A 104403-nucleotide genomic window follows, 5' to 3' on the forward strand; every position below is an offset into this window, starting at 1 on the left:
CGCCCGCAGAGGCTCCGAGTCAAGTGATGAACAGATACAGCTATTTTCATTAGAGAGTATTTTATTTAACGCGCATAAAAAGTTTATACTCCTTAAAAAAATTGTTTGGTTTAGTGTTGACATACCAATATGGTATACCTTGCTGTTTCAGGGTGCGAAGGTTGAGTAGTTAACAAATACTTATCTATTATCTAATTTAAGGAAGAAAGGGGTATTGACTTGGTATTTACTAAAGTTGTCTATGCTGAAGACACGTATACTTTTGAAGAGAAAATAAACGAGGTTATTTCCAATGAGTCCAAAACTGATGTTACGCTAAAAGACATTAAATTCAACTCTGTTTTTCAAGGCGGAGCCCTAGGATCGGATACAATAGCGAATACTGCTATATTAATTTTTGAAAAAGAATGATCACAGTATTTATTTACTAACCCGACGAAAAATCACGTCGGGTTATTTTTTTATAAAAAATCTGAAGTATATTCTATTCAGCCAAGCTTTATACCCGTTTTCTTCCGATTTATTTAAAAAATCGTTCGACATAAATTGACAATTCAAAAATTGGGGATAACCTTATTCACTAAAAAAATCCCTTTAATACAACATTTTTATCGGTAAACAGCGAATTATGCACAAGTTATCTACATTTACCTGTAGATAACTTGTGTCTTGTCCTCGTTTTGGAAACATGTTAAATTATTAATTGAACATTCTCATGACGATAATTTTGGGGGATTATAATATGGAAAATTTATCCGATGAACTGCTTGTAGAATCATATATAAAAGCACGTAAGTTAAATCTTAGTCAAGATTTTCTGTCACTGATCAAGAAGGAAATTGATAAGAGAAGTCTTAACAACAAGATAAAACAGTACCGTTAATAGAAAAAATCAGCTAACTCGCCCCTGTTTTTGTCGATTTTTTCCTAAATCAAGAAAACTTTAATGGACATACACTATTTACCCCCATAAATCATACAGTTTACTATAGGCTGTAGCCTAATTGAAAGTGAAGACTTTATTGTGGGGGTGTTTGTCCTTGTCTGGAATTTTATCTGTTCTTGCTGTCATCATGAAGGAAGCAATGTTTTTCGTTTCCTATATAAAGAATCACGCCTTTCCGCAACCGCTCTCTTCCAAGGAGGAGGCAAAATATATAAAAGCAATGCTTGAAGGGGATGGTGAAGCAAGGAACAAATTAATCGAACATAATTTGCGTTTAGTAGCTCATATTGTTAAAAAGTTCGATAATACCGGCGAAGACACGGAAGATTTGATCTCAATTGGAACGATCGGTCTCATTAAAGGAGTAGAAAGCTTTTCAGTAGATAAGGGAACAAAATTAGCCACGTATGCCGCACGTTGTATTGAAAATGAAATCCTCATGCATCTCCGCGCCTTAAAAAAGGTAAAGAAAGACGTCTCTCTCCACGACCCCATCGGTCAGGATAAAGAAGGCAATGAAATCAGTCTGATCGATATTTTAGAGGCTGAAAATGAAAACATCATCGAATATATCCAATTGAACATGGAGATCGATAAGATGCAACATTTCTTCAAAGTTCTCGATGAACGGGAAAAAGAAGTAATCATCTACCGATATGGACTTCACGATAAAAATGAAATGACCCAGCGAGAAATTGCAAAAAAGTTAAACATATCAAGAAGCTACGTTTCCCGCATTGAGAAACGTGCTTTAATGAAGGTTTTCCATGAGTATTACCGACAGGAAAGAAGTAAACAGAACGACTGAAATAAAGACAGAGGAATTCAAAGTGAATTCCTCTATCCGAGTTTGTATCTATACAGTTTTTACAACCTTCATAATTAATTCAGAAGCGTTTTTTGCCGCCGTTTTAAGGAATGCGTCAAAGGAAACAGACGAATCCTTTCCTGCGATATCAGAAAGCGCTCGGATAACGACAAATGGAGTCTCATATTGAGCACATACTTGAGCTATAGCAGCTGCTTCCATTTCAGCGGCAATCATTTCTGGAAACTTAAATCGCGCTGTATTTACTTTGACTTCATCTTCCATAAATGAATCACCAGTAGCTATTAGACCGATTTCAAAGTTTATTCCTAACCCTTTTACCGCATCTGCGGTCAACTGGACAAGACGTTCATCTGCTTTAAATGTAGCAGGTAGACCCGGTACTTGGCCATAAACATAATCAAACGCAGTAACATCTACGTCATGATGTACAACTTCATTAGAAATCACAAGATCCCCCACATTAAGATTATCTGAGAAACCTCCGGCAGAACCGGTATTAATAATGAACTGTGGGTGGAAGCGTTCCATCATAATTGTCGTTCCCATTGCTGCATTCACTTTACCGATTCCAGATTTTAATAACACAATCTCTTTTCCTGCTAATTCCCCTTGGATAAAATGGCAACCAGCAACTGTGATTTCTGTTCGGTTATCCATGTTCTCCAGTAAATAAGCTATTTCTTCATCCATTGCTCCGATGATTCCAATCATGTTGTTACCTCCAGCTTTTTAGTTCAACTTTTCATCATTTCAATGTTTCTAGTTTGGTTGGTTGCCAACCTTCTTCGTCAATCCAAGACATGAAAATACGATATTTTTCAGTTTGAGCACGGTTCGAAACAGTGGCGACCACTTTCTGATCTCCTCCATTTCCAATCCAAACTTCAATTAAATCATCTTCCGGGATGCCAGTTACCTTTGAAGCCGCCCGTTTAATCTCAATTCGGTCAGCTGAGCCATCTTCATAATTAGTTGTATGTGGACCAGTTTGCTCTGTACCAATTGGTGGCCAGTTACCCATAACCGCTTCTGCAACATCATCATCTGATGGCTCTGTTTCTACCGTCTCAATTTCGTCATAATCATCATTTTCCTCTGATTCATTTTCATCAACAGATTCATCTTCTTCATCTTTGTTGCGATCATCTTCATCTACTTCACTGTCGTCACTATCTTCTTTTCCATTCGCTTCTTCATCATCTGGTTTTTCATTTTCATCTTCGGTTTCCAGGAAAAATGAATCTTCTTCACTTGTCGAACCCTCGTTATCATCAGATGCTTTCTTATCATTGCCTCCGAAAATCCAAGCGCCGATTAAAAATAACACCAGGACGGCAGCTATTGTAAGAAAATAATTAATAAATTTGGTGTTTCTCCTACGTTTTTCAAACTTGTCCATACGCGAGTTATTTTTTGTCATCTTTATTTTACCTCCTCGTTCCCGTTTATCACGATGCGATCGTCAGTAAAACTCCCACCGAAAACTTGAGCGTGTACCTAAAAAGTTTCGAGGGATAACGGACGCTAACACCTGATTCGTTCAACTAACAATCATAAAGGATAAATGTCATCTAAGTACGAGACGCTTATCGCAACGTCAGACTCGTACATTCAGTACGTCGAACCCCCAATGATTGAAGTTTGACTTTATAGTATCATACCATAAGATTTATGGGGAGAAAATAAGCTGGACATATCAGAATTGTACCATGACGAAAGATTTAAAAAGCAGCAGAGTCTCCCCCGCTGCTCGTTCTTTAATATTTTATTATTCGACTTTTGTAATGCGAACTTGGAAGTCGCCTCCTGGAGTCGTAACAGTAACTTCCGTACCAACTTCTTGACCGAGCAAGCTTTTGGCAATTGGTGAATCATTAGAAATTTTACCTTCAAATGGGTCAGCTTCAGCGCTTCCCACGATTGTATAAGTTTCCTCATCACCGTCTGGAAGTTCTTGGAAAGTAACAGATTTCCCTAAGGACACGATGTTTGAGTTTGTATCTGTATTTTCAATGATCACTGCATTACGGATCATTTTTTCTAATTGGGTAATTCGTTGTTCAACAAAAGCTTGTTCCTCTTTGGCAGAATCATACTCGGAGTTCTCAGACAAGTCACCGAAATCACGGGCTATTTTAATCCTTTCAACGACTTCTTGTCTTCTATCCGTTTTTAAATAATGTAATTCTTTCTCTAATTTTTCTTTCCCCTCGGCTGTCATATAATAACTTTTCTCTGTAGACATGTAAAACACTCCTTTATATTTTTCCACTTTCATTAAGAATAAATCCTGCACTTGCATTAAATGTATGCGCTTTGACCGCATTTATGAGATGTATGAGAATATGCTATTCACCATCATGGCAGAGTTCTCCTAATTTATCAATATATTTTTACATTGAAATTAGTTTTTGTGTGACAACATTGTTTCTATTTTAGATGCCATGATATCAATTGCTACATGGTTCTGTCCACCTTCCGGGATGATAATATCTGCATAGCGCTTTGTCGGTTCGATAAACTGCTCATGGGATGGTCGTACGTTGCTCAAGTATTGATCGATAACTGAATCCAGACTCCGACCTCTTTCCTTGATATCCCGCATTAATCGGCGTATGATCCTTAAATCTGCATCCGTATCAACAAATACTTTAATATCCATCAATTCACGGAGCTCAGCATCTTCCAGGATAAGAATCCCTTCCACAATAATGACATCTTTTGGTTCTACATGAATCACTTTATCGGAGCGGGTATGCAATTTATAATCATAGACCGGCTTCTCAATCGTCTTTTTCTCCGTCAAGTCTTGAACATGTTGAATCAATAAATCATTATCAAACGCAAATGGATGATCGTAATTCGTATTTAATCTCTCTTCGAATGATAAATGTGCTTGATTTTTATAGTAATAATCTTGTTCAAGGACAAGAATTGATTTATCGGTAAAGCGATCATAGATTGCTCTTGTTACAGATGTTTTTCCGCTTCCACTTCCTCCTGCAACACCGATGACCATTGGTTTATCCAACATTCCATTTGGCCGCCTTTCAATCTTTTTTATAACTTATCATTACACCGTCTCCAATAGGCAAGATCGATGTTATATATTCCGGATGTGCACTTAAGAATTGATTATAAGCACGGATTTTCTTCACCATATTCCGGTACCTTTTTGGTGCTGTCTCCTCGTCTTTCACATAGCCTCGGAATAAGACATTATCCGTAACGAGCCAGCCCCCCTTTTGGAGGAGTGGGTGGGCTAAATCAAAGAAATCCCGATATTTCCCTTTAGCTGCATCAATAAAAATGAAATCAAATGATTCCTTATCCTGCTGTAATTCTTCTAACACCTCGAGCGCATCACCAAAGCGGACATCTACTTGTTCGCTTTTCTGCGATTCTTTTATAAATCGAACAGCTTCCTCGTAACGTTGTTTATCCCTTTCAATCGTTATGATTTCGGCTTCTGGACTTGCTTCAAGCATCCGGATAGCAGAATAACCGATTGCTGTTCCTATTTCTAGAATTCTTTTCGGTTGATGGATCATGATTTGTTTCAGTAAAAAATCAATTGCTGTGCTCTCCATAATCGGCACGTTGTGTAAGTGCGCATATTCTTCAAGCTCTCTCACCTGATCAGTAGCAGGATTGATTAGCTCTTGTAAATAACCCTGAATGTCCTCATTCATCATTTCTACCTCTTTTTTACTAAAAAGTTTTCTTTCGTGAAAAGTAGAAATGTGAATATAGTATTCACATTTCTACTCATCATTCATATTTTTTTTATTTTGATTATGCTCCTCTAACGTTTCTGCAAAGTGAATATTCCCCTCGTGGTCATGAAGGAAATAATAATAATCACTTTCTACCGGATTCAGGACTGCCTCTAACGAACTTTCGGCGAAATTACTGATTGGTCCGACCGGTAACCCTTCCACATAATACGTATTATACGGTGATTCAATTTCCAAATCCTCATATAATACACGGTCTTTATGCTCTCCCTGTGCATAGAGCACTGTCGGGTCAGTTTGAAGCGGCATATCTGCTTCTAAACGGTTATAGAAGACGCCAGCTATTTCATTACGCTGATCGATATGTCCGGTTTCTTTTTCAATAATGGAAGCAAATGTAATAACTTCATGCATCGTCAAATCAAGTTCTTCGATTTCCTCAAAGTGTTGGGATACGATCGCCTGCGTTTGATCCAGCATCATTTCGACAATCGTCTCAATCGAAGGATCTTCCTCATAGAAATCATACGTAATCGCAAATAAATAACCTTCCAGTGGATATCTAATCTCCTCATTTAATATATCGTCGGTAAGGAGAAGTGGATAATCCTTTATTAACTGTTTGATATATTTTTCATCATTCACTTTCTCCAAAAACTCTTCGCTTGTGAATGAGAATTGATCGGCATAGATTTCAGCAATCTGCTCGATGGTGAGCCCTTCAGGAATTGTGACCCGATGCGCTGTTTCCAGGACAATTTTCCCGCTTTTTAGGGATTCGATGATTTCATCCATCGACATCGCTGGGCTGAATGTATAGACACCAGCTTGGAAATCTGATTCATTTTTCAATTTTATGTAGAAACGAAAAATAAGGCCATTTTTTATAATACCATTTTCCTCTAATATCGTCGCTATTGTTGAACTGGTTGAACCAATCGGTATTTCAACTTCGACTTTTTCTTCACTATCTGCTTCTACCGGTTCCAGAGCCGATTTCACATAGAAATAACCAGCCAGTCCACTTATGACTAATATAATGATTAGTACTAGCAAGACGATGGATACTATCTTACGGACCGTGCGCGCTTCTTCCCCACGAGCATTACGGTTTTCTTTGAAGCGCTTGGTGAATTTACCTTTGCTCATGTATTCCTCTCCCTCTTATTCGATATATTATACTATATTATGTAAAATAATAAAGTATAAAGTGAATCCTAATTTCATCCATAACACTATAAAAATTCACTTCACAGGGAAAAGCTGATGTCTCTTGGAGACATCAGCTTTAATAAAAAATTTACTTTTCGTCTTCGTCTTCCTCCGCCAATGTTGCGAGCATCTCTTCAACAATTTCCCATTCCTCATCCGATTCAATCGGAAACAGGGAGAGATCTTCCTCATCATTTTCTTTTTCCTCATAACGGAAAGCATATACTTCGACTTCTTCGTCTTCCGCTTGTTCGACAGGTACAACGGCGATATAAGATTGGTCTGTATCATCGACATCGAATGTAAATAATACCTCGAATAAATGCTCTTCTCCGTTATCATCCGGGATGATAATTCTTTCTTTTTCTTCTAAACTCATGAGGTCACCTCTTTTTATTTTTGATCCAGATAGCCCTGTAATATAAACACTGCAGCCATCTTATCAATTACTTTTTTCCGTTTCTTTCTGCTCATATCTGCTTCCAATAAAACTCGTTCCGCAGCGGCAGTCGTTAAACGTTCGTCCCAAAGAACATAAGGCAATTGGAACGTTTCTCCAAAATGTTCGGCAAAACGCTGGGAAGCTTCTCCCCGCTCTCCGATTGTACCATTCATGTTCTTTGGTAAGCCAATGATAGCTTTCCCTATATCATGTTCGTCTATGATTTTTTTTAATTCATCGTCTGCAGAATGGAGATCAAGCTCATTCCAATGAATCGTTGTTAGCCCTTGTGCTGTCCAGCCCAATGCATCACTGACAGCAACTCCTATTGTTTTCGATCCGACATCTAGTCCAATAATTTTCATTTAGTTGTTTTGATTTTCCTTTAAATAATATTTTACTAATTCTTCAATTACCTCATCGCGTTCCACTTTACGAATTAGGTTTCTCGCATCTTTATGCCTTGGGATATAAGCAGGGTCACCGGATAATAAATAACCTACAATCTGATTAATTGGATTGTATCCTTTTTCCTTTAATGCTTCATGCACAGTAAAAAGGATTGTTTTTATATCGCGATCATACGGCTCCTCTGAAAAATTAAACTTCATTGTTTTATCAATTGAACTCATTGTGACACCTCATTCCAAGTATTCGCGCACGATCCATCTTTATAAAATTCATTATAACCTTTTCCATGGATTGTTACAAATTACTACTGATTGATTGTTTTCTTTACAAAGGCTTGTGCAGATGTGAGGGCGTCTTGAATTTTAGATGGATCACTTCCCCCTGCCTGGGCCATGTCCGGTCGCCCTCCGCCGCCACCACCGCAAATGGTAGCAGCTTCTTTTATTAATTTACCTGCATGTATACCTTTTTCGACAAAGTCTTTGGAAACTCCTGCCGCGAGCTGAACTTTTCCGTTATTTTCTGTTGCCAGTAAAATAACTGCGGAATCCAGCTTTTGTTTCAAATCATCGACCATATTCCGTAACTGGTTCATATCTTTTACATTGACGTGCTCTGCTAGCACCGGGACACCGGCGATATCTTCCACTTTTTCCAAGATAGAAGATGCTTCAATGTTTGCTATTTTTGTACTTAAAGATTCATTTTCCTTTTCCAGGTTACTTACTTCTTGTTGTAATGATTGTACTCTTTCTGTAATTTGCTGATCATCATTTGCCTTCACTAGATTAGATACCTGCTTTAGAATCTTCATTTTCCCGTTTAAAAACTCAAAAGCTTTCTTGCTTGTGACAGCTTCTATCCTTCTCGTTCCAGCGCCGATCCCGCCTTCAGATACGAGTTTAAACAGGCCGATTTCAGAAGTGTTACGTACATGACAGCCGCCACACAACTCGACACTGTAGTCACCGATTTGCACAACACGGACAATATCTCCATATTTTTCCCCGAATAACGCCATTGCTCCTGTTTCTTTCGCTTTTTCAAATTCCTGATAATCAATGGAAAGATCAATGGATTGCCAAATTTTTTCGTTCACAATCGCTTCGATTTTCCGAAGTTCGTCTTCACTGAGTGCGGAAAAATGAGTGAAATCAAAACGCAAACGATCTGGGGTGACGAGTGAACCTGCTTGATTGACATGATTACCTAGCACATCCTTTAATGCTTGGTGCAGTATGTGGGTTGCCGTATGGTTTTTAATAACTGCGTTACGGAAGGCATTTTCGACAATTGCCTGAACTTCATCCCCTTTACTAATTTCCCCGCTTTTCACTATCACTTTATGGATATGGAGTCCTTGTGGTGATTTTTGAACATCTTCTACATAAGCTGACGCATGCTCCGTATAAATCCATCCTTTGTCGCCAACTTGTCCACCACTCTCCGCGTAAAATGGCGTTTCTTTCAAGAAGAGGAATACTTCATCATTTGCTTTTGCCACTTGTGCTTCTTCACCGGCATGGATAATCGCTATAACGGTAGTCTTCGTTTCCAGTTTGTCATATCCGGTAAAGGTGTCTTCCAAATCCAGGCCACTTAATGTCGTGTCTTGTACTTGCATCGAATCGACCTTTTGTCTTGCGTTTCTTGCTCTTTCTTTCTGTTTTTCCATTTCGGTTTCAAAACCGTGCTCATCAATTGTAAATCCATGTTCTTCAACATACTCGGCTGTAAGTTCCTTTGGAAAACCATACGTATCATATAATTTAAATACTTCTTCTCCAGGAAATACTTTATTTCCAGCCTTTTCTTCCCTTTTAATGATTGAAGATAATATCTCTAATCCGTCGTTTAAGGTTTCATGGAATCGTTCTTCTTCAGAACGGATAATTTTTGCGATATGATCTTTCTGTTCGATTACTTGCGGATAAAAGTCCTGCATAATTTCACCGACAACATCGACCAATTCATATAAAAATGGTTTGTCCAAGCCAATATCTTTGGAAAAGCGAATCGCTCGACGAATCAGCCTTCTTAAGACGTAACCCCGCCCTTCATTAGATGGAAGCGCACCATCAGCTATCGCAAAGCTAACCGTACGAATATGGTCGGCGATGACTTTAAAAGCAATTGTTTGTTTATCATTTGCTCCATATTTGACTTGGGCGATTTGCTCTGTCTTTTCAATTATTGGCATAAATAGGTCCGTTTCAAAGTTTGTCGGCACGTCCTGAATAATTGATATGAGACGTTCTAGACCCATTCCAGTATCAATATTCTTCTTTGGTAGCGGAGTGTACGTATCGTCCGCATTATGGTTGAATTGGGAGAATACCAGGTTCCATATTTCAAGATAACGGCTGTTCTCTCCTCCTGGAAATAACTCTGGATCATTCGGATCATTGCCGTACTTCTCGCCACGGTCATAAAAGATTTCCGTATTCGGGCCACTTGGACCTTCCCCAATATCCCAGAAGTTCTCTTCCAGTCGAATGATTCGTTCTGGCGGCAATTTAATTTCGTTAAGCCAAATATCATAAGCCTCATCATCTTCCGGATGAACCGTAACCGATAAGACGTCTGGGTCGAATCCGAGCCATTTATCACTCGTTAAAAATTCCCATGCCCAGTGGATTGCTTCTTTTTTGAAATAATCACCGATGGAAAAATTACCGAGCATTTCAAAGAATGTGTGGTGTCTAGCAGTATAGCCGACATTCTCAATATCGTTCGTTCGGATTGATTTCTGTGCGTTTACGATTCGAGGATTATCCGGGATGACTCTTCCATCAAAGTATTTCTTTAATGTGGCAACCCCGCTGTTGATCCATAAAAGACTCGGATCGTCTTTCGGAACAAGCGGTGCGCTTGGCTCTACTGTATGACCTTTTTCTTTAAAGAAATCAAGAAACAGTTGTCTAACTTCAGCTGAATTAAATTTTTTCATCTTTTATTATCCTCCTTGTATTTGAAGTTGGGGCCATTTTTCAACATAAAAAAATCTCCTCTCTGCTTATGCAGGGACGAGATTGTTCGCGGTACCACCCTATTTGTGAATTGTTGCCTATTCACCTCTTATGCATGTTAACGGTTTGATACCGACGGGGATTAGCCGCACTCAAGTGTAGCATTCCATGATTCGATGTGAGGATTTTCTCAGCTTAAAAATCCCTTTCTGTCACACGAGCTTCATGTACTCGGCACTTTCATCATTTTTAAATCTTCATTTAGCGTTAGTATAGATAAATATTAACCGCTTGTCAATCAGTTATCACCAGGTAAAAGATACGGTAAGTGTTTAACAACGACTTTTAAAATAGCAACTAATGGCACAGCGATAATCATTCCAATAATTCCAAATAACTGTCCGCCTAACAATAATGCAAATATAATCATCACCGGGTGAATTCGAATATTCTTTCCCATAATAAATGGCGAAAGGAAATTCCCATCTATCATCTGGACAACAAATATTGCAATAATTACATAAAGAGCAAGAAGCGGTGAAGTAGTATAAGCAATCATTACGGCTGGTACCGCACCGATTATCGGACCGAAATAAGGGATAATATTGGTGAGTCCGATTACGATTGCAAGTAAAAGCGCATAAGGTACTTGTAAAAATTTAAAAGCAAGGAATGTAAGCAATGTCACAAACAAGCTGACAAAAAACAAGCCTCGCAAATACCCACCAAGACCTTCATCGATTTTCTCGACCATCAGTTGCATCCTTGAATGGAGCCGAGGCGGGATAAACCTCTTTAGAAATTGTTTCAGCAGATGGTAATCCTTTATATAATAAAAGACGAGGACGGGAATAACGGTGACCATTAGAATCATATCAATTAGATGAGTAAACCCGTCGACTAAGCGGGATACGAGATGATCCGACAGATTTTCCAGCCGAATAATGACTTCATCAATCTTGTCATGGAAGGTCTCCGGCAGGAAGGATGTAGAGGTGTAAAGATGATTAATCGATGATTCATACATATTCACAAACTGCGGAATATTTTCAATTAAATCGTTCATTTGCTGAATAACGATCGGATAAACGCGATAAAATAAAAAAGCAATCCCACCGAAAAACAGTATATAAATTATCATCACGGCTAGCCCCTTATGAATCTGTTGCCGGTCTAGAAATTCTATAATCGGATACAGTAAATAAGCGATAAATCCCGCAATGATAAACGGTAAAAAAAGTTTCCACAAAAAGGAAAAAACCTCCCTGAAATAGGGTAAGGTAATCCATAACAAAAATGAAAATATTAAAATCAGGATTCCTATTAAAAAGAAATATAATAGTTTTTTTCTATTCCACCATTCAAGCAACTGCAACACCTCGTGCTATGTTTGCTCTCGTCACGACAGTAACTTATCTTCCGTAATTGTTCTCTCTTCTTCTGAAAACAAATCATTAAGCGGGCTTACACTACCGTCGACTTCGATTTGGTGAATATGAAATTTATCCTTTTTGACTACTAGTTCCAAATAACAAGACCAGCAATAATATAATTGGATCCCTATTTTTCCAAGATTTTTCCCTTTACAATTTGGACATTGCATCATTTCATCATCTCCTAGCTATAATTTCTATTTATAGCCTAACCGAAAGAGAAAATGAATATACTTCTATTTACATAAAATCATAAGGATTCAGTTCTTTTTCTTCATCTGAGATAGAATTTGGCAGTTCTTGTTCTTCCTCTAGCCTGCTCTCTAGCCGTTCAATTAAGGATGTGTAGCGCTGATTCGTGTCCATCGTCGTAACTCCCCGCAAGAATGCTGACATATCCCCACAAATAATAAGGGATTCTTTACTTCTTGTTATCGCTGTATATAATAAATTTTTCCGAAGCATCCGATGGTACGATGAAATGACTGGTAAAATGATAATCGGAAACTCACTACCTTGAGATTTATGGATGGAGATACAATAAGCATGCATGAAATTCCCGAAATCCTGCCGCTCATAGACAATTTCTTTTTCTTCAAAAGCTATGACAATTTGTTCTTTCTTCTCTTTATTTTCTTTTGCGAAAAAGATCGCGACAATCTCTCCAATATCTCCGTTGAATACACCGTCTTCCGGTTGGTTGACTAATTGGATTACCCTATCCCCTACTCGGTAACTTACATCCATTACTTTCATTTCCCGTGTTTTATCTGTCTTCGGGTTTAGAAGTTGTTGGATTTCCTCATTGATGCGATTAATTCCAGCCTCCGTTTTATAAATAGGGGCAAGTACTTGAATAGCATTTGTATCGATTCCTTTTTCCAGCGCATGCTTGAAGATAATCGTAATTGCTTCTACAATTTGTCGATTACTTGCCGGGATGAAACTGAAATCATTCGCTTTTTGAAGCGATGCATCTGTTATCTCGTTATTTTTTATTTCATGGGCAAGTTCAATAATCTTAGAACCTTCTTTTTGCCGGTATACTTCATGCAGTCTCACAATCGGTATTTTACCACTGGAAAGCAAATCAGAAAGTACTTGGCCAGGACCGACAGATGGTAACTGATCTTCGTCCCCAACTAACAGCACTTGCATATCATCTGGAATTGCTTTAAACAAATGATTGGCAAGCCAAGTATCGACCATCGAAAATTCATCAACAATTAGAAATTTCCCTGATAGGCGTTCTTGTTCATTTTTTTCAAATCCATCTTTCCCGTCCCAACCAAGCAACCGGTGGATGGTCGAGGATGGTAGGCCAGTAGACTCTTTTAATCGTTTAGCAGCCCGGCCAGTCGGAGCTGTAAGCACAAATGGAAAATCTGATTTTTTCTCATAATCATCAATATTAAGGGAATGATCATGAATCGTTGCATAAGCCTTCACAATTCCTTTAATTACCGTTGTTTTCCCTGTGCCAGGCCCGCCAGTTAGAATCATTACCTTTGATTGTAATGCTTTTTCGATTGCATCAAATTGTTCCTTCCCGTAGCTTAGAATTTCTTCTTCTTCAATTTCCCCAGTTATCTTCATTAATTCAGCTAACGTTGTTTCACTTTCAATTTTTTTATTCATAATTCTACTAATATGGGCGGCAAAACCGTCTTCCGCATAGTATAAAGAAGGCAGATAAATATTTCCTTCACTAATAATAATTTTCTTCTCGGTATTCAATTGCTCCAACCGTTCCTGAATGATCTGTTCAGTCAGTTCGAAGCCTAGTACTTGAATCATTTCTCGCACACATTGGTCATATGGTAAGAAGACATGGCCATCTTGAATACTTTTTTGCAGTACAAAAATACAGCCCGCGCCAATCCGGTTCGGGTGGTCCATAGATAGTCCGTTCATTCGTGCAATCTGGTCAGCTGACTGGAAACCGAAGCCTTCAATGTCAAAAACAAATTGATATGGATCATCATATAACTTATGAATAGCTTCTTCCTTATATCGCTGATAAATTCGCTGGGCCATTTTAAGACTGATCTGGTAGCTCGAAAGCGTGATTGCAACCCGTTCAAAGCCTTGATGTTCTTCTAAACTTTTATGTAATTGTTCTCTTGTTTGTTTTTTAAGACCCGGAATTCCGTCCAAGCATTCCGGGTCTTCTAAAATATGGGAGATGGCATTCATTCCTAATTTATCAACAATCCGAGTAGCTGTTTTTTCACCAATTGCATAAAACAAGTCACTGGACAAATAAGAAATCAAGCCTTCCTTCGTATCAGGGATATAGGTTTGATAGGATTCGACGCGGTACTGGATACCGAACTTTTGATGATGTTCAAAGACACCGTGAAAATAATAAGAATGCTCTTCTGTCAAATGAGAGAAGTAACCTTTAGCAACAATCTCTTTCTCTTCATAATCTTCGTTCGTATCCTCTATTTTAACTTTTATGATTGCAAAATTCTCATCTTCATTGTGAAAAATTGTATAAAGAAGTCTGCCGCGAATATATCCTCTTTCATTTCGTTGCTTATCTTCCATACTTAAACACGCTCGTTTCGTTCTTTATTGACTCAACTTTCGCCGCCTGAAACAGTTAGCTAAACCTTAAAAATTCAAGAAAACCCGCAATCCACTCACCAAGAATCTGCATATTACTTTCATTCAGCGTAAGTACAGCTTTCTCCTGGAGGTCCGCAGTCCAGACACCTCTCGCTTTCCGCGGGCGGCTGGTAAGCCTCCTCGCAGGCAAGCCTGCTGCGGGGTCTCACCAAGCCTATCCTCCCGCAGGAGTCTCGAGGTGTCTGGACTGCTCCGAGGAAAGGCGTGATTTGGATTACCGTTTAATATTCCAGAAGTATAATCCTTATAACGGAATAATTTCTTTTTAAAATAATCCTTTAGACCAGTTCAGTTGCCCGGCGGACGGTGACTCCAACGGGAAAAGCACGAGTCCGAGGACCCCGCAGGAAGCGGTTTTCTTCCGAGGAGGCTGAGGCCGTGCCCGTGGAAAGCATCCGTCCGCCGGGCAACTGAACGGCGATTAGAGTTCTAAACTAAAGGTACGAACAAAGACACTTACGCTGAATGAATGCAGAAGTTCATCTATCTGTTAAAAATCATGTCTAGTCATATTCATCGCTGACTATCCGTGCTTGATAAGATTGAACTGCTTTGATTTTTTACGTGCTAATGTTGATTATTGATTTTCCAAAAACTGTTCCACTTGTTTCTTTCCGTTCGCAGCTAAATAATGGTCCGGTTGCTCTTCTAGCGCTTGATTGAAATGCTTGAGGGCTTGTTCGGCATCTTCGTTGAATACGGCGATGACACCTAAATTATAATGGGCATCGCTATGCGCCTCATCCATTTTAATCACTTCTTGGAAGACAGTCTTCGCCTCATCGACAAGTTCCGCTTGGGCGAGCGAAAGACCGTATTGGAAACGGTAATTAATTTCATCCTCAGCCAGCTCCGTCGCTCGTAATAAATAAGGTAATGCTAATTTAAATTGTTCCTGGTACTGTAAAGAAAGACCGATTAAATAATATAAATGAGCATCCTCGAGTCCTTTATCAAGTGCTTGCTGAAAATAGTTGTTCGCTTTCTCAAATTGTTCCTGTTCAAAATATAGATTGCCTAGTCCATAATAAGCAGTGGCAGCTGTGTCGTCCAAACGGATTGCTTTCAAAAAGAACCGCTCCGCCCGTTCCGCTTCCTGAAGTTCTACTAAGAGATTTCCAAAATTAATATAGCCCAATGGTTCATTTGGGTTCTCCTCAATCAATTCATTAAATAACTTTGCAGCTTCTTCATATTTCCCTTCCTGCATCATCTGGATTGCTTCTCTATTCTTATCCATGAATAATCCCCTAACTCAACCTACATAATCAAGATGTTGTTCATTTTTAATTACTTTATCAATCGTTCCTCCACCAAGACATACTTCACCGTCATAAAATACAACTGCCTGGCCTGGTGTAATTGCTCGCTGTGGTTCTGCAAATTCAACATGGACTTTTCCGTCCTCAAGTATGGTGACATTAACCTTGCTATCTTTTTGGCGATATCTAAACTTGGCAGTACAGGAAAACGAACTCTTAATTTCTTCCGGATTGATCCAATTCAGATCAGTTGCGATTAATGAATCCGAATATAAATATTCATTTCCATAGCTTTGTTCTACATATAAAACATTTTCTTCCAAGTTTTTGCCGACAACAAACCACGGCTCCCCTGGCCCACCGATTCCAAGTCCTTGCCGTTGTCCAATCGTATAGTACATCAATCCATCATGTATACCCATCACTTCACCAGTAAGAGTTTGCATTTCACCAGGTTGTGCCGGCAAATATTCACTTAAGAATTCTTTGAAGTTTCGCTCCCCAATAAAGCAAATTCCGGTAGAATCCTTCTTCGTAGCTGTTGCGAGATTATGCTGAAGAGCAATCTCGCGTACTTTTGACTTCTGTAAATGCCCTAATGGGAACATTACTTTCGCTAAAACGTCACTAGATAGCTGGTTCAGGAAATACGTCTGATCTTTATTCTCATCCACTCCACGTAGCAACTCAACTTTCCCATTATCGCGTCTTACTTGTGCGTAATGTCCAGTTGCAAGATAGTCTGCACCTAGGGACACTGCATGGTCGAGGAATGCTTTAAACTTAATTTCTTTGTTACACATGACATCAGGGTTCGGGGTACGTCCTGCTTTGTATTCATCAAGGAAATAGGTGAATACTTTATCCCAGTATTCCTTCTCAAAGTTGACAGAGTAGTAAGGAATATCTAACTGATTACATACGCGAACGACATCATCGAAATCTTCAGTTGCTGTGCAGACACCAAATTCATCGGTATCATCCCAATTTTTCATAAAAATCCCGACAACGTCATAGCCTTGCTCTTTCAGAAGCAGAGCAGCAACCGATGAATCAACACCACCGCTCATACCGATTACGACACGTGTGTTTTTATTTTCATTCATTTTAATCACTTTCCTTATTTTGTTAACCGTTTAATTATTTTCGCAACCCGCTTTGCTGCTTCGATTACATTTTCCTCTGTGTTCGCACTTCCGAAACTGAAACGGATCGAGTTTGTTGTGCATGGATTATCGTCTCCAAACATTGCACTCAATACGTGGGATGGTTCCACGCTTCCAGCTGTACAAGCACTTCCGCTTGAGGCAGCAATTCCTTCCAAATCTAAATTTGTCAGTACTTGTTCCACGTTTGTACCAGGGAAACTAATATTGACAATCGTGCTGATTGCATGTTCCTGATCCCCATTCAAGGAGAAATCAATTCCTTCAGATTTAAGCTGTTCAATAAATTGTGCTTTATACTGCTCGTAGGCAAGGTTCCTTGCTTCACGCTCATCAATGTTCAGTTGAACAGCTTCTTTAAAGCCGACGATGGCAGCAACGTTTTCTGTACCTGCCCGCCGTTTTCTCTCCTGTTCCCCGCCGAACATCAAGTTTTGCATCATAACCGAATCACGTGCATAGAGAAAACCAATTCCTTTTGGACCATTAATCTTATGAGCGGAAGTGGTTAGTAAATCGATACCTAACTCATTCACATCAAGTTCTAATAAGCCATACGCCTGAACAGCATCCGTATGGAAATAAGTGTGATGTTCTTTTAACACTGCACCAATTTCCTTAATCGGCTGAATCACTCCAGTTTCATTGTTCACAAACATAATGGAAACAAGTATTGTATCTTCTCGTAATGCTGCCTCCACTGCTTCAGGAGAAATACGGCCAGACTCATCTGTCGGTAGATAGGTTATCTCAAATCCGAGGGTTTCCAAATATTCTGCGGTATGAAGAACGGCATGATGTTCTTGCGCTGTTGTTATAATATGGTTGCCTTTTTCCCGGTTGGCAAGGGCTGTTCCAATCAACGCTAGATTATCCGCTTCCGTGCCACCACTTGTAAAGTAAATTTCCTTTTCGTTGGCACCGATACTAGAAGCTATGAGTCGTCTTGCTTCATCTAATTGTTTCCTTGCTTTTCTTCCTTGTGAGTGAACACTTGAAGGGTTCCCATAAGTTTCTTGATAGATTGCTGTCATTGCTTCTGCAACCTTCTTATCCATCGGTGTAGTTGCGGCATGGTCTAAATATATTGCTTCCATGGTGTGAATACCTTTCCTTCCTGTTAGATGTAAAACATATAGGCTTCTTCTTTATTATTATCACCAGCATCCGCTAAATCTTTTAGAGTTGTATGATCTAGCACTCCGCGGATGGCATCGCGGATTCTCAGCCATAATGCTTGTTGGGCAGGCTTCTCTTCTTCTATTCCTTCAACGAGTGTGATTGGACCTTCAAGCACCCGAATTACGTCTCCCGCAGTAATTTCTGTCGGTTCTTTTGCAAGTTTGTAGCCTCCGTAGGCTCCTCTTACACTTCTAACTAGTCCTGCATTCCGAAGAGGTGCTGCCAACTGCTCCAAATAATGCTCAGATAAATTATTTTCCTGAGCGATCGATTTCAATGATTTGGGACCTTGCCCATATTCCTTTGCAAGTTCTATCATAATTGTAAGTCCATATCTTCCTTTTGTTGTTACTTTCATTTTAACTTTGCACCTCTTTACATTAAATCATTACTATACGTAATAAATTTTCTATTGTCTATCAATTAGCTTTAATTCAGGTCATACATATTATACTATTTGCTATTATAACATGAACCGTCTCTCTCTTGCATTTCTCTAATTTCAAGTCTAAGCTTTATATATAGCGCAACTTCGATACTTAAAAACAGGAAACAAAATCATCCTCATCCGGCGCTCAGTGACTATAAAGTATATACCTAGACATCATCATTTTAATAAATTTTTCAAAATGAATTGGTAATCACCTTCATACAGCGTAAGTGCAACTTTTACCTGGAGGTCCGCAGTCCAGACACCTCTCGCTTTCCGCGGGCGGCTGGTGAGCCTCCTCGCAGGCAAGCCTGCTGCGGGGTCTCACCAAGCCTATCCTCCCGCAGGAGTCTCGAGGTGTCTGGACTGCTCCGAGGGAAAGCCCAATTTAGATCACTCTTTATTATTCCACAGATATTATTTCTATCGTGACATGGGGCTAGAATAAATGCTTTCAATAATAATCATCTTACCAGTTCAGTTGCCCGGTGGACGGTGACTCCTGCGGGAAAAGCACGAGTCTGGAGACCCCGCAGGGCGGTAGCCCGAGGAGGCTCCAGCTGTGCCCGCGGAAAGCATCCGTCCACCGGGCAACTGAACGGCGATTAGAGCGCCTTAATTAGTGAAAGAGCAGACACTTACGCTGTATGAAAGCAATCAGTAGTTTCTTTCGGTTACTTTTAAGGGAGAATTATTAGGATAGCTAACAAATTGATATATCATAAAAAGAATAACGACTAATAAAGGACGGTAGTTATGAAACAACAACCATTAGCACTACGAATGCGACCAACTCATATCAATGAAGTTATTGGCCAGGAACATCTAGTTGGAGAAGGGAAGTTAATCCAACGTATGGTAACAGCGAATATGCTTGCATCCATGATTCTGTTCGGCCCACCAGGTACTGGGAAAACTTCTACTGCGTTTGCCATCGCCAAAACAGCAGGCCTTCAAGTGAGATTATTGAATGCAGTGACACATAAAAAGAAAGATATGGAAATCGTTGTTGAAGAGGCAAAGTTAAGTGGAAATCTTGTACTTATTTTGGATGAAGTCCACCGTTTAGATAAAGCGAAACAGGACTTTCTCCTCCCTCACCTTGAAACAAATCTCATTACGATGATTGGTTGTACAACAAGCAATCCCTATCATTCCATCAACCCGGCTATCCGAAGTAGATGTCATTTATTCGAACTCGAATCCCTGGAACCTGAACATGTAAAAACAGCATTACTTCGGGCAATCGAGGACAAAGAACGTGGATTAGGTGAGATGGACATTGAAATGACTCCGGAAGCGCTCGATCATTTTGCTCAAAGCTCCAACGGGGATATGCGCGCAGCCTTGAATGGTCTAGAACTTGCGGCAATGTCAACTCCACCAAATGCGGATGATGTAATTGTCATTGAACTGGAAGCTGCGGAAGAATGTATGCAGAAGAAAAGTTTTTCCCATGATAAGGGAGGGGATGCGCATTATGATGTGCTCTCAGCATTCCAGAAATCGATCCGCGGGAGCGATGTGAACGCTTCTCTTCATTATTTAGCTAGATTAATTGAAGCAGGCGACTTGGATAGTATCACAAGAAGAATGCTTGTTATCGCGTATGAAGACATTGGGTTAGCTAATCCACAAGCAGGACCACGTGCACTTGCCGCTGTACAGACCGCGGAAAGAATCGGGTTTCCGGAAGCAAGGATTCCATTAGCTGTTGCAATTGTAGAACTTGCCCTCTCTCCTAAATCCAATACAGCCTACAAAGCTCTCGACGGCGCTCTCGCTGACGTGCGTAGTGGGAAAAGCGGTGACATTCCCTCACACCTAAAAGATAGTCATTATAAAGGTGCAAAAGATTTAGGCAGAGGAATCGAATATAAGTATCCGCATAATTATGACGGGGCATGGGTCGCGCAACAATATTTACCGGACCGGATTAAAAACAAGAGATATTATGAGCCTAAAGATACTGGTAAATTTGAGAAAGCAATGAAACATGTCTATGAAAAAATCGAACGTGAAATGAGTTTTCCAAAGAATGACGTATAAATCTTTTTTCTTGAGGCAATAATAACTAGCAACATGATAATCTATTGTTTTGCCTAGAAAAAGGAGTTGGATAAAATGGCCAAAGTGAGACAAGACGCCTGGTCCCATGAGGATGATCTATTGCTGGCAGAAACCGTGTTGCGGCATATTAGGGAAGGAAGTACACAACTGAATGCGTTTGAAGAAGTTGGGGATAAATTAAACCGGACTTCTGCTGCCTGTGGATTCAGATGGAATGCTGAAGTTCGTAATAAATATATCAATGCGATTGATTTAGCAAAACGGCAACGGAAAGAACTAAAACGAAAGCAAGCAAAACAAAATTTCTCACCTGCTCCGAAACAACCAAATCAAAGCAGGGAAATAGTAGCTGACAGAAAAGTTACGGAAGACATTACATTTGATATGGTTCTCACATTCTTGAATGAAGTAAAACAGGACTACTATGTTTCTAACCAGTCAAAAGCGACAACAGAAGCAGCATTAGCAGAAAACGAACAATTAAAAGATGAAATTACGAAGCTTGAGAAGCAATTGAAACAGACGGAAAAACAACTGGAAACAATCCAGGATGATTACCAGACGTTTATTCAGATCATGGACCGGGCGAGAAGAATGACCGTTTTAAAAGATGAACGATCCTTCACCTCCCCGAGTTTCCGAATGGATAAGAATGGAAACCTTGAACAACTAGCTAACCCTTCATCAAACTAAAACCAAAAGCGTAACGGCTATGACCGTTACGCTTTTTATTATGTACGAGATCCCGATCGTGCCGTCCATTTAAAAGTTTTGATCCCGCTTTTAGCAGGTGGGTGCCCTGTTCCAAACTGCTGATATTGTCTGCAGTAGACGGTATGGCAGGATGGAAACTTCCAGGCTCCCTATCAATTGGTGTTCGGTCAAAATACTTCGTATGGACGCACACATCAGGATTTTTTGATATTCTTTTGATTGTAAATTTATATTAACATAGCTTTTTAGAATTATCAAATGATAACCAAATCGTTTTGATTAATCTTTTTGTTTTCTAAGTTGAATCGATAATTCTTTCAGCTGTTCTTCCGCTACTCCGCCTGGTGCTTCCGTTAATAGATCTGAAGCCGAGGCCGTTTTAGGAAACAGGATTGTATCACGTAAGTTTGAACGGCCGGCAAGCAGCATGATAATCCGGTCAAGCCCTAAAGCAATACCCCCATGTGGAGGTGCACCGTATTCAAGAGCTTCCATTAAGAATCCGAATTGTTCTTGTGCTTCTTCTTCTGAAAAACCAAGAACTTGGAACATTTTTTCCTGAGTTTCTTTTTGATAAATACGGATGGAGCCTCCTCCTAATTCATATCCGTTCAAGACAAGGTCGTACGCGTTCGCACGCACATTCTCAGGTTCTGTCAATAATTTATCGAGCTCACCTTCTACCGGAGAAGTGAATGGGTGGTGTGCTGCGAAGAAACGGTCAAGTTCTTCGTCATACTCAAGCAATGGCCAGTCTGTTACCCATAGGAAATTGTAAATCGACTGATCGATTAAATCCAACTCTTTTCCAAGTTTTAGACGCAATGCACCCAAACTGTCAAAAACAACCTGGTTCTTGTCCGCAACGAATAATAATAAGTCTCCATCTGTAACTTCAACCTCTGTTATCAACTGTGCCTTTTCCTCTTCAGTTAGGAATTTGGCAATTGGTCCTTTTAGCTCTGCTCCTTCCGCTTTCAACCATGCAAGTCCTTTAGCACCGTATACATCAACATATTCAGCCAGCTTATCAATATCTTTTCTGGAGAAATTAGCTGCTTCACCTTTCACGTTCAACAGTCTCACACTTCCTCCATTTTCAATCGCCCCTTTAAACACTTTGAATTCGGATGTTTTGAAAATAGGTGAAGCATCGATAATTTCCATACCGAATCTCGTATCAGGTTTATCCGAACCAAAGCGATTCATCGCATCATCGTACGACATGCGCGGAAACGGTAACGTAATATCAATTCCTTTAACTTCTTTCATAACATATTGCATCATTTTTTCGGTCATCGCCATAATATCATCGCTTGTCTGGAAAGAAGTCTCAATATCAATCTGAGTGAATTCAGGCTGACGATCTGCACGTAAGTCCTCGTCACGGAAACAGCGGGCAATTTGGTAATACTTCTCAAAACCACTCATCATAATTAATTGTTTAAACAGCTGCGGAGATTGTGGCAAGGCGTAAAACTCCCCTGGATGGACCCTGCTTGGCACGAGATAGTCTCGAGCACCTTCTGGAGTACTTTTCGTTAAAATCGGTGTCTCCATTTCAAGGAATCCGTCATTGTTTAAAAAGTTCCGGATTGCCTGTGTTGTTTGGTGACGTAATTTAATCGTTTCCTGCAAGCCCGGACGTCTAAGATCAAGATAGCGATATTTCAACCGTAAATCCTCCGCAACGTCCGTATCATCTTTGATCATAAATGGTGGATTCTTGGATTTATTTAAAATTTCTACAGAAGAAGCAACGACTTCTATTTTCCCGGTTTTCATCAATGAATTGACGGTACTTGCTTCACGTGCGACAACTTTCCCTGAAATCTCCACCACATATTCTGAACGAATTGTATCAGCGATCTGGAGTGCTTCTGCTGATTCATCTGGATTGAATACTACTTGCACAACACCTGATCGGTCACGTAAATCAATAAAAATTAATCCACCAAGGTCGCGGCGCTTTTGCACCCAACCTTTGAGCAGAATTGTTTGACCGATATGCTCTTCATTTATTGTTCCGGCATAAATTCTTGTCATCTTACTTACTACCTCCTGTTAATTTCCCTGTCAGCGTATCAACTATATTTTCCATCGGTAGAACTTGTTGTTCACCCGTAGCCATTTCCTTTACTGTTACCGTATTGTTGCTTACCTCTTCTTCACCAAGGATTAGGACATATTTAGCTTCGTAACGGTCCGCTGCTTTCAATTGGCCTTTCATCTTCCGCATTTGATAGTCTTTATCAACTTGCACACCATTTGCACGCAGGTCATGAACTAGGCGAACAGCTGCTTGTTCCGCTTCCTTACCAACAGCAACGACGTAACAATCTAATTTGTCCGTGTCCGGTATTTCAACCCCTTCAGCTTCAAGGGCCATCAGAAGACGCTCCAAGCCCATTCCAAAACCGATAGCAGGTGTAGTTGGCCCACCGAACTCCTCGATCATTCCGTTGTACCTTCCACCACCAGCAAGTGTTGTTATCGCTCCAAATCCTTTTGCATCACTCATGATTTCAAAAGCCGTATGGTTATAATAATCCAGCCCGCGAACTAAGGTAGGATCTATGACATAGTCAATTCTCATCGCATCTAAGTACCCTTTTACTTCCTCAAAATACGTTTTCGATTCTTCGTTCAAAAAGTCAAGAATCGATGGTGCTGTTCCCATTGCCGGGTGGTCCCGGTCCTTTTTACAATCGAGGACACGTAACGGATTTTGCTCGAGGCGGACTTGACAGTCGGCACATAGCTCTTCTTTATGCGGAGTGAAGTGGTCGATCAATGCTTGACGGTGCTTCTCTCTGCTTTCTTTATCACCTAGGGAATTAATGACAAGCTTCAAGGAAGTTAATCCTAATGATTGATAAACCGTCATTGCTAAATCAATCACTTCCGCATCAATAGCGGGATCCGCACTGCCTAGCGCTTCGATACCGAACTGATTCAATTGACGCATTCTACCCTTTTGCGGGCGCTCATAACGGAACATTTCTGCAAAATAATAAAGTTTAACTGGCTGATTCACATCTCCATACAGCTTATTTTGCACATAGGCCCGGGCGACGCCAGCTGTTCCTTCAGGTCTTAGCGTTAAACTTCTCCCGCCGCGGTCCTCAAACGTGTACATTTCTTTCTGGACAATATCCGTCGTATCACCAACTCCGCGCTGGAACACTTCTGTATGCTCAAAGACAGGAGTACGGATTTCTTTATAATGATATCTCTTACAGATTTCCTTAATTTGTTCTTCAACATATTGCCAAGCTTTGACATCTTTCGGTAAAATATCAACCGTTCCTCGTGGTGCATTCATACTCAACACCATCTCCTCCTTTTCTTTCTACAAATTTATTTCCTCGAAAAAATATATAAAAATCCCGTCCCTTATAAAAATAAGGGACGGGATTTTTGCCCGCGTTGCCACCCTAGTTGATGTAAATACATCCGCTCTACACACAGTTAACGCCTGTCTACGTATATCCCTACTCTAATTTTCGGTCTATATCCTCTGGAATGTCTTTCATTGGACTATCGTATAGAAATGCTCTCAGCCAGTGACATCTCTTCTCTGCTTTACCTAGTTTCCAATTACTTTTTCCGTCAACGGTATTGTCTATTTATTCGTAGCTTATTTGAATGATTATAATCATAAGCTGTTCCAAGAAAATTGTCAAGAACGATTGTATAAGAACAACATCTTAATTTTTATTTACTGATGTTTTGATCCAGTCCTTCTTCGCGGCCCTCTATAATCGTGTTCCCAATTACGTAAGTCGTCTATTTATATAAGACACTTTCCTATTGTTCATGAAGGTTATTTATAGTACTCTGTAAGTGATTACACATTAAATAACCGGGGGTGGAGATTTAATGAAAAACAACAATGATACTATTTATGAAATTATCGTGCATGCTGTTAATTTGCTCTTGCTCGGATGTATCGGTATTCTCGCCTTTTTCTCTGTGGTAAACATTAGCCCAAACCAAAACCCCACCTCTGACATGATTGCATTTATCACCATTGCTTTCCTGACTGCAATGTGGGCATTCAATTATTGGCTCCAGTTAAAGAGAAAAAAATGGATTCTACCAATAGCCGGAACTGTCCTTTACGTCGCCATCTCTTCCTGGATGTAGGCATACCATTCATATACGACGTTTTTATTAGATAAGCCCGCAACCATCCAGAAAAGCTTTACCACGGATTCCATTACGGAGTGTATTGACACCAGGCCCTTTCACCCCTTCGAACAGGTCATAAAATGTATATTGAAAAGGATTACACTACAAATTACTAGGGTGGAGATTTAATGAGAACTAATGTTACTATTTATGAAATTGTCGTGCATGCTGTCAATTGGCTCTTACTCGGACTGGTTGGTTTTGTTGCATTTGGTCTCTTAATAAATATTAGCGAACCAGGACCAGTCCCCAACTTTGGAATTATCGATTTCCTATACCTTATTTTTCTCCTAGCAATGTGGGGTCTGAACTATCGGCTCCAACTCAAAATTAGAAAATGGTATCTACCGCTAGTCGGAACCATCCTTTTTATCACCATAGGTTTGGTTGTTCTAGGTGTGGTTGTTCCATTCCTAAATCATATGATTTACCTTTAAATAACACCGCAGCCATTTCTTAACGCCTCAAGACGGATACCAGTACGAATCGTTGTAGCGCCAGGTCCTGTTAAGTTTTTCATGCAACTTAGCATATTTTTGTGCGCAGGGCATCTTGCTGTGCCTGTCTTCCCATTGATTTCTCTGTTATGATGTCTGCAGCAAATTTCAATCGCATTGATTGCTGCACCGTTAGCTTTGCCACTAGCACAAAAATTTATTATACTTTAGAATACTACTATAGACTGTACTTATAGATTGGAGGAACAAATTTGTCTTTCAGAAAGATTATCATCCTCTCTTTCACATTTCTTTTATTACTTACTTCAACGGCTTTTGCAAAAAATGCAATGATCGAAGAAGATAAATTGAATGTCCGAACTGGACCTGGTACAGATTTCGATCGTATCGGACAAGTTAACAGCGGGGATGAATATGAAATCCTTGAAGAAACGGACGAGTGGATAAAAATTCAATATGCCGATTCGGAAGGTTGGATTACAAAAGAGTTTGTGACGATAAATGAAGAGGACGATCCAGTTAAGGAAACAAAAGAAGAGGAGGAAAAATTAGAAGAACCTTCCTTGTCTACTGTGACGATTCAGCAAGATGGAACCCATCTAAGAGAAGAAGCTTCTCCCGGTTCTGATATTGTTGCATTTACCGATAAGGAGGAAGAATTTGAAGTTGTCTCGGAAACGGAAAATTGGCTGGAGATTACAAATGATAAGGTATCAGGTTTTGTTCTACGAGATTATATTGAACAAACCGGTAACCGGAACACTAGTCTGCGGGGTAAAACCATTATAATTGATGCGGGACACGGCGGTAGAGATGTCGGAGCAATTGGTATTAGCGGATCCTACGAGAAGGACATTACCTACTTGACGGCTAGAGAGTTGGAAAGGGAATTGACGGCACTTGGAGCAGAAGTCGTTATGACTCGACAGAATGATGAATTCATCCCTCTAGAAAGCCGTTCCAGCTTAGCTAACGTTATCAATACGGATGCTTTCTTAAGTATCCATTACAATAGCTTCCCTGAAGTTCCAAGTGTTTCAGGTATTGAGTCTTTCTATTATCATGATCAATATGAATCGCTTGCAACTTATGTCCATGGTGAAATTATTAAGGAAACAAATGAAAAAGATAGAGGAATTTCTAACCAAGATTTATATGTCACCCGCCTAACGTTTAATCCTGGTATATTGCTTGAACTCGGGTTTATATCCAATGAAGAGAGCGATGAGCTATTACATAGCACGGGATATCAAAAGAAAATGGTGACCGGTATTATCAACGGTCTGCAGCGTTATTTCGCAGACACCGAATAACCAAAAAAAAGAAGCAGGGATGCAATTATTACATATCCCTGCTTCTTTTTTATTTATCTTTGCTGTCGATTAGGATAGTGACTGGACCGTTGTTGGTTAGGTTAACGTCCATCATAGCACCAAACTCACCGGTTTCTACATGGATACCTTCCTGCCGCAGTGCTTCATTAAAACTTTCGTATAGACGATTAGCCACGTCAGGCTTTGCCGCATGAACGAAACTTGGTCTTCTTCCCTTTCTCGTGTCCGCATATAACGTAAACTGCGAAATTGACAAAATGCTTCCTTCCGCATCTTTTAAAGACAAATTCATTTTTTCATTTTCATCTTCAAATATACGCAAATTGATGATTTTATTCACTAAATAATTAACATCTTGCTCGGTATCCTCATGTGTCACCCCAAGCAATACGACGAGACCGTGATCGATTTCACCTACGACGGAACCATCTATGGTTACGGATGCATTGGTTGTGCGTTGAATTACTGCTTTCATTTCACTATTTCTCCTTACTTTACAACTAGTTGATCGTTCTTGTTACAGAGTATACATCTGGGATTTTCTTTAATCTGCCAACAATTTTTCTTAAATGACCCGTATTTTGAATAAGAATTGTCAAATGAATGACAGCCATTTTATTCTTATCCGTTTGCCCATTCACATGGGTAATATTTGTCTTCATTTCACTTACAGCGTGAAGCACTTCATTAAGCATTCCTTGACGATCATACCCTGAAATTTGCAAATCGACATAGTAATGCTTCGTGTCTGTATAATCGTCTTCCCAAGATACGTCTATAAATCGTTCCTTCGCTTCTTCCGTATCGATATTCGGACAGTCGGCTCGGTGCACGGACACACCCCGTCCTTTCGTAATATAACCTCTGATTTCGTCACCTGGTACAGGGTTACAACATTTCGCTAAACGTACTAATAAGTTTTCTACTCCTTCTACCCGAACACCTGAATCTTTACGATGCGCTCTCTTTTTCGTCTTTTCAGCCGATTCCTCGGAAAGTATCTTTTTAACACTTTCTTCTTTTTCTCTATCTTTCCGTATCGTATCTGTTAACCTTGTAGCTACAAGTGCTGCTGTAATTCCTTGATAGCCGACCGCTGCATAAAGATCTTCTTCATTCGTAAAGCTGAATTTCTCACAAACTCGTTTCAAATTCTCTTCGGTTAATACTTCTTTTGGAAGAATGTCGAGCGCACGGATTTCCCGTTCGACAGCTTCCTTCCCTTTGATAATATTTTCTTCCCGGCGTTGTTTCTTGAAAAACTGTTTGATTCGGCTTTTCGCTTGTGAAGTTTTTGCGATTTTCAACCAATCCTGCGATGGACCATAAGAATGTTTCGAGGTCATCACTTCAACAATATCGCCATTTTTCAATTTATATTCAAGGGGTTCCATTTTTCCGTTAATTTTGGCCCCAATCGTTTTATTACCAATTTCCGTATGGATTTTATAGGCAAAGTCGATTGGCACAGACCCTGAAGGGAGTTCAACCACATCGCCTTTAGGTGTGAAAACATAGACCATATCAGAGAATAAGTCGATTTTTAATGACTCAATAAACTCTTCCGCATCATGGGTTTCGCTTTGCCAATCTAGTATTTCCCGAAACAGAGATAATTTCTCTTCAAATGAACTGCCTGAACCACTCTTCGCCTGTTTACCTTCTTTATATGCCCAATGTGCAGCAATCCCGTACTCTGCAATTTCATGCATTTCCTTTGTCCGGATCTGCACCTCAAGCGGATCACCCTTCGGACCGATAACAGTCGTATGCAAGGATTGATAAAGGTTCTGTTTTGGCATCGCAATATAATCTTTAAATCTTCCAGGCATCGGCTTCCAGTTTGTATGGATAATACCGAGCACAGCATAACAATCTTTAATACTGTCTACAATAATCCGCACAGCGAGCAGATCATAGATTTCATTAAATTGCTTGTTTTGCTTCACCATTTTTTGATAAATACTATATAGATGCTTCGGACGACCGGACATTTCCGCTTCAATATGGACTTCATCCAGTTGAATCGATAATTGCTTGATGACTTCCTCAATATATGTTTCACGCTGTTCTCGCTTCTGTTTCATTAATTGTACGATGCGGTAATATTGCTGCGGGTTTAGATACCGTAGCGCGGTGTCTTCCAATTCCCATTTAATCGTTGAAATTCCGAGACGGTGAGCAAGCGGGGCAAATATTTCGATTGTTTCATTCGCTTTTTGCCGTTGTTTATGTGGTGGTAAATGCTTCAATGTCCGCATATTATGCAGACGGTCCGCAAGCTTAATGAGAATGACCCGAATGTCTTTTGCCATTGCAACAAACATTTTGCGGTGGTTCTCCGCTTGTAATTCTTCTTTGGACTCGTACTTGATTTTCCCAAGTTTCGTTACACCATCGACAAGCAAAGCAACTTCCTCATTAAACTCTCCTTCAATTTCTTCCAGCGTCGTCTCAGTATCCTCAACGACATCATGTAAAAATCCACCTGCAATGGTCTCCGCATCCATTTGCAGATCAACAAGTATCCAAGCAACCTGGACAGGGTGGACGATATACGGTTCTCCTGACTTTCTAAATTGGCCTTCATGGGATTTTTTTGCATATTCATAGGCGCGTTTAATAAAGGTTAGATAGTCCGTTGATAAATATTCACTTGCCCTGTCCATTAATTGTTCAATTGTTATAACTTCATCTTTTGCCATTTAATCACCTTTATCAACTATCTGAAATTATTTGACTTATCTGTAGATAAGGAAGTTTCCTTAATAATTATCCTTTTAAATAACTTCCATTATATGCGTTTATTCGTCCACTGTCTATAATTACGGTGAAAAAACAAGAACAGAATCGAATTTGTGGATATATTAGAAGAGGTCTGACCAATATATAGCCAGACCTGATGTGCATATTAGTACGTCATCAAAGATAGAACTTCATATCCTTCTAATTTATCAATGCCATTCAAATAGCTCAACTCAATAAGGAATGCGCAGCCTGCTACTACTCCACCGAGCTCTTCAACAAGTTTAATTGTTGCTTCGATTGTTCCACCTGTCGCTAGTAAGTCATCTGTAATAAGAACCCGCTGGCCTGGTTTAATCGCATCTTTATGGATGCATAACACATTCTCACCATATTCCAGACCGTAGTTTACTTGAATCACTTCTCGAGGCAACTTGCCTTTTTTTCGAACAGGTACGAATCCGCGGCCTAACGCGTAAGATACAGGGCAACCTATAATAAATCCTCTTGCTTCCGGGCCTACGATAACGTCTACTTCTTTTTCTTTGGCAAACTCAACAATATCATCAACTGCTGCGCGGAATGCATCACCATCAGCCATAAGCGGGGTAATATCCTTAAAAGAAATCCCTTCTTTCGGCCAGTCATCTACAATTTCAATATATTTATTATAATCCATTTATCATTTCCTCCTTGGACTTTTCCGTTTCAAGGTAATTTATATATGGTGTAAACCAGTTTTTAAACTCCTCATAATTGGAGTAATACAATTGCTGTTCAATCTCTAACTGTCGTAACCTTTCCTGATACACATCAGCAGTTTCCAAATCCTTTTTCTCCGGTGTTGGATTGACATGAACTACTCCATTATCCATCCTAACAAATTCAAGCTCGGAAAAAACACGCAGCATGAAAACAACATGTTCTTTGGACCAAGATTTTACTTTCATGATGGACTGGATTTCCCGCTTCATGTCGATTGTTTTCCGCTTATGAAACAGTGCATATAACCAGACAAAGTCTTCTCTCGTTGGAAATGTCTTTAAATAGGCACTGTCATTTAATTGGAAACAAGCATAAATATTAACTGGTTGTATCTTCTGGATGAGTTGAATTAAGTCATTCAATCGAGCTGGCAGTGTACACAAAATCAGGTGAGGAACTTTCTGTAATTCCTGGCCTTTCGCTTCATAGCTGATTGTGGGAATAAAGCTATATTCTAGTGGATTTTCCGAGACAGCGATAACTTCTTCATTTGCCAAAAAGCTGAAATCAACATTTTTTCTGCCACGATAATCGAATAGCTGCCAATCCTCTATTCGCATATCCTGAATCATAATCTGGGGTTTGCGGTTGCCATTCCATTCATTGATTCCTAACTCCCCAACTACTTGTAGAGGGGTGTTCGGCGAAATTGCATAATAAAGATTTCCAAATCCAAAGCCGATTCCATCCAAAAGCTTTCCATCTTCGCGGAATTGCAATTTCAAATGGTTTTTCTTGCTTCCAATCTGCCTTCCCTCAGCAGGAATATGTTCGATCTTGAAAACAGGTTTCGGATTCCCCATTCCATATGGTGCCAAACGATTGATTTCATCGATTAACCCTTCGTTTATCTCAGCGATTTCCACTTCTCCACTAATTATAATTTCTTCTTTGCAGTCCTCTTCCGTCAGTTGCTCTTTCATATATCCGTCAAGTGCTTCCTGAATTTTTTCAACATTCTCAAGAGGGATCGTCATCCCCGCTGCCTGAGCATGCCCACCGAACTTTGAAAATAGATGGCGAACTTTCATGCAATTCGTGAATAGATCAAAAGCTGGAATACTTCTTGCGGAACCTTTTAATTCATTCGTTTCTGGATTAAAGTTCAATACAATTGCCGGGCGATCAAATTGCTTCACAAGTCTAGAAGCAACGATTCCCAGTACACCTTCATTCCAATTTTCCTTATATACAATCATAACACCGAACTTGCTTGGGTCTACCATTTTCTCTGCTTCTTTTCTTATCACTTCTACAATCCGCTGTCTTTCCTGATTCAACTGATCTATTTCTTCAGCAAGCTCTTGGGCTTCCTCTTGGAACTCGGTCAGTAGAAGTTCGACGGCAAGACCGGCATCCTGCAGCCTTCCAACTGCGTTCAAGCGTGGTCCCATTTTAAAACCAACATCTTCTTCTGTCACATTTCCTTCGATTTTGCAGATCTGTTTTAATGCTGAAATTCCCGGTGTATTGCTTATTGTTAATTCTTTCAGTCCGTAATAGGATAGTACTCGGTTTTCATCCGTTAACGAAACTAGATCGGCAATCGTTCCAATCGCTACAAACCCGAGCAGATGTTTCGGAAAAAACCCAAGTAAGTACTGAGCGAACTTGAATGCAACCCCTACTCCAGCCAATTCTTTAAATGGATAATCCTCAGAGAGAGCGGGATGAATAATTGCATAAGCATCAGGGAGTTCATTCTGTGCCTCGTGGTGATCGGTAATAATAAGGTCAACGCCAAGAGCTTTTGCCACATTCGCTTCGTGAACAGCTGTAATTCCATTATCCACCGTAATGATCACTGTAAACCCGTTAGCATAAGCTTGGCGGAAAGCTTCTTCATTCGGTCCATAGCCTTCTGTAAATCGATTTGGTATGTAATAGGAACAATTTGCTCCAAGCTCTTCCAAAGCCTTAATGAGAACAGCTGTAGAAGTGACACCATCTGCATCATAGTCACCGTAAACTAAAATCTTTTCATTTTGTTCAATTGCTTCTCTTACACGCGTGGCTGCCTTATCCATCCATTGGATCTTTTCAGGTGGATGAACATCGTCCAAAGATGGGAATAAAAACTTTTCCGCTTCCCTAGACGAGCGAATCCCCCGTTGCAGCAATAGTTTTTCAACAACAGGAGAAAGTTTAAAAGATATATCATTTATTAATTTTGCATCAGATTCAATTGTTAATGTTTTCCAGTTTGCCTTGCTATGTAACATAAATTCACCCCTGACCAATCTATTATACAAAAGACCGGCAGGGGTAGCAATTTAATTATTCTTTTTAGGAACGGTTTTAACGTTTTTCTCCTTTGTTTCTTCTTTAATTACAGGTGGTGTGATGCCCGCTTTCTCCAAACGTTCCCGGTAAAGCTTATGTTCCTTCTCAAGCTTCATCATTTGCTTCCGCATTTGAAAGATTTTAAACATGCCTGCACCAGCTGTAATGAGTCCTCCCATTAAAACGGAAAACAAAATAACGAGAATGAGAGGAGATGTCGCACTCCAAAAGAAATAGTTCACTTGGACAGGCTCAATATTGATAACGGCAAATATTGATATTAAAATCGTTAGTACAATTGCCAGAATAACGTAACCCTGACCTTTCATTTCCATCTCCTCCTAAGAGCTTATACTTGGGGTCCTTCCACTCGTTTTTTCTTTCTGAAATCGAGTGGTTTTTCTTTGAGATTTTTCCCTCGCCAGACGAGCCATACTTGAGCTGCAAGGAAGAGGGAAGAATACGTACCTGCAACTAACCCAATTACTAATGCAAGAGTAAACGTAAAGATGGACGACGTTCCGAGTACAAGAAATGCAAGAATCGCAATTAATGTTGATATTGTCGTATTCATTGTACGAGTAAACGACTGAATAATACTCTTATTAATAATCCTAGCAAGTACTTTATTAGACGTTACCCGTTTTTCAAATTGAATATTCTCCCGAACTCGGTCAAAGATTACAATCGTATTATTAATAGAGTAACCGATAATCGTCAGGATTGCCGAAACAATCGTTATATCAAACTCAATTTGCGTAATACTGAAAGCGAACAACATGATCAATACATCATGTAGAAGTGCAAGGACTGCTGTAACCCCGAATATCAATTCGAACCGGAATGCAACATAAATAATGATGAATACCGCTGCAATTGCAACCGCATAGACCGCATTCTTCACGAGTTCTTCTCCAACGATCGGGGAGACAATACTTATCCCTGGATCAAAGCCATATTTTTCATTAAAGGTTTGTTGGATTTCGGTAATTTCTGTATCGGAAAGTACCGTATCAAAGCGAGCAACAGCAAGTTCATTATTTTCTCCAGAAGGTACGAGACTGCTCGCTTCCACTCCAAGGTCTGAAAATGTCTGTTCTACCTCTTCGATATCAATCGGTTCATCTGCGATTACCTCTATTCGTGATCCACTTGTAAAATCAATGCCAGGATTAATCTTGAAGATTGCTAGCGCTGCAAACCCAGCCACTAAAAGAATCCCCGTAAATACAAAAAACTTTTTCCTGTGTTTTACAATATCAACTTCTCGGTTAAATAGTTTTGGTTCCCTCTCTGGTTCCGCAATATCTTTAATTTCTTTATTCTTAACGCCAAACCATGTCTTTCTATTTTTCAAGAATCCACTTTTCACCCAGAAGCTTAGGAATAGTCTCGTTCCAAATACTGCCGTGATGAAACTGACGAGAATACTGATAATTAACATCGTTGCAAATCCCTTGACGGAGCTTGTACCAAAAATGAATAGGACAACCGCTGCAATCATAGTCGTAATGTTCGCATCTAATATCGTACGGAAGGAGTTCTTGCTTCCTGCTTGGAAGGCAGCTTTCACCGATTTACCGGACCGGAGTTCTTCCTTATAGCGTTCAAACGTAATGACGTTCGCATCCACTGCCATACCTACACCAAGAATCAGTGCGGCAATACCTGAAAGTGTTAATACACCGTTCATCGCCATAAAGACAACAAGGACAAGATACGTATAAATAATCAAATTGATGGAAGCAATGAATCCAGTAAAGCGATAAACGGCAATTAGAAATAGAACGACAAGGCCTATTCCAATGATACCTGCAAAGACTGTATCATTCAGTGCCTGTTCTCCAAACTGGGCTCCAACAGAAGTAGAGAATATTTCGTTCATATGGACCGGTAAGGAACCAGAGTTGATAATATCAGCCAATGCTTTCGCTGACTCCACCGTGAAATCACCGGTTATCATGACATCTGTCGTATGTAATGTCTGATCAACACTTGGTGCGGACACGAATTTCGGCTCTTCTTTCAGTATTTCCTCTTTAAAGGAATCCCCTTCCTGGAAGTCCATCCAAATAACCAATAAATTATCAGGTGGTCCCATTTCTTTAATCTGTGTAGTGACTTCACCGAATTTATTCGCATCATTCAATTTGAGGGAAACAATCGGTTTGTTCGTGGTTTGGTCGAAGTCTTGTTTCGCACTTCCCGGCTTGACGTCGGAACCATCCAACAGCTCGACATCATTTACGTCACGGAAAGAGAGTTGCGCGGATGTTGCAAGCATATCCCTCGCTTCTTGCTGATTCTCTACACCGGCAAGCTGTACACGTATGCGGTTCTCTCCTTCAATGTTAATGACCGACTCACTAATTCCTAGACGGTTCACCCGGTCGTTCAGTGTTTGAACAGTACCCTCCATTAGGCCACGGGTAATCTCCTGTTCTTCGTCAATCGGTTCGACTTCGTACAAGACTTCGAAGCCACCTTGTAAATCCAATCCTAAACTTATGTTTTTTGTAACTCCAGTTGTCGTTGTTCCAATCAGTGTGCCAAAAATAAGCACGATTAGAAAAAAGGCAACGAGTCTGCCTCTCTTTTTCATGTTCCTTGTTCCTCCCTTAATCTCTCGGGTTAAAATTCCTTTATGTATCTAATAAAGCAGCAATGGAACCGGCAAGATCATCATCTTGAAACGAACTAACGGTAAGGTAGCTTAAGTAAATGGATGAGTTTAATTGCATAATATCAGCTACCGTCTCATAAATCCGCTTATCCGGATACCCTTTCCATACTTTATCTACAAGGCATTTCCAGACATCTTCGCTAGTCGCCTGTTCATAACCCATGAGATGCAGTTCTTCAGCTTTACTGTGTAAAAAAGGTGTAACGGTTATTTTCCATTTTTTAACGCTTTGAATTGTTTCCATAATCCACCCCTCCTAAATGGAGTATTTATAGAATCTTGTCATGCTTGGCCAACACATTTGCATATATATTATTGTATATGAATTTGTATTTTTTGAGAAGGCAGGACGATAAAATGACAAGGCAAACATTTTTACAAGGTGCTTTAATCCTTATGCTAGCTGGAATGATTACGCGTTTCCTCGGTTTCATCAACCGAATTGTAGTTGCGCGTTTAATTGGTGAAGAAGGTGTAGGCCTGTATATGCTCGCCCTTCCGACCTTGTTTTTAGTCATTACATTGACCCAAATTGGGCTGCCTGTTGCTATTGCTAAGCGTGTTGCCGAAGCCGATGCAGTAGGTAATCATGAGAAAATCAGAAGCATTCTTGTCGTCTCTCTGCTCATTACTTCAATCACAAGTATTATTTTAACAATCGCTATGATACTCGGTTCGCCCTATATCGCCTCGACGCTGCTAACAGATGAGCGCACGATTTATCCATTGCTCGCAATTAGTCCGATTGTTCCAATTGTCGCCATCTCATCCGTTCTTCGGGGATACTTCCAGGGCAAGCATAATATGAAGCCGCAAAGCTATGCACAAGTGTTCGAACAGATCGTCCGGATAGTGTTTGTTTATATTTTCATTAAGCTACTTCTTCCCTATGGTGTTGAGTTCGCTGCAGCAGGAGCAATGTTCAGTGTAATCCTGGGCGAGTTTGCCTCTCTTATGTACATGCTATATCAGTTTAAATTGCGAAAATCGGGTAAAAATCGAAGACCAATCCGTTCATATTTCAGGAATACACGGGAAACGATGCGTGAATTATTCTCAATAGCCTTGCCGAGCACTGGCAGCAGACTGATTGGATCTATCTCTAATTTCCTTGAGCCGATTCTCGTTTCTCAAGCTCTTGCTATTGCAGGAGTGACTGCAACACTAGTTACGAAGCAGTACGGTGAACTGACAGGCTACGTCATCCCATTACTATTCTTACCAACCTTTATTACACATTCTCTTGCAATCGCGCTGATTCCATCCATTTCCGAAGCAGGAGCAAAAAACAATCAAAAACTTATACATTATCGGATTCATCAAGCAATCCGGATTTCATTTGCCTCAGGAGCGATTGCGACTATTGTATTGTTACTCTTCTCTGAACAAATTTTATTATTCATGTACGGAAGTTCGAGTGCCAATCAGCTGCTCATCCTAATGGCCCCCTTTTATATTCTACTTTACATTCAAGCACCATTACAATCGGCACTTCAAGCACTTGATTATGCAAAGGAATCGATGTGGAATACATTGATTGGCACCTTCATGAAATTATTAATAATTTTTGTATTGGCACAGCAACCAGCATTCGGGATGAATGGTGTAGCCATTGCTCTTTCAACCTCCGTCATACTCGTTACTTTATTACACTTAACGGTGTTGAATAAAAAAATCAAATATCATATTCCCCTCAAAGATATGCTGAAAATGATCGCTCTTTTCCTCTTGCCTTTTTTCGTCGGTTGGATGTTAAGAGAAATTTATATCTTAAGTTCAGGGGGAATAATGATGCTTGGGTTGGTCTTCCTTCTATTGATTGCAATTTATCTCAGTGTATTGTTTCTACTCCAGTTTATTACAAAGGAAGAACTGCGAGCAATCCCTATTTTTGATAAATGGTTACGCTAAACGGGAAAATTGGAGATTCTGTGAAAATTCACTTCTATTAGGGCGCATGGTTGAATAAAGTAATAAAAAGGACGACCATAGGGGGAGATTACGTTGCAACGGCAATTGATCGCTTTATTATATGGCTGGATCTTCATTCTTTTGTTCATTGTAGTTTCTAGTTTTGTGTTGGCATTAGTTTTACAGTTTACGACAATTAGTCAATGGATGCTTTCTTGGGTAGCATTTTCAGTCGGGTTGGTCGGGTTGTTTATTGGTGGGATGATCACTGGAATTAAGGGGAAGTCAAAGGGATGGGTCGTTGGCGGGTTAACTGGACTCGGTTTTACGTTATTTATTTTCCTTGTTCAATATCTCGGCTATCAAAATGGCTTTTCCATACAGCAGATGCTTCACCACACAGGCTTCATACTAGCCGCAATCTTCGGTGGCATGATCGGCGTTAACCTCTTTCAAAAAGATGCAGAATGAGCTAAACAGGTCCTTTCTTCTCTACTTGAAGTCCGTAGTCCTGATACCTCGATACTGCTCCAGAAGATACTCTAACATGTAGGTCCTATTATATTATTTTGTATTATATCTTAACGAAAAAACACACGGAGACTCCTCATGGAAAGCGGAGTGCAGGAAGCTATATTCATGGTTTAAAAAGTTATCGAGATTACGTACATTAATAGACAATCACCTACTTGAAATTACAAAAATGGCCCTTTAATAGGACCATTTTTTGTTTGCAATTCTATGTAGTTGAATCACATTTGAGCTTACTCAGCAACCTTCTCGCGGATTGCGGATCGGTCGTACGTAAGTTTCGTACCGTCTCCTGCTTGAATAACTACTGTACCTTCATCAAGCGCATGGATAATTCCATGGAAACCGCCGATTGTAATAACCTTATCACCTTTTTGCAGATCATTTTGCATTTCTCTTACTTGTTTCTGCCTCTTTTGCTGTGGACGGATTAGCAAGAAGTAAAAAATTACAAACATTAAAATTATCGGTAACAATGCCATTAAATCCAACGTTCATCCTCCTTCCTTCTATCTCAATATGAGAACATTTTCAAGTTAAAAGTTTTTTGCGTCTGGTTTGTTAAACCCGTATTGTTCAAAAAACTCCTCTTTAAAATCACCAAGACGATCTTCGCGTATAGCAGCTCGTACTTGCTCCATTAATTTTAACAGAAAATGAAGATTATGATAAGTGGTAAGTCTAAATCCAAATGTTTCATTACTTTTAACAAGGTGACGAATATATGCACGAGAATAATTTCTACATGCATAGCAATCACAATTTTCATCAATTGGACGGAAATCGCGTGCGAATTTCGCATTTCTCACAACAAGTCTCCCTGTTGACGTCATACATGTCCCATTTCTCGCGATCCGGGTTGGCAAAACACAGTCAAACATATCAATTCCACGTATTGCACCATCGATAAGGGAGTCTGGTGAACCAACCCCCATTAAATATCTCGGTTTGTCTGTCGGTAATAATGGTGTTGTGAAATCAAGTACCCGGTTCATCACATCCTTCGGTTCCCCGACAGAAAGACCACCAATTGCGTATCCTGGGAAATCAAGCGAGATTAAATCATTGGCACTCTGCTTCCGTAGATCTTCATACTCCCCACCTTGGACAATTCCGAATAATCCTTGCTCATCCGGCCTGCCATGTGCCTCGAGGCATCTCTCTGCCCAACGCGCCGTCCGTTCTACGGAAGACTTCATGTACTCACGAGTAGCGGGATATGGCGGGCACTCATCAAAGGCCATCATAATATCGGCCCCTAGATCATTTTGAATCTGCATCGCTTTTTCAGGAGAAAGGAAAAGCTTGTCCCCGTTTAAATGGTTACGAAAATGGACACCCTCCTCCACAATTTCCCGCATATCGCTCAAACTGAACACTTGGAAACCTCCGGAATCGGTGAGGATTGCTCCGTCCCAATTCATGAACTTATGGAGCCCGCCTGCTTCACGGATAATATCTTCTCCTGGTCGTAGCCAAAGATGATACGTATTGGAGAGAATGATATTTGCGTTCATCTCTTGTAACTCTTCCGGACTCATTGTCTTCACAGTTGCAAGTGTTCCGACCGGCATGAATGTCGGTGTATCGAAGGAACCGTGAGGAGTATGAACTCTGCCCAACCTTGCACCTGTTTGCTTATCTGTTTTAATTAATTCATATGTTATAGGTACCATATTATTCTTCCTTTGTCTATATAATTAGCATTGCATCACCAAAACTGAAGAAACGATATTCTTTCTCAACCGCTTCTCTGTAAGCATCCAACACTTTATCTCTTCCGGCAAAAGCACTGATCAGCATGATAAGAGTTGATTTCGGTAAATGAAAGTTTGTAATCAGTCCATCGATCGCTCGGAAAGTGTAAGGCGGATAAATGAAAATATCCGTCCAACCGCTTGTTGCAATAAACTCCCCATTATTATCTCTTGCAATCGTTTCTAATGTACGTGTCGAGGTTGTACCAACGGAAATGATCCGTCCGTTTGATTGTTTAACTTCATTTAATGTAGCTGCCGTCTCCTCGGACATATGATAAAATTCCGCATGCATTTCATGTTCCTTAATATTATCAACACTGACTGGTCGGAAGGTGCCCAGTCCAACATGTAACGTAATGAAGGCAAGCTTTATTCCCAACTGCTTAAGTTCTTCCAACAATTCAGTTGTGAAATGTAACCCCGCCGTAGGGGCAGCAGCAGATCCTTCTTCTTTCGCATAAACAGTCTGGTAACGATCTTTTTCCGGTAACTGTTCCTTAATATATGGAGGTAAAGGCATTTCCCCTAACTTATCAAGCACTTCATAGAATATGCCCTTATAATGAAATTCAAAAGTTCTTCCACCATGATCTTTAATCCCTGTACAAACTGCACGTAACTCATTATTTCCAAATATCAATTCTGTACCGATTTTCACTTTTTTCGCAGGCTTCGTTAATACTTCCCACGTATCCTCACTGTCTTGATGAAGCAGCAATACTTCAATCTTTGCACCTGTATCTTTTTTTATACCGAACAATCTTGCTGGCAGAACTTTTGTATCATTTAATACAAGGCAGTCACCTGGCTTTAAATAATCCTTGATATCTTTAAAATTTCGATGTTCTGGATTATCCTTACCTCGATCTAAGACAAGCAACTTCGATTGGGTTCTATCTTTTAGCGGCGTTTGCGCAATAAGGCGCTCTGGTAAATGAAAATCAAAGTCTTCTATATTCATAGGTATCTCCTTCATTCTGTTTCGGTTTCAAATTATTCGAATTCGTTATCTGAACTTGCCGATAACATAAAAAATCAGCGTCAGAATAATACTGATTAAAATAGAAGTGACGATCGGAAAATAAACTGTCACATTTCCAGTCTTGAACTGAATATCACCAGGGAGTCTACCAATAAAACGCCAGATGAGTCCAAGTATGATTAAAACGATCCCCGCTATAATCAATAATTTACTTATATTCATCTCTTTTCCGGCCCTTCCATTCCAAAATGTACATAAGCTTGAGCAGTAGCCATTCTTCCACGAGGTGTCCGCTGGATAAAACCTTGCTGCATCAAATACGGTTCATATACATCCTCAATCGTTTGCGCCTCTTCTCCGATCGTAGCAGCTAGCGTATCCAGCCCCACTGGACCTCCATTAAACCGCTCGATGATCGTTGTTAGTAATTTATGATCAATATGATCAAGACCCGCGTCATCAACTTGCAGCATGGCAAGCGCCTGCTTCGTGATGTCTAAACTAATTGTTTTTTCCCCTTTTACTTGGGAAATATCGCGAATCCTTCTGAATAAACGATTGGCGATCCTTGGTGTTCCCCTGGCTCGCAAGGCGATTTCTGCTGCTGCTTCTTTCTTAATCGATGTTTCGAATATCTCAGCAGTCCGTTCAATAATCGATGTTAAATCTTTCTGTTCATAATATTCAAGCCGGCTCAAAACACCGAATCTGTCACGGAGCGGAGCAGTCAGCAATCCAGATCGTGTGGTGGCGCCAACTAAAGTAAATGGTGGTAGATCAATCCGAACGGAACGGGCACTTGGACCAGTGCCAATAACGATATCGAGGAAATAATCCTCCATTGCCGGATAGAGGACTTCTTCCACTACCCTTGGTAATCGGTGCACCTCATCTATAAATAAGACGTCACCTGTCTCAAGAGAGGAAAGAATTGCAGCCAAATCACCAGCACGTTCAATCGCTGGTCCTGAAGTAGTCCGGAAATCGACTCCCATTTCATTGGCGATAATAGCAGCAAGCGTTGTTTTCCCAAGACCAGGTGGTCCTGATAGTAAAACATGATCTAGCGGCTCATTCCGCATTTTAGCTGCTTGAATAAAGATTTGTAAGTTCTCCTTCACTTTATCTTGTCCAATATATTGCTTAAGGGTTTCTGGCCGTAAACTTTGTTCGAGTCCAAGATCTTCTTCCTGCACGTCCCCAGCTACCATTCTTTCTTCCATCAAACTCTTCCTCCTCTCTTAGCTTTGTAATAATAATGCTAACCCTTTGCGGACAATTTCATCCGAATTCGTTAAGTTTTCTTTTCTCAATGCAGGCATGATGCTTGTCAGTTCTTTTTCTGTATAGCCTAAAGCTCTCAGTGCTTCTTTCGCCTCTATTAAGGCAGCTTCATCTGTTCTATGTATATTTTCGGCTTCCGTTGGTGTAATACTGAACGAGGCAGTGAGCTTCCCTTTCAAGTCTAAAATAATTTGTCTGGCAGTTTTTTTACCTACCCCGGGGAACTGCGTCAGGAACTTCTCATCCTCATTTTCTACCGCAGCAACAAAGGAAGGGATATCAACCGCACTCATAATTCCAAGCGCACCTTTAGGTCCAATGCCTGAAACAGAAATCAGCTTAGTGAATAAATATTTCTCATCTTCATTCTTAAACCCATATAAAAGCTGCGCATCTTCCCGGACATGATGATATGTCTGGATCATTACTTCTTCTTCGAGTTGATGCTGGTAATAAAATGGATTCGGACAAAGCAGTTCATAACCAATTCCACCTGTTGTTTCAACAATGATAGCTTCATCTTGTATCGCCATCAACTTGCCTTTTATATAAGCAATCATCTAATGACCTTCTCCTTTTGTTTCCTCATAGATTTATACTAACATAAAATAAGACTTCATTCAGTTAGGGGTTCCCGCTGAAGGTTAGTCCGGTTAATCAAAGTGTCCACGTACGTCAGCCCGCTTAAATTAACTCGTCCACCAATTGACAACGGCAGATTTACGGACGGTTACACCATGATAAAGTGAAACTTCATTCAGTGGGGATTTACGGACTGTATATTCCCCACCTTCACATCTTGGGCTTCACTCCTGTTTAGGTGTGGGGGTATTACAGACCGTTAATGCCTGATAAAAGGATAGAAATGATGAAACTTCTATCCCAGTTTGGAATAGAAGTTTTAGAGATAATCATTCATTTGTTTCATCAATGTTATGGTAAACCTCTTGAACATCTTCATTATCTTCCAATGCATCGATCAGTTGCTGCAATTTCTCTGCATCTTCTCCCGATACTGTGGAATAATTTTGTGGAATTAACGTTAACTCGCTATCTGTTATGTCAAAGTCTTTTTCCATAAAATAAGCAACTACCTCAGAGAAATTTTCCGGGCTCGTAACAATTTCATATACGCCTTCGTGTGTAAGGATATCGTCAGCTCCAGCTTCTAGTGCTTCAAGTGTGATTTCATCTTCATCAATCTCACCTTGTTCATTATTGATGATAATAATACCTTTCCTGTCAAACATGAATGCGACACTTCCGCTTTCTCCAAGGTTTCCGCCGTTTTTACTAAAAGCGTGTCTTATTTCTCCCGCTGTTCTGTTTTTATTGTCGGTAAGCGCATGGACGATTATTGCTGTTCCAGCAGGACCGTAACCTTCATAAGTAATTTCCTCAAAGTTTCTCCCATCTAAAGTTCCTGTTGCTTTTTTAATGTTTCTTTCTATGTTATCATTCGGCATATTATCCGCTTTAGCTTTTTCGATTGCTAAACGGAGTGCCGGGTTCATTGCTTCGTCTCCGCCACCTTGTTTCGCTGCGGTATAAATATCTTTTGCATGGCGCATGAAGATTTTGCCCCGTTTTGCGTCTTGTGCACCTTTTCTTCTTTGTATATTCTTCCACTTGGAATGGCCAGCCATTGGACATTCTCCTCTCTAGCAATATCTTTAATAACTATACCAAAAAATGGCCCTAGTGAAAAGTATAGCCTCCACCGAGCAATTTCACAGGCGCCTTTAGTGTATGGGGACTGTTCCGCGAGAAACTGATTGCTAGGATTACTGAATATTATAATATTATCTAATAAAAATAACATGAATATGCATTAGAGGTACCCAGGGAACAGTCCCGATACCTAGGGATTTCTGAGGAAAGCGGGAGGTAGGGGACTGTGAACCTTCACTGGAAACGTTTTACACCACTTTAAAATTATTTCAACTTATTCTCTTTCAAAAAAATTGTTGAAGTTGTCCATGAAATCGAGCTCTGCTCCTTCGTTTTTGAATTGATTCCATTCGATATGGTCTGTCCATATAATAATCTGCTTTTCATCCGTTCCCATAACATCCCTCACCTGTTTTTCAATTTCAGGAATGACATTTTCTTCATGGGAAGTATCTGCAATATTTTCCCTAAGCCGAACCGCAACATAAATCTGATCATCCCTTTCGTGGACTTCAGCCATGACAATATCGCGGTTTTCCATTAATTTTTGTGAAATCTGTTCACTTCTATCCGTAATCGTTGGATCAGTGTAGGAATTGAAATCATTCGTTGAGAGCTCTTCTTTTTGTAACATTCTACCGTAATCATTGACATTACCCTCATCATGCCCGCTGCTCCTATAACTCGGTGCCCTTGGACTTCCATATCCCTCTTGTTCCGAATTATTTCCAGGTGACATTACACAGCCTGCGATAAACAAAAGCGAGAGAAAAAATATTGATTTTTTCAACATAATAAAACAACCTCCTTATCTATAGTTTGTATAAGAAAGGTTGTTTTACACATCTATTTTATTTTCTGTGAAACATTGGCAGACTTTCCCTTTTATGCTGCGTGCGTTCATGCATACTTTCAATCAACACTTGATCAGCCTCGGAGATTTGTTTCCCCTTCAAGTACGCATCGATTACAGCATATGAAATACCCATTTCCATTTCGTCTGTCTGCTCTTCCCATAAATCAGCGCTCGGAATTTTTTCAATCACAGCTTGCGGTACGTTTAAGGCTTGAGCCATTTCACGCACTTCGCCCTTTGTAAAATCAACGAGTGGGAGAATATCGACTCCTCCATCACCATACTTTGTAAAGTAGCCGGTATACCATTCTGACGCATTATCCGTCCCGACAACCAAATGATTACGATGCGCCGCGATTGTGTATAATGTGCTCATTCGTAAACGAGCACGTAAATTAGCATCGGCTAATTGATCCTGCGCTTGGGCAAAACTTTTATTTTCAATCATCTTTTCCGAAATGGCTTGATACATCATTTTATGTGTTTCTGTTAAGTCGATTGTCATTTCCTCTATCCCGCAAGCTGTCGTGACGTCACGTGCATCTTGAATATTCTTTTCACTTGTCTGGATAGGCAGGATAACCCCTAAAGAATTATCAGGATAGGCAAGTTTAATCAAATTAGCTACAACGGCAGAATCCAGTCCGCCACTTACACCAACAAGCAAACCGTCTGCTTTTGCGGCTTCTGTTCGTTCTCTTAACCATTTTACAATCGATTCAATATGTTGTTCCAAATTGGTACACTCCTTTATCACGTATTAACGGTCTGTAATATCCCCTCATCTAAACATAAGGGAAACCCAATATGTCAATGCTGGAATATAGTCCGTAAATTCCTAATTCTGTTCAACTAACATGCAGTGGGAGCGGAAGGATAACCCCATTGAATGAATTTCACTTTATGAACGCTGTCTTGTACGATTTTAGCATGAAAACCATTATTTTAAAATTAAACAAGTATCCATTTCTTCTATTTCTCTTTTACCCCAAAAAAAAGAGACGTAACGTCTCGTCTCTGAATGATTTATGATTATTCTTCTTTCTCATCATTTGAGGCATCTGCTTCATTCCCATCCGGTGTCGGGTATAACTCTAATTCTTCATTCCTTAACCCTGAAGCTGGTTCTGGAAACATCTGCATGTTATTTGTGTTTACTCCTTGATACATATCTTCTGATGGGAATTGCTGTTGATGCATCATACCAGGAAATACTTGAGGTTGGTGCTGCATCTGCATTTGCATCGGCATTTGCGTATGCATTTGCATAGGCATAAACATCGGGTCATGCCCGCCATGATGGAACGATTGATGTCCATATCCCCCACCATGATGGAACGACTGATGTCCAAGTCCCCCGCCACAGCCACAACCACAACTACTTGGTACATGCGGCATTGGCATATATCCTGAACAAGGATAAGTAAACATTGGCATCATTTGTGGTTGCACGAAACATGGTTGTTCCATCGGCGGCATTATTGGCTGGTGCATAGGCGGCTGCATTGGTGGGTGCGCGGGCTGTGTTTTTGGCATTACTTTTTTTTCTTGTTTTTCTTGTTTCGGTTTTACATGTTCTTTAGCTTTTGGTTTTTCTTTCTTTTTACTAGTTTTCGGAAGTTCTGGATGAATTTGTGCTGGATGCTCTTTGTGCTTTTTCTCAAGAGTTGGTAACATTTTCTCCGGTTCAAATGGAAATGTCGGCATTTTTGGTAGCTCTGTCATTGGTTTTTCTTTCTTAACTTCTTTTTTCGGAGCAGGAACATGTTTCTTTTCAGCTTTTGGTAACGTTTTTGTTTTATCTCCATGAGTCACCTTTTTGGAATGGGTCGGTATCCTTATTTTCATCCCGGGCATGATCATATCAGGGGTTGCTAAATGTGAATTCAGTTCTTTTAACTCTTCAAAATCCACATGATACTTCTTCGCAATCTCCCATAACGTGTCTCCTTTTTGGACAATGTGTATTTTCAAAAAGATCCTTCCTTTCTAGTTAACAATCTAGGCTAATTACTCTATATCAACATATGCAACGTAATCTCAAAAGTTAACCCGGAAGGAACACAAAAAAGAAGCTAAGAGAAAATTTATCTTCCTAGCCTCTGCGTTATTATAGATTCATGTGATATACCGGATAGGTACCTAATACATTCACCTCACAGCCAAGCGCTTCGAGTTCTCCTTTCACCCCAGGGAACAGTGCATCATCATAAGCTTGGTTGACGTCAATGATAAAGAAGTAATTTCCTAATCCTGTTTTTGTCGGACGGGATTCAATTTTTGACAAATTCATCTTCCTCCAAGCAAAAGCGGAGAGAATCTGATGTAGGGCACCTGGTTGATCACTAGGTAACGTAATCTTCAACGTCGTTTTCTCCAATTGAACCGGATGCTTCACATTTACTATTGCTTTATTTTTTGCCAATACGATAAATCGCGTATGATTATTGGCATAATCGTGAATATTTTCCGCGAAAATCTGTAAACCATATTCTTCAGCTGCCAAACTGTTTCCAATCGCAGCAATTGGTTCTGTACTTTCAGCGACAATTTCTGCCGCTCGACCGGTAGAGGTCGTATACGAAAACTTTGCTGTAGTTAAGTTTTTATGAAGATAACGATGGCACTGAGCGATCGCATGACTATGGGAATGAATTTCCGTAATTTGCGATACGTTTCCACCAAAATCCGGTCTTACGAGTAAATGTTGTTGAATTGGTACAACAACTTCTGCCACAACCGGTAAAGTGACTTCATGAATTAAATAATCTACAGTCAACTGCACAGTTCCCTCAATCGCATTCTCTATCGGTACTACCGCTATGTCAATCTCATCATTTGCTACTGCATCAATACATTCAGGGATCGTTGAATAACTGACTTTGTCCTCATTATTGAATGTTGTATCCACCGCTAATTTCGTAAATGTTCCCTTTGGTCCTAAATATCCAATCGTCGTCAAAATGGTCCCCCCCAAAACAAATCTATTCTATAAATTCAAATTCCAAATCAAGCAAATGGATCGTGTCTCCGTCCTTTGCTCCCCGTTCTCTAAGCGCATTATCTACACCCATTCCTCTTAACTGACGGGCGAAGCGCTGCTGCGATTCCTCGCGAGTAAAATCAGTCATTTTAAATAATCGTTCCAATTTTTCCCCGTGAAGAACGAAAGAACCATCCGGGTTACGTGTAATATGAAAATCATCCGCTTTTTTATGATGACGATAGACAACCGTTTCATCTCTCTCAGTCTTATCAGGTTCTCTCTTCGGAATTTTATCAAGTCCGTCAGCAATTTCATAAATTAGCTCTTTCAAACCTTGTTTTGTGATTGCTGAAACCTCGAAAATACGTATATCTTCCCCTAGCTTCTCCTTGAAGTCGACAAGATTTTCCTGTGCTTCCGGCATCTCCATTTTATTCGCTACAATTATCTGAGGCAAATTCTTAAGCCGTTCGTTATAAGACGCAAGCTCTTCATTAATCGTAACATAATCCTCATAGGGATCACGCCCGTCTAATGCAGCCATATCAATGACATGAACGATGAGCCTTGTCCGCTCGACATGACGGAGGAATTGAAAACCGAGACCTACTCCTTCGCTCGCTCCTTCAATTAAACCTGGCAAATCTGCCATAACAAAACTGCGACCATCTCCTGTATCGACTACTCCTAAATTCGGGGCCAAAGTTGTAAAATGGTAATCGGCAATTTTAGGTTTTGCTGCACTTACGACAGATAGCAGTGTTGATTTACCAACACTCGGGAAACCAACTAGTCCAACATCCGCAATTACTTTAAGTTCAATACGGATATTTTTCTCCTCACCAGGTTCCCCGTTTTCTGCAATTTCCGGTGCGGGGTTTTTGGGACTCGCAAAGCGAACATTCCCTCGTCCGCCTCTTCCACCCTTGACAATGACGGCCCGTTGTTTATGTTCGGTTAAATCTGCAATTACTTCTTCTGTTTCTTCATCAATAACAACCGTTCCAGGCGGCACACTTAAGACAAGGGCTTCAGCATTTTTTCCATGCATTGATTTACTCATTCCGTTTTCGCCGCGTTTTGCTTTAAAGTGACGATTATAACGGAAATCCATCAGTGTGTTCAAACCTTCATCAACTTCAAAAATTACATCTGCTCCATTACCGCCATCACCGCCGGCTGGTCCTCCCATTGGAACAAATTTTTCCCTGCGGAAGGCAACGAGACCATTTCCACCGTCTCCTGCTTTCACATATACTTTAGCCTGATCGACGAACATACTATCACCTCTTAACTTGCAAACACGTCAAAGCTATAGATCCGTTTTTCCGGTGTTTGTTTTATGTAAATATCTTCTGAAGGGGGAATATTATCTTCCGCACTTCTCTCTTTCAAATCGATGGAAACATTTATAGTACAGCCATTTTCATTTTCTGTAAAATCCACGTAAATGGTATAAACGTTTACGTCATCGGCTCTTTGTTCTATATCTTGAATAATTTGATCCAGTTTCTCTTTAATATACAGATCTGCATCTGTTAATTTTATATCATCAATTCGGATCGAATAATCAAGCTTAAATTGATTGTACTTCATCCTGAATTCCAAAAACCAGATAACAACATGAGGGATATTCAGATTCAGTAATGTCCTTTCCTTATGGAAAAATGCGAAGAGTTTATTCAGATTGTCGTCCACTTTTTCCATCTTACCTAATTTAACATATCCCTGAATAATCTGCAGATCGTTCAGCAAATCATGACGATACGATTGAATGATACTTACTACCTCTTTTGCTTCCATAAGTGTACCTCCCATTGATATAGAAAGTATAGCAGAAACGAATGAATACTTCATCAAATTTAATAAAGACGGGAAAGGATAAAAGCACGAGGTCTTTCTTGTTGCAACACTTGGAACTGGGATTACTCGCCCCACCGAAATGATCGCACTAGCACATTCAGTAGTGTCACAGCAACGTACTAACTGGAGGGCGCTTTATCTCGCATTAACGGTCTGTAATACCCCCTCCTCTAAACATGAGGGAAACCCAATATGTGGAGGTTGGAATTTTAATTTATAGGCTCCTATGTGAGTAGCAAAAAACTCCAGCCGAAATTTGGCTGGAGTTCGCTATTTATCTTTTATGCTTCTTGAGCTTCCGGATAAACACTTACTTTCTTACGGTCGCGACCATAGCGTTCGAACTTAACAACACCATCCACTTTTGCAAATAGTGTATCATCTGAACCAAGGCCAACGTTATCACCCGGGTAAACTTTTGTACCGCGTTGACGGTATAGAATGGAACCACCTGTTACAAACTGGCCATCCGCACGTTTTGCGCCTAGACGTTTTGAATGTGAATCACGTCCGTTACGAGTACTACCTGCACCTTTTTTCTGAGCAAAGAACTGTAAATCTAAACGTAGCATATCGTGCACCTCCTTATGTTTCCTGAATTTGTATAAATTCACCGTATTCCATTTCAATGGATTTTAAGGAAACAAGCATTCCTTCAAGAAGAAGTTGTGCTTTTTCCAATTCGTTTTCAATATAGAGGGAAGGGAAAGTGATTTTTAAATAACCACCTTCTCCTCCCTGCTTAACGTCAATATCCGTATCAGTTAATTCGAAGACTGCGTTTACTGCCCCAATCGACACTCCGGAAACAGCCGCGCAGACGAGGTCATAGCCATATGGTCCACTTTCAGCATGTCCAGAAAGTTCAATGGAGTGCAATAAATCTTTCTTACGTTCAACAGTTATTTGAATCACTTGAACCGACCTTTAAGCATTGATTTTTTCAATTACTACTTTTGTGTAAGGCTGTCTATGCCCTTGTGTACGATGGTAGTTCTTTCTACGTTTGTATTTGAATACTCTAATTTTCTTTTGACGGCCTTGCTTTTCAACTTTAGCTGTTACGTTCGCACCGTCAACATATGGAGCTCCGACCTTTACGTCATCTCCACCAACGAAGAGTACTTTGTCAAATGTTACCGTTTCGTTTGGCTCTGCAGAAATTTTTTCAACATAAATTTCTTGACCTTCTTGAACTTTAACTTGCTTACCACCTGTTTCGATAATTGCGTACATGAATCCGCACCTCCTTAATCACTAAGACTCGCCATACAGGTACTCTCACTCATAAAAGTTTAAAACCTGTTCTGAGCGGTTGTAGCACTGGTGCTACGTTGTATAACGTATTGATATTACCATATTTAAAGCAGTTGTGTCAAGTTTCCATTTAGAATAAATCTTTTATTCGTTTCGTATATTGTTTTTCACGGAAATAGGCATGTAAACAGTCTGTTTCATCGATTCGCTTAACGGATCTTTCATTAGCTGGAATAATGATCAAATGTCTTCTTTCTCTTTTGAAATGATTAAATACGTCCATCAATGTTAAATTACCCGGCAAATATAACGGTTCAATTTTTTTAACAGTCTCGTTCCCTCTGTATCTTACCATAAGAAAACGCATGAATACATAGAATCGGCGTTTCCATTCTAATCTGTTTTCAAGAAATAGAAAAATCATGATTGCGGTAAAGGTCAACGTAAATGGGTAAAAAATTATATAACCTATCGAAAGAAAAGCACACAAACTCAAAGATAATAAAAAAATGGCATCCAATGCTTTCCGAAAAGGAAGGATGACCGATAATAAATAAAAAAGAATTTTTCCGCCGTCAAGTGGCCAAATTGGCAATAAATTAAATAAAAGTATAACCGTATTATACCATATCGCTGTTTGGAATAGCGGTTCTGAAATCAACTCGAGATAAAACAGCGCATGAAGGACAAGGTAGATTGGAATATGCTGAATTGGTCCTGCCAACGTAACGATTAATTCTTCTTTCACCCGACGATTTCCATGTTCCTCCGTCTCCATTACTCCACCAAACACCCAGAGCATCACTCTTTTTACCCGCCATTTGAAAAATTTCGCCGCTAAATAATGCCCCATTTCATGAATAAACACAATTGCAAAGATAATCATCATTTCCATGAAAGTACCAGTCAGTAAAGAAATGCCGATAAATAATATTAGAACTGGATGAATGTGAAGGGGGGGAAGTAGGTTACGAGCCATCATCAACCACTATTACCTTGACCGGATCTAGAAATGTATTATCTTTTTCCAGAGAAAAATAAACTGCATCAGCACTTTCCGTAGGTGCGAATGTACCAATTCGCTCGTTTGCCGTTACGTATTGATATAGATGCACATCAATATCCGTTAAATTACCATAACTAGAATTCGTCCCATCAGCATGTTGGACGACAATTGTTCGACCTGTGTCCGGATATTTCCCTGCAAATACAACAACTCCTTCGTGATGAGCAACGATATCCGTTTCTTTACCTGGAGATATCTTTACACCTGTTCCATTCGTTTGGAAGGTTTCAATTATATCTCCTGTTACCGGCATAACCGCTTCCTGGTGTTCCTCTGGCAGATCCACAGATTGCGGGGAGAATGCTAATGGACTGCCGAATACATCCCGGTACCAACTGTTTACTTTAGCGAATGGGAAGTCATTACGTAATAATTGATTGGCCATTTCCTGAGGTTTTGTAAGTAAGGTGTGGTTGGTAGTCATTAAAAGAGCGACAGAAAAGAATAGAATTCCCGACAGAATACCTTTCATCATCAGGCCGGTTACAAGGTCTTTACCTGCTTTCTTTTTAAAAACATAGTTGTTAATTTCTGGTGGATATCCGTGTTTTTCTTCTGGTTGGTGAAAGATTCCACTGTCTTGTTCCATTCCTTTTTTTGGTACGCTCCGTTCTTTTTTACGTTGTTCTATTGCTTTTCGAACTTTTCTTATATCCCTACTCATTCCATTCACCGTCTTTCCTGCTATTTCCTTATCAATATATGAAAGCTCGTCCGGAGTTATGAATGATTTATAGTTGATGCCTATCGACGGACAGGAGGCTCTAATGCCGGCATTGGTCACACAGGACGTGATCGTACTTAGCCGGCCTCCCGCAGGAGTTTCTGTTCATTTTAATTTGTTTTGGATGAATAGCCCGCGGAAAGTGTACTGTATTTCTGGTGCGACGGGATTAACCTCCGATATATAGAAGTTGCAGATTCAAATAAGAAACCAAAAAGAGGCTGGGACATAACTATTCTAATATGAATTAAATCCGAACAAAACTGCTAACTAGCTCCGGGAATATACGGAGACTCCAGCAGGAGGAAAGGCATCGGTGAGACCCCGCAGGGCGGCAGCCCGAGGAGGCTCACCAGCCGCCTGCGGAAAGCGTAGTATATTCCCGGAGCGGTTGTTGATGCTCTTTCTTATCATTTGTTCGGATTTATAACCATACTAAGAAGTTATGTCCCAGCCTCTTTGATTAATATTATTATAGTTTTATGAGCGCATGCCGATGAATTTTTTGAAGCGTTGGAAGATGCCTTTATCTTCTTCTAAAGATTGTAGCGGAACATTTTCTCCAAGGATTCTTCTTGCAATATTTCGATAAGCAATGGAAGCTTTAGAGTTGGGGTTTAAAGCAACAGGCTCGCCATTATTAGAAGCTTTAATGACTTCCTCATCATCGATCACAATACCTATTAAATCAATCGCCAATAACTGGACGATCTCATCCACTTCCATAATGTCGCCACTTTGCATCATATGATTCCGGATCCGGTTGATAATAAGACGAGGAGATTCCGTCATTTCTTCCTGTTCCAAGAGGCCTATGATGCGATCAGCATCACGCACGCTTGATTTCTCGGGATTCGTTACGACAATAGCCCGATCCGCTCCCGCAATAGCATTTTGAAATCCCTGCTCAATTCCTGCAGGGCAATCAATAATTATATAATCATATTCTTGCTTCAATTCAGCAACGATTTTTTTCATACCTTCAACGGTAACCGCAGATTTATCACTGGTTTGTGCAGCTGGGAGAAGAACCAAAGAGTCGAAGCGTTTATCGCGAATCAATGCTTGATTTAACCGGCAGCGTTCCTCAACGACATCCACAATGTCATAGATAATCCGATTTTCAAGTCCCATAATCACATCAAGATTTCTTAAGCCTATATCTGTATCCACCAGACAGACTTTTTTCTCCATTAAAGCTAATGCTGTACCTATATTAGCGGTCGTTGTTGTTTTTCCTACGCCACCTTTACCAGAAGTAATTACAATAGCTTCACCCATTTTGCATTCTCCTTTCGAATCCGCTTATTTCATTTCGTTTCCGTGAAAGAAGCTTTAACGAATCAATGATGATTTTATCTTCATTTTCATCAATTATGCCACACTCCATATAGACACCATCTGCTTCATAGTCTGGTGCGCGGCTAATATAGTCAGCAATCCGCAACTGAGTCGGCTTCATATAAGATGCTGCAATAAATGCACTGCGATCACCTTTATAACCAGCATGGGCAATCCCGAATAAATTACCTAAAACATAAATATTACCAGTGGCCATAACCTTACCACCCGGATTTACATCACCAATAAGCAAGAGATCGCCAGTTACTTTTAAGACTTGTCCAGAACGAATAATCCGGTGGATCGTCTTAATTTCACTCTCCTCTTTCCAGCGCAGCGCTTCATCACGGTGAACAACATTTGTTTCAATTGCTGTTACTTTAAAATGATTTTCCCCTTCAATCATATCCCGTAACTTATACTGCTTTTCTTCGTCTACAAAACGATTGCCAGATTGTACTTTCACAGAAACAACCGGTTCATTTTTATTTTGTTGAGTCGATTGTAATTTATCTTTTAATTCGACAAGGGCTTCTTCAAAAGGCACTTCATCATCAATCATTAATGTAAGGCCTTCCCTGTTCCCTTTTATCGTGATTATTGGTTTCTTTTCATGCAAATTTCGTCACCTCTTCCAAAAAAGCCCTAAATATCCTCCACTTTTTAATTTCCGTGATCCAATTGTTCCTCACTCCAGCGAACAATTCGTTTTTTAAGTAAAGGAAAGAGAAGTAGTAAAAATAACAGATTAGCAAGTATTGTCGGCAGTAATCTTCTAAGTAAATAATCCGACCAAATCATATCTGTCACACCAATAACGGTATACATCAAGTAAATTAAGCCATCAGCAAGTGCAATTGCCGTAACACATAGTAGAAGCAAGACGTAAAAATTACGATGCAATATTTTCTGGAGACCGTGTACAGCGTAGATTGCGATCCCATAGGAAAACATATAAACACCAAGAACACCTGCATAGACAACATCAATTAATAGCCCAAACATAAAGGCATATACAATGGAATAATATGTATCTTCCACATCGTAGTAAACAGCAATGTAAACAAGAAAAGCTAGAACCCAGTGAGCGATAATTAAATAATCACTTAATGCTATTTCTTTTGGTAGAAGGTTGATTGCCAAACCCTCAATAATTACAAGAACAAGTAGAATGAGTGGTAAGTAGGCCTTTTTCATTCTTCATTGTCCTCCTCTTCTCCATCATCTGCCTCACTAGATTCATCAACTTGGTCAACTGCACGGTCAAGTACGATGACATGATTAATATCATACATATCGGAAGACGGCTCAACAAGAGCAATCTGGGTTAAACCGTATTGATCTGATGTCACTTCCTTTACTGTACCAATCGGAACTCCCGCTGGAAATACGCCCCCCATACCAGAAGATACGACAAGGTCATCTTCCTCTATGTCTTGCTCCGATTCTTCAATGATGCGGAAGAGTAATGAATTCGTCTCCTCATCAAACCCTTCGATCATACCGAATATATTGCGTCCCTTATCACGGGAAACCATTGCAGATATCCGATTAAATTGATCAAATCCGGTTAACAATTTTACTCTAGCAGTATGCTCATTGGCTGACTGAACCTTTCCAATCATCCCATCTGCCGTCATAACTAACATATTTGCTTTGACACCGTGATTTTTACCTTTATTGATTGTTACCTGTTCAAGCCATCTTTCGGGAGAGCGGGCAATAACGATTGCCTGAATTGCCTCATGACTGCGAATTGAATCAGATTCCATCAAATCGAGCACATCACGTAATTCTTCATTTTCTTTATTAACTTCCTGAACTTCGTAAATGAGTGAGCGGTACTGGCTAAGTTGTTCTTTCAGTACCTGATTTTCTTCATATGTGTTGCGGAAATCTTTAATATTTGTAAAGACATCTGTTGTAAAATTGACTGGTGTGTGGATCACATATTGCACCCAGCCAATCGCATCGTTTATAAATTCTTCTGCAAAGGTAACATTTATCCGGTCTTTGAAGGTGTAACCAACAAGCACGACGAGTAAGATAAAACCAATCAGAAAGATAAAAAGTCGTTTATTCCTAAAAAAACGCATGAAAACACCTACTTAATTATTTGAAGATAGAGTTGAAACATTTGTATTTCGGAAATGCTGGATATAGTCAATTGACTTCCCTGTTCCTACTGCCACGCTTTCTAGTGGCTCATCCGCAATGAAAACCGGTATTTTCGTTTCATCACTTATTACTTGGTCTATATTTTTGAGCATCGCGCCACCGCCTGTCAGTACAATACCGCGATCCATAATATCTGCAGCAAGTTCTGGCGGTGTTTTTTCAAGTGTGTTCTTCACTGCTTCAACAATTGCATCCACTGTTTCATTTAAAGCAGAAGATACTTCTTTCGCAGTTACTGAAATTGTTTTCGGCAGGCCAGTCAGCAAATCTCTTCCTCTAATATCCAATTCGCTGTCTTCGGTTACTTCTCCTGCCGTTCCAATATCTAATTTCATTGACTCCGCTGAACGTTCTCCAATTAACAAGCTATATTCTTTGCGGATATAATTAATAATCGCATCATCCATATTATCACCGGCTACACGGATTGAACGGCTTGTAACAACGCCGCCAAGGGAGATTACCGCAACTTCTGTTGTTCCCCCGCCAATATCGACTATCATACTGCCTGTAGGCTCCCAAACAGGAAGACCAGCACCGATAGCAGCAGCAAATGGTTCTGAGATCGCAAACGCCTCGCGGGCGCCAGCTTGTTTAGTCGCATCAATTACCGCACGTTCTTCCACCATCGTAATTCCAGAAGGAACACAAATCATCACATTCGGTTTCTTTGCAAAAATGGAACGACCACGCATTGCCTTCTTAATATAATAATTCATCATCGCTGCCGTCGTGTCATAATCCGCAATAACCCCATCTTTCATCGGCCGAATAACTGTTATGTTTCCTGGCGTACGACCAATCATATTTCTTGCATGACTTCCAACCGCTTCGATATTACCTGTTTCCAAATTTTTGGCAACAACGGACGGCTCCCGCACAACTACTCCTTTACCTTTAACGAACACCAATGTATTTGCAGTACCTAAATCGATACCAAAATCCTGCGAAAAACTAAACTTTGCCAATCCAATCTCCCTCTCCGTTCACGAATTTCTTATATGTAGTTAACTATATCTATTTCTTAAACCTGTTGCAAACATTCATTTTAGCCTTTTTCAAGATTAAGAAGCGCCACTTTCAATTGTTAGCAGAAAAATGGCGCTTGATAAAACAATTCCTATAATATTATACGAAATAAATGATAAAATAGATAGTCTTATATTGTTACAGATACCCTTTTTCCTTCAATGACACAAATTTACGATTTCCAATGATTAAATGATCGAGTACTTCTATTCCCATTATTTTCCCAGCCTCGACTAAGCGTCTCGTCACATGGATATCTTCTTGAGATGGTGAGGGATCCCCTGAAGGATGATTGTGTGTCAGAATTATCGAAGCAGCTGAACGCTTTGCGGCTTCACGGAAGACCTCGCGCGGGTGGACAATCGAAGCATTGAGGCTTCCGACAAAAATGGTTTGCCTGTGAATAACGTGGTTCTTGGTGTCCAGGAACAGAACGACGAAATGTTCCTGCTTCAATAAGCGCATCTCTTCCATGACATAATTTGCTCCGTCGTCGGGTGAACGGATCACGTATTTATCATCCGGATTATACTGACTCATTCTTTTTCCAAGTTCAATTGCAGCAAGGATCTGCACTCCTTTTGCATGACCGATTCCTTTAATCGCTGTCAATTCTTCAAATGTGGCATCGTGTAATAATTTTAACCCTTCAAAATGCATAAGGACCCGATTGGCGAGCATCGTGACAGACTCTAGTTTCGTGCCGCTACCGAGTAGGATTGCTAAGATTTCCTGATTGGTCAGATGACTTGCCCCAAGTCGAATAGCACGCTCCCTCGGTCTATCCTCTTTCGGTACATCTTTAATCATGATTTGCATTCCTACAACCTCCTTTCTTGCTCTCACTTTACGAACTTCGCAAGGAAAACTCAACTTCCCGTATCCCTTTTTTATAGACTGTTTTCCAAGTGAAAATGCAAAAACCACCCGAGGATATTCTCCTTATCAGGTGGTGTTATCTGTTGATAATTCTAAAACAGACAAGTTATAAATTATCATAAGCTTGCATGACTTGGAGAAGATAAACTTCAATATTTTCTGTCTGTTCACCCAAAATTTCAACGAGATTCCCTAATTCATCTTCTTTTGGTGCTTGTTCCAAATGGTTCACGAGGGGAGTGTTTTCTTTGGCAGTTAATGCTTCCTCCCATACTTGCCCTAGCTGATTGACCCATTCAGACGCACCTTCTGTTAGATTCAGCTCTTTTTCATTCGTTTGCCACTCTTTGACGAACACATCGAATCCTTCACCTTGTAACTCCACGGCTCTTTGTTTAGCTTGTTCCTCCGTATGGAAAATCCCAATCAATAAAAAGTATTGACCGTCTCGCTCCCAAATGAATGCTGGTTCCCCTGCTGACATATAGGATTGCTGCCATTCCTCTGCATTTGCTTTTTCCTCAAATAGACCAGCTTGGAGAACGTAAGCAGCAAGTGTCGGCAATTGTTGCTCCGCTTTTACTTGATTGTCCGTTTCTTGGGCGGTGACTGCTGTAGAGGGACTCGGATCCTCACCCGTCTGCTCATTTTCGATACCGGTAAATAAATTGATAATAAATATTCCTAACACTGTACCAATCACACCGGCTGATAGAATGGTCAGGAAAACAGGTGCAAGCCAACTCTTATCCTTTACTTTTTTTGGATGATAATGGACAGGTGTAAACTCATTTTCTACTTTCTTCTTTACTGCGCTGCCATCCTCAATAAACCGATCATCCGTATATTTATTATCTGACATCTCGTCACTCCCTGCTAGAATTCCTTTGCATCACTCTACCATATTCAGAATGAAAAACTAGAAGAAATTTGTCAGGTGAATTGTAAAAGTTTTCTACAACTTTTTACGTTGATTCAATAAATAGTGACGTATCTCTGTTATAAAATGAAGCGAGCCGGTAATAAAATATACGCTATCACTTTGTAAAGTACGTTTGAGAACTGCTTGATAGTCAGATTCTATTTGGTCGACCGAGGTACTTCCTTGTAATTCATCAAGGTTCCATGCCCGCGGATGATCGAAGGAAGTGAGGGTGACATGATCAAATTGTTCTGTTAGTAAGTGCAGCATCTCTTCCGTTGCCTTATCACGAAACATGGCAACAATCACATGCTTGTCCGCATCTGGGAATAATGCATTGGCAGTCTGAACAAAAGCCTTTATCCCGTCCGGGTTATGGGCGGCATCAAGGATAATCACTGGATTACTTTGAATCTGTTCAAACCGGCCGGGAAGCGTCGTCTTTTCCATCTGGTGAATCCCTTTTTCTACATCCATTTCAAAGCCATTTCCCTTTAAAATAAGGACCGCTTGAATCGCAAGACTGACATTATCAAGCTGGTGTTCACCTTTCATTTGCAGGTTAAGCTGGCTGCGATTAAAATCGATCCCAAGCCTATAATAGGGAGCGTGTTTTTGCCGGGCCTCTTCTTTAATTACAGCAAAAGCTTCCTCACTCACATTACCAATGATAACTGGTATCGCTTTTTTAATAATTCCAGCCTTGTGCCAAGCAATTTCCTCCTCACTTCCGCCTAAATAATCCGTGTGGTCAAGAGCAATCGATGTAATAATCGACAGAATCGGCTGCAAGACGTTCGTTGTGTCGAATCGCCCACCCATTCCCGTCTCAATCAGAACAATTTCTCCATTTTCCGCAAAAAAAGAAAACGCCAGAGCAGTAAGTATTTCAAACTCTGTCGGTGCAAGATCCGCCTTATCCATTTCCCTAATATGTGGGAAAAGGCGATTCATCCATTCAAGCAATGCTTGTTCAGATAGTTGTTGATCGTTTAGAAAAATGTGGCCTCCTAAGCCCGTGAAGCTCGGTGATGTAAAAACCCCAACCTCATAACCATTTGCCATCAGGGCGGCTTTAATAAAATGCAATGTTGATCCTTTACCGTTCGTACCAGCAATGTGAATCGCTTTGAAATGTTTTTCTGGATTATCTAAACGCTTGAGCAATCCAGTAATCCGTTCAAGACCTGGTTTCATCCCCAATTTTTTTCGTTCATTGAAAAACACTTCCACCTCTTGTATAGTAGAAAACATGATAACACCGCTTTCCTCGATTAATCGTAAGTTAATTATAGCAGAAAGGAAAATGAAAGTTGAAACGAACCGGATGGATCATCTATAACGGCAACTTGCCAGGAAATAAATTTCTTGATTTCGCGGAAATGATTCAAACAGCTGCAAGGGCATTAAATAGTAAGGCTGAAATCATTAAAAATAATGATTTACTAAGTCTGCTTACAACCTCTAGTCTTGGTTTATTACCAGAAATCCCCCTTCCTGATTATGTAGTGTTTACAGATAAGGATATTTATTTAGCGAAGCAATTGGAATACCTTGGTGTTCCTGTATTTAATCAGGCAAAAGCGATTGCTGTAAGTGATGATAAAATTGCAACGTATCAAAAACTCGCCAAATTACAGCTGCCAATTCCGAAAACAATTATCGCTCCAAAAATCTTCCACACAGGGAGTTTGGACGAAGGGATTATAAACAAGGCGATTAAAGAACTCGGATTTCCTCTCGTAATGAAAGAAGCATTCGGTTCCTTCGGTGAGCAAGTATATCTTGTTAAAAATAAACAGGAACTCGATAAAAAACTCCAGTTAATCGGCAATAAGCCATTTGTCTTCCAGGAATTTGTCCACACCAGTTATGGAGTGGATATTCGTTTGCAAGTTGTGGGTGACAAAGTCGTCGCTGGAATGAAAAGGAAGTCTGCAGGTGATTTCCGGGCTAATGTTACGGCAGGAGGTCGAATGGAAGCTTACACACCATCACAAGAAGAAGAGGAACTGGCAGTGAAGGCGGCGAAAGCAATCGACGCTGATTTTGCCGGAGTCGATTTACTGTATGGTGATGGGAATCAGCCAATCGTATGTGAAATAAACTCCAATGCACATATCCGGAATTTATATGAATGTACTGGCATCAATGCTGCAGATTATATGGTGGAATATATTTTAAATAAATTATAATGGGGAGCAAAAAACAGCTGGGGTTCAATGAGTTGAACTTCCAGCTGCTTCTTTTTTTCCTAGCCTTTTAATTCTTCCAGTCTTGCTTTTACTTTTGCTTGTTTTTCCAAGTAATCTCTTTCCTTCTGTCTTTCCGATTCAACTAGAGCTTCTGGAGCTTTGTTCACAAAGCCTTCATTAGATAATTTCTTCTTAACTCTATCTACTTCTTGAGTCCATTTATCCAATTCCTTTTCCAGACGTTCCAATTCTTTATCAATATCGATTAGACCTTCCAGCGGCAGGAAAATCTCTGCTCCTGTCACAACGGCTGTCATTGCTTTATCTGGAACTTGTAGCTTAGCGGCAATTTCTAATTTTTCCGTATTACAGAAACGCTCTACATATGGACGATTTCGCTCAAGTTCAGAGACAATTTGTTCGTTCTCCGCCTCAATTAGCATATTGATCTTCTTCGACATTGGTGTATCAACTTCAGCTCGGATATTACGAACTGACTTGATGATAGCCATGAGACGGGACATTTCTTTAACAGCCAGTTCATCATGGAATTCCTGTTTCACTTGTGGCCAGCTGGCAATTGTAATGGATTCTCCAGCATGTGGCAATTGCTGCCAAATTTCTTCTGTTATGAATGGCATAAACGGGTGCAACAAACGCATCGTCTGGTCAAGCACATAAGCTAATACAGATTGCGTCGTTTTCTTTTTGGCGGCATCATCACTATAAAGCGGCAGTTTCGCCATTTCAATATACCAGTCACAGAACTCATCCCAAATAAAGTTATATAACTGTCGACCCGCTTCCCCAAATTCATATTTATCCGTATTCTTCGTTACTTGATCAATCGTCTCGTTCAATCTTGTCAGGATCCATTTATCAGCAACTGAAAGATCTCCAGACAAATCAATATCTTCATAGTTGAAATCCTCTAAATTCATTAAGACAAATCGGGAAGCGTTCCAGATTTTATTCGCGAAATTCCAAGTCGATTCAACCTTTTCCCAGTGGAATCGTAAATCCTGTCCAGGCGTTGAGCCAGTTAACAAGAAGTAACGAAGGGAGTCTGCCCCGTATTTATCGATAACATCCATCGGGTCAACACCATTACCAAGAGATTTACTCATTTTCCTTCCTTCTGCATCACGGATTAATCCATGGATGAGCACATCTTCAAATGGCTTTTCCCCTGTAAATTCCTTCGACTGGAAAATCATCCGTGCTACCCAGAAAAAGATGATGTCGTAGCCAGTTACGAGTGCTTGAGTCGGGAAGTAACGTTTGTAATCAGCCGCTTCTGTATCCGGCCAGCCCATCGTAGAGAACGGCCAAAGGGCGGAGGAGAACCATGTATCAAGTACATCTTCATCCTGTTCCCAATTCTCATGATCACGAGGGGCTTCTCTTCCTACATAGATTTCTCCTGTTTCTTTATGGTACCAGGCCGGAATCCGGTGGCCCCACCACAACTGTCGCGAAATTACCCAATCACGAATGTTTTCCATCCAGTGGAGGTACGTCCGTTCGAATCTTTCTGGGAAGAAATTGACTTTATCGTCACTGTCTTGTAGCGCAACTGCAGCATCAGCAAGTGGCTTCATTTTTACGAACCATTGGGTCGATAGATACGGTTCAACAACTGCGCCGCTTCGTTCCGAGTGGCCAACCTGGTGGACCCTTTCCTCAATCTTCAGAAGGGCACCGATTTCTTCTAGATCTTTTACAATCTGTTCACGGCATTCAAACCGGTCCATACCTTCATATTTACCAGCGTTTTCATTCATCGTGCCGTCTTCATTCATAACAAGAACTCTTTCCAAGTTATGACGATTACCAATCTCAAAGTCATTCGGATCATGGGCCGGTGTTATTTTTACCGCACCAGAACCTAGTTCCATATCAACATAATCATCTGCAACGATTTCGATTTCTCTACCGACAAGTGGCAAAATTACCGTTTTCCCAATAAGATGTTGGTACCTTTCATCATCCGGATGAACAGCTACCGCCGTATCTCCAAGCATCGTTTCCGGACGTGTTGTAGCAATCTCGATAAACTCATCACTATCTTTGATTGGATATTTAAAGTGGTAAAATTTCCCTTCGACCTCTTCATGAATTACTTCAATATCGGAGAGAGCTGTTTTTGTTTGCGGATCCCAGTTGATAATGTATTCGCCACGGTAGATGAGTCCTTTCTCATAAAGCTTGACGAAAACCTCTTTAACCGCATCGGACAATCCTTCATCAAGCGTAAATCGTTCTCGCGAGTAATCAACACTTAAGCCAAGCTTTTCCCATTGTGAACGGATGAAAGAAGCATACTCTTCCTTCCATTCCCAAGATTTCTCAAGGAACTTTTCCCGTCCAAGCTCATAACGGTTCGTTCCCATCTTTTTCAATTCACCTTCAACTTTTGCCTGGGTTGCAATTCCTGCATGGTCCATCCCTGGAAGCCAGAGAACATCATATCCTTGCATTCGCTTCATACGGATAATCGTGTCTTGCATTGTCGTATCCCAAGCGTGCCCTAGGTGCAGCCTGCCCGTTACGTTTGGCGGCGGAATAACGATAGAATAAGGCTCCTTCTTCGGATCATTCGGGGCTTCAAAGAATTTCCCCTCCAGCCAAAATTGATAACGACCCGCTTCTACTTCATTTGGATTATATTTTGATGGCAATGTTACTTTTTTATCCGACATTACCGATCACCCTCCTTTAGTTTTAACAATTAAAAAACCCTTTCCATCCTTCAAAAAAGGACGAAAAGAGTTAACTTCCGTGGTACCACCTTTGTTTACAAATAAATATTTGTACACTCATCGACAGATATCGGCGCATAGCCGGCGTGCCTCTACTGTAATTCGAAGCAGCTGCATCAAGGGCGACCTTCCAGCACAACCTTCCTAGGAAATTCTCAGCAAATCATTTCCCTTCCTGTAGGCGTTCATCCTGTACTCTTCCCAATCATTTGCATCATTATATTTTAATTACCTTATATTGTATACACTTCACTTAAAAACGTCAACTCTAACCGGAACAAAAACGTGGCCACAACATACGATAAAGCATGGTACTTCATCATTTATAATGAGGTGAATGGTATGGGTCGGTATTATCGTTATCGCCTGCCTCCATGGGCGAGGCAATGCTTGTTCGTTTTAGAAAAAGCGATGGCGCCGTTATTAGTATATCAGCTTCTCCGTACGATTATACTTCCGACAACTTTAGATGTATTTTTACTAGGTGTTTTCGTATTTCTCTATATTGCTTTTTACTTGGAATGGTTTTAATCGTCTTTCCTTGCCCTTTGTTCAAGCATTTCTTGGAAACTCAACCCGAAGATTATTCGGCGATAAATCTGTTCAAGTTCAATAGACAACTGTATATGGGAAATGTTAGTTTCATTGGCTGTATGGTATTGCTCGACTAAGCGTAAATATGCTTCACTGTTCAGCAAATATAGGCAGAGTAAAGCTTGTTCCAGGGAAGTTAACGGATTCTCTTCCATATAGATGGAGAAGTTTTTCAGAAAGTGGCTCTTCAATTGTGACTCATGGATTGCTCCGTAACGGAACAAGTCCACTAAATCAAAGACCGCATGTTTATAACAGGCGCTTTCCCAATTAATAAAATAATGATCAAATATATGTCCGGCTTGTAAATTACCATGATTCAGACTGATTCCCCAACTCGACTCCTCCTCCGCGAGGGAAAGGATTTCATCTACTAGTTGACGGGAGCGGAAAAGGGAGAATCGTATATCACGATAATGGGTTAATACTTGCAGTTCAAAGGGAGATGGATAATGTTTTTGTTCTATGATTTCTATCCACGCAAGTAGCCGAGTTTCATCTTTCGTACAGTTTCCTTGATATGTCTGAAAACGATTCGCCAATTCATCCTTGTTTAATCGGTACAGATTTTTCGTTTGAACATGAATTCTACCGATTTGCCTATAGATGGACTGGATGCGATTTTCACCAATAAATCTAGTATTTGTCTCTATCCAAGGTGTCAGGTAATAAAACTCACCTGCAAACTCAACATACATTTTCCGATTCCGAGTTAAATAAACAGGGATGATTTCATGGAGGTTTTCCTGATTTGCGCGGGTGTAGACGGACACCCAATTTTCTATGGATTGTTTATCTAACCTGCTCCGTTTTAATGCATATTCTTTTCCGCCTGCCTTTACTTTATGCAGCCGGTCCGTAACAGCGACAATTGCCTGAGGATATATATTATAGGCTTTAAGAATTTCAGTTTGTTTCTCCATCCTGATAACCTCCGGAATGCTTAACATAGGAAAACCCCTTGCTTCCATTCACAAGGGGATTATTTCATTTCTTCGGGATATACAGTAACTGTCCCTCGCTAATATCAAAGTCTTCATCAAGTTTATTTTGTTTGATTAACTGTAGCGCACTAACTTGAAATCTTTCCGCGATTGATTCGATCGTATCGTCTTCTTGTGCAATGCAAATTCGCATTTTTACATAGCTTTCTTCCTCTTCATCGCGGAATATGTCTTTTAAATAACTAACATCATTTACAACTTCAGCCGTCTTTCCATCTTCTTCTACTTCCTCTTCTTCCTTCGCACGGATTATCAGTTCATTTTCTTGCACTTCTTCCCATTCCAGTTCCCGTACTTCATTTACATCTATTACCTCTTCCACTTCCGCTTCTTCCTCTTGCTCCAACTCCTCTACTACTTCCTTGATCCTTTCCTCTTCTGCAACAACCTCTTCTCTTTCCACTTCAAATGTGAATGAGTCTGGTTCTTCGTCCTCTTCCGACTCTACTTTCCTTTCCTCTGTTTCTCGTTCTTGCCATAAATCGACTTCCGCTTTAATTCCTTGAATTTCCGCTACTGCAGTAAGCTGTAATTTTGAATTTGCCGGTAATTCATAATCAAAGTTAATAATTTCTATTCTAATATCATCCATGTTCTCAATCCGGTATTCCGGAACGGAAATATCTACAGGAAAACGATGATAAAATTCAGCCATATTATCTTCTTTACACTCTACTTTTTCCACAAACCTTCTCGCATCCAAATCATCAAGCTCATTTAGTGCAGGGTGATCTGTTTCGTCTATCCGTTGTTCATCGCGCATATATTCTCCCCGCAGTTCAATCTCGCCCCGGATGGACACGTACGTATCATATGGTTGAATCGTTATTTCCGGATTAAGTGAAACGCCTATTAATTCGAGTACTTCATCGCCTCGGTCAAAATATAATGTTTCTTGTAATTCAAATTGAAAATTTTGATTAGCAGAAGACAAAATAACTCCTCCCTTCTCCATTGCCTATACAGTTAAACCCTGTGTATACACTATCTATATGAATGGGGAAAAGGAGATATGCATGAAAAAAACCTGATACAGCTGGAGGAGTAATCCTCGTGTATCAGGTCTTCAAAGGTTATGACTTAATTTTCGAACCAAAAAACCAAAGTGAGTTATTATTTAGCTAGATTTGCAAACACCTGGTTCACTGCTTGGATTGTTTTTTCAATGTGTTCCATCGTATGTGCGGTTGAAAGGAATAGCCCTTCAAATTGGGATGGTGGCAGGAAAATTCCTTCTTCAATCATGCCGCGATAATAAGCCGCGAAACGGTCTAAATCAGAAGTTTGTGCTGTTTCAAAGTTGATGACTTCTTCAGCTGTAAAGAATACACCGACCATAGAACCGACACGGTTAATTTGTAATGGAATACCATGTTGCTGGCTAGCTTCCTGGAAACCTGCCTCTAACCTGTCAGCTAATCTCCCGAGCTCTTCATACGCCGCTTCGTCCATCGCTTTTAATGTTTCGTAACCCGCTGTCATTGCTAGAGGGTTTCCGGATAATGTTCCCGCTTGATAGATCGAACCTTGAGGTGCGATTTGTTCCATAATCTCTCGTTTTCCACCGAATGCACCGACTGGAAGCCCTCCACCGATAACTTTCCCGAGACAAGTAAGGTCCGGTATTACATCATAATAACCTTGTGCACAATTATAACCAACACGAAAGCCTGTCATGACCTCATCAAAAATAAGTAATGCACCATGCTTTGTAGTAAGTTCACGCAAGTTTTGTAAGAAGTTATTTCTTGGTGGAACGACTCCCATGTTACCACAGACAGGCTCGGTAATGACCGCAGCAATCTGGTCGCCGTACTGTTCGAATGCAAGTTGAACACTTTCATAATCATTATATGGAACTGTAATTGTGTTACTTGCAGTCGAAGCCGGCACCCCTGGGCTATCCGGGAGACCGAGTGTTGCTACACCGGAACCAGCTTTAATTAATAAGGAATCACCATGGCCATGATAGCTTCCTACAAATTTCACAATAATATCTCTGCCGGTATATCCTCGGGCAAGCCTAATTGCACTCATCGTCGCTTCAGTACCCGAATTTACCATCCGAACCATTTCGATGGAAGGCACTCGTTCTTTTACTAGTGCAGCCAATTTATTTTCCATTTCAGTTGGTGCACCGAAACTCGTTCCTTTATCAACTACTTCTTTCAATTTAGTTGTTACCCGCTCATCGGCATGACCTAAAATAAGCGGTCCCCAACTTAACACATAATCAATATATTCATTTCCATCAATATCCATAATTGTCGCACCTTTTCCCTCTTCCATAAAGATTGGCGACATGCCGACTGATTTAAAAGCGCGAACGGGTGAGTTCACACCACCAGGCATTAAGTCAACTGCTTCTTTATATGCATCAATGGATTTTGAAAAGTCTTTCATCGTTCGTTCCTCCTTCATGAATTACGTAAAACTGCTGCAATATCTTTTGCAAAATAAGTTAATATAATTTCTGCTCCTGCACGTTTCATGGAAGTTAGCATTTCAATCACAAGTTGTTGCTCATCAATCCAGCCATTCTGTGCGGCAGCTTTTACCATTGCATATTCTCCGCTCACATTATAAGCAACAACGGGAAGGTCAAATTCATTTCTGATGTCACGGATGACGTCGAGATAGGATAACGCTGGTTTGACCATAAGAAAATCTGCCCCTTCTTCAACGTCTGACCGAGCTTCCCTGATTGCCTCCAGACGATTTGCCGAATCCATCTGGTATGTCTTCCGGTCACCGAACTGTGGAGCACTATCGGCCGCATCGCGGAAAGGTCCGTAGAAGGCTGAAGCATATTTAACTGCGTATGACATAATCGGAATGTGGGTAAACCCTGCCTCGTCCAGTGCTTTTCTTATAACTGCGACAAAGCCGTCCATCATATTAGATGGTGCAATAATATCCGCCCCTGCCTCAGCTTGAGATACAGCTGTTTTTGCAAGCAATTTTAATGACTCGTCATTATCTACATCATTGCCATGAATCACGCCGCAATGACCGTGGTCTGTATATTCACAGAGACATGTATCAGCAACAACGAGCAACTCAGGATACTTCTCTTTTACTAGCTTGGTAGCTTGCTGCACAATTCCGTCTTCTGCATACGCCCCGGAACCAACCTCGTCTTTACCTGTAACGACACCGAAGAACATAAGTGCACGTATACCTAATTCATACGCTTCTGTTACCTCTTCCATTAAGCGGTCCAGTGAGAATTGGTAAACAGAAGGCATCGATGGCACTTCATTCTTAATATTTTCCCCTTCGATGACAAATATCGGATAAATAAAATCTTCAACATGAAGATGTGTTTCACGCACCATCGCCCGCATGGATGCACTACTCCGTAAGCGACGATGTCTTTTAAATTGATTATTCATTCTCAAATCTAACATTCCTTCCATCAATTAATCTTGAATCATTGCTTCGAGCATTCCTTCAATCGTAAATGTTTTTGCAGTGATCAACTGGTTGAAACCTGCCGCACTTGCCGCCTTTTCCGTTGTTGTACCGATACAGACACAAGGAACCGAAACAGGTTCTCCATATAAGTCAATAAATGCGTTCACTGTTGAAGGGCTTGTAAAGGTGAGATAATCAAAGGCATTCTTCTGTATCACTTCATTCAATCGTTCTTTTATACCTTCATTTATCATTGTCTCATATACTTCTATCGAATCGAAAGTAATGCCTCTTTCCATAAACTTTTTCGGTAAAATATCCAAGGAACGACTACCTCGCACTAATAAAATCTGTTCTCTATTTTGGTAAATCGGCAAGAAAATCGCTGCCAAAGATTCTGCATCATATGTATCAGGCACGAGATCAGCTGTATAGCCGAATCGTTGTAGTGCCAAATCTGTTTTATGACCAACCGCAGCGATTTTTACTTGCTCCCCAAAATGGACACCATTTTTATCGTATGCAGCAAAAAAGCAATTCACGCCATTTGCACTCGTGAAAATAATCCAATCATAGCTTTTCAGACGATTGAAAACATCCTGCTCATTGCTTGCTGTTATACTATTTATCCGAAGAAGCGGGATTTCAATCGGTATGCCTCCGAGTTCTCGTATTTTTTCCGAGAAACTTTTCGCTTGACCGGCTTCCCTTGTCACGATAATACGTTTCCCCTTTAAGTCACCGGACATTACTCCTGCTCCTCTTTCGCATTTTGAACGATTTCTTTTGCTCCTTGATTAATAAGCAAGTCCGCAGCTTCTGTTCCAACTTCAACCGGGTTTTTTCCTTTTACTACTTCCTTCAAAATTGTTTTACCATCAGGGGTTCCGACCAACGCTGTCATTACAAGTTCATCCTCCTTGTAATAGGCATGACCGCCAATCGGCACTTGACAACCACCTTCAAGCAAGTCTAAAAATGTCCGTTCTGCTGTGACCGTTTCCGTTGTCTCCTCATCATTGATTAAGGAGAGGATTTCTCTTATTTCCTCATCGTCTTCCCGGCACTCAATCGCAAGAGCTCCTTGTCCGACTGCTGGTACACAAACTTCAGGATCAAGGTATTCTGTAACTATCGATAAGTCCATACCAACTCGTTTAATGCCAGAGACTGCAAGAATAATTGCATCATAATCTTCTTCTTTAAGCTTTCTAAGGCGGGTTTCAATATTGCCGCGAATCCATTTTATTTCAAGATCTGGGCGCGCGGCAAGGATTTGCGTGCTACGGCGTAAACTGCTGGTACCAACAATTGCTCCCGCTGGTAATTCGTTCAGTTTCAGATCATTTTTTGAAATGAAAGCATCTCGATAATCCTCCCGAACTGGAATCGAGCCAATTATTAAGCCTTCCGGAAGTACAGCAGGCATATCTTTCATACTATGAACTGCAAAGTCGATACGCTTATCATAAAGGGCTTGCTCAATTTCTTTTACAAATAAGCCTTTACCGCCTACTTTTGATAACATGACATCAAGGATCTGATCGCCTTTTGTAACAATTTCCTCGATGACAAATTCATTTTTCACCCCTGCTTTTTTTAATTGTTCAATAACCCATTTCGTCTGTGTCAAGGCAAGATTACTTCGCCTTGATCCAACAATAATTTTCCGCATGAAAAAACCTCCTAATTGCAAATCCGTTTCCTTGTCTCTATATACTGGAAATCTCTTTAATCCGAGGAAGCGGTGAGTTTTCCGGTCGATTCAATTCTTTCATACTTTCATTTTTTTCCGTTTGCTTTTCGAACTCCTCAACTACTTCTGCTTCAATGCCGAATATATCTACAAAAAGCTGCAGACTTTCTTCCGCATTCTCTGATCCAGCCAATTCTTTTGCCTGAGTAATCGGCTCCTTTAACAATTGATTAATAATACTTTTCGTATGCTTACTCAGAACCTTTTTCTCCCGCTCCGTTAAATCAGGCATTTTCCGTTCAATACTTTTCATCGTTTCCGCTTGAATGCCTAAAGCTTTTTTCCGAAGTGCGGAAATTACCGGGACAACACCTAGCGTGCGGAGCCACTCTTTAAATTCGATAATTTCTTCATGAAGTAACTGCTCCACTTCATTTGCAGCTTTTCTTCTTTCTTCTAAATTCTCATCGACAATATGCTGTAAATCATCAATATCAAATAAATATACTTTATCAAGTTCACCGATTGCAGGATCTATATCCCGAGGAACGGCGATATCAACTAAAAATAAAGCTCTGCCTTCTCTTCTAGAAAGAACTGGTTCGAGCATTTCCTTTGTTAGTACGATATTTTCAGCGGCAGTTGTCGTAAATAAGATGTCAGTCGATTGCAGAACTTCCAGTAGTTTCTCCATTGGTTCTGCTTCCACTTGAAATTTACTTGCCATTGTTTCTGCTTTCGAATACGTCCGGTTTACAATGGTAAGATTCGATGCGCTAGCACCTTGTAAATTTTTCACAGCAAGTTCGGCCATTTCTCCTGCACCGAGAATCGTTATATTTTTATCACGAATTTTTCCTAATTTATTTTTAATCAATTCGACAGCGGTATAACTTATTGATACGGCATGTTCACCGATCGCTGTTTCATGGTGTACCCTCTTTCCAAAGGTGATAACTTGTTTGAACAGTTCATTAAAGATCGTTCCGGTCGCTTTCACTTTCTGTGATGCAAAAAATGCATCCTTCATTTGACCAAGAATCTGTGTTTCCCCTAGCACCATCGAATCTAAACCAGTCGTCACCCGAAACAGATGTTCCAGTGCATCGTCATTTTCGTTAATCTGCAAGTACTCTTCAAATTCAGCTTTGTCAATCCCGAACCAATCAGCTAAAAATGTTTTTATATAGTATCTTCCGGTGTGTAACTGATCAACAACCGCATAAATTTCCGTACGATTACAAGTTGACAATATGACGTTTTCTAAGATGCTTTTTCTTGCTTTTAGCTCAACCATTGCTTCATGTAAAGACTCCTCGGAGAATGTCAGTTTCTCCCTAATTGCAACCGGAGCATTCTTGTAGTTAAATCCAACTTTTAAAATGTGCACGTGTCTTACCTCCAGAAGTAATCAATCATTTTTCCGTAATTGAATTTACATATTCCACTATAAGTATAGTATTATTATATCATAAGGCTTTATCCAGTAATTTTACAGCTTTAGCACAATTACAATTTTGTTACAGTTATAATGTAACAAAACTTTCACAGTCTAAGACCTCAATTTGCTTTCATTCAGCGTAAAAGTATTTTGTGCATTCAATTTTATTGGCGTTCTAATTATCGTTCAGTTGCCCGGCGGACGGATGCGCATCCTAAGGCACGGCCGAAGCCTCGACGCACAGGACGTTAATGTCAGACGTTGCCACAGGACGTGGCGATCTTAGTCTGCCTCGGAAGAAAACCGCTTCCTGCTCAGGTCTGGACTCGTGCTATTCCCGTAGGAGTCACCGTCCGCCGGGCAACTGAACTGGTCTAAAGGATTATTTTAAAAAGAAATTATTCCGTTATGATAAGGATTGTACTTTTGGAATATTAAACAGTAATCCAAATCACGCCTTTCCTCGGAGCAGTCCAGACACCTCGAGACTCCTGCAGGAGGCCGGCTAAGAACGGTCACGTCCTGTGACCAACGCCGGCATTAGAACTTCCTGTTCGTCGAAAGGCATAGGTGAGACCCCGCAGGGCGGTAGCCCGAGGAGGCTCACCAGCCGCTCAGCAGGTGCGAGAGGTGTCTGGACTGCGGACCTCTAGGAGAAGGTTACACTTACGCTGAATGAAACGAGCGGTAGTTCATTGAATTGAATTTTTTGTTGAGCTGGTCTATATTTCTTTAACCACGTTAGTTTTTTATAGATGCGAAAGTTGAGTATTTCAGATATGATAAGATAAAGTAAGGAAACAAATTAATCCAATTAAAGTAAGGAGAAATAGATATGATTACAATGAAGGATATTGTACGAGAAGGTCACCCTTCGTTAACGAAAGTTGCTGAAGCAGTAGAATTGCCATTAACCGAAGATGAAAAGCAGCTTTTAAAAGATATGGTAGCATTTCTTAAAAACAGTCAAGACGACGAAATGGCTGAAAAATATAAATTACGCGCAGGTGTAGGTTTAGCTGCACCACAACTCGGAATTGAAAAACGGATGTTTGCCGTCTATTACGTAGATGAGAAAGGCACAGTTCATGAATATGCGCTTGTTAATCCAAAGATTGTTTCTCATTCCGTTGAAAAAGCATTTCTACCAACAGGAGAAGGATGCTTATCCGTAGACCGGGAAGTAGAAGGGTACGTTCCGCGATATGCACGCATCACGGTCAAAGCATTTGACATGGACAATAATCCAATCAAAATACGGTTAAAAGGTTATCTCGCTATTGTCTTTCAGCACGAGATCGATCACTTAAATGGTATCATGTTTTACGATCATATCAATCAAGAAAACCCGTTCTATATCCCGGAAAATTCAAAACCAGTTGAATAATCGGAAGGTGCCCGGCACCTTCCCTTCCCCAAGAATGTACCTCCCTGGACAGACTCGCATAATATAAAGTATAAATTCCGATGAATGGCAAAAAATAGGATTACTCAAACGGAAGCAGCATAGCATCTTTAGGTAGATGGGGTACCCGTTCATCGTCCACCATTTTGAGGTAAGTTTTCCCACCTATTAAAAAGGGAAAATGTACCTCTAAATAATATTTTTTTCCTTAATCATTTCAAATTTCATTGATTCGTACTATAATGTAGATAAGAGGATTGGATCGGTAAAATGTTTTTGCTGCTTTTCTTAATATCTGAAAGGAGACGTGTGTAAACATGTTAAAGCGCCTTAAAGAAAAGCTCAAGAAACGTTTGAAAGATTTTATAGGTCAAAAAGAACGTGTGCCTACACCTTATAAATAGAATGATTACTATTCACCAATCAACTAGAATTCATGCATGCTACGGAAACTTGCAGGAACTTTAATAACATCGAATACATGCTGGGCGCATGGGTACCAGAGCATGCGCTTAGTATGTTTTATTTGCAACGCTAAATATTAAAATGTCAGGAGAGATAATATGATATATAAAGTTTTATATCAAGAACTTGAAGATGAAGCTCCAGTTCGAGAACGAACGCAAAGTCTCTATATTGAAGCGGATTCTGTAAGAGAAGTACGTGAAAAATTAAGAGATCGAAAATACAATGTGGAATACATCCAAGAATTAGATGAGGCACATCTAGAGTATGAAAAACAATCCGATGATTTTAAAGTGGAGAAAATCTGAATATGAAGTTTGTAAAAAATGATCAAACTGCAGTCTTCGCTTTAGGAGGACTCGGTGAAATAGGTAAAAATACGTATGCTGTTCAATTCCAGGATGAAATCATTATCATCGATGCTGGAATCAAATTCCCCGAGGACGAGCTTCTCGGAATTGATTACGTCATCCCGGACTATACGTATTTAGTACAAAACCAAGATAAAATTAAAGGATTATTCATCACCCACGGACATGAGGACCATATCGGAGGGATCCCTTATCTATTGCGTGAAATCAATGTGCCCATATATGCTGGAAAACTTGCAATTGGATTAATCAGATCGAAACTAGAAGAACATGGTTTATTAAGGAATGCTAAGTTAAATCCTATTAATGAAGATGATGTTATTAAATTCCGTAAGACTTCCGTTAGTTTTTTCCGGACAACCCATAGTATTCCGGATTCCTATGGAGTTGTTGTCAAAACACCTCCAGGAAACATCGTTCATACTGGGGACTTTAAATTCGACTTCACCCCAGTTGGAGAGCATGCTGATTTGACAAAAATGGCTGAGATTGGCAAAGAAGGCGTACTTTGCTTATTGTCGGACAGCACAAACAGTGAGGTCCCTGGCTTCACGTTGTCTGAGAAGGTTGTTGGTGAAAGCATCGACGATATATTCAGTCGGGTTGATGGCAGACTAATTTTCGCCACATTCGCATCCAACATCTACCGCTTGAGCCAAGTGATCGATTCGGCAGTAAAATACGGCCGAAAAGTCGCAGTATTTGGACGCAGTATGGAGAATGCGATCAATCTAGGACTGGAACTTGGATACATCCAGGCACCTAAAGATACATTTGTGGATAGTAACCAAATCAATCGTCTTCCTGCTGATGAAGTAGCGATACTTTGCACAGGTTCTCAAGGTGAAGCAATGGCGGCCCTTTCAAGAATTGCTAATGGCACACATAAGCAAGTTCAATTAATACCTGGCGACACGGTTGTATTTTCATCATCTCCAATCCCTGGAAATACAATTAGTGTCGGCCGAATCATCAATAAACTTTATCGTGCAGGTGCTGAGGTTATCCATGGTAAATTAAGCAATGTACACACTTCTGGTCACGGGGCGCAGGACGAACAAAAACTGATGCTTCGCTTGATGAAACCGAAGTTCTTCATGCCGATTCATGGTGAATACCGAATGATGAAAGAACACATCAAGCTTGCAGTTGATTGTGAAATAGATCCAGATAACTGTTTCACCCTCGACAATGGTGATGTGCTTGCCTTAAGCAAAGATACTGCTGATGTAGCTGGTAAAATTCCTTCAGGTACGATTTATATCGACGGAAGCGGGATTGGCGATATCGGTAATATTGTTCTAAGAGACCGACGCATCCTTTCAGAAGAAGGTCTTGTGATTGTTGTCGTAAGCATTAATATGAAACAGTTCCAGCTCGCAGCTGGTCCGGATATTATTTCTCGCGGTTTCGTCTATATGCGGGAATCAGAAGATCTTATCAAAGAAGCACAAGAGCTTGTCACGAAACATTTAAATAAAGTAATGGAACGAAAAACAAGCCAATGGTCTGAAATTAAAAATGAAATTACAGACACAATTGCACCATTCTTATATGAACGGACAAAACGCCGTCCGATGGTCTTACCGATTATTATGGAAGTATAAATTAAAAACATTAGCAGACATCTATTTGCCTGCTAATGTTTTTTTATTGTTCATCAATAATAAGCTGTTTTTCAAAACGGTGAATATCGTCATCGCTACCGATGACAAGCAATATATCATCAGGCTTAAACACATATTCAGGACTTGGTGAGACGTCGATTGTCTCGCCACTTTTTATCGCCATTACATTACAACCAAAGTTTGCTCGGATATCGAGATCAATTAATGATTTTCCGATCATTTTCTTCCCTGTTTTCACCTCGACAATGCTGTGGTCATCGGATAAATCTAGAAAATCGAGAATATTATTTGAAATGATATTTTGAGCAATCCTCCTCCCCATATCCCGCTCCGGATGGATAACCCGATCAACACCAAGTTTTCGCAATATCTTTTCATGATAGTCATTTTGCGCTTTTACGGTGATGCGTTCCACATGCAAGTCTGTCAAGATGACGGTTGTTAGAATGCTAGCTTGGAGACTATCTCCGATTGCAACAATGACGTGTTCAAAATTATGAATTCCAATTTCTTTTAATGATTCTTCGTCGGTAGAGTCGAGTATGACGGCGTGGGAGGCAATGTTTTTAAATTCATTAACCTTTGCTTCGTCAATATCAATAGCAAGCACTTGTTTTCCTTCTCTGCTTAATTCTCGGCAAATACTGCCACCGAACCTCCCCAAACCAATCACCGCATAATCCTTACTCATTACAATCCCTCCAAAACTAGTAACATCTTTGTAGCTCTATTATAACCTCTACCTAAATATTGCACAAAATTAACAAATACATGTAATATTAAAGAGAAACTCCCCCTCTACTAAGGCCCGCCCCGCAAGCCTGATACCTCTCGTTTTCCGATTGCGGCTGCGGAGCTGGAAAAAACTTAGTAAACTTCCAATTTTATAGCGCATCGAGCATGGTGAATTGGGATTTGACTAATTCATAATATTTTCCTCGCTTGGCGATAAGTGTCTGATGATTGCCGTTTTCGAGGATTTTACCGTTTTCAAGGACGAATATCTTGTCAGCTTCCCGGATCGTTGAGAGCCTGTGGGCAATGATAATCGATGTTCTACCTTTTAAGAGCCGCTTTAAAGCTTGTTGAATCTTCATTTCTGACTCTGTATCAATACTAGCTGTTGCCTCATCCAAAATTATAATACGCGGATTAGCAAGCAGTGCTCTTGCGAAGGAAAGTAATTGCCGTTCACCAGCCGAGAGAATATTCCCCCGCTCCTCCACTTCCGTAGCATATCCATTAGACAACCGTTTAATAAAATCGTCTGCCCCGACAACTTTTGCTGCTTCTATTACCTCTTCATCGGTTGCATCCGGTCTTCCGAAGCGAATATTCTCCATAATAGTGCCCGAGAATATAAACGTATCTTGTAATACAACACTAATTTGTTTCCGTAGACTTGCAAGTTCAACATCCCGAAGATCTTTCCCATCTATTTTCACTGCACCTTGCGTCGGATCGTAAAATCGGCTAATTAAATTGGCAATTGTCGATTTACCACTTCCTGTATGGCCAACTAATGCAACCGTTTCTCCTGCTTCAATATTTAGGGATATTTCATGCAGGGCAATCCGGTCCTGATTATAAGAAAACTGGACGCGTTCAAATTGAATATGCCCTTTCATATTCTGAAAGATATACGCATTCTCTTTCTCCTTTACATTAGGTCGCTCATCAAGAAATTCAAAAATCCGCTCCGAGGAAGCCATTGCCATCAAGAGTTGATTATACATTTGACCTAATCTTGAAATCGGCTCCCAAAACATTCCCGTAAAATAAGCAAATGATACGAAGGTACCAATTGCAATTCCACCATTTGCTTCTCCCAACAAAATTAAATAGGAACCAAAAGCAATAAGAATAATTGTTCCAACTGCATCACTCATATCGACAAACGGGCGGAATAATGCACTCTTTTTCGCTGCGTCTCTAAAGCTGTGAAAGAATCCCTTATTCACTCCATTGAAAAACTCGGCATTTTCCCTTTCCTGTGAGAATGACTGGGTAATTCGCATCCCCTGAATCGCTTCGTTTAAATGGGAGTTCATTCGCGATTGATTAATCCGTACTTTCTGCCAGGAACGGCGGATATTTCGTCTTAACTTCGTAGATATATAAAACATAATCGGTAGGACGATTAAAACAGCAATGGCTAATTTTGGACTTAGAACAAAGAGAATAACCATAATGCCGATTAAAGTAATTGAATCCATTAATAAATTGATGATTCCGTTTGTAAAAAGTTCCTGTAACGAGTTAATATCATTTAAAATCCGAACAAGAATCGATCCCGCCGAACGATGATCGAAAAACCCATGGGATAGCCGCTGTACATGGGAAAATAAGTGATGGCGCAAATCATAGATGACATTTTGCCCCAGCTGGTTCACCCATTTTATCCGCAACACGTTTGCCAGATAACTTAATAAATACAAGCAGCCTATGATGACAACGAGCCACGTCAATAGTGTCGTATCTTTATTTAAGATGGCAATATCAATCGCAACCTTCCCGACTAAAATCGGTACTGCCAAACGGACGAAGGTTGATACAAGCATTGCAATAATTGCGGCCGGCAAATAACTTTTGGCATAAGGTTTTAAATAGGTTAAGAGTCGTAGCATTTGTTTCCAGTTAAACGGTTTTTCAATAACTTGTTCTACCGTATAATGAAAACGAGTTAAATGATTTTTCTTATCTTTCTTGGAAGTTTCCAATCGAATCCCCCTCCTTTCAGTTCACAATTTCCATAATCTCTTCCCGGTCTTGATATTGAATATCGTAAATTCTGCGATATATTCCATGCTCTGCAAGTAATTGATTATGTGTTCCGCGTTCTTTTATTTCCCCTTCTTCCAGTACTAAAATTTCATCAGCATGCTTAATGGAGGAAATTCGATGAGCAATAATAAAGGACGTCCTCTCCTTCATTACCTCTTTTAAAGCAGCTTGGATTTTAAACTCTGTCTCCATATCAACCGCAGATGTCGCATCATCCAAAATCAGGATACTTGGATTAATACAGAGCGCACGAGCAATGGCAATCCGCTGCTTTTGGCCACCCGACAGTCCCATCCCTCTTTCGCCGAGTAATGTATCGTATCCTTTTGGCAATTGCATAATAAAATCATGGGCCTGGGCACGTTTGGCCGCATCTATCACTTGTTCTTCACTTATATCGGGTCTGCCGTATGCGATATTTTCACGGATGGATGTTGAAAATAAGAAAGGTTCCTGTAATACGAAGCCAATCTGACTTCGTAATGATTTCAATTCATAATCGGAAACCAATTGACCATCAACAAGGACTTCTCCCATATCCGCTTCATAAAATCTTGTAATAAGTTGTGTAATACTCGTTTTCCCTGAACCAGTTGCGCCAATCAGTCCAATGACTTTCCCGGGAGGTGCATCAAAATCAATATGCTTTAAAGCTACATCATCTTCTTCGACATATTGAAGTGATACATCTTTGAACGTGACATGCCCTTTTATCGGTTGCCTAATTGCATTTTCTTTTTCCTGAATCTCTTCTTCCTGGTCAAGAATCTCGATCAAACGTTCTCCCGATGCTTTCGCTTGAGAAAACATATTAACAACAAACCCGAGGTTCATAATCGGACCGAGAATATACCAGACTAAACTAAAGAATGCAACAAGTTCACCAAGCGCCATTTGATCATTAATGACGAGATATCCGCCATATCCCAGTAACGAAACAACCGCTACATTACCAATAAACTCCATTAACGGAAAGTATTTCGACCATAATTTAGAGGTGAACAAGTACCGCTTTCGGTAATCATCATTACTGGATGAAAATCGGTCAATCTCAAAATCTTCTCGTGATAATGATTTAACCGTGTTCATTCCACTGATATTCTCTTGCACTCGCGTATTTAACCTTCCAAAGGATTTCCTTACTTTTCTAAAAGCAGGGTGCACTTGTTTGTCAAATTGAAAAACAATGATACCCAAAAAAGGCATAGCAAGCATCGTAACGATCGCAAGTGGAATGGAATAATAAAACATGATCGTTAAACTGACACCAATCAGAACGACAATGCGGATTAATTCTGCAAATCCAGCGGATAGGAAAAAGCGAAAACCTTCTACGTCCGCAGTCAATCTTGACATAATGTCTCCGGTTTTTGAATTATCGTAATACTTAAAAGATAATACTTGCAATTTTCCATACAAAGCGTTTCTAAGATGATATACGGATGTCATCCCAAATAATTCACTTAAATATTGAAAAGAAAAAGTAGAAATCCCTTTAATAATCATGAGGCCGAAGAAGATAAGCGAAATATAAAGAATGAGTCCATAACGATCCTGGAGTACGACTTCATCGATTGTTATTTGCAGAATGATCGGATAAACAACCGTGATACACGTTAGAATAATTAGAAAGAATAACGACCAAAGAAAATAGTGCTTATATGGCCAATAGAATTCTTTCAACCGTTTAAATGTATTCAATTGTGCTCCCCCTTCAAAATTGTCAGTATATATAAATATATCGGAAACCGAAATAAATAGCTATAACAAATTCTTGATTTTAATAATTTTTTTCGGGACATGGGGTCGGGACATGGGGTCAGAGGTTTTGTCCCACTTTCTTAATCTACGAATACATGAGGTTTAACCAATAAAAAAACCCCAAGCATTATGGGGATATTTATTCGTTAGAGATTATTTTTTATAATGTTTCATATAAATATCTTTCTTCAATTCCTTTAATATGGCTCGACGCGTTAAGATCCCGTCGAAGTAGCCATCTTCGTCAACTATACAGATAAAGGCATGATTGATTAATGCATTCAAGCCATCCACTAAATTATTCTTCCTTGTCAAACATGGTATATCGCTGTTCATTACTTCTTCTACGCGCATTTCTGACAAGTTTTCAATTTCGAATCGTTCCAACCCAAGAATTTCGTTTAGAATCACGGTTTTGCCAACTATACCTACTAATTTATAAGACGAATCAAGTACAGGCACTGCGGCATAACCAGATTTCACAAGCACAAGTAAAGCATGTTCTAGTGGATTGTTTAGTTGGACATGAGCAACCTTCTCAGATGAAATCATTAGTTCTTCTACAAGAATATTTTGTAATTCCCTTTCTTGCATGGTACTCAAAAAAATTACCCCCTTCTCAAACTATATATCCATATTTTGTGCGGGTTAATTATTACGTCTTGTCCTTGTGTAACTACAAGTTTAAATACATGGTCGCGCTAACATTTCTCTCATGATCATTAGTTAATTGTCATATGGACTAACTCTAATACAAAGATGCTCCTCTTTTATTGTATCAGATAACAAGTTATTTTACGAAATTCAAACACTCAAAAGATAAATTGAAGACGTTTGGTTGGTGTAATGCGAGGGAATGCGAGCAGGTTATGACAAGGATAATGAAGACTGCATTTAAAAAACTTCATCTTATTAAAGTATATCGTTTTAGAAGAATTATGTCAACAATTTAACAGATAATTTAGATTATAACACTTTTACTCGGAACCTTTAAAACTAAGTACAGTTACATTACTTATCCAAATTCCGCTTTATCCCTTTACATTTCTTCCTGTACGGAGCCTTCGCTTACATGCTATAATAGGAAAGTATAACTATTTAAATAGAACGGAAAGTTTTTATATAGAAAGGTTTGACCCAGATGAATCGACGAGCATTTTTAAAGCGAGCGGCAGGATTCACAATGACTTTAATCGGCTTAAGCGGGGGAACATTTTTTTACAGTCGGGAAATTGAACCAGCAAGTCTACATATCCAAAAAGAAAACATTATATCGGATAACATTCCAACCACCTTCCATAAAAAGAAAATCATTCAATTCTCTGATACCCATCTTGGATTTAATTATTCGATTGAGAACTTAGAAAAGCTTGCCAACCAAATTAATAAACGTAACCCGGACATTATTTTGTTTACAGGGGATTTAGTTGATAACCCTAAATATTTACAAGCCCAAGAACACGAACCGATTATTGAAGTACTTGGCAGTTTGAACGCCCCCTTAGGAAAATATTGGATTTATGGGAATCATGATCATGGCGGTTACGGTACGGAAACGATTCTCGACATCATGGAAGCAGCTAATTTTACCTTATTACAAAACAGCCATGTAGAAATTAGTTCGGAACAGGATACGTTCATCCTTGCAGGAATTGATGATCTAATGCTAGGCAAGCCCGATTTGGATGCTGCATTACAGCAAGCAAACCCAGAGTTATTTACAGTCTTGCTTGCCCATGAACCAGATTTTGCAGATGAAGCCGTAAAATATCCGGTAGATGTACAACTTTCAGGGCATAGCCACGGCGGTCAAGTGCGCTTACCTATCATCGGACACCTCTACACCCCTCTTTACGCGGAAAAATATGTACGTGGTAAGTATTTAATTGACAATCGGTTGCAATTATTTGTAAATGCAGGCATTGGGACTACCCGTGTCCCCTACCGTTTATTTTGCAAACCTGAAATCCATGAATATACACTTCAAGCGAATTTGTCATAAAGGTTTCACAGGAAAATCATTGGGATCAGCTAAAATCAAAAGAAAAGCATGCTATACTAAATCTAAGCATTATACTTAGAAAGGAAGATTGCTTACATGAAGCGCTTGTTATTTATCTTGGCACTCTCCCTTTTCCTTGCGGGCTGTGGTGAAGCAATCGAAACGAATATGAGTCAAGATATGCTCGACTTCGAATTCACCACCCAAGATAACGAAACGCTGAGCCTTGAGGATTTAGAGGGTGAATATTGGATTGCAGATATGATTTTCACAAACTGTACGACAGTATGCTTACCAATGACCGCCAACATGAAAATACTCCAGGACCGTTTAGCTGAAGAAGGATATGACGATATCCAACTTATATCTTTTAGTGTCGACCCTGATTATGATACACCGGAAGTACTGCGCGAGTATGGGGAAAGCTATGATGCAGACTTCAGTAATTGGACATTTCTAACGGGTTATGATTTTGAAATGATAAAGGAAATTTCCATCAAATCGTTTAAGAGTTTACTTGCCGAAGCCCCAGAAGGCACGGATCAAGTAACGCATGGAACTAGATTTTTCCTGATCAATCCAGAAGGAGAAGTTATTAAGTTCTACGACGGAGTGCAATCCGAAAGTATGGAATCAATAATAAATGATATCAAAAAGCTAAATGATTAAGATCACATACCAAAAGCATTCACTACGAATGCTTTTTTGATTTTCATAAGTTGAAACTCATTCAGTGAGGGTATCCTTACCTCCCCACTGAATATTAGTTGAACAGAACCTGGGATTTACGGACTGTATGCCTACGGACTTCTAATGGTGAGACACGAAAGACTATAAAAAATCTATCCATCCTACCCCCATTGCCTAAACCGGATCTTTAAGGTACGATAGATATACTAGAGGTATGCTAAAGGAGTGAATTTATGAATACAGATAGTGATCTACAAGAGATAGCTCAGGCAATTTTCAGTGTTAACCGCCATGCGAAAACTGCCCCAGAGCCCCAACATTTATATTTCATCAAAAAAGAAGCGATCAATAAGCTGCTAAGAGAAAAACGTGCAAAAAAGATAGGCCTTCATTTCTCGGACAGGCCTAAGTACAGCAACCAGCATTCCACACTGCTTGTTAAAGTGGCAGATTATTATTTTCACATTCCTCCAACAAAGGATGACTTCAAAGAATTGGAACATCTCGGTTCCCTGGATAAAAACTACCGAAATCCCCAATCGAAAATGTCACTTTCACAGGCTAAGCGGATTTTATACCCTTATATCAACTATAAGTCTTCAACCAAACCGAAAAGAAGTCGATCATATGCATCAGCTTACTATACACCCTCATCACTTGGTAAAATGAAATGGCCACCGACCAATGGATATAGAAAATATTAACCCTCTGGTTAAGCTCAATCGAGTAGATGACTAACCACTAACTGCACACATAATAAAGTCCTTTATTTTCTCTAAATAAGAAAACAAAGGACTTTTTCGTTACCCATATATAATATTAATTATTAGACTGTATTTTTCATTGGCCTATTTTCTATGCTGCAGAAAACTGCGCAAGTATGGCTAGAAGGGGATTATTCACCTTAAGAATATGGATAGACTCGTTTTGTGTGTTGAATGGAGATCCATTTTGTTGTAGTAAACGCATCTAAGCTCCATTCTCCATTTAGTCGTCCAATTCCTGAATTTTTGACACCGCCGAAAGCAACGTTAGGCTCATCATTAATTGTTCCATCATTGATATGGATCATGCCAGTATCCATCCGCTTTGCAAGCTCGGCACCACGCTCTACATCTCTTGTATGAATTGCACCACTTAAACCATACGGGCTTTGGTTGGCATAGTTTAGAACTTCTTCTTCATTTGCTACTTTCATGATAGATACAACTGGTGCAAAGAATTCCTCATTTGCAATCGTCATATCTGGAGTAACATCAGTAAATACAACTGGTTCTATTACGTTCCCTGTAACATTTCCTTTAAGTAAAGGAGTTGCCCCCCCTTCAATACCTTTTTCAATTAATTCTACAGTCGTTTTAACTTGGCGTTCATTAATAACTGGTCCAATAATCGTGTTTGGATCTTTCGGGTCACCACAAGTCAAACCAGATACTGTCTTGATATATTTTTCCACAAATTCATCATATACATCTTCATGAACAATTAAGCGATTAGTTGACATACAGATTTGTCCTTGATGTGTGAAGCGGCTGAATACGCCTGCACTTACTGCTAAATCAATATCTGCATCCTCTAAAACAACTAAAGCACTATTTCCACCTAACTCCAAATGAACTTCTTTTAGATTTCTTCCAGCAACTTCTCCTATATGTTTTCCAACCTTTGTTGATCCTGTAAAGGAAATAGCACGTGGAATTGGGTGTTCAACAAATTTATCTCCAATTTCCGATATTTCAGTAGTAATCACATTTAACAAGCCTTTAGGCAATCCAACACTCTCAAATATTTTAGCAATAAGTGTTCCGCCTGTAATTGTTGTATGCTCATGCGGCTTTAATACGACACCATTTCCAGTAGCCAATGCCGGTGCAACAGATTTCATGGATAAGAAAAACGGGAAATTAAATGGACTAATCACCCCAACCACACCAACTGGTACACGATAAACCCGGTTTTCTTTACCATCAATTGGAGATGGTAAAATGGTACCATTCATACGCATAGGAAAAGTGGCTGCTTCTTTTATCAAATTTGTAACTAAGCCAATCTCAAATTCTGCTTTTAAACGTGTACCACCAATCTCATCAGTAATTATATTTACGATTGCTTCATGATTTTCATTGATATAATCTACTGCTTTATCAAACACTTCTCTTTGTACAACTGGGTTTGTTTTCGCCCACTTTTCTTGTACAGTTTGTGCCGATTCATATGCATCATTCAAATCTGCTATACTAGCAGCTTTATATATTGCAATAATTTCACCATTATATGGGTTTTTATTTTCTATTGTAAGATTACTAGAACCGTCTTTCCATTCTCCGTTAATATATTGACTTGCTAATTCTTTAAAGCTCATCTTCATTCAACCTTTCATTAATTGTTTAACTCAATGTTTTCTCTAGCTAACTCCGCTAAACTACGAATATTTCCATTGATTTCTTCCATTGTTGCTGTTAGTTCTTCAATCGAAGCGGATTGGGTAGTGGATTCCAAATTTACTTTTTGTATATCCTTATCCAGATCCTCGATTACACTTTTAATTTGGCTTGTAATATTTTGGATTTCCTGTACATTGTCCTTTGAATTAGTTGCCATTTTTCTAATTTCATCAGCGACTACTCCAAATCCTCTCCCATGTTCTCCAGCACGTGCTGATTCAATAGCTGCATTTAATCCAAGTAAATTACTCTGATCCGCGATATCCCTAACAACTGTTGAAACTTTGTCAATAAGGTCTACACTATCTGTTACTTCATTTGCCTTTTCAGAAACAAAGCTAAGATTCGTAGCTAATTCATTAACTGATTCTGCCATTTCTTGAACCGTATTCGTTACATCATTAATCACATTGGATAGACTGCCAGCTATTTCTGAAAGTTTGTTCGCCTTATCGACATTTAACCCAACACCAACTCCACCAATTACTTTCCCATGCTCATCATGCACAGGTGTTGCACGGGAAACAAGATTTACTCCAAACAAATCAGCCGGTACCACCATAGCCTGACTTTTATTTTCTTGAATCGCTTTCGCAATAATATCACCTTCAAGCAATGGATCACCAGGAGCTACATTAAGTGAGAAGGTTTTTGCAGGAATATTGATTAGCAATTTTTCTGTATCATAAATCCCTATTGTGATATCATCATTAACTAGCATTTGAAAATATGGAGCTACTTGGATAAAGGATTGTAGGACTGGATGTGCCTCTTTTTGTATTAAAGAATCTTGCATTATTCCACGTCTCCTGTCATAAATTTACCCGAAATAGGTATATGTATTTATTTCCATTCTTTATATCGGTCATTTATAGTTAATTTGAAGTGTTTAATGGAAAAAATATGAAATACCATTTTGTTTGTGAACTATATTATTCAGTAATTTTAATAAGACTTTAAAAAGAGACTGGGACATAACTTCTTGGTTATAAATCCGAACAAATGATAAGAATGAGCATCAACAACCGCTCCGGGAATATACTACGCTTTCCGCAGGCGGCTGGTGAGCCTCCTCGGGCTGCCGCCCTGCGGGGTCTCACCGATGCCTTTCCTCCTGCTGGAGTCTCCGTATATTCCCGGAGTTAGTTAGCAGTTTTGTTCGGATTTAATTCATATTAGAATAGTTATGTCCCAGCCTCTTAAACGTATCTTTTAATAAAATCATATAATTAAAAAATGCCCTAAAAAGGGCGTGACAGCATTCAACTGTTTACACCCTTTTACGGACAATTCGTTTAAATACGAACTTACACCCCAAACCAAGGAGCAGCAATAACCCATAAATTCCAATGATCTGCAGTAAATATGGCAGAAATATTACTGCATGCCCTTCTTTCTTTCCGATGATTAATATAAAAAAGAATAGGTTCAGAAAAAAGCTGCTCCCCACAATAAAAGCGAGGAAATAATCCCTTTCTTTCCCCCACTCGATCAGGCGTCTAGCTAAAATAAACATACATAATAGCAATAATAAACCCGCGATAATAAAGAGGAAATCATAATGAAAAATTATCAATTCAGAAAAGAAACGCTCCATGGACGAAACCCTCCAGCTAAGTAACTTAAATAGCCTCATTATTCCCATTTCACGAAATTACTATACATTTAAATACTTTACTAATATAATGATATGAAAATGGAGGAAAGAGAGCGATACTGGTGAATAAAGCATTTATTTATATTCTTATTGGAGCGGCGTTATGGGGAACAATCGGTTTTTACGTAAAGAATCTCTATACATACGGCTTTATTCCGATGGAAGTTGTGACACTGCGGGTATGGACATCAGCTTTTATCCTTGTCTTGTATTTATTGTGTACCACCCCGAAGAGCTTGAAATTACATAAAATAACAGATATTAAATATTTCATTGGCACTGGCGTATTCAGTATTGTATTTTTCAATTATTGCATGTTTACCGCTATAGAAATATCATCAATCCCAGTTGCTACCGCATTACTTTATACAGGACCGACGTTTGTCACAATCTTTTCTTATTTTTTATTCAAAGAACCGTTAACACGGATTAAAATCATTGCCCTTTTCATTACATTGTTTGGCACGAGCCTTGTCGTTGGATTAATTCCCTTTGATAAAGAAGCATTTAAGTGGGGAAGTATCATTTTCGGAATTGGTTCGGCAGTCGGCTATGCACTGTACAGCATATTCAGTAAATATGCCCTAAGGAAATATACATCTTTAACTATTACAACTTTCACATTTTTAACTGCGGCAATTGCTTTAACCCCTTTCTTTCCTTATAAGGAAAAAGCCAGCTTGCTAATCGAGCTAGAAGTATTGCTTTATGCATTCGGTTTAGGACTGCTGCCTACTGCTGTCGCATACATTATTTATACCCATGGATTGAATCAAACAGAAGCTTCAAAGGCTTCTATTCTGACGACGGTAGAGCCTGTCGTTGCAACGTTAATTGGCATCTTCATCTTCCAAGAGGCGTTCTCATTCATTCAGATGCTAGGAATGGCTTCTATTATCGCCGCTGTCATTATTGTTCAAGTGTATAATAAGCGTGATAATCATATAGTTGATAATCAAAAAATTAGAGCATAAAAAACGGGGAGTCGTCTAGCCTCCCCATTTTTTCATACCCTATTATTATTCATTAGAAAAAAGTTCAGCGTCTTGCTCGCGTTTTTTTCTAGCATTCGCTTCATGTCTTTTTTCCAAACGCATCTCCAGCTGATTAATGCTATTTTCATCCTCTAGCATTTCTCTTATATTTTGGCTGACGAGTTGCTCAAAACTCATACGTTTAGGTCGCATCTTTTTGCACTCCTTTTCACATACTAGTTTCATTATACCCTATTTTCCGCTTTTCTAATCTAAATTATTTGAACATTTTAGGAACTTTAATTCAAAATTAACGGAAAATTATCATTTCAATTATATTATATGTCATTTGCTGATAATTTTCAAACAAATTACTCTTTTACTTACAATATTCCCGCAATACTTCTCGAAATATGTAACCGTTTATTCATAAAGTGAAACTTCATTCAGTAGGGTTCCTTCCCCCCACTGAATGTTAGTTGAACAGAATCAGGTACTTACGGACTGTATATCCCCGCCTTCACATTTCGGGTTTCCCTCTTGTTTAGAGGTGGGGATATTACAGTCCGTTAATACGTGATAATTACAAAGTTTTCGCTCCGAATCATACTCCTGAATTATACTCTTCTATCACATTAGAAGATTTACTTCAAATTATTTTATTGTTTTGTTTTTATTTTAGGAGACGACACCTGTTTTACCCGTTCGTATTCATTCAATAACTGGTCCAACTCCTTACTGATCGTAATGCATTTTTCATGATTCAACCCATTTTCCTCCGCTGTCTGAATCATTTCTTTACGTAGAACTTCAATTTGTTTAAGCATATCCATAAGCGTATCCATTAAAATTATAGCACTCCTTTAAAACTGAATTGTAATTCATTAGTTGTTATGAAAAAAGTTCGTCCTTTACTGTCGATAATGCAAGGAAGTTATGCTACTATAAAAAGTGAATTAAAATAGAAAAGGATGGTAGCATTGGCTACAAAACGAAAATCCGAGTGGTTTGAATGGCTAAAAGCCATTGCAACCGCTGTTATTATTGCCCTTTTGATCCAAAACTTCGTATTTGCCACATCGATCGTTGAAGGTGATAGCATGGAACCGACACTCGAAAATGGCGAAAGACTCATCTTTAATAAAATGATTTATCTCCTTAATGAGCCTAAGCGCGGAGATATTATCATCATTCAACAAACAGATAAAAATTATGTCAAGCGAATTATTGCTCTTCCTGGTGAAACAGTTGAAATCAGAAATAGTGAATTATATATTGACGGAGAAAGATACATCGAAACATTTCTGAGCGAAGAAATTAGCAGCAAAACTGGAGAATTCGGCCCGATAGATGTTCCTCAGGATAGTTATTTTGTGATGGGAGATAACCGTGCGATTAGTAAAGACAGCCGTAACGGCCTTGGATTTATTCAGCGCGAGGAAATCATTGGAAGGTCAGAACTCATTATTTACCCAATTAGTGAATGGGGTCGAACAAAATAAAGTGAAACTTCATTCAGTAGGGGTTTCCTTTCCTCCCCCACTGAATGTTAGTTTAATAGAATCAGGGACCTACGGACTGTATATCCCCTACCTTCACATTTTGGGTTTCCCTCATGTTTAGAGGTGGAGATATTACAGGCCGTTAATGCGTGATAAAGTGAAACTTCATTCAGTGGGGAATTCCTTCCCCCCACTGAATGTTAGTTGAACAGAATCAGGTATTAACGGACTGTATATCCCCGCCTTGACATTTTGAGTTTCCCTTATGTTTAGATAAGGGGATATTACAGACCGTTAATACGTGATAAAAACAAAGACGCTAGTGCCCTTACATTATGTTTCGCGGGCGCCCGGGACTTCGATTACTTGTCTCACCGAAAAGCGTTATACTAGCAGATCAATAGCCCAAGCAGAGCCAATGCGGCTACAGTTAGAAACTCGTTATTCACAGCGTCTTTATTTTATAGTTTTCTGAAGCAACAAAGTAAACAGGGCAGTCGAGTGTGGCTGCCCTGTTCGAATCATTACTTTTCATTATCTAATAAACAGTAGCCCATGTTTAGGATAAGAATGCCGAAGAGAACAATTACATAAATTGTTTCCATTCATATGCACCCCTTTCATAATTTATCATTTATTTCATTCAAAATTAAAGCTATGTATCTCATCATCCCTCTTATCATATCAATTTTTTCCTTTTAAATAAAGTATTTATGATAAAATAATAAAGATTATTGGAGGTGGTAGACCATGTATTATTGCCCAAATTGCGGGATCAAAGTGAAAGAAGATGAGCATTTCTGTTTAAAATGCGGAAGACCGCTGCCGGATATAGAGGCAAGACTCGAACCCGCAAGATTCCAAAAATGGTGGATATTCCCGATCGCCATGTTGGTCATTGTTATAAGTAGTATTTTTATATCATCCCTCTACTTCAATCATCAATCTGCAAAAGCAATTGAATTATATACGGAAGCGCAAGAATCCCTGCAAGAGGGTGATTATGCACAGGCGAATCAACTTCTTCAGGATTCTCTGCGCCACCGGAAAGATTTCAACCAGGCTCAAGTAGCGTTGCAATACACAGCGGAAGCGATAAGCATTGGAGAACAATTGGAAAAAGCAGAGCAACTCCTGCAAACCGAAGATTATAATGAAGCACTCGACATTCTCCATCTAGCAGAAGATAAATTGAAGACATATCAAGGTCCTGTTGTCAGTGAATTGGTGGAAAAGATTGATCAAACGCACGCTTCTGTCCTTATGGAACAGTTAAAAGCGAAACTGGAAAAGAGTCCAAGCATGAATGAAATTCGGATGCTCATTTGGGAAGCAGAAGAAATAAATCATCCAGAAGCGAATGAAATTGTCATGCAATTACGGAATGAACTCATTGAGTATACTTTCTCAACAGCAAGTGAAGCATTGAATCATAAACAATTTAACGATGCCCTTTTAATTACAGAGGATGGATTAAAATACGCACCAGATTCCGAGAAGCTACAAAGTTTACTAGCAAATATTAATAAAGAAAAAAGTTCTTTTGAAACTGCAGCAAAGGAACGTTTGGAACAAGCAATGGATACCGTCTACCAGGAACATCAAATGAATGAGAACGATGCGATTGAAGTTGTCTCTATAAAAGTGGAGAATGATGAAGATGGTAGAGTTATAGTTAATGGAGCAGTGAAGAGTAATGCCACCGTTCCTATCAATTCAATACTTGTTGATTACGCCCTTTCGCGGAATGGGGAGGAAATTTTAACGAATGAAATATTCGTCTATCCAGACACACTCTACCCAACCGAACAAGGTAAATTTGAGTTTACTCATTTTGATTTAAAAGACAAGTCCAGTGAATTGGAAGCAGAAATAAAAAGAATTACATGGTATACCGACTGATCAATCGGATACTGATATCTGAGGTGAAGCTTCATGAAACAAAGACGATACCCCGCTATTCTCATAAGTATTGTCATTCTGTTAATTGGCATGTTTATTCTGTTCAAGATGTATTCCGACTGGAAAAATACGGAGCTTACTGTCAATCAACCGTTTGTCAACCACATTGCCGAAAATAGCAAGAATCTAGATTTGAAATCAATTATACACGAAGCGGAAAAAAGCGTGATCCAAATTGAAGGGCATAATGAATACAGTACAATTACCGGGTCCGGATTTTTATATAACAATAAAGGTGACATCATTACAAATGCCCACGTCATTCAAGATGCGGATGCAATCTACGTCCGTACATCAAATGCAAGATTTTATCCTGCCGCTGTTGTTGGAATGAGTGATGATACAGACATTGCAGTCATTCGTGTACCGCAACTCGCCAATCGCGAACATCTTTCCCTCTCTAATGATTTAGCGGAGATCGGGGATGAGGTCATTGCTCTTGGCAGTCCACATGGCTTCCAGAATACTGTTACACTAGGAATTATTTCAGGTACGGAGCGAGACTTGGATGTTGATGGATTTCATTATGCCAATGCCTATCAAATTTCCGCACCGATCACCCATGGTAATAGTGGCGGTCCTCTCATTAAAAGAGAAACTGGTGAAATCATTGGTATTAATTCTGTTGGGATGGACGATGGGATGTTCGGATTCAGTATCCCGATAAACGAAGTAATTGACATCGTAAAAGAATGGTCCAATGAGGCTGTTAATGAAGATTTAAAATTTGCCAGTATCACAGATATTGTAAATAACATAAATATGGAACAAGGTGTACAGGATGCTAATTACCTAATTGAGTATTTCTGGGACAGTATCGGCATCCGTGATTATATCAGTGCCTACTCACTTCTTGGGAGCAGCCTGCAACAAAGCACTTCCTATGCAGATTTTAGGAACCAATATATTCATATTATTGATTTAAGAATAACGGATCCAGAAAGTGAAGTATTAGATAATAATCAAATTAAGACAACAATTGAAGTTGATGTCATTGAACGGGACAGCAATCAAGATAATGAAAAAGAGCAAACGACTTCTCATCAATTTGAATTTATCTTTGCTTATGAAAATGACCAATTGAAAATCATAAAAATAACAGATACAAGCGATTAATTGGTTTTGTTTGGTGCCTCCTTGTCCTTTTCTGTGCGAATGACTATACGTTTTAAGTTTTCCTGCATATAGTAACACTATAGATGTGGGAGGTGAAACATATGGGCTACGGATTTGGCGGTGGCTACGGATGTGGTGGCTACGGCTACGGTTATGGCGGCAACTTCGCTTTAATCGTAGTACTTTTTATTTTGCTAATCATCGTTGGAGCAGCATTTTTCTACTAAGACACGAATAATAGCTTGTGCATACCCCACCCAATGCACAAGCTATTTTTGTTTATCATTTTTAAACTTCCTTATCACTAACCGATAATGATCCTTTCTTTCGGGTAACGGACATTACTCTTCGTTACGCGTCGCCTAAAAATAAGCAAGAAAGTGATGATGCCGACTCTCCCGATAAACATGAGGAGCATCAGCAAAACTTTACTTACAATACCAAGGTCCGCAGTAATGCCCATCGAAAGTCCAACCGTACCAAATGCCGAAGTGACCTCAAATAAAATCTGCGTTAAAGAGAAATCCTCAACAACCGAAACGAGCAAGACTGAAACAAACATAATGAAAAATGCAACCAATGTAATTGTCACAGCTTTCCTCAAGTCTTCTTCGTGAATTTCTCTGTTAAAAATCCGCACCTGCTTCTTCCCGCTAATATACGTTAAGATAAATAACATCACAAGGGCAAAAGTGGTCGTTCGGATCCCCCCACCTGCACTACTCGGCGAGGCACCGACAAACATAAGAAATGACATAAAGAGCTGATTTGCATCTGTTAGCTGGCTAACGTCAAGTGTCGCAAGTCCGCCACTTCTCGTCGTCACAGATTGGAAAACCGCATAGAAGAGGGCTTCATGCCAGACAACTCCCTTGAAAAACCCATTATAGTCCAATACAAATATCCCGATGGCTCCAATGAGAATCAATGCGAAGAAAGTTGTAACTGTCACTTTAAAAAATAAAGAAAAGCGATACGTCCTATTTTTCTTCCTTTTGCCAAGCAAGAACTCTTTCCCTTCAATTAAAACAGGAAAACCTACCGCTCCAAAAATAATTAAGAACATGACCGCACTTTGAATAAAATAATCGCCACGAAGCGGGACCATTGATAAGCCTGTCAGATCAAAGCCTGCATTCGAAATAGCTGTAATCGTTGTAAAATAACCATGAAAGAAAGCTTCTGGTAACGATTCATAATATCTTAAATAATAAAAACCTAAAATAATAACAAAAAGCAGCTCAACAAACAAGAGTAGAATAATAATTTGCTTAATTAAACGAACGATTCCCTTAAAACTTGGCTGGTTCTGGTCCGTCATAATTAATCTTCTTTCGATTAAACCAATTTTTTTACCGATTAATAACCAGATTAACGTACTGATCGCCATCACGCCGACAGCTCCAAGGTGTAAAATAATCGTCAGAAAAATAATTCCGGTAGTGCTGAATGTATCAACAATTGAAATCGTGCTTAATCCCGTGACACTGAGCGCACTAACAGCTGTAAATAAAAGATCGATAAATGAAATAGATACATTTTCCTTATATGCTATAGGTAAAGCAAGAAGTGCAGTCGAAAAGATGACTGCAACGATATAAAAAAGCAACAGCAGTTGAACTGGGGTTAACCGATTCAACCAAATTAGTTTACCATCACGAATGTTCATTGCCGAGATACTCCTATGACTTTAATTTTCAAAGATATTCTTTAAACTTATTCAGCAAGTCTCCTCCTCTGTTCCCTTCCTTCATCAATTTCTGTAAAATTCCCTCTAACTTATTTGTCTTGTGGTCCACCATCGTACCGAGGAATAAAATGTTTATATTATCACCAATCTGATTGATACCAATGATGGACGTCATGAAAGTTGCCAATTCATTCAACTCTGTTGTAATTTTGACATGGATAATCAATTCTTTATAAGTTTCTTTTAATTCTGTGAAGTAATCCAAGAGATCACGCTTCGTATATGCTTCGATTAACCAGCGATTTTCTTTATCTTCCCGATTAATACTTAATCCGTCGATTAGCGGGATATGTACGGTTTGATATGTATCTGAATGGAATTCTACAATTTGCAGCTGTTTTAATTTAAACGTCTTCATCCTAATTTCCCCCTCCATTTCGTTATATTGAAGTGTATCAAAAATTTTACAAGATGGGAATAAAACTTAACAATTTTTTAAAATGCAAAGCAACTGCATGTTTATAAAAAGTAGTGTACAATTGGATAGTGAAAAAACTACTAGGGAGCGGTTACTATGCGAATGATTCTTCCTGTCGCGCTCATTGTAATTCTTTTATCAGCTTGTATTGAAAACGATACGATTTCTCCAATTCATAAAGCTGATTTAGATCTTGAACCGTTGACAACATCCGCTGCAACAGAATCTGAACCATTGGATCAAGAACCTGAAGATATAGAGGACTACGCAGAGTTTACAATTAATGAAGAAATCGTCTCCCTATCCATCCGTGATATTCCAATACTCCATCAGTTTCTAGAAACTCAGAAAAAACCACAGCAAGCACTTAAAGAAATGGAACTGGAGAAGTATATATTGGGGCTCGAAGAATTCTTTATATTGCGTTTCTCCTGCCATCATGACCAATGTTCTTATCTTCTCTTACATCCAGATCAACATAAGCCTGCATTTCTAGTGGCAGATATGGCAACATATGAAAGTCACACGTTCTCTCCAGATGCAACAAAAGTGGCTTTTCACTTTACCCGCCCGGGAAGTGGACATTTGACTCCTGGTCATATTGTTATATTCGATCTTCAAGATTGGACGACTGTCTCAATGGTAAGGGACAATGAAAAAACAGGCAGCCTCGGTTTTTCATGGCCGATCCTATCATTCGAGTGGATAGATAATTCATCGCTTGCAATTGATTTTCCCGTTTTGACCGAACCGAGCGAAGAGGCTTGGGACGCTTGGAACGCATTAGAAGAACAACCTGCTATCACAACAACTTATAATCTAACAATCGAATAATTTTAATATAAAGGAGAGCAACCAATGAACGAAACAATTAAATTACTCCACAATCACCGCTCTATTCGAAAATTCACACCAGAGAAATTGACGAAGGATGAAGTAAAAACAATCGTAGAAGCTGGGCAACGGGCCTCGACTTCAAGTAATGTTATGGCCTATTCCATTATTGGCGTAACAGATGAAAGCATAAAAAAAGAATTAAGAAAAGTCTCTGGGCAACCCTACGTAGAGAAGAATGGCTACTTATTTGTTATCTGTGCCGATTTAAGCCGGATTGCTAATCTGGATTCGAACGGGGTACAAGGAAATGTTAAGCAGAATCTGGAAAGTACGGAACAATTCATCGTCGCGACTGTAGATGGTGCGTTAGTGACGCAAAATATGGTTATCGCCGCGGAATCTCTCGGGTTTGGCGCATGCTTTCTTGGAAGCTTACGGAACGATATCAACCGGGTTGACGAGCTTCTGAAGCTCCCGGCATATGTTATCCCGCTATTCGGTCTAGCTGTTGGCCATCCAGATCATGAGCCCGACATTAAGCCTCGCCTGCCATTCGAAGCAATATTCCATGAAAATACATATGATCAAGCAAAACATACGCATATAGAAGATTATGATCGAATCCTGTCAGATTATTACCAGCAGCGTGATTCAAATCTTAAAGATGATAACTGGTCGAAGCAAATGCTCCGAAAATATAACGTACCTACCCGTATGGATGTCGCAGCATACGTACAAAGCAAAAATATGAATAGACATTAAACATCAGGTTAACCTTGCCTGATGTTTTTTTCTTCTTCCCCAGCTTCTCCTAAATAATAGGAAGTAAATTCCAAGTATATTTCCGAGCGATTTCCCAATGCTAAAAACTGTAAGTTCAAGAACATAAGACCTTGTAGAAAGGTGTGATTCCAATGAAACCTAATGTATTTGCAGTTCCCTTCCTTCTCTTCCTTATATTGAGCGCTTGCGCAACGAATGACACTGGACAATCAGCAAGTGAAACAAACTCCTCCATCCTGCGCACTTCGACCAATTTTAAACAAGAAACAAGTAACCATGCAAAAGAACTTATTGAACAAGAGCATGATGTCAACGAAGTGATTGCAATCAATAATGACAAAGTGATTATGGTTGCCGTCAATCCAAAACATCATGACCGTTTGCAATTAAAAGACTTGAAGAAGGATCTGAAAAACACGGTTGAAACTACATTCAATAAACATGAAGTTGAACTATCAACAGATCAGAAAATCTTTCTCGAATTAAAGAAACTGGAACAACGGTTAAATAGTGGGGATTTATCCAAAGCTGAATTAAATAAAGAGTTAGAAAGAATCCGCAAGCTTTCTAAAGAACAGACGTAAGGAATGAGGTGTTTTACATGACAGAGCAAAAAAATGAGCAAAAGAAGGCTAAACAATATCAATCCTTTGAGGAAAAACGAGAGACGAAGCGACCAATTTTACTTAACTGTGTAAAAGCCTTCCTTATCGGTGGCCTTATTTGTTTAATCGGACAAATAATCACTACCTTTTATATTTATTATTTCGACTTTACCGAACAAACAGCAGGCAATCCAACGACTGCAACGCTCATTTTCATCACGATGATTCTGACAGGTTTTGGCCTCTATGATCGCCTAGGTCAATTCGCTGGTGCCGGTTCTGCAGTTCCCGTTACGGGGTTCGGTAATGCAGTTATTTCTGCAGCGATGGAGCACCGTACAGAAGGTTTTATTATCGGGGTAGGGACAAATATGTTTAAACTTGCTGGTCCCGTCATTGTATACGGTGTATTTGCCGCATTTATTATTGCATTAATCAAAACGATTTTCCTGCAATTGGGAGGCTTATAATATGTTACTTGGAAAGCAGACATGGGAATTTAAAAATCGGCCGGTCATTCTCGCTACCGGTATAACAGGAGGACCATTTGAAGCAGATGGCCCTCTCCGCAGTGATTTCGACCATTTATTTGATGATGGCTGGCTTGAAGAAGAGACTTTTGAGAAAGCACAGCAGCGTTTAATGGAAGTAGCAGTTACACTTGCATTAAAGAAAAGTCCGATTGAAAAAGAGCAGGTAAATTTCTTTATAAGTGGAGATTTAATCAATCAAATTACTCCTACAACATTTAGTGCCAAGTCATTGGCGATGCCTTATCTCGGCTTATTCAGTGCTTGTGCTACCTCTACAGAAGGGCTCGCATTATCCGCTGCTTTACTTGATGGCGGATTTGCCGACTTTATCGTAAGTGGCTCTGCTAGTCACCATGCCGCAGCGGAAAAACAGTTCCGCTATCCGAATGATTACGGCAGTCAAAAACCCCCGACTGCACAATGGACAGTTACCGGAGCGGGTTGTGCCGTTCTCAGTAAGCAAGGGAATGGCCCAACTGTGACCTCTGCAACAATTGGGAAAGTTGTTGACATGGGAATCACGGATCCTTTCAATATGGGAGGGGCAATGGCCCCTGCTGCAGTGGAAACGATTCAAACACATTTTAAGGAAAGAAACGTAGATGAAACCTATTATGACCTGATTATAACCGGGGATCTCGGTAAAATTGGAAGAAATACTTCTTTTGATTTATTAAAGCAACAAGGCATTCAACTAGAAGATAAGCAATACGTGGACTGTGGCATGACGATTTACGGTCCCGATCAACCTGTTCAAGCAGGTGCAAGCGGCACAGCCTGTTCAGCAATTGTCATGTACGGGCATTTTCTGAAACGGATGATGCAAGGGGAGTTTAAACGGATGTTACTCGTAGCTACCGGCTCTTTGCACTCCCCGTTAAGCGTTCAACAAAAGGATTCGATTCCTGCTATTGCACATGCAGTCTCAATTGAAATGGAGTGACTTGTTCATGATATTTTTCTGGGCATTTGTTATTGGTGGTCTTATTTGTGTTATAGGACAGATTATGTTTGATGTATTCAAGCTCAGTCCTGCTCACACATTAACAACTCTCGTAATTTTAGGCGCTATTCTTGACGGACTCGGTTTATATGAACCGTTAATTGATTTCGCTGGAGCAGGTGCGACTGTTCCGATTACAAGTTTTGGGAACTCTTTAGTCCATGGAGCCATGGCTGAAGCCGAGAAACACGGGCTGATTGGCGTTGTTACAGGGATGTTTGAAGTGACGAGTGCCGGTATTTCAGCAGCAATTATTTTTGGAGTTCTCGGTGCTATTCTCTTTAAGCCGAAAGCTTAGCGATCTGTAACAAACAACATGAAGAAAACAAATGCAACATTCTAGCGGGGTTGTGGATGGGAACACATTTCTAGCTGAAATTGACAGCGAAAAAGAGTACCTCTGCTTAATTACGTTACAGACCGTGGTTTTAAGTTCCGATAAAAAATAGGACCGGGAAATTTACCGGTCCTATTTTTACTCGATTAATAAAGCAATATTACCAAACTGGCTGTTCACTTCCAGATGATTGAACGCTTCTTGGGCATCATCCAGTTCAAAGGTTTTATCCATAATCGGTCTTATTTCATGCTTTTCCATATGGGCTAATACCTGTTGCAACTCTTCACGACTTCCCATCGTGGAGCCGAACAATTGATACTGACCATAGAAAAAGGCCCGTAAATTAAGGTCAATTTCATCCCCAGCTGTAGCTCCGTAAATAACAATTCTTCCGCCTTGCTTCAATACGTCCAACGAACGATTAAACGTCGCTGCACCTACACTGTCGATCACAAGATCAATCTGCTCGTTCTCCAATTCCTTTTCCCAATCACTTTCCGTTGAAATGGCAAGATCTGCTCCGATCTTCTGGGCCTGCTTCAACTTTTCATCACTTCTTGAAGAAACAATCACCCGTGCACCGATGCTTTTTGCAAATTGGATGATATACGTGTTCACCCCACTACTTGCTCCAGGAATAAATACGGTCTCCCCCGCTTTAATATTCCCTTTAGTCACTAACGCACGGTAACCTGTCAATGCAGCAAGAGCGAGCACACCGGCTTCTTCCCATGTTAAGTAATTTGGCTTCATTTCTACTTGTTCTTCATTGATAACAATTTTTTCGGCAAAAGTTCCGTGATCAGGCATGCCGAGGATGTCAAATCCTTTTGGTGGTGCGTCACTATTTTCGTGCCAGTTAAGTGATGGATTGATGATGACTTCATCCCCCACTTTAAAACGAGTGACATCTGCTCCAACTGATTCGACGATCCCCGCTCCATCCGAACCGAGGATTAAAGCTTCTTTATCGTTACCTCTCCGGTTCGGTATATAGAGATCTCTCCTATTCAGACCCGCTGTTTTTAGCTTTACGACAATTTCATTATTTCCTGGTTTCGGTTCTGGCATACTTTTTAGTTTTAATTCTCCATATTCTACAACAAATGCCTTCATTTCCACTTCCCCTTTCGTATATACTTTTATATCTATTCAGATAATTATCTTCTATTATCAGTGACTTTGGGCGAATTATCAACCAGAACGAATTGATTCTTTTTTATAATGTTGTGCTGAAAATCTGCGCCGGGGGAACTACGTATTCACTCTGAAACAGTTAACCTAAAAAAAATCTCTCCTTAATTTGGGAGAGATCATTATTTTTACAGTTGCAATGTGAGCGGATAGATTGCGGTTTTAGTTTGATGCTAGGTTGAGTAATGCGCGCGGCTGTTTATGGAATAGGAAAAATACAATCACTGCTGACAATACAAATGACGGGAACATGTACGATGAATTATAGATAATCGAATACACCCAAACGGATTGCCCCTCAATCGCTGCTGAACCGAAAAATACCGCCCCAGCAACGGTATGTGCAAGAAAACGCAACACAGAACCAAGCAGTACACCCGCCGTTATATACGTTAGGTACACTTTAGTCCGCCCGTCCCGTACCGCTTCTTGAACTTGTCTTGCGAACAGACCGGCAAAACCAATCACCGTAAAGGCAAGTGTATAATCAATGAACCCCTGAAGTGGCGTCAGAATATATGCGTTCCCCGTTGCAATCTGTAACATCCCCCAGAGGAAACCGGATACTAATCCACCTTTTAATCCCCAACGGAACGCTACTATAAATACCGGAATCATTGCAAAGGAGACCGAACCACCTTGCGCCCAGATTTTAAAAGATATTGGCAAAATATCTAAAAGTAACGCCAAAGCAGTGAAGATTGATACTTCAATTAAAAATAGTAGTTTATTAGACTTCATTCCTTATAACTCCCCTTTTTTTCACGTACTAACGGTCTGTAATACCCCCTCCTCCAAACATGAGGGAAACCCAAGATGTGAAGGTAGGGCTAAACAGTCCGTAAATACCTGATTCTGTTCAACTAACATTCAGTGGGGAGATAAGAATCCCCACTGAATGAAGTTTCACTCTATAAGCTATTTTAAATGGTGTTCAAAAAGGAGGATAAAAAAGACCGAGGTCGGCTAAGAGCGCAACGTCCTGTGCGGCGAAAGTTCCCCGCACCGGAATGTACGTAAATAGGTACATGAGGAGCGGAAAATCGAGCCAACGAGCTTTCTCTTTTTTTACCGGACTTTTCGAACAACCTTTTTAAATACAAAAAAAGCAATGCCAAGGGAAGGTTCCTGATGGGGAATCCGCTCACATTGCTTTTTATCCATCAAAAGACCATCATCCCTACGCTAGTACTAACTAACAGGTTCAAAGGGTCTGAGCAATCCTCGTTGCCCACTCTCAGCTATTAGCTCCCCCTGTTGGCTTTTTCTATGCTTTTTTCGTTAACCCTATTATAGCTAATGTACACTTATAAAACAAATTTACAGTTTAAGAAACGCTTCGACGTCCTTGATGCAAAGCTCGATTGCAGCTTCCCAGAAGTCCGGTTTTGTAAGATCGACTTGTAAATGTTTCATCGCAAGCTCTTCTACTGACATCCGTCCCGTATCTTCCAGTAATGCAATATAGTCATCTTCAAAGCTCTCTCCCTGCTCTTTTGCGCGGGCATAAATGCCAAGACTGAACAAATAACCAAATGTATAAGGGAAATTATAGAATGGTGTCCCTGTTATATGGAAATGAAGTTTCGACGCCCAGAAATAAGGATCATATTCATCGAGTGCATCTTGATAAGCTTCTTTCTGTGCTTCCACCATCAATTCATTCAATCTTGCCGGTGAGACAAAGCCTTTTTCTCTTTCTTTATAAAAATTTAATTCAAAGATAAACCGGGCATGAATATTCATAAAGAAAGCAACACTTCGATTAACTTTATCTTCAAGTAAAGCTTTCTTTTCTTCTGCTGTTTCTGCCTGTTCAACTGCTGCATCAGCGACAATCATTTCCGCAAAAGTTGAGGCCGTCTCCGCGACGTTCATTGCATAACGTTGATTAAGACCATGAACGTCATTCATCACATGCTGATGATAAGCATGACCAAGTTCATGGGCTAACGTGGCAACATTCGATGCTGTTCCAGAATACGTCATAAATATTCTCGTTTCCTTACTATCAGGAAAACTCGTACAGAAACCGCCAGGACGTTTTCCAGGCCGATCTTCCGCTTCAATCCAACGTTTTTCAAAAGCTTGCTCAGCAAAATCCGCCATCTTTGGGCTAAAAGAACGGAATTGATCAATAATAAATTTGGCGCCTTCTGTATAGCTCAATTTTTTAACTTGGTCGGTAATAGGTGCATCGACATCATAGAAGCTTAATTTATCTATATTCAATAGTTCTGCTTTCTTATTTAAATAAGCCACAAAAGGTTGTTTATTATTAGCTATCGCTGTCCACATCGCATCTAATGTTTCTTGCTTCATCCGATTGATACTTAGCGGTTCTTTTAGTACATTTTCCCATTTACGGTGCTTATACATTTGTAGTCTGAAACCTGATAAATGATTCAATGTTTGTGCAAATAGGGATGCTTGTTCTTTCCAAGCATCGTTTAACTGATCAAATACTTGCTTTCTAGTTGCTCGGTTGCTTGAAGTTAACAGATTGGAGGCCTGACCAATTGAATAGGACTCTATCTTTTCTTCCCCTTTAATTTCCACTGTCATATTCCCTACGATTGTATTATACATTTGATTCCATGCATGATAACCATCAACAGCAAGATCATTAATCAGCACTTCCTGTTCTACAGCAAGTAAATCCCGTGCTTTATTACGATATTCTGATAATACATACCCTATTTCTTGTAACGCTTCGTGCCGAATGATTGCTTGCCATTCCTCGTCCGGGACTTCCGCAAGTTTCTGCATGAAAGTTGTCAGCACGCCATTAAACGAAGCTGAAAGTGTGCCACTTTCAGCAACTAGTGTTTTAGCCCCTTCATCCGTTACATCTTGCGCACTTAAACAACTGACGAACGCTCCAGCCTCACGAAGTTTGAACATTGTCTTTTCCAATTCCATTATAAACTGGGTAAGCATCGTGGAAAATGTATCTGCCTCCACTTCCAATGTGGTGAATTGGTCTTCTAATTGTTTAATCTCCGTTCGAATCTGACCAAGATAATCTCTGAATTGCTGTGACGCACTTCCTCCTGGAAATAGTGAATCCAAATCCCAAGTTGGATTATATTCTTTCATTTCTCTTCCTCCTTCTTCTCCCCACGTATTGTCAAAAGTTTCTTAGTAAAAACCTGTGTTTTCATTGTTTTTATGCGTTTTAACACAAAAAAACTTGCCACCCCCTTAAAAATAGGTTATTTATGAGGTAACCACACACTCAAAATACCTAAAAGGATGTGACAAGTTGTTACCTCAACTTATATACTATTTGCTTGAATATATCAAGTATCAAGAAAAAATTATCGTTCTTCTCTTAGGGATGGTACTTGGTAAGTCTGTTGCTAAAGCCCAATTTGATGAACCTGTCAATAAGCCTTATCGTAAGTTCGAAGTCGATGACATGCCGATTATCGAAACCCTGGATAAACTAGATTATCGGGAACTGCTTAACGATTACCAGGCTGCACATGGTAAAGAGCTAAAGCCGGTTAAGCGTCGTAAAAACAGTGTGGTTACCGTACCAACGACGATGACATGCCCCAGATGTTCTGCACCCGCAGCCTATCTTTATGCCAACAACGGAGACAAAGGCCAATACCAATGTAAAGTGTGTGCGTGTCTGTTCAGTAAACAAAATCGCTACTTGAAAGAAGCTGTTCTCAAATGCCCCCATTGTTTGAAGAGCCTGGATAAGATTAAAGAACGTAAAGATTTTTATGTCTTTAAGTGCAGAAACAATCAATGTTCCTTCTATAAAAAGAAATTGAACCAAATGACCAAAGAAGAAAAGAAACGATTCAAAGAAGATCCACAGGCATTTAAAGTTCGATATATCTTTCGGGAGTTTCACTTCGATTTCAAACCGTTAGCCAAGGAAACTCCGGAGAAGCCTAAAGTAGACCTTTCG

At 39.9% G+C, this 104403-nt stretch carries 103 protein-coding genes, 1 other RNA gene, 1 pseudogene, 1 riboswitch and 4 other annotated features; of the genes and pseudogenes, 30 read left to right on the plus strand and 75 right to left on the minus strand.

From position 1 onward, the window contains the following. Positions 1-219: 219 nt before the first annotated feature. The 3 genes from GN217_RS08425 (at position 220) to sigK (ending at position 1754) form a co-directional block, all read left to right on the plus strand. On the plus strand, positions 220-411 hold the full coding sequence (locus GN217_RS08425; RefSeq protein ID WP_156856243.1) for a hypothetical protein: 192 nt from the start codon (positions 220-222) through the stop codon (positions 409-411). A 331-nt stretch (positions 412-742) separates the two neighbouring features. Continuing rightward, complete coding sequence (locus tag GN217_RS08430) at positions 743-883, plus strand: sporulation histidine kinase inhibitor Sda (RefSeq protein WP_156856337.1); 141 nt, start codon at positions 743-745, stop codon at positions 881-883. A gap of 157 nt (positions 884-1040) precedes the next feature. Further along, positions 1041-1754 carry an RNA polymerase sporulation sigma factor SigK gene (sigK, locus tag GN217_RS08435; RefSeq protein ID WP_156856244.1) on the plus strand — a complete coding sequence of 238 codons (714 nt, stop codon included), beginning with the start codon at positions 1041-1043 and terminating at the stop codon, positions 1752-1754. A 48-nt stretch (positions 1755-1802) separates the two neighbouring features. On the opposite strand, the gene mtnN is transcribed toward sigK, so the two are convergent. The 17 genes from mtnN to cymR form a co-directional block, all read right to left on the minus strand. Continuing rightward, on the minus strand, positions 1803-2489 hold the full coding sequence (gene mtnN, locus GN217_RS08440) for a 5'-methylthioadenosine/S-adenosylhomocysteine nucleosidase (protein ID WP_156856245.1): 687 nt from the start codon (positions 2487-2489) through the stop codon (positions 1803-1805). Positions 2490-2523: 34 nt separating this feature from the next. Then, entirely contained in the window at positions 2524-3198 is a 675-nt protein-coding gene (locus GN217_RS08445) for a YrrS family protein (RefSeq protein WP_156856246.1), read from the minus strand. Positions 3199-3546: 348 nt separating this feature from the next. Further along, positions 3547-4023, minus strand: coding sequence for a transcription elongation factor GreA (greA, locus tag GN217_RS08450; protein ID WP_156856247.1), 477 nt, complete (start codon positions 4021-4023; stop codon positions 3547-3549). Between the two features lie 159 nt (positions 4024-4182). Further along, positions 4183-4812, minus strand: coding sequence for a uridine kinase (gene udk, locus GN217_RS08455; RefSeq protein ID WP_156856248.1), 630 nt, complete (start codon positions 4810-4812; stop codon positions 4183-4185). 16 nt (positions 4813-4828) lie between these two features. Beyond that, on the minus strand, positions 4829-5470 hold the full coding sequence (locus GN217_RS08460) for an O-methyltransferase (RefSeq protein ID WP_156856338.1): 642 nt from the start codon (positions 5468-5470) through the stop codon (positions 4829-4831). 72 nt (positions 5471-5542) lie between these two features. Then, positions 5543-6664, minus strand: coding sequence for an endolytic transglycosylase MltG (gene mltG / locus GN217_RS08465; protein ID WP_156856249.1), 1122 nt, complete (start codon positions 6662-6664; stop codon positions 5543-5545). 151 nt (positions 6665-6815) lie between these two features. Continuing rightward, positions 6816-7106, minus strand: coding sequence for a DUF1292 domain-containing protein (locus GN217_RS08470; RefSeq protein WP_156856250.1), 291 nt, complete (start codon positions 7104-7106; stop codon positions 6816-6818). A gap of 14 nt (positions 7107-7120) precedes the next feature. Then, the gene (gene ruvX, locus GN217_RS08475; RefSeq protein ID WP_156856251.1) at positions 7121-7534 is read right to left on the minus strand and encodes a Holliday junction resolvase RuvX; all 414 of its coding nucleotides are present in this window, start codon (positions 7532-7534) and stop codon (positions 7121-7123) included. Continuing rightward, the gene (locus tag GN217_RS08480; RefSeq protein WP_156856252.1) at positions 7535-7801 is read right to left on the minus strand and encodes an IreB family regulatory phosphoprotein; all 267 of its coding nucleotides are present in this window, start codon (positions 7799-7801) and stop codon (positions 7535-7537) included. Positions 7802-7884: 83 nt separating this feature from the next. Continuing rightward, on the minus strand, positions 7885-10530 hold the full coding sequence (gene alaS, locus GN217_RS08485; RefSeq protein WP_156856253.1) for an alanine--tRNA ligase: 2646 nt from the start codon (positions 10528-10530) through the stop codon (positions 7885-7887). Positions 10531-10599: 69 nt separating this feature from the next. Next, positions 10600-10802 (minus strand) — a binding site (T-box leader). 45 nt (positions 10803-10847) lie between these two features. Next, on the minus strand, positions 10848-11927 hold the full coding sequence (locus tag GN217_RS08490; RefSeq protein WP_232334378.1) for an AI-2E family transporter: 1080 nt from the start codon (positions 11925-11927) through the stop codon (positions 10848-10850). A gap of 21 nt (positions 11928-11948) precedes the next feature. Next, a complete protein-coding gene (locus tag GN217_RS08495; RefSeq protein ID WP_156856255.1) occupies positions 11949-12155 on the minus strand; it encodes a hypothetical protein in 207 nt (68 codons plus the stop codon). A gap of 67 nt (positions 12156-12222) precedes the next feature. After that, positions 12223-14535, minus strand: coding sequence for an SF1B family DNA helicase RecD2 (recD2, locus tag GN217_RS08500; protein WP_156856256.1), 2313 nt, complete (start codon positions 14533-14535; stop codon positions 12223-12225). A 658-nt stretch (positions 14536-15193) separates the two neighbouring features. Next, a complete protein-coding gene (locus tag GN217_RS08505) occupies positions 15194-15856 on the minus strand; it encodes a tetratricopeptide repeat protein (RefSeq protein WP_156856257.1) in 663 nt (220 codons plus the stop codon). 15 nt (positions 15857-15871) lie between these two features. Next, positions 15872-16984, minus strand: coding sequence for a tRNA 2-thiouridine(34) synthase MnmA (mnmA, locus tag GN217_RS08510; protein WP_156856258.1), 1113 nt, complete (start codon positions 16982-16984; stop codon positions 15872-15874). Positions 16985-16998: 14 nt separating this feature from the next. Then, positions 16999-18141: a cysteine desulfurase family protein gene (locus tag GN217_RS08515; RefSeq protein ID WP_156856259.1), complete on the minus strand. Its 1143-nt coding sequence runs from the start codon at positions 18139-18141 to the stop codon at positions 16999-17001. Positions 18142-18164: 23 nt separating this feature from the next. Further along, entirely contained in the window at positions 18165-18584 is a 420-nt protein-coding gene (cymR, locus tag GN217_RS08520) for a cysteine metabolism transcriptional regulator CymR (RefSeq protein ID WP_156856260.1), read from the minus strand. Positions 18585-19412: 828 nt separating this feature from the next. Here cymR and GN217_RS08525 point away from each other — a divergent pair. Together GN217_RS08525 and GN217_RS08530 are read left to right on the plus strand one after the other, a co-directional pair. Further along, positions 19413-20705, plus strand: coding sequence for a replication-associated recombination protein A (locus tag GN217_RS08525; RefSeq protein ID WP_156856261.1), 1293 nt, complete (start codon positions 19413-19415; stop codon positions 20703-20705). A 75-nt stretch (positions 20706-20780) separates the two neighbouring features. Then, complete coding sequence (locus tag GN217_RS08530; RefSeq protein ID WP_156856262.1) at positions 20781-21419, plus strand: RsfA family transcriptional regulator; 639 nt, start codon at positions 20781-20783, stop codon at positions 21417-21419. A 45-nt stretch (positions 21420-21464) separates the two neighbouring features. On the opposite strand, the gene ssrS is transcribed toward GN217_RS08530, so the two are convergent. The 3 genes from ssrS to hisS all read right to left on the minus strand — a co-directional run bounded on the left by ssrS (position 21465) and on the right by hisS (position 24771). Next, positions 21465-21644: non-coding RNA, 6S RNA (gene ssrS, locus GN217_RS08535), on the minus strand. Between the two features lie 75 nt (positions 21645-21719). Then, entirely contained in the window at positions 21720-23486 is a 1767-nt protein-coding gene (gene aspS / locus GN217_RS08540) for an aspartate--tRNA ligase (protein WP_156856263.1), read from the minus strand. A gap of 1 nt (position 23487) precedes the next feature. After that, on the minus strand, positions 23488-24771 hold the full coding sequence (gene hisS, locus GN217_RS08545) for a histidine--tRNA ligase (RefSeq protein ID WP_156856264.1): 1284 nt from the start codon (positions 24769-24771) through the stop codon (positions 23488-23490). 73 nt (positions 24772-24844) lie between these two features. Beyond that, positions 24845-25065, minus strand: a binding site (T-box leader). A gap of 257 nt (positions 25066-25322) precedes the next feature. Between hisS and GN217_RS08550 the strand changes: the two genes are divergently transcribed. The 3 genes from GN217_RS08550 to GN217_RS08560 all read left to right on the plus strand — a co-directional run bounded on the left by GN217_RS08550 (position 25323) and on the right by GN217_RS08560 (position 27405). Then, positions 25323-25589 carry a hypothetical protein gene (locus GN217_RS08550; RefSeq protein ID WP_156856265.1) on the plus strand — a complete coding sequence of 89 codons (267 nt, stop codon included), beginning with the start codon at positions 25323-25325 and terminating at the stop codon, positions 25587-25589. 173 nt (positions 25590-25762) lie between these two features. Further along, positions 25763-26071: a hypothetical protein gene (locus tag GN217_RS08555; RefSeq protein ID WP_156856266.1), complete on the plus strand. Its 309-nt coding sequence runs from the start codon at positions 25763-25765 to the stop codon at positions 26069-26071. 272 nt (positions 26072-26343) lie between these two features. After that, a complete protein-coding gene (locus GN217_RS08560; RefSeq protein WP_156856267.1) occupies positions 26344-27405 on the plus strand; it encodes an N-acetylmuramoyl-L-alanine amidase family protein in 1062 nt (353 codons plus the stop codon). Between the two features lie 49 nt (positions 27406-27454). Here the strand turns inward: GN217_RS08560 and dtd are convergent, their stop codons facing one another. From dtd to GN217_RS08595, 7 genes are all read right to left on the minus strand, one after another. Then, positions 27455-27901 carry a D-aminoacyl-tRNA deacylase gene (gene dtd, locus GN217_RS08565; protein ID WP_156856268.1) on the minus strand — a complete coding sequence of 149 codons (447 nt, stop codon included), beginning with the start codon at positions 27899-27901 and terminating at the stop codon, positions 27455-27457. Between the two features lie 25 nt (positions 27902-27926). Further along, complete coding sequence (locus GN217_RS08570; protein WP_156856269.1) at positions 27927-30131, minus strand: RelA/SpoT family protein; 2205 nt, start codon at positions 30129-30131, stop codon at positions 27927-27929. 206 nt (positions 30132-30337) lie between these two features. Further along, on the minus strand, positions 30338-30850 hold the full coding sequence (locus GN217_RS08575) for an adenine phosphoribosyltransferase (RefSeq protein ID WP_156856270.1): 513 nt from the start codon (positions 30848-30850) through the stop codon (positions 30338-30340). Next, on the minus strand, positions 30840-33158 hold the full coding sequence (gene recJ / locus GN217_RS08580) for a single-stranded-DNA-specific exonuclease RecJ (protein WP_156856271.1): 2319 nt from the start codon (positions 33156-33158) through the stop codon (positions 30840-30842). The genes GN217_RS08575 and recJ overlap by 11 nt, the downstream gene beginning before the upstream one ends. A gap of 51 nt (positions 33159-33209) precedes the next feature. Further along, positions 33210-33548: a LapA family protein gene (locus GN217_RS08585; protein WP_156856272.1), complete on the minus strand. Its 339-nt coding sequence runs from the start codon at positions 33546-33548 to the stop codon at positions 33210-33212. Positions 33549-33568: 20 nt separating this feature from the next. Beyond that, positions 33569-35821 (minus strand): protein translocase subunit SecDF, encoded by a 2253-nt coding sequence (secDF, locus tag GN217_RS08590; RefSeq protein ID WP_156856273.1) that lies wholly within the window; start codon positions 35819-35821, stop codon positions 33569-33571. A 40-nt stretch (positions 35822-35861) separates the two neighbouring features. Beyond that, the gene (locus tag GN217_RS08595) at positions 35862-36146 is read right to left on the minus strand and encodes a post-transcriptional regulator (protein WP_156856274.1); all 285 of its coding nucleotides are present in this window, start codon (positions 36144-36146) and stop codon (positions 35862-35864) included. A gap of 113 nt (positions 36147-36259) precedes the next feature. Between GN217_RS08595 and spoVB the strand changes: the two genes are divergently transcribed. Together spoVB and GN217_RS08605 are read left to right on the plus strand one after the other, a co-directional pair. Further along, positions 36260-37813 carry a stage V sporulation protein B gene (spoVB, locus tag GN217_RS08600; RefSeq protein WP_156856275.1) on the plus strand — a complete coding sequence of 518 codons (1554 nt, stop codon included), beginning with the start codon at positions 36260-36262 and terminating at the stop codon, positions 37811-37813. Between the two features lie 93 nt (positions 37814-37906). Further along, positions 37907-38284 carry a TIGR04086 family membrane protein gene (locus GN217_RS08605; protein WP_156856276.1) on the plus strand — a complete coding sequence of 126 codons (378 nt, stop codon included), beginning with the start codon at positions 37907-37909 and terminating at the stop codon, positions 38282-38284. Positions 38285-38577: 293 nt separating this feature from the next. Here the strand turns inward: GN217_RS08605 and yajC are convergent, their stop codons facing one another. The 26 genes from yajC to GN217_RS08735 all read right to left on the minus strand — a co-directional run bounded on the left by yajC (position 38578) and on the right by GN217_RS08735 (position 60339). Continuing rightward, positions 38578-38826, minus strand: coding sequence for a preprotein translocase subunit YajC (gene yajC, locus GN217_RS08610; RefSeq protein WP_156856339.1), 249 nt, complete (start codon positions 38824-38826; stop codon positions 38578-38580). Positions 38827-38880: 54 nt separating this feature from the next. Then, complete coding sequence (gene tgt / locus GN217_RS08615) at positions 38881-40020, minus strand: tRNA guanosine(34) transglycosylase Tgt (protein ID WP_156856277.1); 1140 nt, start codon at positions 40018-40020, stop codon at positions 38881-38883. A 16-nt stretch (positions 40021-40036) separates the two neighbouring features. Then, a complete protein-coding gene (gene queA, locus GN217_RS08620) occupies positions 40037-41065 on the minus strand; it encodes a tRNA preQ1(34) S-adenosylmethionine ribosyltransferase-isomerase QueA (protein WP_156856340.1) in 1029 nt (342 codons plus the stop codon). A 45-nt stretch (positions 41066-41110) separates the two neighbouring features. Then, entirely contained in the window at positions 41111-41308 is a 198-nt protein-coding gene (locus GN217_RS08625; protein ID WP_188856584.1) for a DUF2905 domain-containing protein, read from the minus strand. After that, complete coding sequence (gene ruvB / locus GN217_RS08630) at positions 41305-42309, minus strand: Holliday junction branch migration DNA helicase RuvB (RefSeq protein ID WP_156856278.1); 1005 nt, start codon at positions 42307-42309, stop codon at positions 41305-41307. The genes GN217_RS08625 and ruvB overlap by 4 nt, the downstream gene beginning before the upstream one ends. An 18-nt stretch (positions 42310-42327) precedes the next feature. Continuing rightward, complete coding sequence (gene ruvA, locus GN217_RS08635; RefSeq protein WP_156856279.1) at positions 42328-42930, minus strand: Holliday junction branch migration protein RuvA; 603 nt, start codon at positions 42928-42930, stop codon at positions 42328-42330. A 351-nt stretch (positions 42931-43281) separates the two neighbouring features. Beyond that, the gene (locus tag GN217_RS08640; RefSeq protein ID WP_156856280.1) at positions 43282-44016 is read right to left on the minus strand and encodes a YebC/PmpR family DNA-binding transcriptional regulator; all 735 of its coding nucleotides are present in this window, start codon (positions 44014-44016) and stop codon (positions 43282-43284) included. A gap of 299 nt (positions 44017-44315) precedes the next feature. Further along, positions 44316-44834 carry a YhcN/YlaJ family sporulation lipoprotein gene (locus tag GN217_RS08645; protein ID WP_156856281.1) on the minus strand — a complete coding sequence of 173 codons (519 nt, stop codon included), beginning with the start codon at positions 44832-44834 and terminating at the stop codon, positions 44316-44318. 58 nt (positions 44835-44892) lie between these two features. Continuing rightward, positions 44893-45633 carry an NAD(+) synthase gene (gene nadE, locus GN217_RS08650; RefSeq protein WP_156856282.1) on the minus strand — a complete coding sequence of 247 codons (741 nt, stop codon included), beginning with the start codon at positions 45631-45633 and terminating at the stop codon, positions 44893-44895. Between the two features lie 296 nt (positions 45634-45929). Next, complete coding sequence (gene safA / locus GN217_RS08655) at positions 45930-46871, minus strand: SafA/ExsA family spore coat assembly protein (RefSeq protein WP_156856283.1); 942 nt, start codon at positions 46869-46871, stop codon at positions 45930-45932. A gap of 136 nt (positions 46872-47007) precedes the next feature. Beyond that, the gene (gene pheA / locus GN217_RS08660; protein WP_156856284.1) at positions 47008-47859 is read right to left on the minus strand and encodes a prephenate dehydratase; all 852 of its coding nucleotides are present in this window, start codon (positions 47857-47859) and stop codon (positions 47008-47010) included. A gap of 22 nt (positions 47860-47881) precedes the next feature. Next, positions 47882-49162, minus strand: coding sequence for a GTPase ObgE (obgE, locus tag GN217_RS08665; protein WP_156856285.1), 1281 nt, complete (start codon positions 49160-49162; stop codon positions 47882-47884). 11 nt (positions 49163-49173) lie between these two features. Beyond that, entirely contained in the window at positions 49174-49686 is a 513-nt protein-coding gene (locus GN217_RS08670; protein WP_198042616.1) for a Spo0B domain-containing protein, read from the minus strand. Between the two features lie 341 nt (positions 49687-50027). Continuing rightward, positions 50028-50318, minus strand: a complete 291-nt coding sequence (gene rpmA / locus GN217_RS08675; RefSeq protein WP_156856287.1) for a 50S ribosomal protein L27 — start codon at positions 50316-50318, stop codon at positions 50028-50030. 13 nt (positions 50319-50331) lie between these two features. Then, the gene (locus GN217_RS08680; protein WP_156856288.1) at positions 50332-50661 is read right to left on the minus strand and encodes a ribosomal-processing cysteine protease Prp; all 330 of its coding nucleotides are present in this window, start codon (positions 50659-50661) and stop codon (positions 50332-50334) included. A 12-nt stretch (positions 50662-50673) separates the two neighbouring features. After that, a complete protein-coding gene (gene rplU / locus GN217_RS08685) occupies positions 50674-50982 on the minus strand; it encodes a 50S ribosomal protein L21 (protein ID WP_156856289.1) in 309 nt (102 codons plus the stop codon). A 14-nt stretch (positions 50983-50996) separates the two neighbouring features. After that, positions 50997-51073, minus strand: a sequence feature (ribosomal protein L21 leader region). 60 nt (positions 51074-51133) lie between these two features. Continuing rightward, positions 51134-51985, minus strand: a complete 852-nt coding sequence (locus GN217_RS08690) for a M50 family metallopeptidase (RefSeq protein ID WP_156856342.1) — start codon at positions 51983-51985, stop codon at positions 51134-51136. Continuing rightward, positions 51972-52733 (minus strand): M23 family metallopeptidase, encoded by a 762-nt coding sequence (locus GN217_RS08695; protein ID WP_156856290.1) that lies wholly within the window; start codon positions 52731-52733, stop codon positions 51972-51974. The genes GN217_RS08690 and GN217_RS08695 overlap by 14 nt, the downstream gene beginning before the upstream one ends. A gap of 540 nt (positions 52734-53273) precedes the next feature. Further along, complete coding sequence (minD, locus tag GN217_RS08700) at positions 53274-54074, minus strand: septum site-determining protein MinD (RefSeq protein ID WP_156856291.1); 801 nt, start codon at positions 54072-54074, stop codon at positions 53274-53276. Next, the gene (minC, locus tag GN217_RS08705; protein WP_156856292.1) at positions 54067-54753 is read right to left on the minus strand and encodes a septum site-determining protein MinC; all 687 of its coding nucleotides are present in this window, start codon (positions 54751-54753) and stop codon (positions 54067-54069) included. The genes minD and minC overlap by 8 nt, the downstream gene beginning before the upstream one ends. A 44-nt stretch (positions 54754-54797) precedes the next feature. Further along, positions 54798-55331 carry a rod shape-determining protein MreD gene (mreD, locus tag GN217_RS08710; RefSeq protein ID WP_156856293.1) on the minus strand — a complete coding sequence of 178 codons (534 nt, stop codon included), beginning with the start codon at positions 55329-55331 and terminating at the stop codon, positions 54798-54800. Further along, on the minus strand, positions 55328-56230 hold the full coding sequence (gene mreC / locus GN217_RS08715; RefSeq protein ID WP_156856294.1) for a rod shape-determining protein MreC: 903 nt from the start codon (positions 56228-56230) through the stop codon (positions 55328-55330). Before mreC ends, mreD begins: the two co-directional genes overlap by 4 nt. Before the next feature lie 12 nt (positions 56231-56242). After that, a complete protein-coding gene (locus GN217_RS08720) occupies positions 56243-57280 on the minus strand; it encodes a rod shape-determining protein (protein WP_156856295.1) in 1038 nt (345 codons plus the stop codon). A 199-nt stretch (positions 57281-57479) separates the two neighbouring features. Then, positions 57480-58160: a RadC family protein gene (radC, locus tag GN217_RS08725; protein ID WP_156856296.1), complete on the minus strand. Its 681-nt coding sequence runs from the start codon at positions 58158-58160 to the stop codon at positions 57480-57482. Positions 58161-58326: 166 nt separating this feature from the next. Beyond that, the gene (locus GN217_RS08730) at positions 58327-59082 is read right to left on the minus strand and encodes an SPOR domain-containing protein (protein WP_156856297.1); all 756 of its coding nucleotides are present in this window, start codon (positions 59080-59082) and stop codon (positions 58327-58329) included. A gap of 93 nt (positions 59083-59175) precedes the next feature. Further along, a complete protein-coding gene (locus GN217_RS08735) occupies positions 59176-60339 on the minus strand; it encodes a bifunctional folylpolyglutamate synthase/dihydrofolate synthase (RefSeq protein ID WP_232334382.1) in 1164 nt (387 codons plus the stop codon). 116 nt (positions 60340-60455) lie between these two features. On the opposite strand from GN217_RS08735, the gene GN217_RS08740 reads away from it, so the two are divergent. Continuing rightward, on the plus strand, positions 60456-61337 hold the full coding sequence (locus tag GN217_RS08740; RefSeq protein ID WP_156856299.1) for an ATP-grasp domain-containing protein: 882 nt from the start codon (positions 60456-60458) through the stop codon (positions 61335-61337). Between the two features lie 59 nt (positions 61338-61396). Here the strand turns inward: GN217_RS08740 and GN217_RS08745 are convergent, their stop codons facing one another. Continuing rightward, the gene (locus GN217_RS08745) at positions 61397-64039 is read right to left on the minus strand and encodes a valine--tRNA ligase (RefSeq protein WP_156856300.1); all 2643 of its coding nucleotides are present in this window, start codon (positions 64037-64039) and stop codon (positions 61397-61399) included. Between the two features lie 53 nt (positions 64040-64092). Then, positions 64093-64317 (minus strand) — a binding site (T-box leader). Between the two features lie 124 nt (positions 64318-64441). Here GN217_RS08745 and GN217_RS08750 point away from each other — a divergent pair. Further along, positions 64442-64630: a hypothetical protein gene (locus GN217_RS08750; protein ID WP_156856301.1), complete on the plus strand. Its 189-nt coding sequence runs from the start codon at positions 64442-64444 to the stop codon at positions 64628-64630. Here the strand turns inward: GN217_RS08750 and GN217_RS08755 are convergent. The 7 genes from GN217_RS08755 to hemA all read right to left on the minus strand — a co-directional run bounded on the left by GN217_RS08755 (position 64627) and on the right by hemA (position 72200). Next, positions 64627-65616, minus strand: a complete 990-nt coding sequence (locus tag GN217_RS08755) for a protein kinase family protein (protein WP_156856302.1) — start codon at positions 65614-65616, stop codon at positions 64627-64629. The two genes, GN217_RS08750 and GN217_RS08755, sit on opposite strands and share 4 nt — an antisense overlap. 64 nt (positions 65617-65680) lie before the next feature. Beyond that, positions 65681-66631 (minus strand): LysM peptidoglycan-binding domain-containing protein, encoded by a 951-nt coding sequence (locus GN217_RS08760; protein WP_198042617.1) that lies wholly within the window; start codon positions 66629-66631, stop codon positions 65681-65683. 179 nt (positions 66632-66810) lie between these two features. Then, the gene (gene hemL, locus GN217_RS08765; protein WP_156856304.1) at positions 66811-68100 is read right to left on the minus strand and encodes a glutamate-1-semialdehyde 2,1-aminomutase; all 1290 of its coding nucleotides are present in this window, start codon (positions 68098-68100) and stop codon (positions 66811-66813) included. 14 nt (positions 68101-68114) lie between these two features. Further along, positions 68115-69116 carry a porphobilinogen synthase gene (gene hemB / locus GN217_RS08770; protein ID WP_232334379.1) on the minus strand — a complete coding sequence of 334 codons (1002 nt, stop codon included), beginning with the start codon at positions 69114-69116 and terminating at the stop codon, positions 68115-68117. A gap of 3 nt (positions 69117-69119) precedes the next feature. Continuing rightward, the gene (locus GN217_RS08775; RefSeq protein WP_156856305.1) at positions 69120-69863 is read right to left on the minus strand and encodes a uroporphyrinogen-III synthase; all 744 of its coding nucleotides are present in this window, start codon (positions 69861-69863) and stop codon (positions 69120-69122) included. Then, positions 69863-70789 carry a hydroxymethylbilane synthase gene (gene hemC / locus GN217_RS08780; RefSeq protein ID WP_156856306.1) on the minus strand — a complete coding sequence of 309 codons (927 nt, stop codon included), beginning with the start codon at positions 70787-70789 and terminating at the stop codon, positions 69863-69865. The genes GN217_RS08775 and hemC overlap by 1 nt, the downstream gene beginning before the upstream one ends. Before the next feature lie 37 nt (positions 70790-70826). Further along, a complete protein-coding gene (gene hemA, locus GN217_RS08785) occupies positions 70827-72200 on the minus strand; it encodes a glutamyl-tRNA reductase (protein WP_156856307.1) in 1374 nt (457 codons plus the stop codon). A gap of 886 nt (positions 72201-73086) precedes the next feature. Between hemA and def the strand changes: the two genes are divergently transcribed. From def to rnjA, 3 genes are all read left to right on the plus strand, one after another. Then, positions 73087-73638, plus strand: coding sequence for a peptide deformylase (gene def / locus GN217_RS08790; protein ID WP_156856308.1), 552 nt, complete (start codon positions 73087-73089; stop codon positions 73636-73638). Between the two features lie 581 nt (positions 73639-74219). Beyond that, on the plus strand, positions 74220-74429 hold the full coding sequence (locus tag GN217_RS08795) for a DNA-dependent RNA polymerase subunit epsilon (RefSeq protein ID WP_156856309.1): 210 nt from the start codon (positions 74220-74222) through the stop codon (positions 74427-74429). 2 nt (positions 74430-74431) lie between these two features. Beyond that, positions 74432-76099 carry a ribonuclease J1 gene (gene rnjA / locus GN217_RS08800; protein WP_156856310.1) on the plus strand — a complete coding sequence of 556 codons (1668 nt, stop codon included), beginning with the start codon at positions 74432-74434 and terminating at the stop codon, positions 76097-76099. 43 nt (positions 76100-76142) lie between these two features. Here rnjA and GN217_RS08805 read toward each other — a convergent pair whose 3' ends face one another. The 4 genes from GN217_RS08805 to cbpB all read right to left on the minus strand — a co-directional run bounded on the left by GN217_RS08805 (position 76143) and on the right by cbpB (position 81268). Next, positions 76143-76811 carry a potassium channel family protein gene (locus GN217_RS08805; RefSeq protein ID WP_156856311.1) on the minus strand — a complete coding sequence of 223 codons (669 nt, stop codon included), beginning with the start codon at positions 76809-76811 and terminating at the stop codon, positions 76143-76145. Between the two features lie 193 nt (positions 76812-77004). Continuing rightward, on the minus strand, positions 77005-78747 hold the full coding sequence (locus GN217_RS08810) for an ABC transporter ATP-binding protein (RefSeq protein WP_232334383.1): 1743 nt from the start codon (positions 78745-78747) through the stop codon (positions 77005-77007). A gap of 109 nt (positions 78748-78856) precedes the next feature. Next, positions 78857-80605 carry an ABC transporter ATP-binding protein gene (locus tag GN217_RS08815; RefSeq protein WP_156856313.1) on the minus strand — a complete coding sequence of 583 codons (1749 nt, stop codon included), beginning with the start codon at positions 80603-80605 and terminating at the stop codon, positions 78857-78859. A gap of 213 nt (positions 80606-80818) precedes the next feature. Then, positions 80819-81268 (minus strand): cyclic-di-AMP-binding protein CbpB, encoded by a 450-nt coding sequence (gene cbpB, locus GN217_RS08820; RefSeq protein ID WP_156856314.1) that lies wholly within the window; start codon positions 81266-81268, stop codon positions 80819-80821. Between the two features lie 538 nt (positions 81269-81806). On the opposite strand from cbpB, the gene GN217_RS08825 reads away from it, so the two are divergent. The 3 genes from GN217_RS08825 (at position 81807) to GN217_RS08835 (ending at position 84061) form a co-directional block, all read left to right on the plus strand. Then, complete coding sequence (locus tag GN217_RS08825; protein ID WP_156856315.1) at positions 81807-82667, plus strand: metallophosphoesterase; 861 nt, start codon at positions 81807-81809, stop codon at positions 82665-82667. Between the two features lie 96 nt (positions 82668-82763). Next, positions 82764-83336 carry an SCO family protein gene (locus GN217_RS08830; RefSeq protein WP_156856316.1) on the plus strand — a complete coding sequence of 191 codons (573 nt, stop codon included), beginning with the start codon at positions 82764-82766 and terminating at the stop codon, positions 83334-83336. A gap of 254 nt (positions 83337-83590) precedes the next feature. Continuing rightward, positions 83591-84061, plus strand: coding sequence for a YkyB family protein (locus GN217_RS08835; protein WP_156856317.1), 471 nt, complete (start codon positions 83591-83593; stop codon positions 84059-84061). Positions 84062-84261: 200 nt separating this feature from the next. Here the strand turns inward: GN217_RS08835 and GN217_RS08840 are convergent, their stop codons facing one another. The 3 genes from GN217_RS08840 to GN217_RS08850 form a co-directional block, all read right to left on the minus strand. Continuing rightward, positions 84262-85719 (minus strand): aldehyde dehydrogenase family protein, encoded by a 1458-nt coding sequence (locus tag GN217_RS08840; RefSeq protein WP_156856318.1) that lies wholly within the window; start codon positions 85717-85719, stop codon positions 84262-84264. A gap of 17 nt (positions 85720-85736) precedes the next feature. Next, positions 85737-86597 carry a methyl-accepting chemotaxis protein gene (locus tag GN217_RS08845; protein WP_156856319.1) on the minus strand — a complete coding sequence of 287 codons (861 nt, stop codon included), beginning with the start codon at positions 86595-86597 and terminating at the stop codon, positions 85737-85739. 474 nt (positions 86598-87071) lie between these two features. Beyond that, positions 87072-87398 carry a hypothetical protein gene (locus tag GN217_RS08850; protein ID WP_156856320.1) on the minus strand — a complete coding sequence of 109 codons (327 nt, stop codon included), beginning with the start codon at positions 87396-87398 and terminating at the stop codon, positions 87072-87074. Positions 87399-87520: 122 nt separating this feature from the next. Here GN217_RS08850 and GN217_RS08855 point away from each other — a divergent pair, with 122 nt between their 5' ends. Beyond that, positions 87521-88432, plus strand: coding sequence for a DMT family transporter (locus GN217_RS08855; protein WP_156856321.1), 912 nt, complete (start codon positions 87521-87523; stop codon positions 88430-88432). Between the two features lie 45 nt (positions 88433-88477). Here the strand turns inward: GN217_RS08855 and GN217_RS08860 are convergent, their stop codons facing one another. Continuing rightward, positions 88478-88678, minus strand: coding sequence for an FbpB family small basic protein (locus GN217_RS08860; protein WP_370459751.1), 201 nt, complete (start codon positions 88676-88678; stop codon positions 88478-88480). A 413-nt stretch (positions 88679-89091) separates the two neighbouring features. Continuing rightward, the gene (locus GN217_RS08865; RefSeq protein ID WP_232334381.1) at positions 89092-89259 is read right to left on the minus strand and encodes an aspartyl-phosphate phosphatase Spo0E family protein; all 168 of its coding nucleotides are present in this window, start codon (positions 89257-89259) and stop codon (positions 89092-89094) included. A gap of 144 nt (positions 89260-89403) precedes the next feature. Between GN217_RS08865 and lepB the strand changes: the two genes are divergently transcribed. From lepB to GN217_RS08885, 4 genes are all read left to right on the plus strand, one after another. Then, positions 89404-89934, plus strand: coding sequence for a signal peptidase I (gene lepB / locus GN217_RS08870; RefSeq protein ID WP_156856324.1), 531 nt, complete (start codon positions 89404-89406; stop codon positions 89932-89934). Between the two features lie 750 nt (positions 89935-90684). After that, positions 90685-91836: a zinc ribbon domain-containing protein gene (locus tag GN217_RS08875; RefSeq protein WP_156856344.1), complete on the plus strand. Its 1152-nt coding sequence runs from the start codon at positions 90685-90687 to the stop codon at positions 91834-91836. A 33-nt stretch (positions 91837-91869) separates the two neighbouring features. Continuing rightward, positions 91870-93012 (plus strand): S1C family serine protease, encoded by a 1143-nt coding sequence (locus GN217_RS08880; protein WP_156856325.1) that lies wholly within the window; start codon positions 91870-91872, stop codon positions 93010-93012. Between the two features lie 101 nt (positions 93013-93113). Then, the gene (locus GN217_RS08885; protein ID WP_156856326.1) at positions 93114-93239 is read left to right on the plus strand and encodes a YjcZ family sporulation protein; all 126 of its coding nucleotides are present in this window, start codon (positions 93114-93116) and stop codon (positions 93237-93239) included. 77 nt (positions 93240-93316) lie between these two features. Here the strand turns inward: GN217_RS08885 and GN217_RS08890 are convergent, their stop codons facing one another. Next, on the minus strand, positions 93317-94681 hold the full coding sequence (locus GN217_RS08890) for a TrkH family potassium uptake protein (RefSeq protein WP_156856327.1): 1365 nt from the start codon (positions 94679-94681) through the stop codon (positions 93317-93319). A 28-nt stretch (positions 94682-94709) separates the two neighbouring features. Further along, entirely contained in the window at positions 94710-95120 is a 411-nt protein-coding gene (locus tag GN217_RS08895) for a YwpF family protein (RefSeq protein ID WP_156856328.1), read from the minus strand. A gap of 156 nt (positions 95121-95276) precedes the next feature. Here GN217_RS08895 and GN217_RS08900 point away from each other — a divergent pair, with 156 nt between their 5' ends. From GN217_RS08900 to spoVAE, 6 genes are all read left to right on the plus strand, one after another. Next, positions 95277-96014, plus strand: a complete 738-nt coding sequence (locus tag GN217_RS08900) for a hypothetical protein (protein ID WP_156856329.1) — start codon at positions 95277-95279, stop codon at positions 96012-96014. 24 nt (positions 96015-96038) lie between these two features. Beyond that, complete coding sequence (gene nfsA, locus GN217_RS08905; RefSeq protein WP_156856330.1) at positions 96039-96779, plus strand: oxygen-insensitive NADPH nitroreductase; 741 nt, start codon at positions 96039-96041, stop codon at positions 96777-96779. 152 nt (positions 96780-96931) lie between these two features. Further along, positions 96932-97384 carry a YhcN/YlaJ family sporulation lipoprotein gene (locus GN217_RS08910; protein ID WP_156856331.1) on the plus strand — a complete coding sequence of 151 codons (453 nt, stop codon included), beginning with the start codon at positions 96932-96934 and terminating at the stop codon, positions 97382-97384. A gap of 17 nt (positions 97385-97401) precedes the next feature. After that, positions 97402-97875 carry a stage V sporulation protein AC gene (spoVAC, locus tag GN217_RS08915; RefSeq protein WP_156856332.1) on the plus strand — a complete coding sequence of 158 codons (474 nt, stop codon included), beginning with the start codon at positions 97402-97404 and terminating at the stop codon, positions 97873-97875. A gap of 1 nt (position 97876) precedes the next feature. Beyond that, positions 97877-98881 (plus strand): stage V sporulation protein AD, encoded by a 1005-nt coding sequence (gene spoVAD, locus GN217_RS08920; protein WP_156856333.1) that lies wholly within the window; start codon positions 97877-97879, stop codon positions 98879-98881. A 7-nt stretch (positions 98882-98888) separates the two neighbouring features. Next, entirely contained in the window at positions 98889-99239 is a 351-nt protein-coding gene (gene spoVAE, locus GN217_RS08925; RefSeq protein WP_156856345.1) for a stage V sporulation protein AE, read from the plus strand. Between the two features lie 177 nt (positions 99240-99416). On the opposite strand, the gene GN217_RS08930 is transcribed toward spoVAE, so the two are convergent. From GN217_RS08930 to GN217_RS08940, 3 genes are all read right to left on the minus strand, one after another. Further along, entirely contained in the window at positions 99417-100397 is a 981-nt protein-coding gene (locus tag GN217_RS08930; protein WP_156856334.1) for a zinc-binding dehydrogenase, read from the minus strand. A gap of 240 nt (positions 100398-100637) precedes the next feature. Continuing rightward, positions 100638-101216 carry an energy-coupled thiamine transporter ThiT gene (gene thiT / locus GN217_RS08935; protein ID WP_156856335.1) on the minus strand — a complete coding sequence of 193 codons (579 nt, stop codon included), beginning with the start codon at positions 101214-101216 and terminating at the stop codon, positions 100638-100640. A gap of 419 nt (positions 101217-101635) precedes the next feature. Then, positions 101636-101740: riboswitch (TPP riboswitch) on the minus strand. 55 nt (positions 101741-101795) lie between these two features. Next, positions 101796-103574, minus strand: coding sequence for a M3 family oligoendopeptidase (locus GN217_RS08940; protein ID WP_156856336.1), 1779 nt, complete (start codon positions 103572-103574; stop codon positions 101796-101798). A 166-nt stretch (positions 103575-103740) separates the two neighbouring features. Here GN217_RS08940 and GN217_RS08945 point away from each other — a divergent pair. Continuing rightward, positions 103741-104403: pseudogene (locus tag GN217_RS08945) on the plus strand (DDE-type integrase/transposase/recombinase); the annotation flags it as partial.

The sequence above is a fragment of the Oceanobacillus sp. AG genome (assembly GCF_009746545.1).
Taxonomy (GTDB): Bacteria; Bacillota; Bacilli; order Bacillales; family Amphibacillaceae; genus Oceanobacillus; species Oceanobacillus indicireducens.

Excerpts from the sequence above, each read along its gene's own strand:
- GN217_RS08430 (WP_156856337.1), top strand. The coding sequence starts at position 743 with ATGGAAAATTTATCCGATGAACTGCTTGTAGAATCATATATAAAAGCA.
- mtnN (WP_156856245.1), bottom strand. The coding sequence starts at position 2,489 with ATGATTGGAATCATCGGAGCAATGGATGAAGAAATAGCTTATTTACTG.
- GN217_RS08445 (WP_156856246.1), bottom strand. The coding sequence starts at position 3,198 with ATGACAAAAAATAACTCGCGTATGGACAAGTTTGAAAAACGTAGGAGA.
- greA (WP_156856247.1), bottom strand. The coding sequence starts at position 4,023 with ATGTCTACAGAGAAAAGTTATTATATGACAGCCGAGGGGAAAGAAAAA.
- udk (WP_156856248.1), bottom strand. The coding sequence starts at position 4,812 with ATGTTGGATAAACCAATGGTCATCGGTGTTGCAGGAGGAAGTGGAAGC.
- GN217_RS08460 (WP_156856338.1), bottom strand. The coding sequence starts at position 5,470 with ATGAATGAGGACATTCAGGGTTATTTACAAGAGCTAATCAATCCTGCT.
- mltG (WP_156856249.1), bottom strand. The coding sequence starts at position 6,664 with ATGAGCAAAGGTAAATTCACCAAGCGCTTCAAAGAAAACCGTAATGCT.
- GN217_RS08470 (WP_156856250.1), bottom strand. The coding sequence starts at position 7,106 with ATGAGTTTAGAAGAAAAAGAAAGAATTATCATCCCGGATGATAACGGA.
- ruvX (WP_156856251.1), bottom strand. The coding sequence starts at position 7,534 with ATGAAAATTATTGGACTAGATGTCGGATCGAAAACAATAGGAGTTGCT.
- GN217_RS08480 (WP_156856252.1), bottom strand. The coding sequence starts at position 7,801 with ATGAGTTCAATTGATAAAACAATGAAGTTTAATTTTTCAGAGGAGCCG.
- alaS (WP_156856253.1), bottom strand. The coding sequence starts at position 10,530 with ATGAAAAAATTTAATTCAGCTGAAGTTAGACAACTGTTTCTTGATTTC.
- GN217_RS08495 (WP_156856255.1), bottom strand. The coding sequence starts at position 12,155 with ATGATGCAATGTCCAAATTGTAAAGGGAAAAATCTTGGAAAAATAGGG.
- recD2 (WP_156856256.1), bottom strand. The coding sequence starts at position 14,535 with ATGGAAGATAAGCAACGAAATGAAAGAGGATATATTCGCGGCAGACTT.
- GN217_RS08505 (WP_156856257.1), bottom strand. The coding sequence starts at position 15,856 with ATGGATAAGAATAGAGAAGCAATCCAGATGATGCAGGAAGGGAAATAT.
- mnmA (WP_156856258.1), bottom strand. The coding sequence starts at position 16,984 with ATGAATGAAAATAAAAACACACGTGTCGTAATCGGTATGAGCGGTGGT.
- GN217_RS08515 (WP_156856259.1), bottom strand. The coding sequence starts at position 18,141 with ATGGAAGCAATATATTTAGACCATGCCGCAACTACACCGATGGATAAG.
- cymR (WP_156856260.1), bottom strand. The coding sequence starts at position 18,584 with ATGAAAGTAACAACAAAAGGAAGATATGGACTTACAATTATGATAGAA.
- GN217_RS08525 (WP_156856261.1), top strand. The coding sequence starts at position 19,413 with ATGAAACAACAACCATTAGCACTACGAATGCGACCAACTCATATCAAT.
- GN217_RS08530 (WP_156856262.1), top strand. The coding sequence starts at position 20,781 with ATGGCCAAAGTGAGACAAGACGCCTGGTCCCATGAGGATGATCTATTG.
- aspS (WP_156856263.1), bottom strand. The coding sequence starts at position 23,486 with ATGACAAGAATTTATGCCGGAACAATAAATGAAGAGCATATCGGTCAA.
- GN217_RS08550 (WP_156856265.1), top strand. The coding sequence starts at position 25,323 with ATGAAAAACAACAATGATACTATTTATGAAATTATCGTGCATGCTGTT.
- GN217_RS08555 (WP_156856266.1), top strand. The coding sequence starts at position 25,763 with ATGAGAACTAATGTTACTATTTATGAAATTGTCGTGCATGCTGTCAAT.
- dtd (WP_156856268.1), bottom strand. The coding sequence starts at position 27,901 with ATGAAAGCAGTAATTCAACGCACAACCAATGCATCCGTAACCATAGAT.
- GN217_RS08570 (WP_156856269.1), bottom strand. The coding sequence starts at position 30,131 with ATGGCAAAAGATGAAGTTATAACAATTGAACAATTAATGGACAGGGCA.
- GN217_RS08575 (WP_156856270.1), bottom strand. The coding sequence starts at position 30,850 with ATGGATTATAATAAATATATTGAAATTGTAGATGACTGGCCGAAAGAA.
- recJ (WP_156856271.1), bottom strand. The coding sequence starts at position 33,158 with ATGTTACATAGCAAGGCAAACTGGAAAACATTAACAATTGAATCTGAT.
- GN217_RS08585 (WP_156856272.1), bottom strand. The coding sequence starts at position 33,548 with ATGAAAGGTCAGGGTTACGTTATTCTGGCAATTGTACTAACGATTTTA.
- secDF (WP_156856273.1), bottom strand. The coding sequence starts at position 35,821 with ATGAAAAAGAGAGGCAGACTCGTTGCCTTTTTTCTAATCGTGCTTATT.
- GN217_RS08595 (WP_156856274.1), bottom strand. The coding sequence starts at position 36,146 with ATGGAAACAATTCAAAGCGTTAAAAAATGGAAAATAACCGTTACACCT.
- spoVB (WP_156856275.1), top strand. The coding sequence starts at position 36,260 with ATGACAAGGCAAACATTTTTACAAGGTGCTTTAATCCTTATGCTAGCT.
- yajC (WP_156856339.1), bottom strand. The coding sequence starts at position 38,826 with ATGGCATTGTTACCGATAATTTTAATGTTTGTAATTTTTTACTTCTTG.
- tgt (WP_156856277.1), bottom strand. The coding sequence starts at position 40,020 with ATGGTACCTATAACATATGAATTAATTAAAACAGATAAGCAAACAGGT.
- queA (WP_156856340.1), bottom strand. The coding sequence starts at position 41,065 with ATGAATATAGAAGACTTTGATTTTCATTTACCAGAGCGCCTTATTGCG.
- GN217_RS08625 (WP_188856584.1), bottom strand. The coding sequence starts at position 41,308 with ATGAATATAAGTAAATTATTGATTATAGCGGGGATCGTTTTAATCATA.
- ruvB (WP_156856278.1), bottom strand. The coding sequence starts at position 42,309 with ATGGAAGAAAGAATGGTAGCTGGGGACGTGCAGGAAGAAGATCTTGGA.
- ruvA (WP_156856279.1), bottom strand. The coding sequence starts at position 42,930 with ATGATTGCTTATATAAAAGGCAAGTTGATGGCGATACAAGATGAAGCT.
- GN217_RS08640 (WP_156856280.1), bottom strand. The coding sequence starts at position 44,016 with ATGGCTGGCCATTCCAAGTGGAAGAATATACAAAGAAGAAAAGGTGCA.
- GN217_RS08645 (WP_156856281.1), bottom strand. The coding sequence starts at position 44,834 with ATGTTGAAAAAATCAATATTTTTTCTCTCGCTTTTGTTTATCGCAGGC.
- obgE (WP_156856285.1), bottom strand. The coding sequence starts at position 49,162 with ATGTTCGTCGATCAGGCTAAAGTATATGTGAAAGCAGGAGACGGTGGA.
- GN217_RS08670 (WP_198042616.1), bottom strand. The coding sequence starts at position 49,686 with ATGGAAGCAAAAGAGGTAGTAAGTATCATTCAATCGTATCGTCATGAT.
- rpmA (WP_156856287.1), bottom strand. The coding sequence starts at position 50,318 with ATGCTACGTTTAGATTTACAGTTCTTTGCTCAGAAAAAAGGTGCAGGT.
- rplU (WP_156856289.1), bottom strand. The coding sequence starts at position 50,982 with ATGTACGCAATTATCGAAACAGGTGGTAAGCAAGTTAAAGTTCAAGAA.
- GN217_RS08690 (WP_156856342.1), bottom strand. The coding sequence starts at position 51,985 with ATGATGGCTCGTAACCTACTTCCCCCCCTTCACATTCATCCAGTTCTA.
- GN217_RS08695 (WP_156856290.1), bottom strand. The coding sequence starts at position 52,733 with ATGAGTAGGGATATAAGAAAAGTTCGAAAAGCAATAGAACAACGTAAA.
- minD (WP_156856291.1), bottom strand. The coding sequence starts at position 54,074 with ATGGGTGAAGCTATTGTAATTACTTCTGGTAAAGGTGGCGTAGGAAAA.
- mreD (WP_156856293.1), bottom strand. The coding sequence starts at position 55,331 with ATGAAAAAGGCCTACTTACCACTCATTCTACTTGTTCTTGTAATTATT.
- mreC (WP_156856294.1), bottom strand. The coding sequence starts at position 56,230 with ATGCGTTTTTTTAGGAATAAACGACTTTTTATCTTTCTGATTGGTTTT.
- radC (WP_156856296.1), bottom strand. The coding sequence starts at position 58,160 with ATGCAAATCATGATTAAAGATGTACCGAAAGAGGATAGACCGAGGGAG.
- GN217_RS08730 (WP_156856297.1), bottom strand. The coding sequence starts at position 59,082 with ATGTCAGATAATAAATATACGGATGATCGGTTTATTGAGGATGGCAGC.
- GN217_RS08735 (WP_232334382.1), bottom strand. The coding sequence starts at position 60,339 with ATGAAACCAGGTCTTGAACGGATTACTGGATTGCTCAAGCGTTTAGAT.
- GN217_RS08745 (WP_156856300.1), bottom strand. The coding sequence starts at position 64,039 with ATGTCGGATAAAAAAGTAACATTGCCATCAAAATATAATCCAAATGAA.
- GN217_RS08750 (WP_156856301.1), top strand. The coding sequence starts at position 64,442 with ATGGGTCGGTATTATCGTTATCGCCTGCCTCCATGGGCGAGGCAATGC.
- GN217_RS08755 (WP_156856302.1), bottom strand. The coding sequence starts at position 65,616 with ATGGAGAAACAAACTGAAATTCTTAAAGCCTATAATATATATCCTCAG.
- hemL (WP_156856304.1), bottom strand. The coding sequence starts at position 68,100 with ATGAAAGACTTTTCAAAATCCATTGATGCATATAAAGAAGCAGTTGAC.
- hemB (WP_232334379.1), bottom strand. The coding sequence starts at position 69,116 with ATGGAAGGAATGTTAGATTTGAGAATGAATAATCAATTTAAAAGACAT.
- GN217_RS08775 (WP_156856305.1), bottom strand. The coding sequence starts at position 69,863 with ATGTCCGGTGACTTAAAGGGGAAACGTATTATCGTGACAAGGGAAGCC.
- hemC (WP_156856306.1), bottom strand. The coding sequence starts at position 70,789 with ATGCGGAAAATTATTGTTGGATCAAGGCGAAGTAATCTTGCCTTGACA.
- def (WP_156856308.1), top strand. The coding sequence starts at position 73,087 with ATGATTACAATGAAGGATATTGTACGAGAAGGTCACCCTTCGTTAACG.
- GN217_RS08795 (WP_156856309.1), top strand. The coding sequence starts at position 74,220 with ATGATATATAAAGTTTTATATCAAGAACTTGAAGATGAAGCTCCAGTT.
- rnjA (WP_156856310.1), top strand. The coding sequence starts at position 74,432 with ATGAAGTTTGTAAAAAATGATCAAACTGCAGTCTTCGCTTTAGGAGGA.
- GN217_RS08805 (WP_156856311.1), bottom strand. The coding sequence starts at position 76,811 with ATGAGTAAGGATTATGCGGTGATTGGTTTGGGGAGGTTCGGTGGCAGT.
- GN217_RS08810 (WP_232334383.1), bottom strand. The coding sequence starts at position 78,747 with ATGCTACGACTCTTAACCTATTTAAAACCTTATGCCAAAAGTTATTTG.
- GN217_RS08825 (WP_156856315.1), top strand. The coding sequence starts at position 81,807 with ATGAATCGACGAGCATTTTTAAAGCGAGCGGCAGGATTCACAATGACT.
- GN217_RS08830 (WP_156856316.1), top strand. The coding sequence starts at position 82,764 with ATGAAGCGCTTGTTATTTATCTTGGCACTCTCCCTTTTCCTTGCGGGC.
- GN217_RS08835 (WP_156856317.1), top strand. The coding sequence starts at position 83,591 with ATGAATACAGATAGTGATCTACAAGAGATAGCTCAGGCAATTTTCAGT.
- GN217_RS08840 (WP_156856318.1), bottom strand. The coding sequence starts at position 85,719 with ATGAGCTTTAAAGAATTAGCAAGTCAATATATTAACGGAGAATGGAAA.
- GN217_RS08845 (WP_156856319.1), bottom strand. The coding sequence starts at position 86,597 with ATGCAAGATTCTTTAATACAAAAAGAGGCACATCCAGTCCTACAATCC.
- GN217_RS08850 (WP_156856320.1), bottom strand. The coding sequence starts at position 87,398 with ATGGAGCGTTTCTTTTCTGAATTGATAATTTTTCATTATGATTTCCTC.
- GN217_RS08860 (WP_370459751.1), bottom strand. The coding sequence starts at position 88,678 with ATGAAACTAGTATGTGAAAAGGAGTGCAAAAAGATGCGACCTAAACGT.
- GN217_RS08865 (WP_232334381.1), bottom strand. The coding sequence starts at position 89,259 with ATGCTTAAACAAATTGAAGTTCTACGTAAAGAAATGATTCAGACAGCG.
- lepB (WP_156856324.1), top strand. The coding sequence starts at position 89,404 with ATGGTAGCATTGGCTACAAAACGAAAATCCGAGTGGTTTGAATGGCTA.
- GN217_RS08875 (WP_156856344.1), top strand. The coding sequence starts at position 90,685 with ATGTATTATTGCCCAAATTGCGGGATCAAAGTGAAAGAAGATGAGCAT.
- GN217_RS08880 (WP_156856325.1), top strand. The coding sequence starts at position 91,870 with ATGAAACAAAGACGATACCCCGCTATTCTCATAAGTATTGTCATTCTG.
- GN217_RS08885 (WP_156856326.1), top strand. The coding sequence starts at position 93,114 with ATGGGCTACGGATTTGGCGGTGGCTACGGATGTGGTGGCTACGGCTAC.
- GN217_RS08890 (WP_156856327.1), bottom strand. The coding sequence starts at position 94,681 with ATGAACATTCGTGATGGTAAACTAATTTGGTTGAATCGGTTAACCCCA.
- GN217_RS08895 (WP_156856328.1), bottom strand. The coding sequence starts at position 95,120 with ATGAAGACGTTTAAATTAAAACAGCTGCAAATTGTAGAATTCCATTCA.
- GN217_RS08900 (WP_156856329.1), top strand. The coding sequence starts at position 95,277 with ATGCGAATGATTCTTCCTGTCGCGCTCATTGTAATTCTTTTATCAGCT.
- nfsA (WP_156856330.1), top strand. The coding sequence starts at position 96,039 with ATGAACGAAACAATTAAATTACTCCACAATCACCGCTCTATTCGAAAA.
- GN217_RS08910 (WP_156856331.1), top strand. The coding sequence starts at position 96,932 with ATGAAACCTAATGTATTTGCAGTTCCCTTCCTTCTCTTCCTTATATTG.
- spoVAC (WP_156856332.1), top strand. The coding sequence starts at position 97,402 with ATGACAGAGCAAAAAAATGAGCAAAAGAAGGCTAAACAATATCAATCC.
- spoVAD (WP_156856333.1), top strand. The coding sequence starts at position 97,877 with ATGTTACTTGGAAAGCAGACATGGGAATTTAAAAATCGGCCGGTCATT.
- spoVAE (WP_156856345.1), top strand. The coding sequence starts at position 98,889 with ATGATATTTTTCTGGGCATTTGTTATTGGTGGTCTTATTTGTGTTATA.
- GN217_RS08930 (WP_156856334.1), bottom strand. The coding sequence starts at position 100,397 with ATGAAGGCATTTGTTGTAGAATATGGAGAATTAAAACTAAAAAGTATG.
- thiT (WP_156856335.1), bottom strand. The coding sequence starts at position 101,216 with ATGAAGTCTAATAAACTACTATTTTTAATTGAAGTATCAATCTTCACT.
- GN217_RS08940 (WP_156856336.1), bottom strand. The coding sequence starts at position 103,574 with ATGAAAGAATATAATCCAACTTGGGATTTGGATTCACTATTTCCAGGA.